The sequence below is a fragment of the Ideonella margarita genome, from assembly GCF_038066635.1.
In the GTDB taxonomy this organism is placed as follows: Bacteria; Pseudomonadota; Gammaproteobacteria; order Burkholderiales; family Burkholderiaceae_C; genus Ideonella; species Ideonella margarita.
Window position 1 is genome coordinate 1 of the sequence record NZ_JBBUTI010000012.1, and the last position, 109762, is coordinate 109762.

The following is a 109762-nucleotide window of genomic DNA, read 5'->3' on the forward strand; positions in this document are numbered from 1 at the left end:
ATGCTCCTGCACCAAGCGCACAGCGCGCTCGCGGACCTCAGGTGAGAACTTGTTCGACTTGTTCATGGCTCCATCTTCTCAAGAGTTGGAGCCTCCTGAAAACCCGGGGCGCTTCATCAAGACGCGGACGACCAACCCGCGACAGTTCGCAACGACGACCTCCTATCAGGCCTACGACCAGCCGACAACGAACTTGCCTGTCTCCTTGGTCGGGCCAGCTTTCAGCAATTTCATCGCGCGGGATAACTTTGGAAAGCCGCAAGCTGTCACCCGCAGCGGCACCTACTCCGGTGGAAATGTTCAGGCGTCCATCAGTTATGTTTATGACGGCTACAAGCGTCTCTGCAAGACCGTCCACCCGAGCGGCTACGCAGATGTGCAGTTCTACGACGTTGCAGGCAATGTTTCCTGGCGTGCAGTTGGCCAGGCGTTGGGCAACCTGAGCGACTGTCAACAGAACAGCGTTCCGGCCGCGGCCAAGAGCACCTATACCTATGACAGCAGAAATCGCCTGCGCAATACGGTCTATGGCGATGGAGTGACTCCTGGTATTCAACGCACGCTGACAGCCGATGGACTTCTGGAAACGATCAGCAAAGGCAATACCAATTGGCAGTACAGCTACAACGCGCGTCGCCACGTCATCGATGAGACGTTGACGATTGGTGGTCACAGCTACAACCTTCACCACGACTATGACAACCTCGGCTATGAAAGCAGCTTGACCTACCCAGGCGGTCAGCCTGCCAGTGTGGCTCGCAACGTTTTTGGTGAACAACTGCAGACGGCGGGTTTGGCGACCAACGCCACACGCTACCCAGATGGCTCATTGGCCGGATTTGTCTACGGCAACAACATCGCTCGGTCCATTGGACGCAACGTTCGCATGTTGCCGACGGAGGTACAGGACGTTGCGAATGGTGCGGTGTTCTACAAAGACACCAGCGGATACGACGCCAACGGCAACGTGCAAAGCATCAGCGACCTGGTCAGCGGGCGCCAGCGCACCATGGTTTATGACGGGGCTGATCGCCTCACCGAAGTCAGTGCGCCGCAGCAATGGGGTAACGCCACGTACTCCTACGACCCGCTTGATAACCTGCGTACGCTCACACGTAGCGGGCAAGCCGTCGTGCTGGGGTACGGCAGCGATAACCGCATCAACGCGATGAGCGTCAACGGCGCGAACTGGCTCGTGTCCTACAACCCACAGGGGGCCATGACAAAGCGCGGAAGCCTCTCGCTGAATTGGGATCTGGATGATCGCCTAACGTCGGTAAGCGGCTCCGCGGCACAGAGCTACGAGTACGACGGCCATGGCCGGCGGGTGCTCGTACGCCAGGCAGACGGCAGCGTCACACTCAGTGCCTACAGCCAAGCCGGCCAGTTGTTCACCACGCAAAAGATCACCCCTTCCGGCGCGGTCAGCAGCACCACCAATACCTGGTACCTCGACGGCAAGACGGTGGCCGAGACCACCGGCAACGACGTCAGCTACCTCCACACCGACGCCTTGGGCAGCCCAGTGCTGCGCACCAACGGCAGCCGAGTGGCGACTGCCAGCACCCAGTACGACCCCTGGGGCGACACCTGGGCTGGTGATGAGCCGAGCAGCGTGGGCTACACCGGCCATGTCAATGACCCAGCCACTGGGCTGGTGTACATGCAGCAGCGGTATTACGATCCGATTGCGGGTAGATTCCTAAGTGTGGATCCGGTGGCCACCAATCCGAGTTCTGGTAGGAGCTTTGGGCGGTATCACTATGCAAACAACAATCCGTATGTCTATGTTGACCCTGACGGGCTGGATGCCCGTGACGATCAAGTCGCCCGAGATCGCGCACGTTCTAATGAGCGGGTCTGTGCAGGCGGTGCATATTGTCAGAGTTCTTCCTCTCTTCCAGATTACCGTACAGTTGAAGGGCAAGTGGCGGGGATAAATCGAGCTATCGCCAACAATGGACAGCTTGATGGATCCGGCAACACAAATGAATTGGCTGTCTTTGTGCTGGGATTCGCGATCGGCCCTGCTGGCAACGGTTCGCAACTTATAACAGTTGGCCGTTGGATGAGCGCAGTGGAACATGAATTGATGTTGAAGACTGGGCGGGTCGTTGAGAGCTTTTCCGGTTCGACCCATGTGGCTTTGCCGGCCGATGTCGGCGCATTTGTAAAGCAGACAGCATCGGGCAATCGATATGTAACGTTCTCAGTCCCCATATCATCGCTTCGAATGACTAATGAAGGGTGGGCAAGAATTATTGGCCCAAGCTCAATAGAGGCGAGACTTGCGGCCAGAAAAGGGCTAGCGATTCCAGAGATGCCTACTGCGTCTGATATCACGTGGATCGCTTCCAAAATTAAATAGGATCGGCTTACTATGCTGAGTGATTTTCTGATTTGGGCGAGAGTAAGGGTGGTTGAAATTCAGAGGGCTGGATTTGATGCTGCCCTTACGATTGGCGTGGCCACTTCCAATTCGTCTGCGAGAATCGATGTCGAAGACGAGCGGTGTTTGGGTAGAATTACCGTATGGGATGCTGGCAGTTTTAATATGGAGATAATTGATGGGGAGAGTGGAAGTGCGATTTTTAGTCGCCACGCCGATTTTTCAACCCCATGCAATTTCGATCAATTGTTTGTTGATTTTTTCTCTGAGTTCGGAATTGCCCTTTAGAGAAAGTCTGCAAAACCCCCTCCCAACCCTGTTGGCGCGGCTTGATGGGATTGGGGGTGATCGCGGGCAGAACGCAGATGAACTTCGGCCCTAGTCCGCTGTCCGAGAAGACATGTAGTGCGGGCGTCCTTGACGAGATGACCGAGGGCCTGCGGTGGGGCGAGTTGGCGACTTTGTTGATCCAACCGCATGCGCGCTGCGCACCGCAGGCATTTAGCGCGCGGCCACCGTTTGCTATCGCGACGATGCTGCGGTGCCACAGCTTGCCACCCTAGCGGAACTCGAATGATCGGGCGATGGAAGAGGCGCTCGATGAGAGAGCGATGTACCGACGCTATGCCAAGCTTTAATGCACACCGCGCGAGCCTGGCGAGTCCACCACCAGACGCTTTAGGCGCTTGCCGGGGCTATGCCCACATTCCTCAGCTGACGAGGGGCATCTGGAGACGTCGCCGAACAACATTGGAGTACTCAGCTCCGTTAGACCGGAAATGACGTCTCGTTTAACACGCAGCTCGCGGGCGAGAGCGCTCGGAATTCACTGTCGAGCGTCATCAGAAATTTGCGGCAAGCAGATTGGAATACGCAGCGAGATGGAATCAGCAAATTGGTGGTGCACTCCAAGTGCAATTGCGGCTGTGCCAGCGTTGGCTTCCTGCCCGAGTCTGAAAAGGCCCCGGCAGAAACTACCCGCCTGGCCGACGGGCTCGGACTCACCGCCAACAACCAAGTGGTTGGTGCGCTGCTGCTCGGCACTGATCAGACTCTGGTGGAGCTTGAGGTCTATTGGCACGAAGCTGAGCCAGCGCTGCTCCCCTTGGCCGAAACGATCGTCCCGTGGGAGCAGGGGGCTGAACTTCGTGAGTTGGCCGAGCGAGTGATCAACATCGATGCGCAACGCTGAAGCCCGACATGCATCGCCTGACTGGGCGGCCAAGGGGAGGCCGACAAGGGGCAAGGCTGCGCCATTGTCTTGACGCTTCTTGGTGCCGCTTCCCTTTGGCTTCAGGCTTCGCAGCAACGCCGTCTGAGGTCGGCGCACAACGATCAGCAACCGCCTCATCCCTTCAACTTCCCAACCTGTCTGACCTCATCAGGGTTCCAGGAGCTACATGTCTGTTGTTCAAGCCATCACACCGAAGGTTCTGCAGGACCGCCTTGCATCGATAGCCCGCGAACTCTCTGCCAACGTCGACGCTCTCGCTCTTCTGGCGCTTGGTTCTGTCGGCACAGAGACTGATCGCCTGGACAACTGGTCGGATCTTGATTTCTTCGTGTTGGTCAAAGACGGCGCCAAGCAACGCTTCATCGGGAATCTTGACTGGCTCGCGGCAGCCCAACCACTGGCTTGGCACTTTCAGAACACCGTCGATGGCCATAAGGCTTTGATGACAGACGGCGTGTTCTGCGAATTTGCGGTTTTCGAGGTTCACGAAATCAGACGAATTCCTTACGCGCCTGGAAGATTCGTCTGGCGCCGAAGTGAGGTCGATGAAGGCCTTGCCAGTCCCACGCTTCCCGTGCCTGCCAGGCCAGACCCTGCGTGGCTGGTCGGCGAGGCGCTGTCGAATCTGATCATCGGGCTGCAGCGGTATGCAAGAGGAGAGAAGCTCGCAGCGATGCGAATGATTCAGGTCTACTCGTTGGATCGTGTTCTCGAGTTCCTGGAGATCCACCAGCCCGCATTCGATGAGCCGCTTGGCGCACGCGATTTCTTCAACGTTGATAGGCGAGTTGAGCGACGCAGCCCTCAGGCAATGCGTGCTTTGCCGCAGTGGGCTGGTGGCTACGAGCACACTGTCAGTGCTGCGTTGGCGCTACTGGCGGCACTCGATGAACACAATGTCGTGCCTGCAGGTGTCAGTGAGCGCATACGGCAGCTGGCCGCGATGGCCCGTCGCGATGCTGAAGGCGAGGCCTGACTCTTCGTTCAATTGAGCCTCCGCTGGCTCGCAACGCAGCTCAAACCCCAAGAGGCAAGGAAATCAAGCAATGCCACAAACAGTCATTCCCCAGCTGCGCATCACCAGCGCAGCGCTGAGCCTGAGCTTCTACGTCGATCGTCTCGGCTTCAAGGTCGACTGGGAGCATCGGTTCGAACCTGGCTTCCCTCTCTTCGTCCAGCTCACTCGGCAAGGTCAAACGATCTTTCTCACCGAGCACACTGGCGATTGCCAGGTTGGTGGTGCCGTGTACTTCGTCGTTCCAGACGCTGCGCATTGTTTGGCTGAATTCGAGCAACAAGGGGTTGTTCCCACGAACCCATTGGCCAGCACGCCGTGGGGAACGCGTGAGTTCTTGCTGACAGATCCGGATGGGAACCGTTTGCGCTTTGCCTCCGAACTTCAGTGAAACTCTTGGTTGGCGATTGGTAGTTGGCAATTGGCAATTGGCAATTGGCAGATGCGCCCTGTTTTTCCAAGCTGTCATTCAACAGGGCTGCGCCGGGCAGAGCCATCGAAACGCAAACCCCTCACCAATCTTCAGGTCCGGCCTCAGGGGCTTTGATCCTCCCTGATGGCGCGCAGCCCTCTGCAGCCGCCAGATCGATCGACATCCAAGGCCTCGCATGTCTGAACCGCAAAAACTCACCGGCTCCATCTGGTTCGCAACTGGGGTGGCGCTGTTGGTCTCTCTGGGGGCGCAGACGCTCATCGAAGCGTTGCTGCCCATTGCCGCCCTTGATTGGCTTTACGAGAAGCCGCCGATCGAGCATGTGGTGCTTGTTGCCGGCGAAACCTCGTTCTGGCTGGTGGACACCCTGATTCGTGCGCTGGCCTTCGCGCTGGGCGCCGTCGTCGGCTGCCTTCTCGCCGGCACTCACTCCTGGAGATTGCTTGCAAGCCTGATGGCCATGTCCGTCATCGCCACGGTGTTCGTTGAGTTTCCGAGGCCAGCTGCGCCTTGGCAGCTGGGTGTCTGGGCCTTGGCCGCACCCGTGGGCGTGTTGCTTGTGGCTGTGATTTTCCGGATGCGACGTGCTGCGTGCTGACCACTCGCTGGTGTTGACCGGAGCTGACAGGAGGCGCCCAGATCAGCTGTTCACTCGCCCGAATCTGATCGGGCCGCTTCCCCTGTAACCTTGCTCCCATGAAGACCCTTTACGAAGCCGCGAACGCCGTTGAAGCGCACATGCTTCTCGATCTCTTGAAGCAAGAGGGGATCGACGTGCTCATTCACGGTGAGGCTCTCCAAGGCGCGATCGGCGAGATGCCCGCGGCCGGCCTCGTTCGCCTCGTCGTGGACGAAGAGCGCTACACGGCGGCCAGGGCGGTCATCGACCGCTGGGAAAAGACACAACCAGACCTGGCGCCAACGCCAGTGCCGGGAGCCAAGTCTCGCTCACGCGGGTTCTGGGGCTTCGTGCTGGGGGTGATGGTTGGCATGGGTGCAACGTATGCGGCCTACAAGACACCCGCGACGACCGACGGCGTTGACTACAACCGCGACGGCCAGCTGGATGAAACCTGGACTTATTCGGCGAACGGCACGCCGCTGAAGCTCGAGATCGATCGCAACCTGGACCGCAAGGTGGACTACATCGCGCACTACGGCGCCCGAGGTCTCATCGAATCGGCCGAATCGGATGACGACTTCGATGGCATGTTCGAGAGCCGGCAACGCTTCCGTGACGGCAACATCGAGATGAGCGAAACCGACAGCGATGGCGATCGCTTCCCCGACGTGCGGTGGCTCCATGCGGACGGTGTGCTGGAAACCGTCGAGTACATCAACCCGGCATCTGGCCTCGCCCTGCGCGTGGAACACTACAAGCTCGGCAAGCTGCAGTTCGCGGATGTGGACACTGATGCAGATGGCAAACTGGACATGAGGACCAGGTACTCCAGCCTGGCCGATGTGGTCTCCAGAGAGCCGCTGCCGAAGTAGCCCGGCGTAGCGCGTGCAGTGTCGCCCTCAACCCAACTTCATGCCGCATGTTTGATCACGTCAAATTCGGAGTCAGCGACTACGCTGCAAGCAAAGCCTTCTTCCTGAAGGCGCTTGAGCCGCTCGGCGTTGTTGCGGGCGCGGAAGGCGATCCTGCCTACGGCATCGAGCTTTGCGGTGCCAACAACGCGTCGTTGTGCCTGTTCCAGACCGTGGACAAGCCCACCCCGCTGCACATCGCGTTCGTCGCCGCTACGCGGGAGCAGGTGAACGCGTTCTACCGCGCCGCGTTGGAGGCGGGCGGCACAAGCCATGGCGAGCCGGGTCTGCGTCCTCGGTACCACGCGAACTACTACGCGGCGTTCGTCATCGGCCCGGACGGGCACAACCTTGAAGCGGTTTGTCATGCGCCTGTGGTCTGAGGCTGAGCGTGGCGGTATCAGCCGTCAAGCCGCTTGAGACGCCAACAGGCATCGTCCCCAAGCACTGCATTTCACACATGCCGAAGAACATCGAAATCAAGGCTGCCTTGCCGAACCGAGCATCGATTGAGGAGAGGGTGGCTGCGTTGGCCAATGAAGGCCCGATCGAAATTGTGCAGGACGACACCTTTTTTGCTTGCACCAGTGGTCGCCTCAAGCTTCGACAGCTCAGCGAATCCGATGGCAAGCTCATTCACTACGCCCGCGAAAATTCGATCGGACCGAAGGTGTCTGAGTTCATGGTCTCAAGCACCGCCGAGCCCGGCGTTCTCAAAGAGGTGCTTGCGCGCTCACTTGGCGCCGCTGGCCGAGTCCGCAAAGTTCGCACCCTGTACGTCGTGGGTCGTACGCGGGTACATCTGGATCAGGTGGCGGACCTTGGCGACTATCTGGAACTCGAAGTTGTTCTGCGTGACGATGAAGACGAGCAGCAGGGCCAGCTTGAAGCGCAGGACTTGATGTCGAAGCTCGGCGTCTCCGAACACCAGCTGACGGGCTCGTCCTATCTCGAACTATTGGCGGCAAAAGCGGGTTCTGCTTAAGCGCCTGTTCAAGCCGATTTCAACCTCCACGTCAGGCCTCGCAATTGCAGCTCCCCGTTCCCGCACCCGTTCTCGAACAAGCGCTTCCCATCGCGCTGATCGGTCTGTTCAGCGTTGCGTTCCTGATCCTGGAGCGCGTCCGGCCTGGCCGGGAACTCCCGCACGTGCAAGGGTGGCACCTCCGCGCGGTCTGCATGAACATCATGCAGGTCACGCTCATCGGCGTGGGTGGTCTTGTCTGGAATCGCTTCTTCAGGGAGCACGCGATCTGGCCGATTGGCCACTGGTCAAGCGCAGTCCTGGAGGGCTTCTTCTACTGGTTCGCAGGTACTTTCGTCTTCTACTGGTGGCATCGGCTGAGGCATGCCAACGGGTTCTGGCTGATCTTCCATCAGGTTCATCACAGCCCCAGCCGCATAGAAGTGCTCACGTCGTTCTACAAGCACCCGATCGAGATTGCGGCTGATTCCATCATCGCGGGCTTCTTCATTTACTGCGTCTTCGGTGGCTCGGCGCTGGCCGGGGCATGGACATCATTTTTTGGTGCTGTCGGCGAATACTTCTACCACTCCAACATCCGCACGCCGCAGTGGGTGGGGTGGTTCATCCAGAGGCCCGAACACCACTCCGTGCATCACGAACTGGGTGTACACAACTACAACTTTGCAGACCTCACGATCTGGGACCGGCTGTTCGGCACGTTCAAGGAGGCGCCTGAGTTTGCGAAGCGATGTGGATTTCCCGGCAGATCAGAGGATCGTCTTGCTGACATGCTGGCGTTCAAGGACGTCTACGACGAACCGGAACTGCCCGTAAAAATTCAAGATTGAGGCCGTCACGCAGATCACCTCTTCTGCCGTGAGTCGCCTTCAACCATGACCACCGATGCTTGAACACCTCCGTGATTCGCTGCTCGCCTTGCAGCAGAAAGATCTCTCCGTCCGGGATGAACTGGAGGCTGACGGTTCGCTTTTTGATGGCTACCACCCGCGCATGGCAGCGGTGCACCGCGAGAACGCGCGCGAGCTTCGCAAGGTGATGGACGAGTTCGGTTGGCCGCATGAAGGCCTGGTTGGGAAAGAGGGCGCCGAGGCCGCTTGGCTCGTCCTGCAGCACTCGATTGGAGAGCCGGATTGCATGCGGCGCGGCCGTGACCTGCTGGCGGTCGAAGTGGCTGCCGGGCGTGTGCCCGAGTGGCAGTTCGCTTACCTCGATGACAGGATCCGTGTGTTCGAAGGTCGGCCGCAGCGGTTCGGCACCCAGATGGAGATCACGCCCGACGGGCCGGTGGTCTGTGAGGTGGAAGAGCCAGCGCAGCTTGAACAACGCAGGCAGCAAGCCGGTTTGAGCCCGCTGACGCAGCGTTTGAAGGACATGCGAAGTGCACCCCGCCCCTCACCGGCGGAGTACCAAGCACGCAAGTCTGCAGAAGCAGCCTGGCGCATCGAGGTTGGGTGGATTCCCGTGAGCGACTGCTGATCTGTTTGGTATCCAATTCGTCCGTTTGCGATGGGTCATTTTTCATGCAACTGCTCAACCCGATCGACTACCAGCCGACAGCCGTTCAAGTGGTCGAAGACCTCGCTCATGAGTTTGTGCACCTTCTCCCTGGCTGCCGCATCGAGCACGTAGGTTCATCAGCCATTCCGGGCGTTGTGTCCAAGGGCGACATCGATGTTTGTGTCCTCGTTCCGGCCCAGCAACACCAGCCTACCGTGGCTGCGCTTGAGCGGGTCGGCTATGTGGCAAAGCGCGATACCTTGCGCACGCCGGAGCTCTGCATGATGCTGAGCCCGCGCGGGGATGTCGACCTTGCACTTCAAGTTGTCGCCGAAGGCTCCAGGTTCGAATTCTTCATGCGTTTCCGGGATGCCTTGCGTGCCAGTCCAGCGCTGGTCAAGGCCTACAACGAGGTGAAACAGAGCGCTGCATGCCTGAGCGCCGAAGAGTATCGAGCGGCAAAATCAGCCTTCATCGCGTCTGTGCTGCATACCGCCTGACCAGTTGTCTGGCTTCGCCCGGCGCGCATTCAACAAGGAGAGTGACGATGCGCGTGATGGTGTTGGTCAAGGCGACCGTGGACAGTGAGCAGGGCATCTTGCCCTCCACTGAACGCATGGACGAGATGGGGCGGTTCAACCAGGCATTGAAGGATGCGGGCATCCTGCGCTTTGGTGACGGGCTCAAACCATCATCACATGGCCAGCGCATCGCCTTTGATGGCCCTGCTCGCACCGTCATCCATGGCCCGTTTGCCGCCACCAGTGAGCTGGTCGCCGGCTTCTGGCTGTGGGAGGTCAAGGACATGGACGAGGCCGTGGCCTGGGCCAAGCGCTGCCCGAACCCCATGCCCGGGCCCAGTGAGCTGGAAATCCGGCCGCTGTACGAGGCGTCTGACTTTTCATGACGCCGATTCGCAGGCCGTTATCGCCCGGTCGGTTTCACCGTGAGGTGGCATGAAGAGCGGAAAGCAGCGTCGAACGGAGATCCAGGTGCAGCGCGCGGAGCAGCGAGATGACGCTGCGGACGCGGCAGCCAAGCTTCGCCTGGACGAGCGTGCCAGGAATGCCAAGCTGGCCAACGGTGAAAAGGCTCGCGAGCTGGCATTGGTGAGCAAACGGTTGCATGTGAACCCGGCGAATCTGGGGCCGAATGTGAGTTGGGGCTGGCCCGAGTTTGTTCACCGCGGGTATTACGTGGACCAGCCGTTTTCCTGCAGGGCGTGTGGCAAGGAGCAGGTCTGGAGCGCGACGCAACAAAGGTGGTGGTTCGAGTCAGCGAAGGGCGATGTGTGGACGGTCGCCGTCCATTGCCGTACGTGCCGTATCAAAGAGCGTGAGCGCAAGAACCTCGCCCGCCGGACGCATCTTGAGGGTGTGGCCAGGAAGCGAAGCGATGGGGCCTGACGTGTCGTCCAGTTCAACAGGCTTGGGTGGTGCGAGCGTCCAGATGCGCGGCCATGTTGAAATGGGACTCCTGAGCTTCGCGCTGCTGTCGCTGGCGCCCGATGCCTTGGCGCACCCGCTATGCAGGTCTCCGGAACAAGTCGTTTTTGCCTGCCAGAACAAGCAAGGCAAACACATCGCCGTCTGCGACGGTGATTCGGGCGTGAGGTATCGATTTGGCGTGCCCGGCAAGGTTGAACTCGACGTGCGCCACCCCGGCGCTTCACATCCCCGTGCGTTTCGTCACTACCACTACGCTCGCGCTGGGGTCGCCCGAACGAGCCTCACCATCGAGACCGAGGGCGCCTTGTATGAGGTCTTTTCCGAGTACGAGCGCCCGAAGCCCCCGTTGGCGGGGGTGCGGGTGACGCTCAAGCACAGCGACCTTCAGATGACTCAGTTCTGCGCCGGCAAGGTGGATGCGCACTTGCAATTGCTGGACGGTAAGGTGGCCTGTTCAGACCGAGCGCTGAATGCCTGCATGGAGCCCGCCAACAGGTAAGGGCTGAACCTGCGCCACCACCATCACCGTTGAATTGCCTCGGCTGCCAACCCACGGCACCACTTCAACCAGGCCCACGCGGCCTCGGCGGCCCACGCATCGCCATCAAGTCAGATCGCTGCATCCAGTTTCGATGGTGCTGCGTAGATCCAGGGAGGAGGCACTGTTCCCCGCCGTCCTCAACCACCCGGCACCTGTGCCGGGCTTCGGTCCAGCCGGACCACAGACCCTGGAGACTTTGATCATGAACAGACACATTGCCCGCTCAGCCCTGGCCCTGGCCGCCGCTGCCGCCGTCGTGACCCCCGCGCTGTCATCAAGCCACCGCGAGGCGCCTTTCATCACCAGCGCCCCCAAGGTCGATGCGACTGACTTCTACATGTTCCGCAGCTATGAGACGGGCCGCGAGGACTACGTGACCCTGCTGGCCAACTACGTGCCGCTGCAAGACGCCTACGGTGGTCCGAACTACTTCTCGATGGACCAGGACGCGCTCTACGAGATCCACGTCGACAACAACGGTGACGCGGTCGAAGACCTGACGTTCCAGTTCCGCTTCACCAACAAGCTGGCCGATGTGCAGTTGCCGGTCGGTGACAAGATGGTTTCGATTCCGCTGATCCAGGCGGGCCAGGTCACGGCGCCCAAGTCGCCCAACCTGAACCTGTCCGAGAGCTTCAACGTGACCATGGTGCGTGGTGATCGCCGCGCCGGAACGGCCGCCAAGCTGACCGCCATGGGTGGCACCGCCACCGAGTTCGCCAAGCCCGTCGACAACATCGGCGTGAAGACCATTCCTGACTACGCCGGCTACGCCAAGCAGCACATCCAGAACGTCACCATTCCGGGCTGCAACATGCCGGGCAAGGTGTTCGTGGGCCAGCGTCAGGATCCGTTTGCCGTCAACCTCGGCACCATCTTCGACCTGGTCAATGCACCGGTGGGCGTGATCACCGATCCGTCGCTGATTGGCGCACTGCCCAACACCATCGCCGACAAGAACGTCACCACCCTGGCACTGGAAGTGCACAAGAGCTGCCTGACCGCCGGCAGCGAAACCGTCATCGGTGGCTGGACCACCGCCAGCATGCGCCAGGCGCGTCTGCTGGATCCGTCGCCGAAGTCCGGCCACACGACCACGCCGAAGAACGGTGGCGCGTGGACGCAGGTTTCGCGCCTCGGCATGCCGCTGGTGAACGAGGTCGTCATCGGCTTGAAGGACAAGGACAAGTTCAATGGCTCCAAGCCGAAGAGCGATGCCCAGTTCGCCACCTACGTGACCAACCCGTCGCTGCCCAAGCTGCTGGAAATTGCACTGGCGCTGCCCAACACCGCGCCGACCAACTACCCCCGCATGGACCTGGTCACGACCTTCCTCACCGGCATCAAGGGTCTGAACCAGCCGGCTGGTGTGGTGGGCTCTGAAATGCTGCGTCTGAACACCGCGATTGCGCCGGTCTCGTTCGAGCAGCAGAACCGCCTGGGCGTGGTGGGCAACATCCTGGCCGGTGGTCAGGACAATGCCGGCTTCCCCAACGGCCGTCGCCCCAAGGATGACGTGGTCGACATCTCGCTCGTGGCGGTGATGGGTGGCCTGTGCGTGGCCAACGGCGACACGGACGCCCTGGGCTTCGGCGCCGCCTGCAAGCCGTCGGCTGTGCCACTGGGTGCCACGGCCTTCAAGCTGCATGACGCGGTGGACCAGGCGGTTGTGCCCCTGCTGCCGGGCTTCCCGTACCTCAACACCCCGCTGCCGGGCACCAAGTGAGGAATGACGCCATGAACCGCAACCTGACTCGTCTGCTGCTGGTGGCCAGCACCGCCATCCTGGCCGCCTGCGGTGGCAGCAATGACCACCCGGCGCCAGCAGCTGTCGACAACACCGTCGTGCCCGACACCGCCCTGGCCAGCACCGATGCCTACGCCAGCTTTGTCGGCAGTCTCCCGGTGGAGGACACGATCGAGCCGCGCTCGCTCGACAAGGTGAGCATGGCCCCGACCAGCGAAACCGCTGAGCCGACGCCGCTGCAGTAAGCGGCCCTGGGGGGGGCTGTCGGCGATGTGCCCATGTCGCCGCCGGCCCCTCTTTCCATTCGATTTCCCACACACCTGTGGAGCCCAGATGGCACACGGATCGCGTACCCGTAGACACGTTGTGAGCAGCGGCGTGGCCGCCGTGCTGCTGGGTTGTTCCGTGGCCACTTACGCCGCACTGGCCAAGCCCTACACACCCGCCGATGACGGCCAGGTGGTGGAGCGCTTGCCCGCACCGGTGATCGCCGGTGAAAGCCGCCAGGCCGAGCGCCGGCAACGCGCCGCGCTGCGGGCCGCACCCAGTGACCCAGCGCTGGCCCTGCAGGCCGCCTACCAGGCACTGGAGCGCATGCGCCTGTCGGGCGATGCCCGCGAGCTGGGCCAGGCCCGGCAGGTGCTGGCGCCTTGGTGGCGTGCGGCCCAGCTGCCGCCGGCCGTGCGGCTGGCGCGCGCCATCGTGCTGCAGGCCGGCCATGATTTCGAGGCGTCGCTTGCTGACCTCGACGCACTGAGCACCCCACAAGCCGCCGTGCCCCTGGCCCTGAGCGCCCAGGCCACACTCAGCCGGGCCTCGGTGCTGCAGGTGCAGGGGCGTTGGGCCGAGGCGCGCCGTGTTTGCGACACCTTGAATGGCCCGGCCTTCGCGTCGCTGGCCAGTCGCATCGCCCCCCAGGTGGCCATTTGCCTGACCGAGCTCGACAGCCTGCAGGGCCAGGCCCCGGCTGCGCAGCGTCGCTTTGAACAGATGGCCCGGGAGGCTGGCCCTTCGGCCACCTGGCTGAGCCTGGTGCGGGCCGAGCTGGCGCATCGCCAGCATGACCCTCGCGCCGGCGAGCTCTACAGGCAAGCGCTGGCTGGCCGCAGTGATGTCTACACGCTGGCGGCTTATGCCGACTGGTTGCTGGAGCAAAAGCGGCCCGAGCAGGTGGTTCAGCTGCTGGCCGATACACGGCAAGCGGATGCGCTGCGTCTGCGCCGCAGCATGGCCCTGCAGCGCATGAAGGACCCGCGGGCAGCGGCCGAGATCGCCGCGCTTGCAGACACCATGGACACCAACCTCGCACGAGGCGATCTGAGCCATGCGCGCGAAATGGCCCTGTTCACCCTGCACCTGCGGCCAGACCCGGCTGCGGCCCTGAGCTGGGCCCAACGCAACTGGGCCGTGCAACGCGAGCCCATCGACGCCTGGCTGCTGCTGCAAGCCGCCGAGGCGGCCGGGCAGACCGCGGCAGCGCAGCCGGTGGTGGACTTTGCCCAAGCCCAGGGCTGGCAGGACCCGCGCATCGAGGCTGCACGCCAGGCTCGACCGCCGACGAAGCTGTCTGCCTCGGCGCAACCTGTTCGCGGAGGGGCACAGCCATGAGCGCCGCCCAACACCTGGCGGTACGGCTGGCCTTGCTGGCTGGCCTGATGACCGCAGCCGCGTTGCCGGTGCAGGCCCACCAGGCCAGCACGGCCTACCTCGACATGAATTGGCAGGGCACGGAAGTCAACCAGCGCGTGGACGTGGCTCTGCGAGACCTCGACCGTGACCTGGTGCTGGACCGCAACGACGACGGCCAGCTCAGCTGGGGCGAGGTGCGCCAGGCCTGGCCGGAGATCGAAGCCCTGCTGACCCGCCATGTGCACTGGCAAGCCACAGGTGCCCGGTGTGAGCCCGTGGCAGCACCGCAGCCCCAGCTGGCAGCGCACGGTGATGGCCAGTATGTGGTGGTGCAGACCCGCTGGCGCTGTGACGCGCCGGTGCAGGCCATCCAGCTGCATTACGACCTCTTTAAGCAGACCGACCCCGACCACCGCGCCCTGTTGCAGGTCAACGGCACTGATGCGAGCAATCAGGCGCGGGCCATCACGCCAAGCGCGGAGGCGATCGAACTGGTCTCGGCGGCTGCAGGTTCAGGTGCCGCTGCATCGACCGGCGGCCTCTCATGGCCGGCGCTGGTCGACATGGTGGAGCAGGGCGTGCACCACATCCTCATCGGCACCGATCACATCCTGTTCCTGCTCGCCTTGCTGTTGCCGGCGGTGCTGAGCTGGCGCGCTGCAACGAGCCGTGTTGACGCCGGCAGCCCGCCAGATCGCCTGCGAACGGTGGCGGTGCGGGTGTTCAAGATCGTCAGCGCCTTCACGGTGGCTCATTCGGTGACCCTGGCGCTGGCCACGTTCAACATCGTCAGTCCACCCACCCGCCTGGTGGAGAGCGTCATTGCGCTGAGCATCATCGTTGCGGCCGTGTCCAACCTCTTCCGGCGCGGGCACGTGCCCGGCGTGGCCATGGCCTTCTGCTTCGGGTTGATGCACGGCTTCGGCTTTGCCAATGCGCTGGGCGAGCTGGCACTGCAGCAGGGCCAGCTCGCGGCCAACCTGCTGGCCTTCAATGTCGGTGTCGAGTCGGGTCAGCTGCTGATCGTGCTGGGGGTGATGCCGCTGCTGTGGCTGGTCCGGCGCCATGCCACCGCCAGCCGTTGGGTGCTGCAGGGCGGCTCGGTGGTCATCGCGGTGATGGGCGGCGTGTGGCTGGCCGAGCGCACCCTGGAAATCCAGATCCTGCCGGTGTGATACGAGCCATGCGCATGGAGCGCTGATCGATGACACCGGCGCACCGCGCTGGACGTCATCGGCGAGGTTGTTGAATCCAGATCGGGCCGCACTGCGTATCAACCGCTGAGAGTGATCCCACGTTCTCTTCGGTCGTCACCGCCCGAACCACCCCCGACCACGGCGTTGAACATGAACAAGTCGTCATTGATCGGTCCATGGCTTTCAATGGACCCGCTCGCCCCGCAGGACCACAAGCAAAAAGCCATCTGGAAGGAAGTTGGCGTTTACGAGCATGAGTTCGTGAAGCGATTTCAGGTGCTGTCGGCCCATCACATGGCCTTTCACCAGGGGTTGACGCTGGGCTGCCGAGCGGTGCCCGACATCTTCATTCGTGATCCCGAGAGCCCCTCAGGCAGCCAGCTCGGCGATCTGGCCAGTGGCGCGACCGAGGTGTATCAGCGCTTGAACCCGCTGCTGGCCATGAGCCATCAATTGTCGGCGGACATGCTGGAATGCATTTTGGCGGCCCGGATGCTTGCGATCCGCGCCAGGAATCTGAAGCGAATTTCCTGATGCCGGCTCTGGTGGGGCCAGGTATTCAATCTCATGGTTTCTTGAAGAAATTTCCGTGCACGATACGCTCGACATCACCGATCTGAAAAAAGACATTGAGCTCATGAACAATGTCGAACGGGTGTACGCGGATTGGCTGTGCGGCCGGTGGGCGCCGCAAACCGGGCGGTTCTTCATCGCGGGGGCGTCGGCGATGTTCTGCTCCTGGGTAATGGCCCTCGCACATCATCTGGTCAATGAATCCTTCAGTTGGTCATTGACGTTTTCCATATCGATCCTGTTTGCCATCTTCAATGGCTTGCTGGCCATCGAATTGAACAGCGGGCCGGTCACCCATCTCGACAAGATTGAGTATTTGCTGCGAAATTATCAGCCGGCCACCAAGAAACAAAGATCGGCCCATTGGCGCAGTGGGGAGAATGGTCGCTTTGATATTCATATTCTTGGCGCCTGGATCATTGCTGAAAAGCGGCGGATGAATGAGATGTTGGCCCTGCGCCTGGCTGAAAATGTCCCGACCAGGAGCGGCCGGTTCTGAGTTTCTTCAGCTGGCCTCCGGCCGCGCGGCCCGGGCGACCCGGGTGGCACCCGCATCTGCGCCGCGGCGTTTCACGCCAGACCTCAAGGGCGTGGTGCTCTCACGTACATTGAGCGTCAGACGCCAACTGCCGGGCCCGCGCTCACATGCACATCGCCATCCTCACCTTCCAGGGCTTCAACGAGCTCGATTCCCTCATCGCCCTGGGCGTGCTGAACCGGGTCAAGAAGCCAGGCTGGCGCGTCACGCTGTGTTGCCCGGAAGCGGAGGTGACCTCGATGAACGGGGTCACCATCAAGGCGCAGTCAGCGCTTGAAGACGCGGCGACAGCCGATGCCGTGATCGTTGGCAGCGGCATCAAGACGCGGGAGGTGGTTGAGACGCCGGCGCTGCTGTCGCGCGTCCGCCTGAACCCCGCCAGGCAACTCATCGCGGCGCAGTGCTCCGGCACCTTGATCCTGGCCAAGCTCGGCCTGGTCGAGGGTGTGCCGGCCTGCACCGACCTGACCACCAAGCCCTGGGTGCAGGAAGCCGGGGTGGAGGTGTTGAATCAGCCGTTTTTTGCCAAGGGCAACGTGGCCACGGCTGGTGGCTGCCTGGCCTCGCCCTACCTCGCGGCCTGGATCATCGCGCGCACCGAAGGGGTGACGGCCGCCTCTGATGCGCTGCACTACATGGCACCGGTGGGCGAGAAGGAAGCCTACGTCGCGAACGCCATGAAGCACATCGCGCCCTACCTGCCGGCTTGATGCCCGGCCACCCGCATTTCCAAGGTCACAGCCATGAGTGAACGGCCCCTGCAAACCTACCGCGGTCGCTGCCATTGCGGCGCTGTCCGGTTCGAGATCGAAACCAGTTTTCCGGAGCTCACCATGTGTGACTGCTCCATCTGCCGCATGAAGAATGCGCTGATGGTCAAGGTGCACGAAAGCAGCTTCAAGCTGCTGGCGGGCGCCGATGCGCTCACCGAGTACCAATTCCACTCCCACACCGCCAGACACTTCTTCTGCAAGGTCTGCGGCATCTACCCTTTCCACCGCAAGCGCGTCACGCCAGACAACTTCGGCATCAACGTGCACTGCCTCGAAGGCTTCAGCCCGGATGGCATTCCCGTGCGCCAGGCGGTGGGCGCCGCCATGACGTGAGCCCTTGCGGGTCATGCCCGGCATCACTGGTCAACGTTCAAGTCAAACATGTCGCCAACAACAGGCTGAACCATGCACTTCGTATCGATCACCCGGCTGAGACTTCGCTCGTGGCGCTTCCTGCCCGCCTTCATGGTTCAAGCGGTGCGAACCAACATGCAGGCGCAGCGGGCGGAAGGGAATTTGTCGGTGGCCGTGCTGCCTGATGCGAAGCACACCTACTGGACCCGCACGGTGTGGGTGGATGAAGCCGCGATGCGCAGGTACATCGTGGCTGGCGCCCACGGCAAGGCCATGCGCAGCCTGATGCACTGGTGCGACGAGGCTTCGGTGGTGCACTGGGAGCAGGCCGATGCACAGCCGCCTTCGTGGCAGGAAGCCTACGACCGCATGGTGTCGGCCGGCCGCAAGTCCAAGGTCCACCATCCCTCCGAGGCGCATCTCAGGTTCGAGATTGCCCGGCCCGCCAAGCTCGACACACGCTGACGTCGAGCGCACGTTTTTTGCCGGTTCGCCGGCCCTATCTGCATCCCTGAATCACCATGCGCTTTGAAGGCATCCTCACGTCATGGAACGATGATCGCGGCTTTGGCCGCATCGAATCCAGCCAGGGCGGTGAGCCCATCTTTGTGCATGTGTCTGCGTGGCCTCGGGGCGGCCCGCGGCCGGTGCTGCATCAGGCCGTGAGTTTTGAGGTTGAGGTGGGACCCAAAGGCAAACGGGCACGCAAGGTCCAGCTGACCCAGGCGCGACGCATGCCAGGGCCACGGCGGCAGGCGCGCGCGGGTGCCAGGGGCAGTGCTGCGCCGTGGGGCACGGCTACCTTGGCGGTGATTCCGGCCTTCCTTCTGCTGTATCTCGCGCTGGCCTTCTTCTGGAAACTGCCGCGCGAGGTAGCGGGCGTTTATCTGGGCTTGAGTGTGGTGGCGTTCCTGGCCTATGCGTTTGACAAGTCGGCCGCCGCCAGGGGCCGCTGGCGCATCTCGGAGCACAAGCTGCATATGCTGGCGCTGGCAGGGGGCTGGCCGGGGGCCTTGCTGGCCCAGCAGTTCCTGCGGCACAAGTCTGCGAAACAATCGTTCCGGCAGGTCTTCTGGGGCACGGTGTTCCTGAATATCGTGGGCCTGGTGCTGCTGGCGCGCCACATGGCGCATTTGCCGACCATGCTTTGAGCCACACCTTCCCAAGGAAACACCATGTCCGACGACCGCATGATGGCCACCTCCCGAATCCTGCCGTTTCCGCCCGAGGCGGTTTACCGCGCGTTTGAAACGCCCGAGCTGCTGGCCGCCTGGTGGGGACCGGACGGCTTCACCAACGCCTTCAAGGTGTTCGAGTTCAAGGTGGGTGGGCGCTGGATCTTCGACATGCGCGCCCCCAATGGCCAGACCTTCGCGAACAACAATGTGTTCGTCGATCTACAGCCGGGCAAGGCCGTGGTGATCCGGCATGCCGGCTTGCCGTACTTCACGCTCACCGTACGGCTGGCTCCGGTGGCCGTGGAGGGCGCCGCGACGGTGGCCACGCTGCTGACCTGGGAGCAGTTGCTGGACGACAGCGCCACGGCCCAGGCCGTGCGCCACATCGTGCTGCCTGCCAACGAGCAGAACCTGGACCGGCTGACCCGCGTGCTGCAGGCCGCCGCCGGCCCTGACGCCGCCTGAGTGAAAGCCGTACCGCCATGACCCACCGAACCGCTTCCTGCAGCTGTGGCCAGCTTCAGGCCCATGTGAGCACCGAGCCGATCCGCGTGGCCGTGTGCCACTGCCTGGCCTGCCAGCGCCGAACCGGCAGCGTGTTTGGCGCCCAGGCCAGGTTCAGCGCGCACGCCGTGACCATGACGGGCACCAGCCATCAATACCTGCGTGTGGGCGACGAAGGCACGCGCATGGTGTTTCACTTCTGCCCCGACTGCGGCGCCACGGTGCACTTCGCGGCGGAAGGCTCGCCTGAGTCGGTGGTCATTCCGGTGGGTGCGTTCGCTGATCCGGCGTTCCCTGGCCCGACGTTCTCGGTCTACGAGGAACGCATGCACGGCTGGGTGCACATGCCCGTCGACATCGATCACATGGATTGAAGGGCGTGGTGCTGACCCCGGATGGCATCGTTGGATGAGGGGGTGAGGGCACAGGGTGCTTGGCGGCGCAGGGTGGCACTGTCATCATCCGAGAGTGCGGGCTTGGCGCCAGACCCGTGCACTTCCGCCAGCCCGCGGGCTGGATGCGGCGCCCGATTTCTGAAGCTGAAGGAAATGCCCATGCACCGTCTTCTCGTGGCCGCAGGTTTGCTGGCTGTCTTTGCCGGGGCCCAAGCGGCCGAGGTCAGCACCAAGTTGTATGTCGCTGAAGCCTCGGGCACCGGTGCCGCCATTGGCACCGTGCGCATCGCCGAAACGCCTTACGGTCTGGCGTTCTATCCGACCCTGTCGGGCTTGACGCCTGGTCTGCATGGCTTCCACGTCCATGAAAACCCGTCCTGTGCACCTGCGCAGCGCGATGGCGCACCAGTCGCCGCACTGGCCGCCGGTGGTCACCTCGACCCCGCCGGCACCAAGCGCCACGGTGAGCCCTGGGGCGACGGCCATCTGGGCGATTTGCCCGCGCTGTTCGTGGCGGCCGACGGCACCGCCAGCAACCCGGTGCTGTCGCCCCGGCTGAAGCTGTCGGATGTCCGTCAGCGGTCGATCATGGTGCACGTCGGCGGCGACAACCACGCCGATCACCCGGCCATGCTGGGCGGTGGCGGCGGCCGGATGGCTTGCGGCGTGATCGACTGATCTGCGGCCGCAGGCGCTCAAGCCATCAGGGCTTGAGCGTCAGCTCGTCGTGAAGGGCATGCACGCCCTCCGCGTTGCGGGCCACCATCAGTGCCTCGTCGATCTGCGCCTGGGTGTTCAGCACCCCGTTCATGCGCACATCGCCGTTGGTGGTTTCCACGGTGATGTTGAAGCCCTGAAGCCGTTCGTTGCGCTGCAGCGCCGTCTTCACGTGCTCGGTCACATCGATGTCCGACACATTGGCAGCCGGCACGGAAGCCATCGGCCCGGCTGCGGCCACGATGGCCTCGGCCGGCTTGCTGCAGCCGGCCAACAGCAACGCTGCGTAGAGGGTGGTGGCCAAGGTCGTGGCAAAACGAAGCGATGCGGTGCGTGTGGGCATGTTGGGCTTTCAGAGGTTGTGGGCATGGCGCGCCCTGGTGGCGCTTGGCCGCACCATCGTCTGATTGGCCGGGCGCGTCGGTGCGACGCCGAACACCGCCTCCGTGTTTGCGCTGCTTCCCTCAGGGCCCGTGCGCGCCAGAATAGGGCCCGACCAGCCGGAGCACCTACCCATGCAGATCACCGTGAGCACCTTTGTCGCCGCCCCTGTTGCAGAGGCCTGGCGCGCCTACACCACGCCTGAGGACATCAAGGCCTGGAACACGGCTTCGCCGGATTGGCACACCACGGCCGCCACGGTTGACCTGCGCGTGGGCGGCCAGTTCTCATCGCGCATGGAGGCGAAGGACGGCTCCTTCGGCTTTGATTTCGCGGGCGAGTACACGCACATCGTGCCCCTGCAAAGCCTGGCTTACCGCTTCGGTGACCGGACGGGCGAGGTGACGTTCACGCCGGCCCCGGGTGGTGTCAATGTGGCTGTCACTTTCGAGAGCGAGCCGACCCACTCCGAAGAGCAGCAACGCACCGGCTGGCAGGCCATCCTCGACAACTTCGCGCGGCACGTGGTGGCCCTGCACGCCGGCTGAGCAGATCGTTTCGCCAGCCCACAACCGCCCCTTCAATCCAGGAGAACGCCATGAAACGAGTCACCGGCATCGGCGGCATCTTCTTCACTGCCAGAGACCCCGTGGCCCTGCGCGCCTGGTACCAGCGCCACCTGGGCATCGACGTGCAGGCCTGGGGCGGCGCGGCGTTCGAGTGGGTGGACAGCGCCGGTGAGCCCACCCGCGGTGGCACCGTCTGGTCCATTGGTGATGTGCGAGCAGCGCCTTTTGCCCCCAGCGCCGCCTCGTTCATGGTGAATTACCGGGTCGATGACCTGACCGCGCTGTTGCAAGCCCTGCGCGACGAGGGCTGCCAGGTGCTGGAAGCGACCGAGGCCGGCGAGCACGGCCAGTTCGGCTGGGTGATGGACCCGGAAGGCAACAAGGTGGAGCTTTGGCAACCACCTGCGGGCGCATGAGCCCCACCAGCGCAGCCGCTGACGTGGTGGTGATGCCGCTGCGCCTGCAAGCCAGCGCCATCGCAGCGTTTGCCGAGGCCTTCCGGGCCGAGTGGCCCGCCTGGTACGGCCCCGGTGGCCCGGGTGATGCCGACGCTGATCTGCACGCCTTTGCGAATGCCGACGGCGCCTTGCCGGTGGGCGTGATGGCACAAGGCCCGACCGGTCAGCCCGTGGGTGTGGCCGCCTTGAAGGCCATGTCGATACCCAGCCACGCGCACCTCACGCCATGGGCCTCTGCCGGCTGGGTTTCACCGGCTTGCCGCGGGCAAGGGGTGGGTGCTTTGTTGCTGGGCGCGTTGATGGAGGAAGCACGGCGACTGGGGCATGCGCAGGTGTATTGCGCCACGGCCACATCGGCCTCCTTGCTGGCGCGCCAGGGCTGGCAATGCATCGACGCCACCGTGCATGACGGGCATGAGCTTCAGGTCTTCAGCAAGGCGACGGACTGCTGAGTGAGCCGTCGCTGGGTTATCTTCAGCCGCCCACCCACGCCACGCCAATCCCAACTTGATGAAGCACCTCAACTACCTTGGCTCTGCCGTCTTGCTGGCACTGACGGTGTTTCTCGCCGTGATCCTGCTGCTGCCTGCACTGGGTGTGGCCATCAACTGGACACCCAAGACCACCCCGCACCGTTTGCTGGCCAATCCGTTCATCGGCTGGTGCCTGGTGGTGGCACTGGTGGGTGGCCTGGCGCTGATTCGCGCCGGCACGCTGTTTCAGCAATGCGTCTCGGCCCTCGTGCTGGTCGGGCTGATCTTTGGGCTGGCTTTGGCCACCGGCCTGTTCTGGGACGCCTGGCTGTCGCCCATGCTCGTGCTTGCGGCCTTGCCGGTGCAACGTGCCGCAACCGACGTGTTGAAGTCTCTGGTGCGCTGAGCGACCAACGCGTCATGCCGCACTTCATCAGCCTGCCCAACGAGATGTACCTGCTCTACGCGCTCATCCTCGCGTGCGAGATCGGCTTCTGGGTCGTCTTGCTGCTGGCTCTGGTGTGCCGGTATCTGCTCCGCCGTGAGCGGGCCAGCCGGGCCTTGTTGCTGGCACTGCCACTCGTCGACGTGCTGCTGCTGGTGTTCACCGCCGTTGACCTGCACCATGGCGCCACACCCACCTTTGCGCATGGGTTGGCTGCGGCTTACGTGGGCTTCACCATGGCGTTCGGGGCCTTGGCCGTTGGTTGGGCCGATGCCCACTTCGCACATCGCTTCGCGGGTGGCCCACCACCGCCAAAGCCGCCGTCACGCGGCTGGCCGGCCATTCGCTATGAGCTCCATCTCTGGGTGCGCTGCGTGGTTGCCTGCCTCATCACCATGTGTCTGGTTGAAGTGCTGCTGCAGGTGGTGGCCACGCCTGAGGCCAGCGAGCCGCTGCAAGCCTGGCACAAGCACGCCTTCGGCTGCATCGTCATCTGGTTCTTCTTCGGCCCGGTCTGGGCCTTGGCCACCGCGTGGCGCAAGGCCGGCTGATGCCTGGCCCGGCTCCGCAGGTTTTACAGTGACGCCATGAGTGCATTTTTCTACCGCCCGGCAACGCCCGCCGACATTGCCGAGTGCGTGCGCATTCGCGGCTTGACCCGCGAAAACGCCGTCTCCGAAGAGCGCTTGCGCAGCCTGGGCATCACCGTCGCGTCGTGGTCGGCTGATGTTGAATCCGGGCGTCTGCCCGGTTTCATCTGCGAAGCAGCAGGGCAGATGGCCGGCTACTGCTTCGGTGACAAGCGCACCGGTGAAGTGGTGGTGCTGGCGATGCTGCCAGCGTTTGAGGGCAGCGGGGCAGGGCGCAACTTGCTGAACCTGGTGGTGGGGCAATTGCGCGGGTTTGGCCACCAGCGCCTGTTCCTGGGCTGCTCGGCCGACCCTGGCTGCCGCTCACACGGGTTCTACCGCCACCTGGGCTGGCGCAGCACGGGCAGCGTGGATCACTTCGGCGACGAGCTGCTGGAACTGCTGCCTGGTTGACAGCATGCCCTCCACTGCCAACAACCCAGACGTGCCCGACGCCATCACCTGCCGGCGCGCCCTTCCCGAGGACTACCCAGCGCTGGGCCGCATGCTGGAGCTGTACCAGTACGAGCTATCCGACATCTGGGACCAAGACCTCAGCCCACAGGGCGAGTACGGCTACGACCTGACCGAGCACGCGCGCGGTGAGCGCTTCTTCGCGCACGTTGCCCTGGTGGCCGGCCGCTACGCTGGTTTCGCACTGGTGGGCCCGGCCGTGGTCACACAAGCCGAGGGCCAGTGGATGGAGCAGTTCTTCGTGATGAAGAAGTACCGCCGTACCGGAGTGGGCACCGCGCTGGCACAACACACGCTGCGTGGCCACCCCGGGCCGTGGGAAGTGGGCCAGATCCCGGACAACCTGGCGGCCAGTGCGTTCTGGCGGCCGGTCATCGGCGGTCTTACCTCAGGGCAGTTCGAGGAAGTGCAGGTGACGGAGGGGTGGTGGCAAGGGCGGGTGCAGCGGTTCAGCGTCGCCTAGCTGCATGGCTGCATTCGGCTCAGCCGGCCCGGGCACGTTCCCGGGTGTCTGAGGGTCGCTCGCCGAAGTGGCGCCGGTAATCGGCCGTGAACTGGCTCAGGCTCCAGAAGCCGTGCTGCGCGGCGGCGTCTTGCACCTGCGTCACCCGGCCTTCGCGTAGCAGGCGTTGCACGGCATTCAGCCGCATGCAGCGCAGGTAGACGGCGGGGCTCTCGCCCACCACGTCCTCGAAGGCGTATTGCAGCGTGCGGCGGCTCACATGGAAGCGTTCGCACAGCTCGGGCACGGTCGGCACAGCATCGGGCTGCGATTGCAGATCGGCCATCACGGCGCGCACCAGGTCGCGTCGGCGGGCCGCACTTGGGCGGTCGGTGGCTTCATCAGCTCGGCCCTGGGCCTCCCCCAACGCCGCCAGCACCATGTCGAACACCGCTTGCTGCACATGCTGGCGCGCCTGCGGGTGTTGGCTGCCTGCAGCTGCCTCCATCGGGCTGCTCAGCACCTGGCCCAGGCCCTCGCGCAGCCGGGCGAGCGTGGCTGCTGAGCAGTGCAGCCAGCCGGCCTGGCGCAGGTCGCCGGTGTGCAGGGCTTGGCCGACGCGGCTGGCGTGCGTACGCAGGGCGTCGAGCCGGGTCACCACGCCGAAGATCCGGTGCCCGGCGGGCGTGCCCAGCTCGAACTCGTCGGGGTGGGCACACACCATCATGCCGTCATCGGCGGCTGCCTGGCCATCGATGCGGCTGCCGTCACGGGCCAGCGTGATGCCGACCCAGAGCGTACCCTCCGGGATGCGGCAACGCTGGCGCAGGGCCTGGCTGGTGCGCTCTTCAAACACCTGCAGGTCGTCCAGCCAGAGCTCCTGCAACTCGCCCTGAAAACGCCCGCGGCTGAGCTGGTCGTATTGCTGTTGCCAGCCGCTGAGGTTGTTGGCGTGCTGCCAGAGGTCGTCCACGCGGGCCACGCGCAAGCCGCCCGCCGCCGATTCGGCAGGCGCTGCGGCGAAACCGGTGCATGCATGCACCAAGGCGGGTTGTGCGGCCATGTGGATGGAGCGTGAGGTTTGCCAAATCGCGATAACGCCGCAGCTTGCATCACATCTACGCTCAGGGCATGCGGTTCAACCCGCTGTTTGCAAGCATCGCGCCAGGGGCAGGCCCACGCGACACAACAAGGAGGAATCCGGGCATGAGCAACTCTTCATCACACGGGCTGGCCAAGAGCCTGAGCACCTTCCAGCTCTGGGGCATTGCCGTCGGGCTGGTGATCTCTGGCGAGTATTTCGGCTGGAGCTACGGCTGGGCCTCGGCCGGCACGCTGGGCTTTCTGATCACCGCCGGTTTCGTGGCGCTGATGTACGGCACCTTCATCTTCAGCTTCACCGAACTCACCACCTCCATCCCGCATGCAGGGGGCCCGTTCGAATACAGCCGCCGCGCCTTCGGCCCCACCGGCGGCTACATCGCCGGCTTCGCCACGCTGGTGGAATTCGTGTTTGCGCCGCCCGCCATTGCGCTGGCCATCGGCGCTTACCTGAACGTGCAGTTCCCGGCACTTGATCCGAAGGTGGCCGCCGTGGGCGCCTACCTCGTGTTCATGACGCTCAATATCGTCGGTGTGCAGATCGCGGCCACGTTCGAGCTGGTGGTCACGCTCGTGGCCATCATCGAGTTGCTGGTGTTCATGGGCGTGGTGGCGCCGGGCTTCTCGGTGGCCAATCTGGTGAAGGGCGGCTGGTCGGGCCAGGACACGTTCAGTGCGGCCTCCATTCCTGGCATGTTCGCCGCCATCCCGTTTGCCATCTGGTTCTTCCTGGCGATTGAGGGCGTGGCCATGGCCGCCGAGGAAGCCAAGGACCCGAAGCGCTCCATCCCCATCGCCTACATCGCCGGCATCCTGACGCTGCTGGCGCTGGCGCTGGGCGTGATGGTGTTTGCCGGTGGTGCTGGTGACTGGACCAAGCTCGCCAACATCAACGACCCGCTGCCGCAAGCCATGAAGCTGATCGTCGGCGAGAACAGCGGCTGGCTGCACATGCTGGTGTGGCTCGGCCTGTTTGGCCTGGTGGCGTCCTTCCACGGCATCATCCTGGGCTACTCGCGCCAGATCTTTGCGCTGTCGCGGGCCGGCTTCCTGCCTGCGGTGCTGGGCACCGTGCACCCCACGCGCCGCACGCCGCACCTGGCCATTCTGGCCGGTGGCGCGGTGGGCATTGCCGCCATCTTCAGCGATGAGCTGTTCACCTTCAACGGGCAAACGCTCACCGCCAATATCGTGACCATGTCGGTGTTCGGTGCCATCGTCATGTACATCATGAGCATGGCCAGCCTGTTCAAGCTGCGCCGCACCGAGCCCGGCCTCGAGCGCAGCTTCCGCGCGCCGCTGTTCCCGTGGTCACCCGGCTTTGCGCTGGTGGGCGCGGTGGTCTGCCTCATCACGATGGTCTACTACAACCCGCTGATCGCCGGGGTGTTCACGGGCCTGATGGCCGTGGGCTACCTCTACTTCCTGAGCACGGCCAAGCGCCGCAGCGGCTTGCTGACCGCCGCTTGACGCCGGGCCACCCGCAACAAGGCTGAGCACGCATGAGTTCTTTCGTCCACACCGTGGCGGGGCAGGTGTACCGTTTCGATGACCTGCGCACGCTGATGGCCCAGGCCAGCCCCGAGCGCAGTGGCGATCTGCTCGCCGGCGTGGCGGCAGACTCAGCGGCTGAGCGAGTGGCGGCGCAGATGGCCCTGGCCGATCTGCCGCTGCGCACCTTCCTCAGCCAGAGCGTGGTGCCGTACGAGGACGACGAGGTCACGCGTCTCATCATCGACACCCACGACGCCGCCGCCTTCGCACCGGTGGCCCACCTCACCGTGGGTGGCCTGCGTGAATGGCTGCTGGGCGACGACGCCGATGAGGCGGCGCTGGCCGCACTGGCCCCCGGGCTGACGCCCGAGATGGTGGCGGCGGTCGGCAAGATCTCGCGCAACCAGGACCTGATCGCCGTGGCCCGCAAGTGCCGCGTGGTCACCCGCTTTCGCAACACCATCGGGCTGGCCGGGCGGCTCTCGACCCGGCTGCAGCCCAACCATCCCACCGACGACAGTGCCGGCATCGCCGCCAGCCTGCTCGACGGCCTGCTTTACGGCAGCGGCGACGCGGTGATCGGCATCAACCCCGCCACCGACAACGTGCCGCAGGTCATCCAGTTGCTGCAGATGATGGATGCGGTGATCCAGCGTTACGGCATCCCGACGCAGAGCTGCGTGCTCACCCACGTCACCAACACCATCCAGGCGATCGAGCGTGGTGCGCCGGTGGACCTGGTGTTCCAGTCCATCGCCGGCACCGAGGCAGCCAACCGTGGCTTCGGCATCGATCTGGCGGTGCTGGCCGAGGGGCAGGCCGCAGCGCTGTCATTGCAACGCGGCGCGGTGTTCGACGACACCGGCAAACGGGGCGAGCACGTGATGTATTTCGAGACCGGGCAGGGCAGTGCGCTGTCGGCCGGTGGCCACCACGGCTGTGACCAGCAAACCCTGGAGGCGCGGGCCTATGCGGTGGCGCGGCGCTTCAAGCCGCTGCTGGTGAACACCGTGGTCGGTTTCATCGGCCCCGAGTATCTGTACGACGGCAAACAGATCATCCGCGCCGGCCTGGAAGATCACTTCTGCGGCAAGCTGCTGGGCCTGCCCATGGGCTGCGACATCTGCTACACCAACCACGCGCAGGCCGACCAGAACGACATGGACGTGCTGCTCACCGTGCTGGGCGTGGCGGGCTGCAGCTTCATCATGGGCATTCCGGGCTCGGACGATGTGATGCTGAACTACCAGACCACGTCGTTCCACGACGCGCTCTACGCCCGCCGCGTGCTGGGCCTGCAACCGGCGCCCGAGTTTTTGCGCTGGCTGGAGCAGGTGGGCGTGTTCGAGCCCGGCGCCTTGGCCCGCCTGGCCGCACACATGCCACCGCAATTCGCGCGCCTGCTGCCATGAGCGATCAACACCGCCCCACCGTCACGCCCAACCCCTGGTCGGTGCTGCGCGCGCACACGCCGGCACGCATCGGCCTGGGCCGCGCGGGTGTCAGCCTGCCCACGGCGCAGATGCTGGAATTTCAGCTGGCCCATGCCCAGGCGCGTGATGCCGTGCACATGCCACTCGACACGGTTGTTTTGACGGAGGCGCTGCAGGCGCAGGGCCACAGCACGCTGGCCCTGCACAGCGCTGCGGCTGACCGCGCCACCTACCTGCAGCGCCCCGATCTGGGCCGCCGGCTCGACAAGCCCTCGCGCGAGTTGTTGCTGGGCCAGGCTTCATGCGTTGCGACCGAGGCCGGGCAGGGTGATGCCACCGCACCGGGCTGGCGCCACGACATTGCTTTCGTGGTGGTCGACGGCCTGTCTGCGCTGGCCGTGCAACGCCACGCCGCACCGGTGCTGCAGGCCGTGATGGCGCGGCTGGCCCAGTCGCCAGCGCCCTGGCGGGTGGCGCCGGTGTCCATCGTGCGGCAGGGCCGTGTGGCGGTGGGCGACGATGTGGGCGGCCTGCTGGGCGCCAGCATCGTGGTGGTGCTCATCGGCGAGCGGCCGGGCTTGAGTTCGCCCGACAGCCTCGGCATCTATCTCACCTGGGCGCCGCAGCCCGGCCGCAGTGATGCGGAGCGCAATTGCATCTCCAACGTGCGGCCCGAGGGGCTGGGCTTCGAGGCTGCCGCGCACCGTCTGGGTTTCCTGCTTGACGAGGCCAGGGCCCGGCGCTTGACCGGCGTGGCCCTGAAGGACGAAAGCACGCCGTGGGGTGATGAGGCCAGGCTGACGGGCACTGCGCCGACCTTTGCGCTGACCGGGCCGGATCGCTAGCGCGGGTTGCTGTTGAACTGGGAGAGGCACAACCGAGGTGGCAAAAGGCTGTGGCAAAAGGTTGTGGCCAAAGGATCTGGCCAACTGATTTGGCCAAAGGATGTGCCCAACAGACATGGGCAGAATCAAGGCCCTCTGACGCCCCCTGGCCCGCGCCTTCGTTCATGCCCGCCTGCTCCCCTGTTTCCCGTTCGCGCCTTGGCGCTTGGCTGTTTGCCGCCGCAGCTTCATTCGCAGTTTCATCCGCTGCTGCCGCCACACCCGCGCCTGCAGCCCCGGTGCCTTTCACGCTTGAAGGCACCGAGGTGGTGGCCACACCGGCGCCGCGCCTCAAGCGCGACTACGAGATCTACGTCAGCCTGCCCGCCGACTACGCCACCTCCACCCAGCGGTACCCGGTGGTGTACGTGACGGACGCGCCCTACGCCTTCCCCTTGATGCGCGCGATTGCCGGCCGGGTGGATCGCCACGGCGTCGGGCTGGAGGCCTTCATCATGGTGGGGCTGAGTTATGCCAAGGGCGAGAGCGGTGTGGTCAGCCGCAACCGCGACTACACGCCGACCGAGCGCTTGTCAGAACGTCGTCCTGGCGACGGCGTGTACGGCCAGAGCGCTGCCTACCTCGACTTTCTGGCGCAAGACGTGCTGCCGCTGGTAGACCGCCGCTACCGCACCGACCCCGCCCGCCGCGTCTTCGTGGGCCATTCCTACGGCGGCCTGCTGGGTGTGCAGGCGATGCTGGACAGACCCGGTCTGTTCAGCCATTTCATTCTGGGCAGCCCGTCGCTGTGGTTCGATGACGAACACCCCGTCAAGGCCTTGCGCCAGCGCAAGTCGGGCCAGCCGCCGATGACCGCCAAGGTGCGGTTCTACGTGGGCGCCCTGGAGCAGCCTAGCCGCGCGCATCCCGACAACGAAGACATGGTGGGACAGACGAACCGTTACGTGGCCGCGCTGCGCAGGCAGCAGCCATCCGGGCTGGACGTGAAGGCCACGGTGCTGGACGGCGAAGACCACGCCACGGTCTTCCCGCGGCTCATCACCCAGGGGCTGGTGTGGGCCTTGCCCCGCCGCAAGTGAAGGCGCCGACCTTGGGGTTGTCAGCCTGTTGGCGAGCATCGCAATAATGCGGTGCGAATGACTGGAGGCAAGCATGGTTCCCGAGATGTCCAGGCCGCTTGATCCGGCCGCCGTTTATGTGTTGCTGGGGGCAAACGGTGCGGCTGTGCCGGTGCCCGGAGGCGAGGCTTTCTGGGGCCAGTCCGATGCCGCGCTCGACGCTGCCGGCCGGAGCTGGATGGTGTCGGAATACGCCTTCAGCGCCGATTGGCCCAACTGGGAAATGCACCCCCAGGCCGACGAGTTCGTCTACCTGCTCGAAGGGGACGTGACCCTGCACCTGGAGCTGCCCGAAGGCTTGCACCTGCAGCGGGTGACCGGCCGCGGCGCCGTGCTCATTCCGAAGGGCGTGTGGCACACCGCCAAGGCCAGCACACCGTGCCGCATGCTGCACATCACCCTGGGCAACGGCACGCAGTCGCGGCCGGCGTGACCTCGAATCAACAACCTCCAGCACCTGGCCATTTTTTGAAGGCAAACCCATGAACGCACGCTTGCACCACGGGCTCGCCCGGACCCTGTTTGCTGCTTGTTTGGCCGCTTCGTCGGCCTCTGGCCGGGCTGCCGATGTGGTGCCCAGAGCTGGCACCGAGCAGACTCTGACGCTGGCCTTCCAGGCGCAGGCCACCGTGCCGTCGTCCACGCTCAACATCCAGTTCGTTGGCTACCGCGACAGCCGCTGCCCGGCCGATGTGCAATGCGCCTGGGCTGGCGAAGCGCAGGCGTTTTTCTGGGTCACCGGCGGCTCGCTGCAGCCGCAGGTGGTGGTGTTGCCCTGGAGCGGCTCTACGCCCGCGCGCAGCGGTGTTCAGGTAGGTGCTTATGGCTTTCAGCTCATGACGCTGGAGCCGCGCCCCCTGCAGGCCGGCCGTGTCTCGCCGTCTGATTACAAGGCGACGCTGACCGTGCGCCTGGGCCAGGCGGGCGGTGCGCGCAACCCGCAGTGAGCCTGGATGCACGCGCTTGAATTCATCGCCGCCGATGTCGACGTTCACCGGGAACCTCTGGTCGAGCTGAACGTGGCCTACCTCACCTGGGTGTTTGAGGAGCTGGCGGCGCTCTTGGGCGTGAGCGTGCACACGCTCATCGGCCAGTCGGTGGAGGCGCATGTGCGTGCGGGCATCAACGAGCTGTGTGGCTGCAAGCCGCCCGCTGGCCGCTTCTACCTGCTGCGTGTGCGGAGTGCATCTGCAGGCGCATCCGATGAATCACCCGACTGGCTCTGGGCCGGCATGGGCGGCCTGCGCGACCTGGGCAAGCTGAGCCAAGGCGTCGCCGAAATCAAGCGCGTCTACATCCGCCCGGCGTTTCGCGGCCAGGCGCTGGCCAGCCAGCTGATGCAGCGCTTGCTGGCTGATGCCTCAATGCTTGGCTACCAACGGGTGTGCCTGGATTCCGCGCAGTTCATGCAAGGCGCCCATCGCCTGTATGAGCGGCATGGCTTTGTCGATGCTGCGGCCTACCCGGGCACCGAGGTGCCGGCCGAGCTGCATCCGCACTGGCGCTTCATGGCTCGCTCGCTGGGCGCTGGTGCCCCATCGCTTGATCCGGCGGCCAGCGCATGAACGTCTTGTTCCTGTGCAGCATGAACCGCTGGCGCAGCCCGACGGCCGAGGAGGTGTTTGCTGCCCATCCGGGCATCGTGTGTGCATCGGCGGGCTTGAACCGTGGCGCGGAGAACCCGTGCACGCCCGAACTGGTCGAGTGGGCCGATCTGATCTTCGTGATGGAGCGCCAGCACAAGGCCAAGCTGTCCGATACGTTTCGCCAGCACCTTCGTGATCAGCGCGTGATCTGCCTCAACATCCCTGACAACTACCGGTTCATGGACCAGGCGCTCGTCAAGCTGCTGCACGCCAAGGTCGACCAGCATTTGCCGGCGGCATGAAGGCGTGAATGGCAGCGCCATGGCTTGTCACCGCAACTGAAAACCACTCCGACCCATGCTTCACCACCTGTCCTTCGCCGTGGCCGACCTGCAGCGCAGCGCCGCCTTTTTTGACGCGTTGCTGGGCGCCTTGGGCTTTCGCCGTGTATTTGAAGACAGCACCGCGATTGGCTACGGCGTGGAAGACGGCAAGGACAAGTTCTGCATCAAGTGGCGGCCTGAGGCCGTGGCGCCCGGCCCGGGTTTTCATCTGGCCTTTGCTGCGCCTGATCGTGGCGCGGTGGACGCCGCACATGCGGCTGCGCTGGCGGCCGGTGGCCAGTGCAACGGCCCACCCGGGCCACGGCCGCATTACGGCGCGCACTACTATGCCGCTTTCCTCATCGACCCGGACGGACACCATGTGGAGGTGGTCATCAATGCGCCGATCTGAATGGCTGCGCGTGTCGGGCAACGCACGCATTCTTGCGGCCTGGATGGCCTGCGCCTGCATCGCTGCCGTCCCGGCGCAGGCCGCAGAGCGCGGCGATGCGCTGGAGCCTGCGCTCTGGGGCAGTACGGCAAGCGATCTTCATCAACGGTTTCCCGACCTGAGGGTGCAGCCCTGCCGCGAATGGGCCCGACAGGCCGATGATGAGCGGGACATGGCCTGCGAGGCATACACCCTCTCCCCCTACCAGTTGGCTGGCCGCGCCTTCGTGCTCACTTTCCGCTTGAGCAAGTCGACGGGCCGGCTCGTTGAGACGGAGCTGTTCGATGTGACATCGTGGTCAGGCGAGCCGGAAGACGTGGTGGCTCAATGCCGGACGCTGGAGCAGGCACTTGCGCAAAGGTTGGGCATGAAGCAATGGCGTGATGTGAGTGCGTCGGGTCCGGAGCCGCGGCTCAAGCCGTATGACTCTGAATGGTGGTCGGAGACAGGCCGGACGCGATTTGAGCTGGCGTGCCGACCCATGCATGGCTTGGGTCTGGTGGTCTCGCTGTTGGTCCGTCGAGGGTGAATGTGCCGTCGAGGCCTTTGCAATGTATGCAGGAGTGACATGACATTTCGAATCAGACGTCTGACTGTGGTGATCAGCCTGGCTGGTTTCGCGCTGCAACCCGTCATGTCCGGGGCTGCGTCGCATGACGAATCTCAGGCCCCCTCCGTGGAACGCCTCACCCTGCAAGACACTACCCGCCAACGCGCGGTGCCTCTGGCGGTGTACCGCCCCGCGGCGGGCTCAGCCTGCCTGCCGCGCGGAGACTGTCCGGTGGCCTTCATCAGCCCGGGTTACGGCGGCTCAGCCGATGGCTACGGCTTTCTGGCCCGGGCCTTGAACCGGGCGGGTTACCTGGTGGTGGGCGTGCAGATGGAGTTGCCCGGCGACACGCCGATTCCGACCACGGGCGACGTGCAGGTGGTGCGCGCCCCGTTCTGGCGCCAGGGCGCTGACACGCTGGGCTTCCTGCTCAAGACGCTGCCGCAGACCTGGCCGGCCTACCAGTGGCAGCAGGTGGTGCTGATCGGCCACTCCAACGGCGGCGACATTTCCGCCTGGTTTGCGCGCGAGCATCCGGCACAGGTCTCGGCGCTCATCACGCTGGACCACCGCCGCTTCCCCCTGCCGCGCACGGCCACACCGCGCACCTTGACCCTGCGCAGCGCCGACCAGGTGGCCGATGCCGGCGTGCTGCCGAGTGCGACTGAACTGCCAGCCTCACACACCTGCGTGGTGCCGCTGCCAGGCGCCCTGCACAACGACATGCATGACGGCGGCCCGCAGGCGCTGCGGCACAACATCGAAGCGGTGGTGCTGGGTTTCCTGCAGCAGAACGTCTGCCCGAAGGCGCATCCATGACGAGCCCCGCCCAGCCCCTCTACAGCGCCACTTTCATCTTCGCCAAGGGCGAGTGGGACGATGAGTTCCATCGCCTCGATCAAGCCATCGCCGCGGCAGCCAAGGCCACGCCGGGCTATCTGGGCGAAGAGTCATGGGAAAACACCGCCACCGGGCTGGTGTCGAACGTCTACTACTGGGCCTCGCTGGAAGCCCTGCAGTCATTGATGCGCCACCCTGTGCATCTGGAAGCCAAGGCCCGGCAGGCGAGCTGGTTGAACGGCTACCAGGTGGTGGTGGCCCAGGTGCTGCGCACCTACGGCGACGGGCAGCTGGCCGGGTTGATCGCGAGTGCTGATCTGCCAGTGAAGCCAGGTTGATGTCAAACAGACGCTGCCGCTGAAGAAGTACGCCCGGGCGCGGTATGTGAAGGTAAAGTGCGCAGCATTGTTGTATCGAAGCCAATGTCCTGGCGCCTGAGCTGTGAGGTTTGACCGCATTCGACGCATGTTCGCCCTCTGTTTGCTGCTGTTGGCGGCATCTTGGGGCTATGCGGCGGTGCCTGCTGTGGTGGCTCCCAAGCCCGGCAGCATCACGGTGGTCATCGACAACAACTACCCGCCGTACATCTTCAAGGACCCCGCCACCGGCGAAACACGCGGTCTGCTGAATGACCGCTGGGCGCTCTGGTCGCGCCATACCGGCGTCGAGGTGAAGCTCAAGCCGATGGACTGGGCCGAGGCGCAGCGGCAGTTGCTGGCCGGTGAAGCCGACGTCATCGACACGCTCTTCGAGAACGACGCCCGGCGCAAGCTCTACGAGTTCTCGCAGCCCACCGACACCATCGACGTGCCGGTGTTCTTTCACCGCAGCCTGGCGGGTGGCATCGGCATTGATGCGCTGCAGGGTTTCACCGTCGGTGTGAAGGACGGTGATGCGTGCGTTGACACGCTGAAGGCCCGCGGCGTCACGTCGATGAAGCGCTACCCGGGGTACTCGGCGGTGATCGAGGGCGCAGCACGCAACGAGGTGCAGGTGTTCTGCGTCGACAAGCCGCCGGCGATCTACCTGCTCAGCCAGCTGGGCCTGGCAGACCAATACCGGCACTCGGTGCCCTTGTCGAGCGGCCAGTTCCACCGGGCGGTGCGCAAGGGCCAGGGCGCCTTGCTCGCCTGGGTTGAAGCGGGCTTTGCCGGCTTGCCTGCCGCCGAGATGAAAGCGCTGGACGACCGCTGGCTGGGCAGTGCCATCACTGACGATGCCCGCGTGCCCTGGCGTGACTGGCTGCGCTGGGCGGCTTATGGCACCGGCATCGTGGTGCTGGGTGGCCTGATGCTGGTGTACTGGAACCTGGCGCTGCGCCGCCGGGTGCTGGCCCGAACGACGGAGCTGGAGGCTGCGCGCCAGCAGGCCGAGCGGGCGGTCGCCCAGCTCAAGGCCACGCTGGAAGCCATTCCCGATCTGATGTTCGAGATGGACATTGAAGGCCGGTATCTGGATGTGCGCACCGGCCGGGCTGACTTGCTGCTGGTGCCCGCTGCCCGGCTGCTGGGGCGCACCCTGCATGAGCTGATGCCACCCGAGACCGCGCAGGTGGCTCAGCAGGCGCTGCAGGAAGCCGCCGAGACTGGCCGCTCCACCGGGACGCAGATCAGGCTGGAGCTGGCGGGCGGCGCACGCTGGTTCGAGTTGTCGGTGGCCCGCAAGCCGGCCGAGGCGGGGCAGCTGGACCGGTTCGTGGTGCTCTCGCGCGACATCACCGAGCGCAAGGACGCCGAGCTGGCGGTCCGCCAGAGCGAGCAGACGTTCCGCAATTTCTTCAGCTCGGGCTTGATGGGCATGGCCTTCAACCAGCCCAACGGCAGCTGGGGCGAGGTGAACCAGGCGCTGTGCCGCATGCTGGGCTATCCGCCTGAAGAGCTCAGCGGCATGCGCTGGGCCGACATGACGCACCCGGATGATCTGCCTGCCAACATCGCGATGTTCGAGCAGATGGCCCGAGGTGAAATCGAGTCGTACACGCTCGACAAACGCTTCATCCGCAAGGATGGCCAGATCATCGACGTGGCCGTGGCCGTCTGCTGCGAGCGCGACAGCCAGGGCGCCATCCTGCGCAGCTTCGCCATCGTCGACGACATCAGCGACCGTCTGCGCGCCCGACGCGCCTTGTCTGATTCACGCGAGGAGCTGGAGCGGCGCGTGCAGGAGCGCTCGCAGGAGTTGATGCTCGCCCGTGACCACGCGCAGCAGGCCAGCCGCGCGAAGAGCGAGTTCCTCTCGCGCATGAGCCATGAGCTGCGCACGCCGATGAACGCCATCCTCGGCTTCTCGCAGCTGATGGAGCTGGACGCCGGCCTGGACCAGCGCAGCCAGGGCTACGTGAAGGAAATCCTGCGGGCCGGCCGCCACTTGCTGGAGCTGATCAACGAAGTGCTGGACCTGGCGCAGGTGGAAGCCGGCAGCATCCGCCTCAGCCTGGAGCCACTGGCCGTGGACGTGCTGGTGGGTGATGTGCTGACGCTGCTGAGCCCGCTGCTGCAAAGCCAGGCGGTGAACGTGCAGGTGCTGGATCTGCGGACCTTCCAGGTGCAGGCCGACCGCACGCGCCTGAAGCAGGTGCTGCTGAACCTGCTGACCAACGCCGTGAAGTACAACCGTCCGGGCGGCCAGGTGCTGATCCGCGCCGAGCGGCGGGCCGATGGCAACCTGCGCATCATCGTGCGCGACACCGGCACCGGCATCGCGCCCGAGCGCATGTCACAGCTGTTCGAGCCGTTCAACCGCCTGGGTGCCGAGCAGCGCGCGATCGAAGGCACCGGCATCGGTTTGAGCATCAGCCGCCAGCTGGTGGAGTTGATGCACGGCGCCATCGGCGCCAGCAGCAAGCCGGGCGAAGGCAGCGTGTTCTGGCTCGATCTGCCGATTCCGGATGCGCCGCAGGCCGTGGTTGACACCCTGGTGTTGCCCGGCCCCGTGGACGCTGACCAGGCGGGCACGTCGGCCCACCCGTGCCGGGGCGACCTGCTGTACGTGGAAGACAACCCGTCCAACGTCGACCTGGTGGCCAGCATCGTGGCTCGTCACCCGGCCATCACCTTGCGCGTGGCCACCAGCGGTGAGGAAGGCCTGGCGATGGCGCAGGAGCAACGGCCTGATCTGGTGCTGCTGGACATCCACCTGCCCGGCATGAGCGGCTACCAGGTGCTGGAGCACCTGCGCGCCGACCTGTTCACCCGCGACATCGCCGTGGTGGCCCTGACCGCCAGCGCCTTGACCGAAGACGCCGAGCAGGCGCGGGTGGCAGGCTTTGACGACTTCATCGCCAAGCCCATCAACCTGCTGTCGTTCGAGGCGATGCTGCAGCACCGCCTGCCGCCGGCAGAGCAAGCCGGCTGAAGTTGGCGATGCCAGCGGTGTAGGTCGCTCAGACCGGCCACTGGCGCAGCAACTGGTTCACCCAGTCACCGCCCCATTCCACTGCCAGCACACCCAGCGTCAACATCAGCGCGGCGGTGGCCACGGCAGTCAGCTGGCCCAGCATGACGGACACGCCGTCGCGAAACACCAGCCCGACGCCGATCAGGCCGATGGAAATCGAAGGCAGGAAGTTGCCGAGCGGAATCGGCAGCACCACGACCACGGCCATCACCGCGACCGTGGCGGCAATGCCGCGCCGTGCTGCGCCATGCTCACCGTTGCCCAGTGCCCAGGTCAGCCGTTCCTTCGACACGTGGTGCGCCATGCCGTACAGCCGCGCCAGCGTGCTGAGCACCCGGTGCGCGTTGTCGCGCGACATGTCGACGTCGCTCACCCGTTGAGGCAGCCGGGCCTCTGCCTGCCCGCACCACATCGGCCAGGTCATGGTCAGGATGCCCAAGCCGAACACGGTGCCGGCACCCGGCAGCGGCAGCATGCAGGCCAGTGCCAGCAACAACAGCAGGCTGCCGTGCGCCTGTGCGCCGTGGGCCTGTACCAGTCGGGCCACCGAGACCCGGTCCGTATCCAGCGCGGCCGCGGCTTCCCGCAGCCGCTGGGCCAGCGGAATCGTCATGGGCGGCGATCAGAGAATGGCCGACACCACGGTTCCGGCGCCGAACAAGCCGCTGATCGTGCCGAGCAAACGCACGTCGCGCTTCTCGCAGCCCTGGCGCCACGCCTGGAATGCGGTGATGGCAAGGGTGGCGGCCATCAGGCCGAGCAGCAGAGAGGTGATGTCCATGAGCGTATCCAGTGATGAAGCTGCAGTTTGCAGTGCACAACGGTCTGGATAAAGCAGCGTATCAGTGATGAAGGTTCCGGTCTTTCCGAAGTATTCGGCGCCCGTAAGGCCAGCGTCCTGGCCACTCAGCGTTGAGGGAATCTGTGGTTGGCGCGGTGGCGCAGCACCGTAGGCAAACCAGCCGGCCGCAGCGCCGCATGCTTGGTTTTGCGGCCCTGAACGCGCTGGCGCCAGAGCCGGTAGGAGCTGGCTTTGAGCGACTGCCGCATCAGCGCGATGACGGCCGATTCGTTCAGGCCGAACTGGGCCTCGATGGCCTCGAACGGCGTGCGGTCTTCCCAGGCCATTTCGATGATGCGTGACGCGCTGGCGTCGTCGAGTTCTTTGCCCGGCGGGGCAGCGGTGTGGGGCACGGTGGGCATGGGCCGGTTTATACCGTTGGGGACATGCCCGCGTGCGGACAGGGCCTCCTGCCGCGGTCACGTTTCGCTCAAGACATGGCGGGCGTATCCGCTCACAGTGGGTCATGGCCAATCGGGCCTTCTCAGTCTGGACAGCACGGGAGCCGCACAAGCCCATGGATACCCCTCAAGGCAGCGCCGAGCAAAGGCGCCACCATGCTCATCTCGATGCCTTGCGCACGGCCACCTCGCACGTCCTCGACGCGGTCGAGCTCATCCATCACTGGTGTGTCGAGACCGCCTTCCACATCGACCGCTCCACGCCTGCCTCCGAATGGTTGAGGTTCACCGCCGCGCTGGTGAGCGAGCTGCGCGAGCTGGGTGCAGCCATCGAGGCGGAGTTGCTCAATGCCCGCTTGCGAGTGCTGGACGGCGACGAAACCCGGGTGCTGTTCCTGTGCACCGATCAGGGCCGGTTGATCCTCACGCTCGCCGGACTGATCGAGTCCTCGCCCGGCCAGCCCGTGCGTGAGCTGGAGCGCCGGGTGCAGGCGCTGGCCCGCATCGAGCATGTGGCGCAGACGGCCCACTCGGCCATCACGCGGATCGACCTCTTGTCCAAGCGCTGGGGCCTGCGACAGGCCGCCGCGCAGTGATGGTCGCTGCTGCGCCACGGCGCGCTGGTAACAAGCTTCAGGGGATGTAACCGGTACCGCTTCGTAACCGGTCCGGCGGACCTGCGCGGTTGAGACTGGCGTCGAACTTCAATGCCGACACGCCAGGAGCGAACTCACGTGACACACCGACCCCTTCTTCTCGCGGCCACCACCGCTGCCTTGCTGACCGCCCTTGTGGCCTGTGGCGGTGGCGGCGGTGCCGCCGCAGATGCCCCAGCCACCGACACCACCACGGGCAGCGGGTCGTCTGGCAGCACTGGTGGCAGCACAGGTGGCAGCACCGGCGGATCAACGGGGAGCACCACCTCGCCGACCGTGCCGGCCGGTGGCCACAGCGGTGGCTGGGCCGGGGTGGTGACGGGGGGCGGCAGCGTGGCGGCGGTCACGGTGTCCACCGCCGCTCAGATGCAGGCGGCCATTGACGCCTACAGTGGCTCGGGCGGGCTGGTGCTCCGCTATGACGGCCGCTTCGACTTCGCCACCATCACCGACCCCTGCACCCAGTGGAAGCTGCCTGCCGGCACCGTGGTCGAGATCAAGGGCAAGCGGGATGTGACGATCGAGGGGGTCGACGGCTCGTCGGCCAACTTCGGCCTGGCCGTCAAGGCCGATGCGTCGAACATCATCATCCGCAACATGACGATCGGCTTGCTGCCCGGATCGATCGACGCCATCGGCGTCGAAGGGCTCAGCGGCAAGTTCCCCGGCTACCTCTGGATCGACCACAACACCCTGTTCAGCAGCCTGAAGGAATGCGCGGGTGCGGGCGATCTGGAGTTCGACGGTCTGTTCGACAACAAGGCAGGGGCACACCACATCACCTTCTCCTACAACCACCTCCATGATCACCACAAGGTCGGCCTGATCGGCTCCAGCGACAGCGACATCAGCGACCGCAACATCACCTACCACCACAACGTCTACCAGAACGTGGGCTCGCGGCTGCCGCTGCAGCGCGGCGGTTTCACCCACCTCTACAACAACCTGTATTCCGGCGTGTCGACCTCCGGCGCCAACATCCGCATGGGTGGCTACGCGCTGATCGAGGCGAACTGGTTTGAGAACGCCGTGAACCCGGTGACCGCGCGCGACAGCCCGAGCAACGGCTACTGGGACCTGCGCGCCAACAACATCCGCACGCCGGCCGACTTCGCAACCTACGGCATCACCTGGACGAGCGGTTCACCGTCGACGGCGCGCAATGCCGACGACTGGGTGACCACCGCCGCCTTCCCGGTGTCATTGCCCTACACCTACACCGCCCAGGCGGCCGAGTGCGTCAAGCGCAAGCTGGCCGCGGTGGCCGGCGCGGGCAAGGCGCTGGCCACGCTGGTGTGCGATTGAGGCTGGCGCAGCTCAGAGGTCAATCACCAGCCGCCCACCCTTGGCGCGCGAGCAGCAGGGCAGGAACTGGTCGTTCGCGGCCTGCTCCTCAGGCGTGAGGTACTGGTCGCGGTGGTCCGGCTCACCCGCCAGCACCACGGTCAGGCAGGTGCCGCACACGCCTTGCTCGCACGAGGTGGCGAGGAACACGCCGGCGTCGGTCAGGGCGCGGGCGGCGGTCTGGTCGGCCGCCACGGTGATGATGCGGCCGCTGCGTGACAGCTCCAGCTCGAAGGGCTGATCGCCAGCTTCGGGCGCGGCTGCGGCGAAGGATTCCTGGTGGCGGCGATCAGCGCCCCAGCCTGCGGCCTCTGCGGCGCCCAGCACCGCCTGCATGAAGCCTTGCGGCCCGCAGGTGTAGATGTGGCTGCCGGCCGGGGCTTCGGCCACTTCGCGGGCCAGGTCGAGGCGGGTTTCTGGCTCGTCGTCGAAGTGCAGCGCCACGCTGGCGGCCCAGGGCAGCTGGGCCAGGCGTTCAAGGTAGGGCGCGCGGCTGCGTGAACGTACAGCCAGGTGCAGCTTGAACGAGGCGCCCTGCGCGTGCAGTGCGTGCGCCATCGACAGCAGCGGGGTGATGCCGATGCCGCCGGCCATCAGCAAATGGTGCGCGGCCTGCGGCGCCAGGCTGAACTGGTGACGCGGCGCGCTGATCTGCAAGGTCTGCCCGGCGCGCAGGCCCAGGTGCACCGCGCGTGAGCCGCCGCGCGATTGCGGCGCGTCCAGCACGCCCAGCTCGTAGCGGTCAGCTTCCGTCGGGCTGTTGCACAGCGAATACGGCCGCACCAGGCCACCGGGCAGGTGCACGTCGATGTGATCGCCGGCCTGGAAGGGCGGCAGGTGTTCACCGGGCAGGGGCAACAGTTCGAGGCCGCAGATGTCGGTGGCTTCCTGCCACTTGCGGGCGAGCTGGACGGTGAGCAGCGGGGCTTGGGAAGCGGTGTTGGCGGGTGCGGTCATGCGAAGTTGTCCTGGCCGTTGTGCGCGGCGTGGTGTTCAGTGTCGGTGGAGGCGTTCATCAGCCCGATCAAGGCGTGTTCGCGCATCCAGGTGGCGGCGCGGGTGCCGTCGCCGCGGCGCAGCGCGTCGAGCACGAATTCATGTTGCAGCTGGGCCAGTTGCAGCCGTGCGAATTCCTTGGCCAGTGCGCCGGTGTCCAGCGCAATCGCGTCGGCCGATGCGAAGGGCAGCTGGTTGTTGCGCACCAGGGCGTCGGTGATCACGCTGCTGCCGGTCACGGCCTGCGTGGCGGCCAGCAGCGCTTCGTGGAACTGGCGGTTCAGCGCGCCCCATAGCTCAATGTCGGCGGCTTGAAGGTGGCCCGCTGCCAGCAGGGCGCGGCCCCGGGCCACGGCATCTTCCAGGGCCAGCCGGGCATCGGTGGGCAAACCGGCCTCGGCAATGCGTTGCACGGCCAGGCTTTCCAGGGCGCCCCGCACCTCCACGGCGCTGCGCACATCCGCGGCGCTGAAACCACGCACCACCAGGCCGCGCTTGCCGGTCTTGTGCAGCAGGCCTTCCTGCTCCAGCGCCTTGAATGCCAGCCGCACCGGCGTGCGCGACACGCCCAGCGCATCGGCCACGCCGGCTTCACTCAGGCGGCTGCCGGCAGGCCAGCGGCCTTCGCGCAGTTGCTGGCGCAGGGTGGCCAGCAAGGAGGCTGCCTGCGGGCCTGTGCCAATGCCTTCGGCGCTTTGAATTGAACTCATGGGATCCAATGGTAGCCATCTATTGACAAAATCCATGCATGAAAACCATGATGGGATCCCAAATTAAGGAGTTTGAGATGTTTCCGCTGAATGCTTGGTACGTGGCCGCCATGCCTGACGAGGTCGCGCAGGCGCCGTTGGGCCGTCGCATCTGTGACCTGCCGATCGCCTTCTGGCGTGATGCGCAAGGCCAGGTGCAGGCGGTGGAAGACTTCTGTCCGCACCGCGGTGCCCCGCTGTCGCTGGGCTTCGTGCGTGACGGCCAACTGGTGTGCGGCTACCACGGCCTGGCCATGGGCGGTGATGGCAAGACGGTGAGCATGCCCGGCCAGCGCACCCGCGGCTTCCCTTGCGCCCGGGCCTACCCGGTGGCTGAGCGCTACGGCTTCATCTGGGTGTGGCCGGGCGAGGCCGCCAAGGCCGACGTGAACGCCATTCCGGTGCCGCTGTGGCATGCGCAAGAGGGCTGGGCCTACGGCGGCGGCCTGTATCACATGCCCTGCGACTACCGCCTGCTGGTCGACAACCTGATGGACCTGACGCACGAGACCTATGTGCACGCCAGCAGCATCGGCCAGAAGGAAATTGACGAGGCCCCGGTGGCCACGCAGCTGCTGCCCTCGGGCCAGGTGATCACCGAGCGCCGCATGGGCGGCATCCATGCGCCGCCGTTCTGGCAAGCCGCGATGACGGCCAATGGCCTCGACCCGCAGGCCAAGGTCGACCGCTGGCAGGTGTGCCGCTTCGTGCCGCCGAGCAATGTGTTGATCGACGTGGGTGTGGCCCTCGAAGGCCAGGGCGGTTTCGATGCGCCCGAGCATGCCAAGGTGGCCTCGGTGGTGGTCGACTACATCACCCCGGAAAGCGCCACCAGCTGCTGGTACTTCTGGGGCATGGCCCGCCATTTCAAGCCGGAGGACACGGCGCTCACCGATGCCATCCGCGAAGGCCAGGGCAAGATCTTTGCCGAGGACATGGAGATCCTGCGTCGCCAGCAGGAGAACCTGCTGCGCTGGCCTGACCGCGCCTTGCTGAAGCTCAACATCGACGCAGGTGGCGTGCAGGCCCGCAAGATCATCGACCAGATGCTGGCGGCCGAGGCGCCGCAGGGCTGATCGACAGGCGGGCCTGAGCGGCCCGATGAGTCACTGGCTCAGGCATTGAGCCAGCGATCAATCGCCGCCGCAGCCACCGCCGCAGCCGCCATCGCCACCGCCGTCTCCGCCTCCGTCGCTGCCCCAGCCACCGCCATCGCTGCTGTCGGAAGTGAGGGCGTGCAGGTCACCGGTTTCGCCGCCCCCGCAACCATCACTCCCGACGCCGGTGTCATTGTCACGGCGTTGGCCTTGCGGGCCGTCCAGGCGCCACCAGGTGTGTCCGGGGATTGCGAGTTTGTGGTCGATCGCGAACAGCAGCGGCAGCCGGCTTGGTGTGCGGGGCTGGATGTTGTCGTCATGGCAGGCGGCGCGCCAGGTACGGCGCATGGCGCTCAGGCGGCCCTGCGCGGTGGCCATCGCACCGGTGCTGGCTGGCAGGTGGTGGAAGAAGCTGCCGAAGGCCTGCGCGCAGAACGCCTCATAGGCCCGGGTGTCGAGGATGAAGTGGTGCCACAGCTCATCCACCGCGAGAGAGGGCATGGCCACCGGCAGCGGCCGGGTGCGCGCATGGATGAGGAACCACTGCCGCAGCGCACGCGCCACGAGATGCTGGTCGCGCAGCGTGAGGTGGGGCCATCGCTCGGTCAAGCCATTCAGCAGCCGCGCCGGGAAGACATGACCGCGAATGAAGCGCTCGCGCTCCAGCAATTTCAGACGCCGCTGGGTGCGCCACCACATGCCTGCACCGCCCGCTGCGGCCAGGCCCAGGATCAGGTTGGTGGCGATCAGCATCGGTCGGCTCCTTCAGGGGGCAGCCACCAGGCTGGTGGTGTCGGTTTGTGAACGCAGCGACGAGCCCGTGCGGCGGATGTGCGTCACGGCCGTCGGCCAGCCGCTGCGCAGGTCGACCTTGAATTCGGCGCGGTCATCAACCGTGAGGTTGGCCAGTGTTTCACCGATGTTGGCCGTGGGCTTGCCCATGCGCGTGGCCATGTCGGTCAAGGTGCGCGACATGATGCGCTGGAACGCCGCGCTGTCTACCTTCTGCTGCCAGCCGATGGTGGCGCTGGGGCCTTCCTGCTGCATCACCTGGTACTCGCCGCGGCCTGGAATGGCCTCACCGCCCAGCGCATTTGGCAGGGCCGCGTCGTAGCTGAAGGGCTGGTTCATACCCACCGGCTTGCCCAGCAGGCTGAACATCAGCTGGGCCTCGCGGGTGCTGGTGGCCACCATCTGTGCTTCGGTCGCGAACATCGGCCGAACCTGCTGCATCACCCCGGCCACGGCGGCGTCTGTCATGCCGTTGCTGCGCAGCATCGTGCCCATGTCGGTCAACACCTTGTCCATCAGCGCCTGGATGTCGCGCCAGTTGCGCAGGCCCACCACACCGCGGTCGTGCGACACCACCAGCTCCAGCGTCAGGCCCTTCATCAGGTTCGACATCTGCCGCACCATCGGGTTGGCCGCTGCCTCGGCATCATCCAGCCGGGTTTCGCCGTAGCGCCAGGCCAGCACGCTCTGCTCGCCATTCACGGCCAGCACCTGCACGTCGATGGGCGTGTCGCTGCTCTGCGCCTGCTCAACCAGGTCGTTGCGTGCGCGGGCGCGGGTCTTGGTCAGCACATAGCGGCGGGTGTCGCCCACGGCCCAGCGCACCTGCACCAGCGGGGCGGCGGGTGTTGCGGCAGAGGGGGCAGCGGGCGCTGTGGCGGCCGCGGCCTTCGCCGACTGCCCGGGCTTGGCCGCGGCGGCGCTCTCGGTCGCGGTGGCTGGCAAGGCCAGGCAGCACAGGGCAGCCGCCATGGCCGTGATGGCCGCGAACCTGGGCGCCAGGGCGCTGCAGCGCCGTGCGCGCCAGTGTGAAAAACGGGTCAGCATGGCCGCCAGTCTACGTGCACCGTGATGACAAGCTGGCGGGGCCTGTGGCATAGTCCGGCCCGCAACGGGTGCCTGAGAAATCTCTGATCAAGCACCCGCTGACAACGCATCGGGAGAGCCCGACACCCCTTGAGACACAGGTGGTGAAGGCGCCGAAGGAGCAACCACCCCGGAAACTCTCAGGCCCCAGGACCGGTGCGTTGCGAAGTCACTCTGAAGAGCCGCCGGTGTCGTCACCCGGTGCACCGAAGGAGCAAATGCCCGCCGCCCAAGGCCGGGTGTGAATCTCTCAGGTCATGGAACAGAGGGGGTGCCTGCTGCCGCATGGGTGCGCTGCAGGCGTCCCTGATCGACGTTCCATGGAGCACTTCGCATGTCTCGCACCATTGCCGTCGTTGGCGGCGGCATCACCGGCGTCACCACCGCCTATGCCCTGGCCCGCCGCGGCCACACCGTCACCCTGTTCGAAAAGCATCGCTACGCCGCGATGGAAACCTCGTTCGCCAATGGCGGGCAGTTGTCGGCCTCGAACGCCGAGGTCTGGAACCACCTGTCCACGGTGGTCAAGGGCCTGAAGTGGATGCTGCGCAGCGACGCACCGCTGCTGGTGAACCCGAAGCCCAGCTGGCACAAGCTCAGCTGGTTCGCCGAGTTCATCGCCAACATCCCGCACTACGAGCGCAACACCGTGGCCACCGCCAAGCTGGCGATTGCCGCGCGCGACCACCTGTATGCGTGGGCCGCCGAAGAGGGCGTTGATTTCGACCTGCGCCGCCAGGGCATCCTGCACATCTACCGCGACAAGCCCGGCTTCGACCACGCCGCCAAGGTGAGCGAGCTGCTGGCCCAGGGCGGCTTGCCCCGCCGTGCCGTCACACCGGCCGAGATGCGGGCCATCGAGCCCACGCTGGCCGGCGCTTACTACGGCGGCTTCTACACCGAGAGCGACGCCACCGGCGACATCCACAAGTTCACCACCGGCCTGGCCGCTGCCGCGCAACGCCGGGGCGTGAACTGCCTGTACGGCCAGGACGTGCGCCGCGTGGAAGCCGATGCCAGCCAGGCCCGCATCAGCGTGGCCACCGACGCCGGAGAGCAGACCTTGGCCTTTGACGCCGTGGTGGTGTGTGCCGGCACCGCCAGCCGCGCGATTGCCGCGGGCCTGGGTGACCGGGTCAACATCTACCCGGTGAAGGGCTACTCCATCACCGTGAACCTGAATGACGCACAGAGCCAGGCGGCCGCGCCACAGGTGAGCCTGCTGGACGACGCCACGAAGCTCGTCACCAGCCGCCTGGGCGTCGACCGCTTCCGCGTGGCCGGCACGGCCGAGTTCAACGGCATGAACCGTGACATCCGCGCTGACCGCATCAAGCCGCTGGTGGATTGGGTGAACCAGTGCTTCCCGGGCGTGAGCACCCGCAGCGTGGTGCCATGGGCCGGCTTGCGGCCGATGCTGCCCGACATGCTGCCGCGTGTGGGCCGCGGTCGTTTGCCGACGGTGTTTTACAACACCGGCCACGGCCACCTGGGCTGGACGCTGAGTGCCGTGACCGCCGACATGGTGGCTGGGGTGCTGACCGATGCGCTGGGCGCACCGGCCACGGTGGCTGCGGGTGGTTTGCAGCCGGCTGTCTGAGCCAGCGCCTGCGTCGACGTGGAACAGGCCAGCGTCCTTTCAGGCGCTGAAGCTCAAATCACCAAACCAGGCCCTGCTCTGGATGCGCAGATCGTCACTGTCGGTGAGCACACCGACGTGGCGGATGCGCCCGGGTGGCGGCTCACCGAACACGCGCTGGTAATCGAGCGCGACGTTTCGGCGGTGCTGTCGCCACTCACCGAGGTGCGCCGCGCCGCTGTCCACCACCAGGTAGCGGATGCGCGAGCTGCGCGGGTACTGGAAGATGGCCTCGAGCGGGCCCTGGCCGTCCCACACGTACATCAGCGTGGCGTGCGGCAGCACATGGCCCGTGAATAGCTCCACCTGCTCGTGGAAGATGGTTTCGCGCAGCGTGAGCTTGGGCGGCGGGCCGTCGAAGGTGATCACCACGCGGGCCGGCGCATCGTCCAGATCGTCGTCGGCCACGGTGGCGCGAGGGTCGATCTCATCCACCCGCCATGAAAAGTTCAGCCACGGCGTTTGCCTCGGGTCGATGTTCACATCGCAGCGCAAGCCCGACACCGAGCGCGCCGCGTCGGCCTGCACCACCATGCGGCCGTCCTTGCGGGTGAGCTCGTAGTGGGTGGGCGGCAGGTCACGCCGCATGATGTGCGGGTGCCAGCCGGCGGGCAGGCTGCCCACATCGCCGCCGCCGGTGAAGGGCAGCGGGCCGCGGCTGCCGGTGGGCAGCGCTGCGGTGGCGCTGTCGGGTGGGCCGGCTTCGCCCTGGCGTGCCAAAGGCGCGCACCCGGCCACCAGCCAGCCCGCGGCCGCCGCACACCACAAGCGGCGTTGCGGCTGGGCGAGAGGCGCTGACGTGCTGGTGCAGGCCTCAGTGCGGGCGTCAGTGTGGTCGGACAAGGTCGCTGGCAGGTGTGGGTGCGGCATGGGGCAGGGCAGTCACAAGTGCCTACAACCGGGCACAAGCGCAGCATGCTCGCCTTGGGCCGTGTCAGGGGGATGACGACGTAAGATCCAGGCCATTCCCGAGATCTTTTGATCTGTTTTTTCAAATCCATCCCTACATCCATTTCGCCTGCGGGCCGGAGTTCACCATGCGTTCTGCTTCCTTCCGTTGGGCCTGCGCCGCTGTGCTGGCCGTGGCCGCCACCCAACCTGCGCTGGCTGACACCATCACCTCCTCGGCGTCCAGCGCGGCGTCGCAGTCGGTGGGCAGCTCGTCCACCTCGATCGAGAAGTCCAGCAAGTCCTCGTCGGGCCAGGAACGCACGGCGGCCGGCGATTACCGCGTCATCGACATCACCGTGGCCGAGCAGCGCCCGGGCCTGGTCCGTGTGCAACTGCAAGCCGTGGCCGACGCCAGCGCCGAAGGTGGGCTGTTCGTCTGGATGCCGCAAACCGTGGCCGAAGCCGCCCAGGTGACCGTGGGCGGCGTGGTGGCCGCACAGGCCCGCGACTACGGCGTGGCCTTTGCCGACGCTACCAGCGGCCGCGCCTTCTTCCTGGTGCTGGACGACGCGGTGTACCGCGAACTGGGCAGCCAGGTCGTCGTGCTCTGATGCGTTTGACGGGCTCGGTGAGCCCGGCGGGCCTGTGTGCGTTGCTGGTGTTGCTGGCCGGGCTTGCCACCAGCAGTCCGGCTTTCGCCTTCAGCAGCGGCAGTGCATCGCTGCGCCTGTGCGACAGCCCGTCGCGTCTGGGCGCGCCTGAGCAAGACCGTCTGCTGCGGTTTGCCGGCCGCATCAAGGCGGAGTTGGCCGCCAGTGGCCAGGCCCTCGCGCTGATCGCCCGCTCGGGCACCGACCTGCGTCGGGTGGGCCTGCGGTATTCGCATGCCGGCCTGGCCCTGCGTGACAGCGCCGCCAGCCCCTGGGCGGTGCGCCAGCTGTATTACGCCTGCGAAGAAGGGGCGCCGCGCCTGTTTGACCAGGGCTTGCCCGGCTTCGTGATGGGCGCCGACAACCCGGCACTCGGCCACGTGTCGGTGCTGCTGCTGCCGCCCGGTGCGGCGGCCGATCTGGCGCAGAGCGCGCTCGACAAGCCCACCGCCCTGTCGGTGCTGCACCCGGCCTACAGCGCCAATGCGTATGCCTTCAGCACCACGTTCCAGAACTGCAACCAGTGGGTGGCCGAGCTGATGGCCGTGAGCTGGGGGCGATTGAGCGTGCCGGCATCGTCAGAAGCGGCACCCGCAGCGGTGGCCACTACCCCCGCCACTACCCCCGCCACTACCCCCGCCACTACCCCCGCCACCACGCGCGCCGCCGCACAAGCCTGGCTGCAGGCTGCGGGCTATGTGCCCACGCCGGTGCAGGTGCGCTGGCGGCCGGTGGTGTGGCTGGCGCCGCTGGTGCCCTATGTGCACAACAGCGACCACCCTGAGGCCGATCTGGCCGCGGCGGTTTACCGCGTCAGCATGCCCGATGCGCTGGAAGCGTTTGCCCGGGCGCAGCACCCCGGCGCCCAGCGCCTGGAGTTCTGCCACGACGCGCGGCAGATCGTGCTGCGGCGTGACGGTGCGCCATTGCCCGACGATTGCTCGGCGGGCGAAGGCGACACCGTCTGGCCGCTGGACTGAGGCCGCTGGTTTCAGTCCGATCAGCAGCGCTCGAAGATGGCCGCAATGCCCTGGCCACCGCCAATGCACATGGTAGCCAGCGCGTAGCGGCCGCCCGTGCGGTGCAGCTCGTAGATCGCCTTGGTGGCGATGATCGCGCCCGTGGCCCCCACCGGGTGACCCAGCGAAATGCCCGAGCCGTTCGGGTTCACCTTCTCCGGATCAAACCCCAGCAGCTTGGCCACCGCGCAGGCCTGGGCCGCAAAGGCTTCGTTGGCTTCGATCACGTCGATGTCGCCCACCTGCAGGCCGGCGCGTTGCAGCGCGATGCGCGTGGCCGGCACGGGCCCCAGGCCCATCAGCTTGGGGTCGAGGCCGGCGTGGCCGTGGCTCACCAGCCGGGCCAGCGGCTTCAGGCCCTGGGCTTTCACCGCATCACCGGTAGCCAGCACCAGCGCGGCGGCGCCGTCGTTCAGGCCCGAGGCGTTGCCGGCGGTCACGCTGCCGTCCGGCTTGAAAGCCGGGCGCATCTTGGCCAGTGATTCCACGGTGGTGTCGCCACGCACATGCTCGTCGGTGGCGAAGCTGATGGTGCCCTTGCGGCTGGCGATCTCCACCGGCACGATCTGCGAGGTGAACCGGCCTTCGGCCACGGCACGGGCGGCGCGCTGCTGGCTCACCACGGCCAGCTCGTCCTGCATCTGGCGGGTGATGCCTTCCTGGGCCGCCACGTTTTCGGCGGTGATGCCCATGTGGATCTTGTGGAAGGGGTCGTGCAGGATGCCGAGCATGTAGTCGGTCATCACGGCGTCACCCATGCGCTGGCCCCAGCGGGCAGCTGGCATCAGGTAAGGGCCGCGGCTCATCGACTCGGCGCCAGCGCCAATCGCCACGTCGGCATCGCCCATCTGCAGCGATTGCGCCGCCAGCAGCATCGCCTGCAGGCCCGAGCCGCACAGGCGGTTCACGTTGAAGGCCGGAGTTTCCTGCGGAATGCCGGCTTCGATGGCGGCCACGCGCGAAAGGTAGGCGTCGCGGGTGTCGGTGGGAATCACGTTGCCCATCACCACCTGGCCAACCCGGGTCGGGTCAACGCCGGCGCGGGCCATGGCGGTCTTGACGGTGAGCGTGGCCAGCTGGGTCAGCGGCACGTCCTTGAGCGATCCGCCGAAGGTGCCGATGGCCGTGCGCGCGGCACCCACCACATAGATGTCCTTGAAGCTCATGGTTTGTCTCCTCAGTTGGCAGTGCAGATGTCAGTGCAGATGGCGGCACCGATCTCGGTGTCGAGCCGCAATTCTGGCCCCGCCGGTTGACGCCAGGCTTGCCCGGCGGCTAGAGGCACACGTCCAATCGTGGATGGCGGCGGTCGGGGCGGCTGATCAAACCATGTTCGCCGGGTCGGTCCAGGCGTCAAAGTCGCGGGCATTGACGCTGCCCAGCGCGAGTGCAGCCTCGCGCAGGCTGCTGCCGGTGGCCTCGGCCCGCTGGGCGATGGCCGCAGCGGCCTCATAGCCGATGTGCGGCGCCAGGGCCGTCACCAGCATCAGCGAGCCGTCGAGCAGCGCGCGCATCCGCGCCGCATCGGGCTGCATGCCGGCCACGCAATGGCGCTCGAAGCTGGTCATGCCGTCGGCCAGCAGGCGCAGGCTTTGCAGCAGGTTGTGGGCCAGCAATGGCTTGGCGGTGTTGAGCTCCAGCATGCCGGCGGCGCCACCGAAGCTCATGGCCACGTCATTGGCCATCACCTGCATGCACAGCATCAGCATCGCTTCGCACTGCGTGGGGTTGACCTTGCCGGGCATGATCGAGCTGCCCGGCTCATTCGGCGGCAGGTGCCATTCACCCAGCCCGCCGCGCGGGCCCGAGGCCAGCCAGCGCAAGTCATTGGCGATGCGGGTCAAGGCCACGGCCAGGCCCTTGAGGGCGCCGTGCAGGCTGACCAGCGCGTCGTGCGCGGCCAGCGCCGCGAAGCGGTTGTCAGCGCAGTGCCAGGCCAGGCCGGTGTCGGCCGCCAGCCACAACGCCATCCGGGTGCCAAACGCCGGGTGGGTGTTCAGGCCCGTGCCCACCGCCGTGCCACCAATCGCCAGGCCCAGCAGGCCGGTCCAGTGCTGGTGCAGATGGGCCTGCGCCGCGTCCAGCTGGGCCACCCAGCCCGACACCTCCTGGCCCACGGTGATGGGCGTCGCGTCCTGCAGGTGCGTGCGGCCCAGCTTCACGAGTTGCGCGTGCCGGGTGGCGTGCCCGTGCAGGGTGTCGCGCAGGCGTTGCAGCGCCGGCAGCAGTTGCTGGCTGAGCTGCGTGCCGGCGGCCAGGTGCATGGCGGTCGGGAACACGTCGTTCGACGACTGCCCGAGGTTCACATGGTCATTCGGATGCACGCAGCGCAAGTTGCCCCTTCCAGCGCCCATCAACTCGGAAGCCCGGTTGGCCAGCACCTCGTTCACGTTCATGTTGCAGGGCGTGCCTGAGCCGGTTTGCCAGATCCCCAGCGGAAACGCGCCCGGATGATGGCCGGCCAGCATTTCTGCTGCGGCATCCACGATGGCCGAGGCCATGGCCGGCGGCAACAAGCCCAGTTCGGCATTCACCTCGGCCGCAGCCCGCTTGATGTGCACCAGCGCCATCCACAAGCCCCAGGGCGGCTGCTCGGTGGAGATCGCGAAGTGCAGCAGCGCCCGCTGGGTCTGTGCGCCCCACAGGGCGGTGTGCGCCACGGGGATGTCGCCCATGCTGTCGTGTTCCAGTCGGAAACCGTCGGGCATGGTCACTCCAGAGGGCCTGCTGGCAGGCGGTCATTCAGCGTAGCGGGGCGGCGGCCGGCTGGCTGCTGCCCAGCGCACAGACCGGCGCACAGCCCCCGGCCATGCTCAGGCGCTGTTCAACTGGAGAGCCGCCATGCCACTGAGCCCCACCGACACCCTGCGCCCGTTCACCCTGGCCTCCGGGCAGCAAGGGTGGCTGCATGCGCTGAGCGCGCTGGGGCCGCTCGGGCTGGGTGAGGTGTCGCGGCTGCCAGTGTCGCTGCGCATGGTGCTTGAATCGATGCTGCGCCATGTGGACGGTGTGCGCGTCACGGAAGCGCAGGTGCGCGCGCTGGCCAATTGGCAGCCGCAAGCGCCGCGCACCGAGGAGCTGCCGATGGTGGTCTCGCGCATCCTGCTGCAAGACTTCACCGGCGTGCCGCTGCTGTGCGACCTGGCCGCGATGCGCGACCGGGCCCAGCGTCTGGGCGCCGCGGCAGTGCGTGTCACGCCCTGTGTGCCGGTGGATCTGGTGGTCGACCACTCGGTGCAGGTGGACCACTGGCGCGGCCCCGATGCGCTGGCACTGAATGGCCGGCTGGAATTCGAGCGCAACAACGAGCGTTACCGCTTCATCCGCTGGGGCACGCAGGCGTTTGACCGCGTGCGCGCCGTGCCGCCGGGTGTGGGCATCGTCCACCAGGTGAACCTGGAGTTTCTGGCGCCGGGCGTGCATGAGCGCGACGGCACCTACTTCCCCGACAGCCTGGTGGGCACCGACAGCCACACCACCATGATCAACGGCCTGGGCGTGCTGGCCTGGGGCGTGGGCGGCATCGAGGCCCAGGCGGCCATGCTGGGCGAGCCCGTGACGCTGCTGACGCCCGATGTGGTGGGCGTGCACCTGACCGGCCAGCTGCCCGCCGGCACCACCGCCACCGACCTGGTGCTGCTGCTCACCCAGCGGCTGCGGCAAGCCCGCGTGGTCGGGCAGTTCGTCGAGTTCTTCGGCGAGGGCGCCGCCAGCCTCAGCCTGCCCGACCGCGCCACCGTGTCCAACATGGCACCCGAATATGGCGCCACCATCGGCTTCTTTCCGCCCGATGACGTGACGGCCGGCTACCTGCTGGACACCGGGCGCAGCGCGGCTGCCGTTGATGCCTTCCGCAGCTATTTCCAGGCCCAGGGCCTGTTCGGCATGCCGCGTGCGGGTGACATCGATTACTCCCGCGTCGTGCCCCTGGACTTGACCACCGTGGTGCCCTGCGTGGCCGGGCCGAGCCACCCGCAAGATCTGATCCCTTTGCCCGAGTTGCCCGCCCGCTTCGAGGCCTTGCTCAACAGCCCCACCACGCTGGGCGGCTACGGCGTGCAGCCCACCCAGGGGCCGCTGGCGCATGGCGATGTGCTGATCGCGGCGATCACCTCTTGCACCAACACCTCCAACCCGCAGGTGATGCTGGCGGCGGGCCTGCTGGCGCAGCGCGCGGTGGCCCGGGGCATGCGGGTGGCCGCCCGCATCAAGACCTCACTGGCGCCGGGTTCGCGGGTGGTCACCGATTACCTGCAGCGCGCGGGTTTGCTCGCGCCGTTGGCCGAGCTGGGGTTTCAGGTGGTGGCTTATGGCTGCACCACCTGCATCGGCAACAGCGGGCCGCTGCCCGATGCGGTGATGGCCGCGCTGGGGGCGGAGCCGGTGGTGGGTGTGGCCGTGCTCAGTGGCAACCGCAATTTCGAGGCGCGCATCCACCCGGCCGTGCAAGCCAACTTCCTGATGAGCCCGCCGCTGGTGGTGGCCTTTGCGCTGGCCGGCCGCATCGGCATCGACCTGACCACCGAAGCGCTGGGCCTGGACCGCCACGGCCAGCCCGTGTGGCTGCATGAGCTGTGGCCCAGCGCCGCTGACGTGGCCGAGGCGCAGGCTTTGGCGGGCGGTGCTGCGGCCTACCAGCGCCTGTATGCCCACACTGACCAGCTCAGCCCCGCCTGGACCATGCTCGACGTGCCCGCCGGCCTGACCTGGGATTGGGCGCCGTCCACCTACCTGGCCCGGCCGCCTTTCCTGGACGACGTGACCATGGCCTTGCCCGCCTGGCAGCCCATCCAGGGCGCCCGCGCCTTGCTGATGCTGGGTGACGCCATCACCACCGACCACATCAGCCCGGCCGGTGCCATCAACGAGTTTTCCAATGCGGGGCAGTGGTTGCAGGCTCAGGGTGTGAGCCCGTCCCACTTCAACAGTTATGGCGCTCGGCGTGGCCAGCATGAGGTGATGGTGCGCGGCACCTTCGCCCACGGCCGCCTGCGCAACCTGATGATGCCGGCGCGCCAGGGCGGTGGCCCCACCGAGGGCAGCGTCACGCCGATGCAGCCGGGCGGGCAGGTGAGCTCGGTGTTTGATGCGGCGATGATCTACCAGCAGGCTGGCACGCCGGTGCTGGTGTTTGCCGGTGAAGACTACGGCAGCGGCTCCAGCCGGGACTGGGCCGCCAAGGGCACCCGACTGCTGGGGGTGCGGGCAGTGATTGCCCGCAGCTTCGAGCGCATCCACCGCGCCAACCTGGTCGGCATGGGCGTGCTGCCGCTGCAGTTCATGGACACCGACAGCATCGCCGGCCTGCACCTGCAGGGTGACGAGCGGTTCGACGTGGACACCCACCTCACCGCCGATGGCCGCTGGCAACCCGGGCAGACAGTGACGCTGCACATCCACCGCGCCGAAGGCGGCCATGTGCAATGCCCCCTGCGGCTGTGCGTGGACACGGCGCTGGAGGCCGAATACCTGCGCCACGGCGGGCTGCAGCCCTACCTGCTGCGCAAGCTGCTGGCCGACGAGCCGGCTGACCTGATGGCGGCGTCGCCCAAGCCGCTGTCTGCCATGCCAGACGCGGCCCGGCCGTTGTGGTCAGGGGGCCGTCTGGCTGATGCGGCCGTGGGTCTGGTTGACGAGCATCAGCGCCGCTGAACCGTAGAAGCGGTGGAACTCCGCCACCATCTCGCCCTTGGCAATGACCGGGTCGGTGGCGGTGAGCAGCCGAGCCGCCTCAATGCTGGGCACCGCGAAGATGTACAGGCCGCGACGTCCTTCCTGGCCGTCGAGCGGGCCGGCGGTCACCAGCGTGCCCTCGGCGGCCATGCGCCTGATGTTGTCGAAGTGGCCCTTGAACATCGCGTCGCGCTCTGGCCCGGCCGGCACTGGCGTGGGGCCGGTCTTCAGGATGGCCAGCACATACGGGCGCATGCCGCGCTCATCGGCGCCGAGTTGACGGGCCAGGGCCGCGTCATAAACCGGCGCGGTGGCACCTGAGGCTTCGTTGGTGGCCGGCGCCATGGCTTGAGCCTGGGCCGGCAGGGCGTGCAGCGCGGCAACCAGGGTGGCCAGCACGGGCAGGGTGCGGGTGGGCATCAAGAACATGCGGGTCGACATGGGCCAGGGCCTCCGGGGTGAGCGTGGGTGAGTCGGCGTGACGCCACAGTGTCTCCCAAACCCTCAGGGTTGCCATCAGCGCCCTGGTGTCCGCTTCTCGGCGCAAAATGGGTCATCACCACAGCCTTGATGCTGACATGACGATTGATGCTGCCGCTGCAAACAACGCCGCCAACAAGGCCGCCAACCCCAGCCCGGCCGAGCTGCTGGCCACCTTCCAGCGTGAGGGCGTGCGCGACGTGGCGTGCCTCTTTCCTGATGTGACGGGTTATCCGCGCGGCAAGCTGATGCCCGCGGCCAGCTTCGCCAAAGGCCAGGAATTGCGCATGGCCCAGGCCATTCCGATGCAGTGCGTGACGGGCGAGTATTCGTACGACCCGATCTTCCCGGACGAAGACCCAGACGTGCGCCTGGTGCCCGACATGGCCACCGTGCGCCGCATGCCCTGGGCCAGCAGCCCGCGTTACCTTGCCATCCACGACTGCATCGAGCTGAGTGGTGAGCACTGCGCCTTCGCGCCGCGCTCGGTGCTCAAGGCCGTGCTGGCCCGGTATGCCGAGCGTGGCCTGACGCCCGTGGTGGCGCCCGAGATCGAGTTCTACCTGACGGCGCCCTGCACCGACCCCGCGCAGCCGCTGGTGGCGCCGGTGGGCCGCGGTGGCAGGGCCGAGGTGGGCCAGTCGGCCTTCAGCCTGAACATGCTCGATGAGCTCGGCCCATTCTGGGATGCCTTTCACGCGGCCATCGACACGCTGGGCATCCGCGGCGATACCTGGATTCATGAGGTGGGCTGCAGCCAGTACGAGATCAACCTGATGCACGGCGATGCGCTGGCGCTGGCCGACCAGGCCTTCCTGTTCAAGTACGCCGCCAAGGAAGTGGCGCTGCAGCACGGGTTGAACGCCGTGTTCATGGCCAAGCCGATCGCGGGTGAGGCGGGCAGCTCGATGCACCTGCACCAGAGCGTGGTGAATGCGGCGGGCGAGAACATCTTCAGCAATGCCAACGGCACGGCGTCACCGGCCTTTCTGCACTACATCGGCGGCTTGCAAACCTACGGCCCCGACCTGATGCTGCTGTATGCGCCGCACGTCAACTCCTACCGGCGTTATGTGTCGGGCAGCCAGGCGCCGATCAACCTGGAGTGGGGCCACGACAACCGCACGGCAGGCCTGCGCGTGCCGACCAGCGCCCCGGTGGCGCGGCGGGTGGAAAACCGCATCGCCGGGTCGGACGCCAACCCCTACCTCGTGCTGGCCGCCAGCCTGGCCGCGGGCCTCGCGGGCATGGACGAAGCCATCATCCCGGCCGACCCCATCACCGGCGACGGTTATGCCCAGGCGCACACCTTGCCGCGCACGTTTGCCGAGGCCCACGCCCAACTGGCGCGCAGCCCCTCGGCACCGCGCCTGCTGGGAAAAGGCTTTGTGCAGGCCTACCTGGCCGTGAAGGGCCTGGAGCACGACAGCTTCCTGCGCGAGATCAGCGCCTGGGAGCGTCGCTTCCTCGGCCCGCTGGTCTGATCGGCCGCTGCAATTGAAGGAGTGGCGATGGGCGCGATGAGCACAGCCGGCAATGCCGCCGACATCTGGTGGGTCGGCCTGGCCTGGACGGCGGCGGCCACGGTGGTGGCCGCCTTGCTGGTGCGCCTGCTGTGGCTGGTGCAGGACAAGGCCGTGGCGCGCCTGCGGGCCTGGCTGGTGCTGCTGCGCCGCAAGCAAGGCCATGCGGCCATCGTCAGCACCTATGTCGACCATGCCAATTCCGGCGTGCAGTGGGTGGTGACGGCGCTCTCCTGGGGCCTGATCGTGCTGGTGATCGACCTGTGGGCCAGCTTCGTGCTGCAGCAGTTCAGCTGGACACGCTCCTGGGGCCTGCGGTCTTTTGATTGGCTGATGGACGTGCTGGGCCAGTTCTTCAGCGCCACGCTGGGGGCGGTGCCGGGCCTGCTCACGGCTTTGCTGATCTTCGGGCTGGCGCGGCTGGTGTCGCAGGCGCAATGCCTGTTGCTGGAGCGTGTGGAGCGCGGTGAAGTGCGCCTGGGCTGGCTCGACAAGGACACCGCCGGCCCCACACGCCGGCTGGCGCAGGTGGTGGTGTGGCTGTTTGCGCTGGCCATGGCGTACCCGTACCTGCCGGGCTCGAACAGCGAGGCCTTCAAGGGCTTGTCGGTGCTGGCAGGCTTGATGCTGTCGCTCGGGGCGTCCAGCGTGGTCGGGCAGGCCATGTCGGGCCTGAGCCTGATGTACTCCCGCGCGCTGCGGGTGGGTGAGTACGTGAAGATCGGCGACACCGAAGGCACGGTCACGCAGGTCGGCCTGTTCGCCACCCGGGTGCAGACCGGGATGGGTGAAGAGGTGATCCTGCCGAACTCGGTGGTGTTCGGCCAGCCCGTGCGCAATTTCTCGCGCCTGGTGGAGGACGGCCAGTTCGTGCTGCACACGGCCGTCACCATCGGCTACTCCACGCCCTGGCGGCAGGTGCACGCCATGCTGCTGGAAGCGGCATCGCGCACGCCCGGTGTGGCCGCCGTTCCGGCGCCGTATGTCATCCAGTCCGCGCTGAGTGATTTCTACGTGGAGTACCGCCTGTGCGCCCAGGGCAACAACAACGCCCCGCGCCGCCGCGCCGAGGCGCTGAGTGCGCTGCATGCCAATGTGCAGGACGTGTTCAATGAAAACGGTGTGCAGATCATGTCGCCGCATTACCTGGCTGACCCGCCCGCCCCGCAGGTGGTGCCGGCCGGGCCGTGGGCACCGCAGCGGGGAGAGGCCTTGCAGCCGCCTGCGCAGCGTGGCCAGCGTGGCGCTTCAGTCGGCCTGTGACTTCGGCAGCAGCCGGTCGTATTCGCGCTTGACCACGTCATAGCACTCGCACGACCGGGCTTCCAGGCCCGGGCGATCGAGCACCGTGATGTGGCCGCGTGCGTACTTGATCAGCCCCGCGCGCTGCAGCTTGAGCGCGCCTTCGGTCACGCCTTCCCGGCGCACGCCCAGCATGTTGGCAATCAGCTCCTGGGTCATCACCAGCTCCACGCCCGGCAGGCGGTCCAGGCTCAGCAGCAGCCAGCGGCACAACTGCTGGTCGAGTGAGTGGTGGCGGTTGCACACCGCCGTCTGCGACATCTGCGTGATCAGCGCCTGCGTGTAGCGCAGCAACAGGTGCAGCACCGGCACCGAGCGGTTGAACTCGTCCTTGATGGCAGCGGCACGCATCTTGAAGCCCTTGCCGGCGCTCTGCACCACGGCCCGGCTGGGGGGTGATTCGCCGCCCATGAACAGCGCGATGCCGACCACACCCTCGCGGCCGACCACGGCGATCTCGGCGGAGGAACCGTCTTCCATCACATACAACAGCGAGACGATGGCGCTGGTGGGAAACACCACATGCGACATCGTGCTGCCGGACTAGTACAGCACATGCCCGAGCGGCAGGTCGATGGGCTCCAGCATGTCGCGCCATCGGGTCCAGACTGCTTCGGGCAAGACGGCCAGCAACTGGTTGTCGCGGGCATTGGCATTGGCAGACATCGTGGCTTGCAAGGTGCTCATTTCAGGAAAGGCGTTCCGTGGTGATGGCGGCCTGCATGAGCGCCCCTGACCCTGCGTGTTGCAGGGCCTTCGATGCAATGTAGTGGCTTTGAATTGCTGGTGTATGTGCGATGACGCACAGATCCCCTACATGCCGTGTTCGCCAGCGCACAGACGGCAACAGGGGGGGCGCTCACATTGCGTCTCCGCGCTGTGTTGTTCAGCTTGTTTAAAGCGAACGACGGCGCTGCCGGTGATCTTTTTTGCGTTGTCCCTTGCCTGAAGTGTGTCTGCACATGCCTGCTCCCCCCGCTACTCTCTCCACCGTGCCCGCCGAAGAGGCACTGCCGTGCCCCGCGCCGTTTTTCCACAGCGACAGCGATTCGGTCCGCTTCTGGGTTCAGGTCCACGGCTTGCCCGTCGGGGCCACCATCAGCCGGGCCACGCTGCATTACCGCTTCTGCCCCCAGCAGGCGGGTGACCAGCCCCTGGCCACCTACCTGGCGCATGCCGCCGAGGTGGACAGCGCCGTGCGCCGAAGGGTGCTGGGGGGCTCGATCGAGCCCGTGATGCTGCGGGAGCATGACCTGCTTCCCGTGCCAGTGCCTTCAGGCAGTCAGACGCCCGGGGCTTGAGCGTTGGCGGGCAGATACGTTGGCGGGCAGATAACCCGCATACCGCATGAACGCCAGCAGTGCAGCGGCCAGGTCGTCCGGCAGCCGCGCCTGGCGCTGACGCAAGGCGCTGCCGAATTCCAGCTGGATGGCGTCGATGCCCTCGGGCTGGTGGCTGCCGTAGGTCGCCACCGTGTGGCCGCCACTGAACCGGGGGTCCTCGGCGCTGAGCGTGTCTTGCATCAAAGGCGCCACCGTGTAGCCACGCGCCGCCAGCTCACCCGTCAGGCTGTGCGGGCCTTGCAAGGCCACCGGGCCCAGGCGCTTGATGAGCGCACGGGCCGTCTGGCCGTTTCGGGTGCCGCGAAAGATGGTGTCGGGCACCTGGCCCTGGCCGTGCACGTCCACCATCAAGGCGCCGTTCGGGAAGCGCTTGCGCAGATCGGCCACTTGCGCCGCCACCTCCGCGTGGTAGCTGCGCCAGGCGGGCACGGCGTCATCCGACTCGGTGCCTTCGGCCTCGCTGCGGTTCACATCCACGTATCTGCGGTGCGCCAGGGCCACCACCAAGGCTGGCCGCTGGCCACCCGTCAGGCGGGCCAGCGCCAGGGCGGTCTGCTCGGCCAGCGGCCGTGTGCCCAGGTCGCGCAGCACCGTGCCGCGGGTGCGTGCCGGGGGCAGGCCGATGAAGGCCTCGCCGTCGTGCGGCACGGTCAGCAGCAGCGGCAACTCGCCCGGGGTGGACAGTGTCTGCACCAGCGGCGCGCGGCCCGGCTCGGCGGCGTGCATCGTGGCGGGCAGCAGCGTGGTCGTCAGCGAGATCAGCAGGTGGCGGCGTTGCATGGGCGACATCCCGAGGTTCAACGTGAAGGGGTTCTGCGCTGCGGCAGTCGGGTGGCGCGGTCTCGGGCCCTGGTCTCTGATTTCTTCTTGCTGGACGGCCAGTCGCAGCCGCTCGCCATGTCAGCACAGTCGCAGACCGACGAGGGTCTGCAGCCACCATGCCCGTGGCCGCCGCCATCCAGGTCGCAACCATCGCAGGGCAAGTCGCAATCGCCGCGTTGGGCCGCGGGCATGCGCCGCGCGGCAGGGGTGGTGTTGTGCAGCTTCTCTGGTTGAAAGCGGCGGTGTGCCACGCCGCAGCGGTGCATGCGCAAACGCAGTACGCCGGTCCCCTTCCAAGGCCCGTGCCGGCGGATGGCGCGCCAGCCAAGTTCAGCGCAGCTGGGCTGGCCCAGGTGCACGCGGTAGGCGCATGAGAAACCTTTGTAGGGTGACAGCCAGCGCTGGTACAGCCGGATCAACCAAAGTGCAAAACAACGCATGCGTCAGCCAACCCGGAGGCCGGCCAGTGTGAACCAGCCGCGTTTATAACCGGCCGCGCCGGGACGCTCGGCGCAGCCTGTGCCCGGCCGCACAGACCGCAGGCGTGACAGGCCGGAAGCTGCGTCTTGTGGGCATTGACAGGAGACCTTGATCTGTTCAGTGGGGAGAATTCGCCACTCCCGCATTGCCGACCGGCCCGTCTCGAAACTGGCCCAAATACGAGCCATATTGCTAGATGGTTGAGCGCCGACAGGGCGCTTGGAGTTCGCGTTGATCCCTCTACAGAGGGGACGGAGTGCTTGTGTTGCACAAACAGCAGTCAGGTTGGAAAGACACGAGTTTGACGGGACGCCGACATGGCGAGCAGTGATGGTGACCCACAGCCGGGATCTGCCCGCGCCTGATGGCGCGGAAATAGCTGCATTGCGGCAACAACTTTTCACCCACGAACGCGCCACCCGCCACCAGCTGGCGCAGGTGCTGCACGACCACATCGGCCAGATCCTGACGGTGGCCCGGCTCCGGCTGGACAGCATCGGTGATTCGCTCCAGGCCAAGGGCGACAAGGTGCAGGGCCCGGCCTTGCACGAGGTGTCGGCCCAGCTGTGCCAGGCCCTCACCATGATCCGCGGCATGCTGACCGACCTGCGCCCGGCGCTGCTGGACGAGCGTGGCCTGGCCGCCGCCCTGGCCAGTGAACTGGGTCAGCATGGCCTGTGCAACATGCCCGTGCGCATGACCTGGGACGTGGACATCGAAGCCGCCACCTGCCGCTGGCCGCCGCAGGTGGAGTACGCCGCCTTCATGCTGGCCCGCGAGGCGCTGGTGAATGCCCTGCGCCACGCCGACGCCACCGAGGTACAGGTGCGCCTGAGCGGCAACGCGTAGCAGATGAACCTGACCGTGCACGACAACGGCAGCGGCCTGCCCGCTTCTGATGAGGCCGATGTCAGCTTCGGCCTGGGCGTGCTCGGCATGCGTGAACGCAGCCTGTCGGTCGGGGCGCATTTCGCCATTCACAGCCAGCCCGGAAGCGGCACCACGGTGTTGATGCGCTGGCAGTCGGAGCAAGCATGACCACCGTCTATCTGGTTGATGACCACCTCGTGCTGCGCCAGGGCCTGCAAGCCCTGCTGGAGGCCGCCGGGCACACGGTGGTCGGCGGCAGTGAAGACCCGACCCGCGCGATCGCGGAGCTGATCCGCCTGCAACCGAAGGTCTTGATCCTCGATCTGACGCTGGACAAGCGCTCAGGCTTCGAGCTGCTGGAATACTTGAAGCGCCGGGCCTTGCCGGTGCGCACCGTGGTGCTGACGATGTCGGCCCATCCGCGGCATGTGGGTGAGGCCGTGCGCCTGGGCGTGTCGAGCTATCTGCTGAAGGGCGTGTCGATGGCCGAGGTGCTGAGCGCCGTGGCGCATGCCGAGCGCGGCGAGATGTACTTCACCGCCGAAACCGCCGACCTAGCGGTGAAGGCGCTGGCGCTAGGCGCTGACGAGCCGGCGCTGGCGTCCTTGTCGGCCCGCGAGCGGCAGGTCATCACGCTGGTGGTGCAGGGGCATTCCAGCGCGGCCATCGGGGCGCTGCTGCACCTGTCGCCCAAGACGGTCGATTCCTACCGCAGCCGCCTGATGGCCAAGCTGGGCGTGCCCGATGTGACGGCGCTGGTGCGCCTGTCCATCCGCCTCGGGCTGATCGACGTGAGCGGCGCCTGAGGGCGACAGTCTCCTGCTGGGGCTCCAGGCCCGGCGCGGTTCGCGCTGGTCTGCTGCATTTCGCGCCCGTGAGATGCTGCTTGTCGCAGGCGGGTGGCCGCCCGGGTGTGGTGTGGGCACAGTGCAAGCCATGCACCCGGGGCACTGCGCACCGGGCACCACACCACAAGGAGTTTCGTCATGTCGAATGTGCTGCAACACGTGCCGTTTTGGGTCTGGGGTTTGCTGGTCGGCCTCAGCTGGCTGGGCCTCAAGCAGACATTTCCGCGCCAGGTGTCGCTGGGCCGTGTCACGCTGATGCCGGTGGCGATGCTGGTGCTGTCGTTCACCGGGGTGACGGGCAGTTTTGGCCGCGGCCCTGCAGCAGGCGTGGCCCTGCTGGCCTGGGCGCTGGGCTTGGTGGCAGCCTTGCTGCTGGTGCGCATCGAGCCCCGCGGCGTGCGTTTTGATGCCGCCACCCGTCGCTTCCAGGTGCCCGGCAGCTGGTGGCCGCTGGCGCTGATCTGGATGATCTTCGTGCTGAAGTTCGCCACGGGCATGGCCCTGGCCATCCAGCCGGCCCTGGCCGCCGATGCGCTGGTGGCGGGTGGGCTGTCGGGCGTGTTCGGCGCGTTCAGTGGCGTATTCCTGGCCCGTGCCTGGCCGCTGTGGCGCATGGCCCGCAACCGCATGCAGCAGGCGTTTGACGCAGCAGCCTGAGGGCGGTTTACAGTCGCCGGATGGCTCATTCCTCTGCATCCGGCAACGCGCCCGCCCCCAAGCACTTCTACGAGCCCCGGCTGGGCCACGGCCTGCCGCATGACCCGTTCAATGCCATCGTCGGCCCCCGGCCAATCGGCTGGATCTCCACCCTCAGCAAGGACGGCGTGGCGAACCTGGCCCCGTACAGCTTCTTCAATGCCTTCAACTATGTGCCCCCGCTGATCGGCTTTTCGTCGATCGGCTGGAAGGACACGGTGCGCAACATCGCCGATACCGGCGAATTCGTGTGGAACCTCGCCACCCGGCCGCTGGCTGAAGCGATGAACGCGAGTTGCGCTGCGGTGCCTTCAGACGTCAGCGAGTTTGACCTCGTGGGCCTGGCGCAAGAGCCGTCCAGGCTGGTGAAGCCGCCGCGCGTGGCGCTCAGCCCGGTGGCCTTCGAGTGCCGGCTGACCCAGATGATCCGGCTGAAGACCGCCGAGGGCGCCGAGGTGGACAGCTGGCTCACCCTCGGCGAGGTGGTGGCGGTGCACATCGACCAGCGCCTGCTGAAAAACGGCATCTACGACACGGCCGCGGCCCAGCCGATCCTGCGCGGCGGCGGCCCGGCCGACTATTTCGGCATCGACGCCGCGCAGCGCTTCGAGCTGTTTCGCCCGCGCTGAACTGAGCAGGCGGCCTGATGCGCAGCAACCTGCCCGATGTGACACCGGAGGCGGCACCCGGGCCACGCCATGGTGTGTGGACGATGGCGATGTCGCTGGCGCTGGCCTCGGCCGTGTCGCTGGGTCTGTCGCGCTTCGCCTATGCGCTGCTGCTGCCGGCCATGCGGCTGGATCTGGGCTGGAGCTACGCCACGGCCGGTGCGATGAACACGGTGAATGCCGCCGGCTACCTGTTGGGCGCGCTGTTGATGCCGCGCCTGCTGAGCCGCTGGGATGCCCGCCGCGTGGTGCTGGGAGCCGGCGCGCTGGCGGCGGTGCTGCTGGCGGGGCATGGGGTGGACGTGAGCGCTGGTGCCACGTCGGGTGCCGCATCCAACGGTGGTGCGCTGTGGCTGTACGTCCTGCGCGTCCTGCTGGGCGTGGCCAGTGCGGCCAGCTTCGTGGGTGGCGGTGTGCTGGCGTCCCAACTGGCGCTGCAGGTGAGCAAGCCGGGGCTGGTGCTGGGTTTGTATTACGGCGGCACGGGCCTGGGCATCGTGGCGTCTGCCTTGAGCCTGCCGCCGCTGTTGGCGCACGCCGCATCTGCCTGGCGTGAGGCCTGGTGGCTGCTGGCGGTGCTGGCGCTGCTGGCCACCGCGGGCCTGAGCGCCGGCACGGCCGGCTGGCGCGTGCCGCCGCCGCCGGCGGGTGAGCGGGTGCCTGCGCCCTGGCGGCGCCTGGGGTGGGGCCTGGCGGGCTACCTGATGTTCGGCTTGGGCTACATTGGCTACATGACCTTCAACGTCACGCTGCTGCGTGAGCAGGGCCTGGGCAGCGGTGTCATCACCGGCTTTTACCTGCTGGTGGGCCTGGGCGTCGTGGCCTCGTCGTGGTTGTGGGCCGGGCTGCTGCAGCGCCATGCCGATGGCCGGCCGATGGCGGTGCTGAACGGTTTGCTGGCGGTGGCCACGGCGCTGGCCGTGCTGGTGCCGGGGCAGACGGTGTTGGCCTTGTTGTCAGGGGCGCTGTTTGGCAGCGTGTTCTTGTCGGTGGTGGCGTCCACCACGGCGCTGGTGCGGCACAACCTGCCGCGCGCCGCCTGGGCCTCGGGCATCACCGCGTTCACGGTGATCTTCGCGGCCGGGCAAATCATCGGGCCGGTGCTGGTGGGCCTGCTGGCCGATCGCCTCGGCGGGCTGGCCAGCGGCCTGTGGTTGAGCACCGGGCTGCTGGCCCTGGGCTCGCTGCTGGCCAGCCGCCAGCGCCAGCTGGGCTGAGGCCCAGCGGCGCGGCGGGGTCAGTGCAGCAGCTGGTCGACGCCGCTGGTCAGCGTGTCGTAGTCGGCCATGTGGGCCACCAGCCACTCGATGTCGAGGTCCAGGTGCATGTGGTGCATCAGCTCGGGTTGCAGGTCCATCAGCGTGGTCAACGGGGCCAGGCCACGCTCACCCGCATCGCTCATCACGCTGGCCAGGCGCAGCACCGCGCCGAGCTGCGAAAACGGCTTTGCTTCCATCGGGTTGGCCGCGGCGGCCAGGCCCTTCACCAGCTCGTCAGGGAAGTGCCAGCGCCGCGCCAGCTCTGCGGTCACCTCCAGGTGAGTGCACTGCATCAGGGCCATTTCATGGTCGAGCAGGCTGTCGGGGGCGCTGGCGCGTTCTTCGGCCAGGGCCACTGTTTCGGGCTCTGACATCAGCATCAGCAATTCGCCGGTGCGCATCACCAGTCCGGCCAGGTAGGCGGTGTCGGGGTCGATGTCGCAGGCCTGGGCCAGCATGCGTGCATGGCCGGCGGTGGCCAGGCACTGGCGCCAGAAGCGCAGTCGGTCGAAGTTGCCGGTGTTGGGGAAGGCGCCCGAGACGCAGGCTGCCAGCGCCAAGTCACGCAGGGCGCTCATGCCTATGGTGGCGGCAGCGTCCTTGATGGTGGAAATGGCATGCCGCGGGCTGTAGCGGGCCGAGTTGGCCATGCGCAGCAGCTTCACGGACAGGCCCTGATCCTGGGAAATCAGGGCCGCGAGTTCGGTCATGCCCATGCGGTCGTCGTTGAACGATCGCAGCAGCCGGCTGGCCACCTCAGGCATGGAGGGCAGGGCAGTGGGGTTCGAAAAGAACTTGTCGGTGGTCGGCATCTGGCACTCCTTCGGGCACACGAAATGATCTGGCACACCTGTGTCGGCGTGACCATTTGTTTCGGCTTTGACGCCGTCGTCTTGAGCACCAAGAGGGTATGTCCCGGGCTTGAGCGGGCAGGCTGCCAAGCAATTGGCATTGCGGCTGGATTTATGCGGGCTGTCCGTTCATCGCCCGCCGAGGCATGATGGAAACCTCACCTTCAACCTTGTGATCCCATCCTGGGAGTCGGCCATGAAAGACACCGCCCTGCTGGTCATCGACATCCAACGCGGCGCCTTCGACGCCCAGCGTTGCCCGCCCATCGACCGCGCCGCTGAGCTTGTCGAGCGCGCGAATGCCTTGATAGATGCTGCCCGCACGTCTGGCACGCCCATCGTGTTCGTGCAGCACGCGTCCGAGCCCGGTGACGTGTTTGAAGCGGGCTCGGTGCACGCCGAGCTGCACGAGTCCTTCGGCCCTCGGCCCGACGAGCGGGTGGTGCAGAAGTGGGAATCCAGCGCGTTTGATGGCACCGACCTGCAGGCCCACCTGCAGGGCCTGGGCGTGAAGCAGGTGGTGGTCTGCGGGCTGCAGAGCGAGTTCTGCGTCAGCAACACCAGCAGGTCTGCGCTGGCGCTGGGCTATTTGGTGCAGCTGGCCGCGGATGGGCACAGCACCTGGCCATCTGGCGGACGCACCTCGCAGGCCATTTCCGATGAAGTGAATGTGGCGTTGCAGGCAGCTGGTGCGGTGCTGCAGCCCACGGCGGCGCTGGCAGCGGCCATCGAAGGGCGGCCATGAGCCTGGTGATCCGTGAGTTGAACGACGGCGACGTGGCGGCCTACCGCAGCCTGATGCTGGAGGCCTACGCCACCGTCCCCGATGCCTTCACATCGACCCCCGAAGAGCGGGCGGCCGAGCCCGACAGCTGGTGGATCAAGCGCATGCGCCACCCGGCCGGTCTGGGCTTGGCCTTCGGCGCTTTTGACGGCGACGCTCTGGTGGGCACGGTGGCGCTGGAGTTCGCCAACAAGCCCAAGACCCGCCACAAGGGCCTGGTGATCGGCATGGTGGTGCAAGAGGCTGTGCGTGGCCAGGGCGCCGGGCGCGCCCTGATGGACGCGGCACTCATCGCAGCCCGGGCGCGCCCAGGGCTGCGCTCGCTGATCCTGACCGCCACCGAAGGCAATGAGCCGGCCATCCGCCTGTACCGTAGCTGCGGCTTCGTGGCCTTCGGCACCGAGCCCCTGGCGATCCTGACGCCGACCGGTTTCCGCAGCAAAGTGCACATGGTGCTGGACTTGCATCCGAATGCCCCTGTCCCCGGGATGTGAACGATGGCGGACAGGCCTTCGGGGCTTACCCGCAGTTGTCACTGCCGCGACAGGAAATAAGCGAACGACCGTGCTAAAAACGGCTTGATGCCCCCGAGGAGACACCCGTCATGGACCTGAATTTCACCCCCGAGGAACTGGATTTCCGCCAGGAGATCCGGGCCTGGGTCGCCGCCAATCTGCCGGCTGACCTGAGCCACAAGGTGCACAACGCTCTGCGCCTGTCGCGTGAAGACATGCAGCGCTGGGCCAAGATCCTGGGGGCCAAGGGTTGGCTCGGTTATGGCTGGCCCAAGCAGTTTGGCGGCCCGGGCTGGAACGCGGTGCAGAAGCACCTGTTCGAAGAGGAATGCGCGCTGGCCGGTGCGCCGCGCATCGTGCCCTTCGGCCCGGTGATGGTGGCGCCGGTCATCATGGCCTTCGGCACGCCGGAGCAGCAGCAGCGCTTCCTGCCCGGCATCGCCTCGGGCGAAGTCTGGTGGAGCCAGGGCTACTCGGAGCCGGGTTCCGGCTCTGACCTGGCCTCGGTCAAGACCCGCGCCATCCGCGGCATCGATGCAGCCGGTGACCACTACATGGTGAACGGCCAGAAGACCTGGACGACGCTCGGCCAGTTCGGTGACTGGATCTTCTGCCTGGTGCGCACCAGCACCGAAGGCAAGCCCCAGACCGGCATCAGCTTCCTGCTGGTCGACATGAAGAGCCCGGGCGTCACGGTGCGGCCGATCATCATGCTCGACGGCGAGCACGAGGTGAACGAAGTCTTCTTCGACAACGTGCGCGTGCCCGCCGAGAACCTCATCGGCGAAGAGAACAAGGGCTGGACCTACGCCAAGCACCTGCTGGCCCATGAGCGCACCAACATCGCCGACGTGAACCGCGCCAAGCGCGAGCTGGAGCGCCTCAAGCGCCTGGCCAAGGCCGAAGGCGTGTGGGACGACATCCGGTTCCGTGACCAGGTGGCGCTGCTGGAAGTTGACATCGTGGCCCTGGAAATGATGGTGTTGCGGGTGCTGAGCGCCGAGAAGAGCGGCAAGCAGAGCCTGGACGTGGCGGGCTTGCTGAAGATCCGCGGCAGCGAGATCCAGCAGCGTTATGCCGAACTGATGATGATGGCCGCCGGCCCGTTTGCCCGGCCGTTCATCCAGGAAGCGATGGAGGCCGGCTGGCAGGGCGACCACGTGGGCGCGGCCCACTGCGCGCCGCTATCGAGCACCTTCTTCAACTTGCGCAAGACGACGATTTACGGCGGCAGCAATGAAGTGCAGCGCAACATCGTCAGCCAAACCGTTCTGGGGGCCTGATCATGGATTTCGAATTCTCTGAAGACCAGGTTTCGCTGCGCGACGCGGTGGCACGCTGGGTCGACAAGGCCTATGGCTTCGAGCAACGCCGTGCCATCGTGAAGGCCGGCGGCTATTCGGCCGAATCCTGGACCGCCATGGCCGAGCTGGGCTTGCTGGGTCTGGCGATTCCGGAAGAACAGGGCGGCATGGGTTTTGGTGCCGTGGAAGCCATGGTGGTGATGGAAGAGCTGGGGCGCGGCATGGTGCTCGAGCCTTACGCGGCCGTGGCCCTGGTGGCCGCGCCGATGCTGGTGCACAGCGCCGCCCCGTCGAAAGACCTGTGGCTGCAGAACATCGCCGATGGCTCGGCGCTGGTGGTGCTGGCGCATCAGGAACGTGGTGCGCGCCACCGCCTGCAGCATGTGCAGACGACCGCCGAGCAAGACCACAGCGGCAACTGGCGCCTGAATGGCCGCAAGAGCCTGGTGCCGGCTGGCCAGCATGCGGGCGCGTTCATCGTGCCGGCCCGTGTGAGCGGCGCCGTGGATGACCCCAGCGGCATCGCCCTGTTCCTGGTGGCGCCGGGTGTGGGCGTGAGCCTGCAGGGCTACCCCACGCAAGACGGTGCCTGCGCCGCCGAGGTGACGCTGGACGGCGCCACCGGCATCCAGATGTACGCGGCCGGTGAGGCTTACGCCGTGCTGGAAGCCGCCATCGACCGTGGCCTGGCCGCGCAGGCCGCCGAGGGCGTGGGCCTGATGGACAAGCTGACCGCCATCACGGTCGACTACATGAACACCCGCAAGCAGTTCAACGTGACGCTGGCCAGCTTCCAGGCGCTGCGCCACCGCATTGCCGACGTGAAGATGCAGCTGGAGCTGGCACGCTCGATGAGCTACTACGCCAGCCTGAAGCTGGGCGAGCCGGCGCCGCAGCGCCGCCGCGCCATCAGCCAGGCCAAGGTGCAGATCGGCAACTCGGCGCGCTTCGTGGGCCAGCAGTGCGTGCAGCTGCACGGCGGCATTGCCGTGACCGACGAGTACGTGGCCAGCCACTACTTCAAGCGCCTGACCATGCTGGAAATGGAATACGGCGACACGCTGCACCACCTGGGTGAAGTGTCGGCCCGCATGCAGGACACCGCCGGGGTGTTTGCCTGAGGCCGCATGGGGCCCGCGCTACAGTGTGGCCCCATGAAACTCAGTCAGATTCTTTATTCCCAGGGCTTCGGCACGCGCCGGGTGTGCGCCGGCATGGTGTATTCCGACCTGGTGCAGCACAACGGCCGCGTGCTGGAAGACCCCGATGAAGACCTGCCCACCGCCGGCCTGGTGCTGACGGTGGAAGGCAAGCCCTGGCCCTTCCACGAGAAGGCGCTGGTGCTGCTGAACAAGCCGGCGGGCTATGAATGCTCGCAAAAGCCCAAGCACCACCCGAGCGTGATGACGCTGCTGCCCGCGCCGCTGCGCAACCGGGGTGTGCAGCCCATCGGCCGGCTGGACGAAGACACCACCGGCTTGTTGCTGCTGACAGAAGACGGCAGCCTGATCCACAAGCTCACCTCACCGAAGCACCATGTGCCGAAGGTGTACGAGGTGGGCTGCAAGCACCCGATCGACGATGACCAGGTGGCGCGCCTGCTGGCCGGCGTGGTGCTGGAAGACGACCCGGTGCCCGTGCGCGCCGCCGCGTGCGAACGCGTGACCGAGCACCACCTGCGCCTGACGCTGACCGAAGGCAAGTACCACCAGGTCAAGCGCATGCTGGCAGCGGTGAGCAACCGGGTTGAAACGCTGCACCGCAGCGAATTTGGCCACCTCACCATTCCGGCAGACCTGGCGCCCGGCCAGTGGTGCTGGGTGAACGGCTGGCAGCCACCGGCCTGAAGTACCGACGCCAGCCCGAAAAAGCGCACGGTACGCCTGATTGGCCCGCCGTGGCTGCGAGGGCAAACACGGAGTGATGGCTCGGCGGCCTTCATGTTTATGCTGCAGTGCAAATCGCAACCAGCATGAGCGACGTCGACTCCCCAGCAGTGCCTGATCCGGACTCCGGCCCCGGACTTTTCAACGACCTCGCCCGCCAACGACGCCAGTCGATCGAGCGCAATGTCGAGCTGGAGCGTGTGCGCCAGCTGTTCGAGCGCACCGCCGAGCCGATGCTGGCCACCATCGTGGGTGCCGGTCTGATCACCTGGGCGCTGTGGCATCAGCTGGGCAATCCAGCCATCTGGTGGTGGTTTGCGCTCAAGCAGGCCACGGCCGTGGGGCGGCTGCTGGAGTGCGTGGCCTTCAGTCGGGCTGACTCGCCCCAGCTGGATACCCGGGCCTGGTGGCTGCGGCATGGCGTGGGTGGCTTGATCGATGGCCTGGGATGGGGCGTGCTCGGCTGGTACTTCGTGCCCAGCGGCGACCCCTGGCTCGACGGCGTGATCGCCGGGGGGCTGGTGGCGGTGGCCTCGGTGGGTGTATTCACGCTCACGTCGTACAACGGCCACGCCATGCGCTTCATGCTGGGGGTTCTGCTGCCCCTGGTGGTCAACCAGCTGCTGCAAGGCGGGGCCGTGAACTGGCTGGTGGCCGGCGGGCTGGTCGTCTACCTGATCCTGCTGTGGCGGGAGGGCCGGCGCAGTGAGCTTCACATGCAGGAGCTGCTGCGCCTGCGCTTCGAAAACGCCGCCATCGCCGAAGACCGCCAGCGTGCGCTGTTGCTGGCAGAGCATTCCAGCGCAACAAAATCACGCTTCCTGGCCATGGTCAGCCACGAGCTGCGCACCCCGCTCAACGGCATCCTCGGCATGACGCAGCTGATGCGCGACGGCACGGTCAGCGCGCAGCAGGCCCGGCAGCTGACGGTCGTGCAGCAGTCGGCGGGGCACCTGCAAACCTTGATCGAGGACCTGCTGGACATTTCACGGGCCGACGCGGGTCGCCTGAAGATCGAGCCCGCGCCGGCGCGGGTGGCTGATCTGGTGCGCGAGGTGACCGATCTGTTGTCGCCGGTGGCCACCGACAAGGGCCTGCGCTTCATGGTCAGCCTGCTGCACGGCCTGCCCGATGCCGCCATGCTGGACGCGCAGCGGGTCAAGCAGGTTCTGCACAACCTGCTGGGCAATGCCCTCAAGTTCACCGCGGCCGGGCAGGTGGAGCTCAAGGCCTCGCTGGATGGAGGCTTCTTGAGGTTCGAGGTGCGTGACAGCGGTGTCGGCATTCCCTTGGTGCTGCAGCAGCGCATCTTCGACCCCTTCGAGCAGGGCGACGGCCCGTCCGAGCAGCGCCGTGGAGGCACCGGCCTGGGCCTGACGATCTCCCGCCAGCTGGCAGTGGCCATGGGCGGCAACGTGACTTGCGCCAGCGTGCCCGGCCATGGCGCCACCTTCACCTTCACCGTGGCCTACCGGCCTGCACAGGCCCCGGTGCGCCAGGCGGCGCCGTCGTCCCCGGCCCCGCCGTTGCAGGGGCGCGTGCTGATCGTCGAGGACAACCCGGTGAACCTGATGGTGGCCAGCGCCATGGTCGAGCGCCTGGGCCTGGCCTGGGAGTCGGCTGATGACGGGCAGGTGGCGCTGGGCCGGCTGGCGCAGACGTCTTATGACCTCGTGTTGATGGACTGCCAGATGCCTGTGCTGGACGGCCTGGCCGCGACCCGGGCCTGGCGCGAGCGTGAAGCCGCCGCCGGGCAGCGGCGTGTGCCCATCGTGGCCCTGACGGCCAACGCCGTGCCCGGTGACCGCGAGGCCTGCACGGCCGCCGGCATGGACGATTACCTCAGCAAGCCGTTCACCATCGACACCCTGCAGACCGTGCTGGCGCGCTACCTGGCCGGCGGAAAAGGGCCGTGATGCTGCGCGGTGATGTGGCACAGGCCTGTCGCCCCCTGAGGCTGCGCCGATAATCCCGCCCATGCGCGTTTTCAGAGCCCAACGTCCTTCGCAAGCCGGTGACACCGGTTGTGCCCTCACCATCGGCAACTTCGACGGCGTCCACCGCGGACACCAGGCCATGCTCGCGCTGCTGGCCAGCGAAGCACGCCACCGGGGCCTGCGCACCTGCGTGATGACCTTCGAGCCGCACCCGCGCGACTGGTTTGCCAGCCAGGCGGGCAAGCCGGAGCTGGCGCCGCTGCGCATCGCCACGCTGCGCGACAAGCTGCAGGAGCTGGAGCGCTGCGGTGTGGACGACGTGGTGCTGATGCGCTTTGATGACAAGTTCGCCGGTCTCAGCCCGGAGGACTTCATCCGCCGCGTGCTGGTGCAGCAGCTGCGCGCCCGTTACGTGCTGGTGGGCGACGACTTCCGCTTCGGTGCGAAGCGCGCCGGTGACTACGCGCTGCTCGACGCCGCCGGCAGCGCCCAGGGCTTTGATGTGGCCCGGATGATGAGCTACGAGGTGCACGGTCTGCGGGTGTCCAGCTCTGCCGTGCGGGAGGCCCTGGCGGCCGGCCAGATGGCCCGCGCGGCCAGCCTGCTTGGGCGGCCGTACAGCATCTCCGGCCATGTGGTGCATGGCCGCAAGCTGGGGCGTGACCTGGGTTTTCGCACGCTGAACCTGCGTTTCCCGTCGCACCGGCCGGCGGCCATGGGCATCTTCGTGGTGCAGGTGCACGGCCTGGCTGAGCAGCCGCTGGCCGGTGTGGCCAGCCTGGGCGTGCGGCCCACGGTGGAAGACGCCGGCCGCGTGCTGCTGGAAGTGCACTGCCTGGACTGGCCGGCAGGCCTGGCCGTGGAAGGCGGCTACGCGCGCATCCTGCGGGTCGACCTGCTGCACAAGCTGCACGACGAGCGGCGCTATGACGGCCTTGAAGCGTTGCGTGTCGGCATCGCCCAGGACGTGATCGACGCCCGGGCCTGGTGGGCCGCACACGGCGCCTGAAGGCCGGCCTGGGCGCCACCGGTAGAATCAGGCGCATGTCCGCCCGTTTTGTCAGCCCTCCGCTCGCACCTGTGCGCGTGTCGCCCACGCTGCATGGCCATGCCTGCACGCGCCGCCAGACCACCCGGGACCGAATTCGGCGCATCGCCTGACGACGCCGCCCGCACCGGCATGACGCCGGTTCCGCGGGCCCTTCGCTCCTGTGATGCGCCCGTCGCGCAGGAGCCTTCCGGCAGCCCCCAGCGGCCGCCGCGCACCACCCGGTGCCTCAACTTTTGCGCCCCATGACCACCGAATCGAACACCAACGACACCCGCAGCACCCTGAACCTGCCCGACACCCCGTTCCCGATGCGCGGCGACCTGCCCAAGCGCGAGCCGGGCTGGGTGAAGGAATGGAACGAAGGCGGCCTCTACAAGCGCCTGCGTGATGCCCGCCACGGCGCCCCGCTGTTCGTGCTGCATGACGGCCCACCCTATGCCAACGGCAAGCTGCACATCGGCCACGCGCTGAACAAGGTGCTGAAGGACATGATCGTCAAGTCGAAGCAGCTCTCCGGCTTCGACGCGCAGTACATCCCCGGCTGGGATTGCCACGGCCTGCCGATCGAGAACGCCATCGAAAAGCTGCATGGCCGCAAGCTCAGCCGTGACGCCATGCAGGCCAAGAGCCGCGCCTTCGCCACCGAGCAGATCGGCCAGCAGCGCGAAGACTTCAAGCGCCTGGGCGTGCTGGGCGACTGGGAGCGCCCTTACCGCACGATGGACCCAGCCAACGAAGCCGGCCAGCTGCGCGCGTTCAAGCGCGTGGTCGAGCGTGGCTTTGTCTATCGCGGCCTGAAGCCGGTGTACTGGTGCTTCGACTGCGGCTCCAGCCTCGCCGAGTTCGAGATCGAATACGCCGACAAGCAGAGCGACACGCTCGACGTGGCCTTCGAGACCGACGACGGCGCCCGCCTGGCGCAGGCCTTCGGCCTGGCCGCGCTGCCGGCCGGCAAGAGCGCCTTCGCCGTGATCTGGACGACCACCGCCTGGACCATCCCCGCCAACCAGGCCCTGAACGCCCACCCCGAGCTGAGCTACGCGCTGGTGGAAACGCCGATGGGCTGCCTGGTGCTGGCCGAGACCCTGGTGGAAGCCTGCCTGCAACGCTTTGGCCTGGAAGGCCAGGTGCTGGCCACCGTGGCCGGCAAGGCGCTGGGCGGCCTGAACTTCCGCCATCCGCTGTTCGACGCGGACGCGGGCTATCGCCGCCTCTCGCCGGTGTTCCTGGCCGAGTACGTGAGCGACAGCGACGGCACCGGCATCGTGCACTCGTCGCCCGCCTACGGCGTGGATGACTTCAACTCCTGCATCGCCAACGGCATCAGCTACGACCAGATCCTGAACCCGGTTCAGGGCAACGGCACCTACGCGGCAGACTGGCCGCTGTTTGGTGGCCAGCACATCTGGAAGGCCATCCCCGAGGTGCTGGCCGCGCTGAAGGGCGCCGGCCGCCTGATGGCCACCAAGACCATCACCCACAGCTACCCGCACTGCTGGCGCCACAAGACGCCGGTGATCTACCGCGCGGCAGCCCAGTGGTTCGTCCGCATGGACGAAGGCGAGGGCGTGTTCACCACCGACAAGGCCGGCAAGACGCTGCGCCAGCTGGCCCTTGAGGCCATCGACCACACGGCGTTCTACCCCGAGAACGGCAAGGCCCGCCTGCGCGACATGATCGCCAACCGGCCTGACTGGTGCATCTCGCGTCAGCGTTCGTGGGGCGTGCCGGTGCCGTTCTTCCTGCACAAGGACAGCGGCGAACTGCACCCGCGCACCCTGGCCATCATGGACCAGGCGGCCGACATCGTGGAAGCCGGCGGCATCGAGGCCTGGAGCCGCGTGACCGTGGAAGACATCCTCGGCGCTGAAGACGCACCGCACTACACGAAGAGCACCGACATCCTCGAGGTGTGGTTCGACTCGGGCTCGACCTTCCAGCACGTGCTGCGTGGCAGCCACCTGAACGCCTACGACCGCCCGCCGTTCCACAGCGAAGGGCCGGAGGCCGACCTGTACCTGGAAGGCCACGACCAGCACCGCGGCTGGTTCCACTCTTCCCTGCTGCTGGGCTGCGCCCTCTATGACCGCGCCCCCTACAAGGGCCTGCTGACCCACGGCTTTGCCACCGACGGCCAGGGCCGCAAGATGAGCAAGTCGCTGGGCAACACGGTCGAGCCGCAGAGCGTGACGAGCAAGCTCGGCGCGGAAATCGTGCGTCTGTGGGTGGCCAGCACCGACTACTCGGGTGACCTGAACATCGACGACAAGATCCTGGCCCGCGTGGTGGACGGCTATCGCCGCATCCGCAACACGCTGCGCTTCCTGATGGCCAACACGTCTGACTTCGATGCGGCCACCGATCTGGTGCCGGTCGAGCAGATGCTGGAGATCGACCGCTACGCCCTGGCCCGCGCCAGCCAGCTGCAGGCCGACATCCTGGCGCACTTCGACGCCTACGAGTTCCACCCGGTGGTCAGCAAGCTGCAGGTGTATTGCTCGGAAGACCTGGGCGCGTTCTACCTGGACGTGCTGAAGGACCGCCTCTACACCACCGCACCGAAGAGCCTGGCGCGCCGCTCGGCCCAGACCGCGCTCTGGCACATCACCAACGCCATGCTGCGCTGGATGGCGCCGTTCCTCAGCTTCACCGCTGAAGAGGCGTGGGCGATCTTCGCGCCGGGCAAGACGACGGGCTCGATCTTCACCGAAACCTTCTGGCCGCTGAGCACGCCGGACGAAGCGCTGCTGGCCAAGTGGGGCCGCATCCGCGAGATCCGCGATGTGGTGAACAAGGACATCGAAGCCGTGCGCACGGCTGGCCAGGTGGGTGCTTCGCTGCAGGCCACGCTGGTCATCACCGTGGGCGGTGACGACGCCGCGCTGCTGCGCTCGCTCGGCACCGACCTGAAGTACGTCACCATCACCTCGGCGGTGGAGGTGGTGGAAGGAGAGGCCTTGTCGGTCACCGTGACGCCGAGCACCGCCACCAAGTGCGAGCGTTGCTGGCACTACGCGGATGACGTGGGCAGCCACGCCGGGCATGCCGGCCTGTGCGGCCGCTGCGTGAGCAACCTGCACGGCGCGGGCGAAACCCGCACCGTGGCCTGATCGGCAGACCGGCATGGCACGCAAACTCATGTCTTCCCGGTCGGGTGCCGGTCTGGGCCTGTGGCTCGGCCTGGCCGCGCTGGTGCTGCTGTTCGATCAGTTCACCAAGGTGCTGATCGTCGGCAACTTCCAGCTCGGCGACAGCCACACCGTCACCTCGTTCTTCAACGTGGTCCGGGTGCACAACACGGGCGCGGCGTTCTCGTTCCTGGCGGGGGCCGGCGGCTGGCAGCGCTGGTTCTTCGTGGGCCTGGGCGCGGTGGCGTCCATCGCCATCGTGTGGATGCTGCGCAGCCACGCCGGCCAGCGCCTGTTCTGCTTCGCCATCAGCATGATCCTTGGCGGCGCGGTGGGCAATGTGGTGGACCGCCTCTGGCACGGCTACGTCGTCGACTTCCTGCAGTTCCACTGGGGCTTCCTGGCACCGATGTTCCCGGGGGGCTACTTCCCGAGCTTCAACATTGCCGACGCCGCCATCACGGTGGGCGCGGTGGGCCTGATCCTCGACGAATTGCTGCGCGTTCGCCGCAGCTGAACACCCGGAAACAGCCATGACCACGGCGCGTCCAGATCCCCGTCTGATGCGCCACTTTGCGCTGACAGGCGCCTTGGCCATTGCTTGCTTCAGCGCCGCGATGGCGTGGTGGCTCACGGTGTTTCTGGAAACCCGTCTGGTTGAGCGCGACGCCGCGCTCAGCCACGATTTCGTCCAGAGCATCGTCGATACCCAGCGGGTGGCCGAGCTGATCCGTCAGGGCAACGCGTCTGATGCGTCGGTCATCGAGTTCGTGTCCCATGTGGCCGCGATGCCCGATGTGCTGCGCGCCAACCTCTACAGCACTGACCGCAAAGTGCTGTGGTCGAGTCGCCCTGAGCTGATCGGCCAGGTGTTTTCAGCCAACGAAGAGCTGGATGAGGCGCTGGCCGGCGAGGTGGTGACGCACCGATCATCGGGCGAAGGCGATGAGCCGCTCAAGGCGGAACACCTGCTGCTGCCCAGTGGACCTGACCGATTTGTCGAGAACTACCTGCCCATCCGTTCCGGCCCCGTGCTGGTGGGTGTGGTGGAGCTGTACCGCGAGCCCGTGGCCCTGAACGACGCCATCTTCAACGGCCGCCTGCGGGTGTGGCTGGGGGCGGCGGCCGGGGCAGTGTTCCTGTTCCTGTCGCTGATGTGGTTCGTGCTGCGCACCGAGCGTGCGCTGCGTGAGCAGCAATCGCGGCTGGTGGAGGCCGAGGCGCTGGCGATGGTGGGCGAGCTGTCTGCCGCGGTGGCGCACAGCATCCGCAACCCGCTGGGCGTGATCCGCAGCAGTGGTGAGCTGCAGCGCGAGATGGGCGCCGATGCGCCGCCGCAGCTGTGCGACGACGTGATCCGTTCAGCCGATCGCATCGAGCACCTGGTGCGCACGCTGCTGACCTATGCGCGTGAACCGGGCGGCCGCGATGAGCAGTCGTCGCTCGACCAGTTGCTGCAGGAAGCGGCCGCCCGCTTCGAGCCCGACCTGCTGGCCCAGGGCAAGCCTTTTGAGGTGCAGCTGGCACCTCAGCTCGGCCATGTGGCGGTGGACCCGGTGCTGATGGCGCAGGTGCTGGCCTCTGTGCTGGCCAACGCCGCTGAGGCCACCCAACGCGGGCAAGCCGTGCGCCTGCAGGCCAGCGCTGAGGGGCCGTGGGCCAAGGTGGTGGTGGCGGACGAGGGCTGCGGCATTCCGCCCGAACAACTGGCCGATGTGACCCGCCCCTTCATGACCACGAAGCCGCGCGGCCTGGGCCTGGGCCTGGCGCTCGTGCGCCGGGTGGTTGAGCGGCTGGGCGGCCGCATCGAGCTGGACAGCCCGGCAGGTGGGGGAACCCGCGTGACCTTGCACCTGCCCCGCACCTAACATCGCCCCTCATGAGCCGAGCCATCCTGATCATCGATGACGAGGAAGCGCTGGCGCGCAACCTGTCGATCTACCTGGAACGCCAGGGCTATGACACCCGCGTGGCCGGCTCGGCCGAAGCGGGCCTGGGCCAGCTGGCCGAGTTCAAGCCCGATGTGGTGCTGCTGGATCACAATCTGCCTGGCATCACCGGGCTGGAGGCCATCGGCCGCATTCGTGCAGCAGACGCTTCGGTGCGCGTGGTGTTGATGACCGGCTTCGGCGGCATTGACCTGGCGGTGACGGCCATGAAGGCCGGTGCTGCCGACTACCTGACCAAGCCCGTGGGGCTGGCCGAGCTCAAGCTGCTGCTGGAGCGCCTGCTGAGCCAGCAGCAGCTGGAAAGCACCGTCAGCTACTACGCCCGCCGCGACGCCAGCGGCCTCGACCGCATCCTTGGTGATGCCGCGCCGCTGGCCGATTTGCGCTCACGCATCAGCCGCCTGCTGGAAGCCGAGAGCCACCTCGACGATACCGACGCACCCGCCGTGTTGATCCACGGCGAAACCGGCACCGGCAAAGAGCTGGTGGCGCGCGCGCTGCATTACGACGGCCCGCGCCGCGACATGCCCTTCGTCGAGCTGAACTGCGGCGCGCTGCCATCGCAGCTGATCGAGGCGGAGCTGTTTGGTTATGAGCGCGGCGCCTTCACCGATGCCCGCCAACGCAAGGCTGGCCTGGTGGAAACGGCCGAAGGCGGCACCTTGTTCCTCGACGAGATCGGCGAGGCCGACCCGTCCACCCAGGTCAAGCTGCTGAAGCTGCTGGAAGACAAGCGCTTCCGCCGGCTGGGTGGCCTGCGTGACCAGGCAGTGAACGTGCGCATCGTCAGCGCCACGCACCGCTCGCTCGTGCAGATGGTGCAAGCCGGACAGTTCCGCGCTGACCTGTATTACCGCCTGCGCATCATCGAGCTGACCGTGCCGCCGCTGCGTGAGCGCGGTGACGACATCCTGATGCTGGCCCAGCACTTCCTCGCCTTCCATGCGCAGCGCTACCGCAAGGGCCCGCTGCGTCTGAGCATGGACGCACAGGCGGCCTTGTTGCGCCATACCTGGCCCGGCAACGTGCGTGAGCTGCGCAACGCGATGGAGCAGGCCGCGCTGATGGCCCATGAGCATGTGGTGGGGGTGCGCGAGCTGGCCTTCATCCAGGCGATGGCGCCGGCTGCGCCAGAGGGCCCTGCGGCCAGCGCTGCAACGGTTTCGTCAGAAGGTGCCACCGAGCCTGGCGACGACCTCAACCTGCAGCGCGCCGAACGCCGCTTGATCGACACCGCCATGTCCCGCACGGCGGGCAACGTCACCCGTGCCGCGCGTTTGCTGGGGGTATCGAGAGACACGCTACGCTACCGGCTGGAGCGACTGGGCCTGGCGGCTGGCAACGACGATCAGGCTTGACGCGCCCTTGGGCGACACAGGGTTTGCCCCGGCAGGGAGACCCTGTCTGGACGAGGGCTGCTCCGGGGCATACCCTTGCGGCATTGCAAGGAGGCACGCATGTCGGCCACAAGCTCCACCATGTCGCCCGAAGACCAATCGCCTGACGAAAAAACGCCTGACAACAAGGCGCCTGATCGCTCCATTGAGCTGAACACGCTGGGCTTTGCCGACCCGCTGCGCTGGATCGTGCTGGGCTTCCGTGATTTCCTCAAGGCACCCGGCATCGGCCTGTTCTACGGCGCCTGCTTCATGGCCATGGGCTGGGCGCTGATGAAGGTGTTCCAGTCGGCGCCGGCTTACACGCTGGCGCTGTCGGCCGGCTTCCTGCTGACCGGGCCGTTCATGTGCCTGGGCCTGTACCACGTCAGCCGAACGCTGGAGGCCGGCCAACAGCCCGACTTCGGGCAATCGCTGCTGGCCTGGGATGCGCGCATCGGGCCGCTGGGCATCTTCGGTTTTGTGCTGCTGGTGCTCGAGATGCTGTGGGGCCGCGCCAGCCTGATCGTCTTTGCCGTCAGCTTTGATGGCATGCCTGATTTCAAGGGCTCATTGCTGGCGCTGCTGGACCCAGAGAACATCAACTTCATCGTCGCCTACGTGGCCGTGGGCGCCTTGTTCGCCGGCCTGATCTACGCCACCTGCGTCATCTCCATCCCGATGCTGCTGGACCGCAACACCGACGCCATCACCGCCGGCCTGACCAGCTTCCGCCTCGTGCTGACCCAGCCCGGCGTGATGATCTGGTGGGGCTTGTTGCTGACCGGCCTGGTGGTGCTGGCCATGCTGCCCTGGTTTGCCGGCTTGCTGGTGGTGGGGCCGGTGCTGGGCCATGCGAGCTGGCATGCCTACCGCGCGGCCGTGCAGCGCGACGCTGCGGCCGAGGTGCCGCAGGGCTGAGCTCAGCGCCCGGTGGTGCCCTGGGGCTCCGGCCGGTCACGCTCAACCATTTGCAGAAACTGCCCGAGCGTGCCGCCCGAGAGCGGCTTGCACATGACACGCAGCGTGTTGATTTGCCCGCCCAGCTCAACCCCGTGCCGAAGCCGCGTTTGCAGGTAGCCCTGTTTCTCCCAGAAGCGCTCGGCTCGGGCATTGCCCAGCACCACGCCCAGGCGCATGAAGTTGGCACCGTGCTTGGCTGCCCATCGCTCCAAGCCGTCGTAGATCGCCTGCGCATCACCCTGGCCGTGGCGCGCGGTTTCAACGATGAAGGTGCTGATGTGCCAGATGCCCGGCGCAAAGAGGTCTGACACGACGTTCGCCATGGCCGCCAGCGCACCCTCGGCATTGAAGTAGCCCACGAGCGTGACCGCCGAGAACGCCCATCCGTCTGGCAAGGTGTCGTTCAATTCGTCGAACGCATCGGTTGGGCGCGCGGCCTGGCCCGTCGTGGTCAGGAAGTACGCCGGGTTGGCGTAGAAGAAGCGTTGAAGCACGGCTTCGGAGCTGGCATCGAGCTTGGCGACGCGGAGTTCGGGCAGGGGCGGCTCAGGAAGGGAAGGGGGCTTGGCCATGCGGGTGGATGATTCAGGTGTGCTCGTACAACTGGTCAAACATCGATTGCCTCGGTGGTGCAGCGCAGGAGCACAAGGCAAGGAATGTTCGGCGTGTCGGCACCAACCTATCGAAGCACTTCGACTCGTTGCACCTTGTTGTACTGCGCATCCTCGTATTGGCGGGTGACCTTCACTTGGTAGACGCCGCCGACCAGCTGCCCCTCCAGGCTTTGCGCCCAGCTGCTCTTGCACTCGCCCAAGTGGCTGTACCTGGCTGAGTTGACGGAGCACTGCTCAAGCGCCGTGTGCGGCAAGATCGTTCTGTTGGCCCTGCGAACCTGGATCACGGGGAAGTCGAGCGCGCCCAGCTCACCCTGGGGATTCGCATTGAGAAAGCCGCTGGAGAAGGATATCGATGTGGGTCCGCATCGCATCACCTTGGTCCGGCTGCCCGACCTGAGCGGGTCGCCCCACTGATTCTTGCGGGGCCCCACCTTCAGCAGCGATGCCCAATCCACCCTTTGCTTGGAGTAGCGGCTGGCGTCACCTGGTGGCGCGTCACCAGCGGCGCTGATGAAAAACTCGCCGGTGTGCACATTGCAATAGGTTGCCAGCACAGCCTCCACAGGGTCGGCGCTGGCGCATGGGTGAGCCACTGCTCCAGCCAGTACCAAGCCCGATCCCAGCGCACGAAGGGGGGCGTGCTGCTTCAACAGTCGCTTCACCCATCAATCCAAGCCGGATCCCACGCATGCACGCACTGCCGCTGCTGCCCCAGGCCGGTGATGCCCAGCTTCATCACGTCGCCGGGTTTGAGAAACACCGGCGCTGGCTTGATGCCCATGCCCACGCCGGGCGGTGTGCCGGTGGCGATCAGGTCGCCCGGGTACAGCGTGGTGAAGCGGCTGATGTAGCTGACCAGCTGCGCCACGCCAAACACCATCGTCTGGGTGCTGCCGGTCTGCATGAGCTGGCCGTTCAGGTCCAGCCACAGGCCCAGGCTTTGCGGCTGCGGCACTTCGTCGGCCGTCACCAGCCAGGGGCCCACGGGGCCGAAGGTGTCGCAGCCCTTGCCCTTGTCCCAGGTGCCGCCGCGCTCAAGCTGGTAGCTGCGCTCGGACACGTCGTTTACCACGCAGTAGCCGGCCACATGGTCCAGCGCGTCTGCTTCGCTCACGTAGCGGGCGGTGCTGCCCATCACCACGCCCAGCTCCACTTCCCAGTCGCCCTTCTGCGCGCCTTGTGGCAGCACCACGGGGTCGTTGGCGCCCACCATGCAGCTCAGGTGTTTGGTGAACAGGATGGGCTCGGTCGGCAGGGGCATGCCGGCTTCTGCGGCATGGTCGGCGTAGTTCAGGCCCACGCAGATGAACTTGCCGCAGCCCGACCACGGCACGCCCAGGCGCCCGGGCTGCTGGATGACCGGCAGTTGCGACACATCCAGCGCCCGCAGCGCGGCCAGGCCCGCCGGGCTCAGCGTGTGCGGCCCGATGTCGGGCAGCAGCGCGCCCAGGTCACGCAGTTGGCCGTCGGCATCCAGCAGGGCGGGGCGTTCATGGCCCTTGGGGCCGTGGCGGAGCAGCTTCATGGTGGGGGCGGCGCTTGTCTGGGCGCGGTAATGAGGTTGTGGATGCCAGCATATCGCGGGGCCGCACAATCGGGCGCATTCATCTCGGCTCTGCCTGGCCGTGCCGCCAGCCCGTCTGCCTCATCACCCGGTTGCCTGCTCTGTCATGTCCAATCCCACGCCCGCCCTGCCCACCGAACTGCTGGCCCACCTCGATGCCTTGATCCCGGAGTCCGGCCGTCGCCTGCTGGGCTTGATCGGCCCGCCGGGCGCAGGCAAGTCCACGCTCGCAGCGGCCTTGCTGGCGGCGCGCCCCGGGCTGTGCCAGGTGGTGCCGATGGATGGTTTTCACCTGGCCAACTCGGTGCTCGATCATCTGGGCCGCCGTTCACGCAAGGGCGCGCCAGACACCTTTGATGCGGCGGGCTTCGTGGCCCTGCTGCAGCGGCTGCGCCAGCCCGTGCCGGGCGAGGTGGTGTACGTGCCTGACTACCGCCGCGAGCTCGAAGAGCCGGTGGCCGGTGCCATTGCGGTGCCGCCCGAGGTGCCCCTGCTCATCGTGGAGGGCAACTACCTGCTGCTGGACGACGGCCCGTGGGCCCGCGTGGCCGACTACCTGAATGAAAGCTGGTACGTGGTGGTGAACGACGACCTGCGGCGTGAACGCCTGGTCGCTCGCCATGAGCGTTTCGGCCGCACCCGGGCCGAGGCGCTGGCCTGGGTGGAGCAGACCGACGAGCCCAACGCCCGGCGCATCGCCCAGGGCCGACACCGCGCCACCCGGCAGGTAGCCTGGGCCGATTGAGCCTGTAGCCAGCAGAAGAAAATGGGCGCCATGCGATAGTGGTGCCCGGGTCGACCCACGCGGGCCAACACCTGTTCACCTTGGATGGCGCGCCCTGACGCCCATCTGGCTGCCCGCCAGCCCTCTGCCTTCAACTTTCTGACCATGTCCGACGACCGTTATCGCCCCACTTCGCGCCGCCAGCGCCTGACCATCGTTGCCGTGACTGTGGCCACCGTGGTGGGGCTCTGGCTGCTGCTGATCTATCGGCCGGGTGGCCATCCGCGGGTCATTCCCCGCTTCGGCACCGAGGCCTGCAAGCCCGGGCAGACCACCGACTGCGTTGGCGGCCAGGCCAATGTGCTGTTGCTGCCGGCCACGCCTGCCTCGTCGCCCAAATAGGACAGATGGCCGTTCATTCGGCCCTTTTCATCGAATCGAGAAATCCCCGCGCCAGCGAACATGGTTTTGGGTGTCTTGATCTTGCGCAGGACTGCGCTGGTCTCAAGCCTCCGGAATCAATACAAGTTTCAGTTGGAGTGTCGGGAATGGCTTCGGACAACGCGGTACTGGTGCGTGCAGCGCAGCAGGGATCTGGATTCGGCGAATTCTTCAGGTATCACGGCTGGCTCGCGCCGGGCGTGAGGCTGTTTCGCAAACTCAGCTTCCCGGTGAAGGCAGCCTGGGTCAGCCTGGCCTTCCTGATTCCCTTGGCCACGATGTTGTGGTTTCTCTGGTCTGGCGCCAACAACCAGATTGAAGCTTCTGCGGCAGAACAGCGAGGCGCCAGCTATTCCGGTCCGTTGATCAACCTGATCCGGGAAGCACAGGCACGCCGACACGCCGCCACCCTGGGCGAGCCCAATCTGGACGCGGCTCAATCCAGCTACAAGAAGGCGTTCGAACTTGTCTCGGCCTTGCATGCGAGCCTGGGCAAGGAACTGGACGATGGCGAGACCTTTGGCGCCATGCAAAAGGCTCACGATGCACTGGCCCAGAATCCGCTGGCTGGTAGCTCGACCCAGACCTTCATGGCCCATAGCGAACTCATCGAAAGGATGCTGGACCTGCTGCGGGAAGTGGCCGATGGCTCCGGCATGACGCTGGACCCCGACCTCGACAGCTACCACATGATGTCGATGGGCGTGTTGCGCGGGCCGCTCCAGGTAGAGAACACGGCCAAGCTGCATACGCTGGGCACACTCATCCTGAAGGACAAGTCTGAAACGCCTGAGCGGCGCGACATGCTTGTCGAATTCGAGGCGGTGCAGGCCGTGCTCGACAAGGACATGGAGAACTCTTACCAGGAGCTGGAAAAGCGCCTGCCGGCCAGCGTGGCGACGCTGGACATGAAGGGTACCGACGCGGCGTCCGAGGCCTTTGCGGCGGCCATCAAGTTGCAGTTGATGGGCGAAGAGCCCAGCGGCGATGCACAGGCCTATGCACGTCTCGGTGATGCCGCGGTTCGCATGCAGGCGGCCTACGACGCCGAAAGTGCACGGCAGTTCGAGCGGCTGCTCAGCGCCCGCGTGCAACGCCTGCAGAACACGTTCGCCGCGCAACTGGGCATGTCCGTGTTCTTCGTGGCCGCTGCCTGCTACCTGATGCTGGCGTTCTACCGCGTGATGATGGGCGGCCTGAGCGAGGTGTCCGAGCATCTTCAACAGATCACCGATGGCAACCTGACCACGGCGCCGCGCCCCTGGGGCAACGACGAAGCCGCCCAACTGATGGTGACGCTGGGCACCATGCAGACGAGCCTGCGCAAGATGGTGCAGAGCATGCTGGGCAGTGCGGCCAATGTGCACACGGCCAGCGGCGAGATTGCCTCGGCGTCGATGGACCTGTCGCAGCGCACCGAGGAATCGGCCGCCAGCCTGCAGCAGACCACCGCCAGCATGGAACAGATCGCCGAACTGGTGCGCCAATCCACGGCCACCGTGGCTGCGGCCACGGCCAGCGTGAATGACAACGCCCGTGCCGCCGAGCAGGGCGGGCAGGTGATCGCCGAAGTCGTCAAGACGATGGAGGGCATCCGCACCTCATCCAGCCGCATCGGTGAAATCATCAGCGTGATTGACGGCATCGCCTTCCAGACCAACATCCTCGCCCTGAATGCGGCGGTCGAAGCCGCCCGTGCCGGCGAGCATGGCCGCGGCTTTGCCGTGGTGGCGTCCGAGGTGCGTGCCTTGGCAGGTCGTTCGGCCACTGCGGCCCGCGAGATCAAGTCCCTGATCAACGCCAGCATCGAACAGGTGGAAAGCGGCAGCGCCGTGGTGGGCAACGCCGGCGACATCATGCAGGCCGTGGTGGCCAATGCCACCCGCGTGGTCGAGCTGATGAACCAGATTTCCACCAGTGCCCAGCAGCAGAACACCGGCGTGGGCGATGTGAGCGTAGCCGTGCGCGACCTCGACAAGGCCACTCAGCAGAACGCTGCCTTGGTGGAACAGACGGCCGCGGCCTCAGGCGCCCTGGCCGATCAGGCCGAGCGCATGAGCCGCGAGGTGAGCTTCTTCAAGCTGGCCTGAATCCCCACTGACTGGGCGCTTCAGGCGGCGCCTTCCACCACCATCTGCAGGCGCTGCTGGCCCTGGAATTCGTCCACGCTCAGGCGGTAGGCCAGGCGCGTGCGGCTGGGTAGCTGGTCAACGTGGTTGAACCAGATCGCATCACGCAGCTGGCCACCGTGGCGCACCCGCAGCTTCAGGTGCTTTTCACCCACCAGGCGCTGCTGCACCACTTCCACGTCGTCGCAGAACACCGGTGCCGGGAAGCCCTGGCCCCACACCACGCCGTCCAGCCGCGCCACGGTGTCGGCGTTGAAATACTCCAGCGGCAGCGGGCCGTCGGTGGCCACCGTGCGCGTCAGCGCGGCGGCGTCCAGCCATTCGCGGGCCACCTGCTGCAGGGCGGCGTCGAAGGTGTCGATGTCTTCTTCGGCCAGCGTGGCGCCGGCGGCCATGGCGTGGCCACCAAACTTCTTCAGCAGCCCCGGATGGCGCTTGGTCACCAGGTCGAGCGCATCTCGCAGATGAAACCCTGCGATCGATCGGCCTGAGCCCTTCAGCCAGCCATCCGCACCGATGGCGAAGACGAAGGTGGGGCGGTGCAGCCGGTCCTTCATGCGGCCGGCCACGATGCCCACCACGCCTTCGTGGAAGTCGGGGTCGAACAGCACCACGGCGGGCGGCGCCTCGCCTTCGGGCATCAGGTTGTCCAGCAGCACTTCAGCCTGCTCGCGCATGCCGGCTTCCACGTCACGACGTTCGCGGTTGATGGCGTCGAGTTGCTGCGCCAGCTCGGCGGCGCGGCTGTGGTCAGACGTGGTCAGGCAGCTGATGCCCAGCGTCATGTCCGACAGGCGGCCGGCGGCGTTGATGCGCGGGCCGAGCGCAAAGCCGAAATCGAAGGCGCTGGCCTGCGCCGGCTTGCGTGCCGCCGCATTGAACAGCGCGGCCACGCCGGGCTGCATGCGGCCCTGGCGAATGCGGCGCAGGCCCTGGGCCACCAGGCGGCGGTTGTTGTCGTCGAGCTTGACCACGTCGGCCACCGTGCCGAGCGCCACCAGGTCGAGCAGGGCGTCGAGCCGGGGCTGGCTGGCCGCGTCATACAAGCCGCGCTGGCGCTGCTCGGCACGCAAGGCCAGCAGCACATAGAACATCACGCCCACGCCGGCCATCGATTTGCTCGGGAAGTCGCAGCCCGGCTGGTTCGGATTGACGATCACATCGGCGTCGGGCAGCACCACCTCACCGGCCACCACGGCGGGCAAATGGTGGTCGGTCACCAGCATGCGCAGACCCAGCTGGCGGGCGTGGGCCACGCCGTCGAGGCTGGCGATGCCGTTGTCCACGGTCAGCAGCACCTGCGGCTGGCACTGGGCCACGGCCAGGTCGACGATGGTGGGCGTCAGGCCGTAGCCATGCACGGCGCGGTCGGGCACCACGTAGTGCACCTGGCCGGGCTGCGCGCCCAGCATCGCCAGGCCCAGCAGGGCCACGGCGCAGGCGGTGGCGCCGTCGCAGTCGTAGTCGGCCACCACGCAGATGCGCTCACCGGCGGCCACCGCGTCGGCCAGCAGCACGGCAGCGGCCAGGCAACCCTTCATCTGCGAAGGCGGCAGCAGGTGCTGCAGGCCGTCGTCCAGTTCGTCCACGCTGCGCACGCCGCGGGCGGCAAACAGCCGGGCCAGCAGCGGGTGCACGCCGCCTTGTTCCAGGGTGAAAACGGTGCGCGGCGGCACGTCGCGGAGGAGCAGCTGGGGAGCGATGGTCACGGCAGGATCAGAGGAATGCAGGCGGGTGGCAACGAAGGGCGTCGGGCGGGCAGGGCGTTCGGCGTGGCTGGCCCGGTCACAGTGCCGTCAGCCAGGCGGCGGCCGGGGTGCGACCTGCGCCCAGCAGCTTGCGCCACCACGGCAGGGCTTGGCCAGCCAGCGTGCGCGCATGGCGCTCACCACACAGCGTGAGCTGCACCGAGCCGGGTGCAGCGCCGGCTTGCAGCGCGGCCAGCAAGTCAGCCAGCGGGCCGGCGTCCAGCGCGGCCCAGGCTTCGGCCCAGGCGGCCCAGTCTTCGGCCAGGGCCGGCGCGCGCAGGCGGTCGTCCAGGGTGAAGCCGGTGGTGTTTTTCGCAGCGGCTGCGGTGCCGGCGCTCAGGGCAGCCCCGGTGCCACTCAGCCAGAACGAGTTCACCGGCAACTGGCCGGCGGCTTCCCGGGCTTCATTCACCGGATGGGTGTGCAGCAGCATCTGGGCCTCGGCCTGCAGGCGGCGCAGCAGGCGCAACTGCGGTCGCAGCTCGGGCCGCATGGCCGGGTGGTCGTTCAGCCAGAGGTCCACGTTGCGGCCCACCACGCGGTCGAGCGAGGCGCTGGGCAGCTGCGCCAGGCTGGGGTGCGAGGCGTACCACCGCGTGGCGCTGCCCCAGTGCAGTTGCCAGCCAGCGGCGCTGTCGGGGTCTTCAAACAGGGGTTGCAGGGCGGTGAACAAGGCCCGGGAGGTGTCGTCGTCCAGGCCCAGGCCGGCGGGGTCGGTCAACGAGATCTGCTCGGTGCCCACATGCCAGTGCGTCGGGCTGAGCAGGGCCCAGCCTTCGCCGGCCTGCGGCTTCAAGCCATCGGCGGCGGCCAGCGCGGCGGCCACCGGCAGCAGGCCGTCTTCCGCGGGCCAGCTTTGCAGGGCGGCCAGCACGCGCTCATGCGGCGGGCTGAGCAGGTAGTCGTCGCCCTCATCGCTGTGGCTCACCGCCATGTGCCCGAGCAGTTGTTCCAGCACGGGCAACTGCAAGGTGCCCAGCGCGTGGGCGGCAGCCGGGGAGGTGGCGTTGGCAAATGGGATCACGAGGTGCATGGGGCGATTATCGGGCGCGCCCGGCGCCCTTGGCCCTGCGTGGCCGTGTGCGGCCCCCGAGTTGGTAGCATCCCGCCCATGAGTTTTCGATTCAGCATGCCCTACGAGTGGCAGATTGGCTGGCGCTACACCCGGGCCGGACGAGCCGGGCGCCGCAATGGCTTCATTTCCTTCATCTCGCTGGTGTCGGTGATTGGCATCGCGCTGGGCGTGGCGGCGCTCATCATCGTGCTGTCGGTGATGAACGGCTTCCAGAAGGAAGTGCGCGACCGCATGCTCTCTGCCGTGGCCCACATCGAGCTGGCCGACAGCAGCGGCGCACCGCTGGCCGATTGGCAGGCCTTGGCCACCATCGCCGGCCAGGACCCTGCCGTGCAGCACGCCGCACCCTATGTGTCGGTGCAGAGCCTGCTGGCGCGTGGCGAAGACATGCGCGGCGTGATGATCCGCGGCGTGTTGCCTTCGGCCGAGGCCGGTCTCACCGACCTGGCCGCCAAACTGCAGGCCGACGGTACGCTGGACCAGCTCCAGCCCGGCCAGTGGCGCATCGTGCTGGGCTCCGAGCTGGCCCGAGCGCTGGGCGTGCGGGTGGGCGATGCCGTCACGGTGGTCACGCCCGGCGGGCAGGTCACGCCAGCGGGTATCAGCCCGCGCCTCAAGCAGTTCACCGTGGCCGGTACCTTCAACGTTGGTCACTACGAGTACGACAGCGCGCTGGCCCTGGTGCACATCGACGACGCCGCGCGGCTCTACCGCACCGGCGGGCCGATGGGCGTGCAGCTGCGCCTGGTTGACGTGAACCAGGCCCGCGCCGTGGGCTACCGCCTGGCTGAAAAGCTCGGCCCGACCATGGCCGTGCGCGACTGGACCCGCACCAACGCGGCCTGGTACGACGCCGTGCAGATCGAGAAGCGCATGCTGGCCATCATCCTCACGCTGATCGTGGCGGTGGCAGCGTTCAACCTGGTGTCGACGCTGGTGATGACCGTGACCGACAAGCGCGCCGACATCGCGATCCTGCGCACCCTCGGCGCCAGCCCGCAGGCCATCATGCGGATCTTCGTGGTGCAGGGCGCCACGGCGGGTGTCATCGGCACGCTGTGCGGCGTGGGCCTGGGGCTGCTGGTGGCGTTCAACGTCGACGTCATCGTGCCCTTCATCGAACGCCTGCTGGGCGTGAGTTTCCTGCCGGGCAGCATCTACCTCATCAGCCGCATGCCGAGTGATCCGCAGGCCGGTGACATCGTCCCCATCGCGCTGATCGCGCTGGTGCTGGCCTTCCTGGCCACCCTGTACCCCAGCTGGCGCGCCAGCCGCGTGAACCCCGCCGAGGCCCTGCGTTATGAGTGAGTCGACGTTGCACAACAGCGCCCCGGTGGTGCTGGAGGCCCGCGGCCTGCACAAGCGCTTCCAGGAAGGCCCGCTCGATGTGGCCGTGCTGCAGGGCGTGGACCTGCAGGTGCGCGCCGGCGAGACGCTGGCCATCGTCGGTGCGTCGGGCTCCGGCAAGTCGACCCTGCTGCATCTGCTGGGCGGGCTGGACACGCCCAGCCAGGGCAACGTGGCCTTGATGGACGTGGACTTCAGCAGCATGGGTGCGGCGCAGCAGGGCGTGTGGCGCAACCAGCACCTGGGCTTCGTCTACCAGTTCCACCACCTGTTGCCGGAGTTCACGGCGCTGGACAACGTGGCGATGCCGCTGCGCATCCGTCGCCAAACGGTGGCCCAGGCGCAGGCGGCTGCGCAGGCCGCACTGGCCGAGGTGGGCCTGGGTGCGCGCGTGATGCACCGGCCGTCGGAGCTGTCAGGCGGTGAGCGCCAGCGCGTGGCCCTGGCGCGGGCGCTGGTCAGCCAGCCGGCCTGCGTGCTGGCCGACGAGCCCACTGGCAACCTCGACCGCGAAACCGCAGATCGGGTCTTCGAGCTGATGCTCGGCCGGGCGCGTGACCGGGGCATCGCCTTCGTGCTGGTCACCCACGACACCAGCCTGGCCGCGCGTTGCAGCCGCACCGTCACCCTCGATCGCGGCCGGCTGCTGCGCTGAGCCCGCATGTGGATCGACAGCCACTGCCACCTCGACGCGCCGGAGTTTGACGCCGACCGTGACGCGGTGGTGCAGCAGTCGCGCGCCGTGGGCGTGCACATGCAGGTGCTGCCCGCCGTGGCCGCGGCGCACTTCGACGCAGTGCATGACGCGGCCCACCGCTGGGGCCTGGCCTATGCGCTGGGGCTGCACCCGCTTTACGTGCACCAGGCCGCCGACGACGACCTGGACCGGCTGCGTGATGCGCTGACCCGCTGGCGCGACGACCCGCGCCTGGTGGCCGTCGGTGAAATCGGTCTCGACCATTTCGTGCCCGGCCTGGACCGTGCGCTGCAGGAACGCTTCTACCTGGCCCAGCTGAAGCTGGCGCGCGACTTTGGCCTGCCGGTGATCCTGCATGTGCGGCGCTCGGCCGATGGCCTGCTGAAGGGCCTGCGCCGCATCGAGGTGCCCGGCGGCATTGCCCATGCCTTCAATGGCAGCGATGTGCAGGCCGATGCCTTCGTGGCGCGGGGCTTCAAGCTTGGCTTCGGCGGCACGCTCACCTACGAGCGCTCGCTCAACATCCGGCAGCTGGCGCAGCGTCTGCCCGACCATGTGCCGGTGCTTGAAACCGACGCGCCCGACATTCCGCCGCACTGGCTGTACCGCACCGCCGAGCAGCGCGAACAGGGCGATGTGAGCGGCCGCAACGCACCGTTCGAGCTGCCGCGCATCGCCCAGAGCCTGGCCGAGCTGCGCGGCTGGAGCCTGGCGCAGACGGCGGCCATCACCAGTGCCAATTGCCGGGCCGCGCTGCCGCGGCTGGGCGCCTTGCTGGACGCGGACACCCCCGCATGACGCTGCCCAGCCCGCGTCTTGTGGGCCTGCCGCCCGTGGCCAGCCCGCACACCCGCCTGCTGGTGCTGGGCAGCTTTCCCGGTGTGGCGTCGCTGAAGGCGCAGCAGTATTACGGCCACCCGCGCAACCACTTCTGGCCCATCGCCGGCGCCTTGCTGGGTTTTGATGCCAAGGCACTCAGCTACGAGCAGCTCGTGGCGGCGGCCCAGGCTGCCGGGCTTGGGTTGTGGGACACCTACGCCGCCTGCGAGCGGGAAGGCAGCCTCGACAGCGCCATTCGTGCACCGCAGTTCAATGATTTGTCCGCGCTTGTAAACCAGCTGCCCGGCTTGTGCGGCATCGCCCACAATGGCGGGGAATCGGCCCGCGGCCGGCGCCATACGGCATCCTTCGGCGTACCGCTGTTTGTCCTGCCCTCCACCAGCCCGGCCAATGCCAGCTGGTCGTTCGAGCGCAAACTGGCGGCCTGGCGCGAGGCCTTCACGGCTTGCGGCCTGATCTGAACATTGAATTCCTGCCCCGAACCTGAGCCCCCTGCATGAGCACCAGCAAGAAGAAAAACGAAGCCCGCGAGATGGTGGGGGCCACCATGTCCGAGTACGACGGCGTGCGCTACCTGCACCTCGATTCCATCTGGGTGCAAGGCGCCATGCGCATCAAGAAGCCCAACGAGCTGGAGCTGGAATACATCCAGCGCATGATGGCCTGGATGCTCTGGCGCCCGCAGGCCGAGGTGACCGACGGCCATGCCGTGCAGCTCGGGCTGGGTGCAGCGGCCATCACCCGCTTCACCCACAAGGTGCTGCGCATGCAGACCACGGCGGTCGAGCTGAACCCGACCGTCATCAACGCCTGCCGGCTGTGGTTCCGTCTGCCTGATGATGACGCCCGCCTCAGCGTGGTGAACGAAGACGCCGCCGCCTGGGTGGCCGACCGGGCCCATCGCCACAGCGCCCAGGTGTTGAGCGTCGATCTGTACGACCACGACGCCGCCGCCCCGGTGCTGGACGACGAAGACTTCTACGCCGCCTGCCGCGATGTGCTGGATGAGGGCGGCCTGATGACGGTGAACCTGTTCGGCCGCGCGTCCAGCTTCGGCCGCAGCGCAGCGCGCATCGCCCGGGTGTTTGGTCTGGACCAGGTGTGGAGCCTGCGCCCGACCAAGGAAGGCAACACCGTCATCGTGGCGGCTCGCCATGTGCAGGTGCCCGGCCGCGAAGAGCTGACCGAGCGTGCCGCCCACATCGAAGACAAGTTCGGCCTGCCGGCGCGCAAGTGGCTGCGCATGGTGCGCCCCCTGGACCCGGCCCTGCTGGTTGACTGAAAGACGCCCCCATGAGCAGCACCCGCCCCGCCTCCCCGCCGGCAACGCCTGCCGGCCCAGCGCCCACCGCAAGGCCGGTGGCAGCCCTGCGCGGCAAGCTGGACCTGCGCCACCTGCTCAAGTGGCTGCGTGATGACGGCGCGCTGGCGGCCAGCGAGGCCGACATGCTGGCCCGGCGCTTTGGCGCCTCGGCCTCGGCGCTGCACCCGCTGATGCGTCTGGGTGGCGCGGGCCTGGTGGACGCACGCAATGGCCAAGCCTTGACGGTGGAGGCCCTGACCGCCTGGCTGGCCCAGCGCTGCCAGCTGCCGTTGCTGAAGATCGACCCGCTGCGGGTGGATGCCAGCCGCGTGCAGGAGGTGATGTCGCAGGCCTACGCGGAAAGCCGCCGCGCGCTGCCGGTGGCTGTCACGGCCACCGAGGTGACCATGGCCACCTGCGAGCCCTTTGATGTGGACTGGGTGCCCGACATCGAGGCCCATGCCCGCCGCAAGATCCGGCTGGTGATGTGCGCGCCCGACGAGATCGCCCGCTACACCACCGAGTTCTACACGCTGGCGCAAAGCGTGCGCGTGGCCCGCAAGTCGAACGAGGCGGCCAGCACCAACACGTTCGAGCAGCTGGTGGATCTGAAGTCGAAGGACAACCTCGACGCCAATGACCAGGGCGTGGTGCAGATCGTCGATTGGCTCTGGCAGTACGCCTTCGAGCAGCGCGCCAGCGACATCCACCTCGAACCCCGCCGCGACACCGCCGCCATCCGCTTCCGCATCGACGGCGTGCTGCATCTGGTGCACCAGGTGCCCGCGCCGGTGATGGCGGCCATGACGGCCCGCATCAAGCTGCTGGCCCGCATGGACGTGATCGAGCGCCGTCGCCCGCAGGACGGCCGCATCAAGACCCGCCGGCCGGACGGCTCACCCGGCGGTGGCAGCGAGGTGGAAATGCGCCTGTCCACGCTGCCCACCGCCTTTGGTGAAAAGGTGGTGATGCGGATCTTCGATCCGGGCACCGCTGACAAGCCGTTTGATGCGCTTGGCTTCGCGCCGCTCGAAGCCCGCCGCTGGAATGAGCTGATCAGCCACAGCCACGGCATCATCCTGGTGACCGGCCCGACGGGCTCGGGCAAGACCACCACGCTGTACTCGACGCTGAAGAAGCTGGCCACCGAAGAGGTGAACGTCTGCACTGTGGAAGACCCGATCGAGATGATCGAGCCGGCCTTCAATCAGTCGCAGGTTCAGACGGCCCTCGACTACGGTTTTGCCGAAGGCCTGCGCGCCCTGATGCGCCAGGACCCGGACATCATCATGGTCGGCGAAATCCGCGACCTGGAAACCGCCGAGATGGCCATCCAGGCCGCGCTCACCGGCCACCTGGTGTTCAGCACGCTGCACACGAACGACGCGCCCTCGGCCATCACCCGCCTGGTGGACCTGGGCGTGCCGCCCTACCTCATCAGCGCCACGGTGATCGGCGTGCTGGCCCAGCGCCTGGCCCGCACGCTGTGCCCCAGTTGCAAGCAACCTGATACCGAGCTCGACCCCGCCACGCTGGCGGAAATGGCAGCACCCTGGCAGCCCACGCAGGTGCCGCGCCCCTACAAGGCTGTGGGCTGCCCGGCCTGCCGCCAGACCGGCTACCGCGGCCGCGCGGCCTTGTATGAGTTGATGCTGGTGAATGAAGCGGCCCGCGCTGCCATTCACCCGCAGGTCGACAGCCCGCGGCTGCGCCGTGCCGCCGCACAGGACGGCCTGCTGCCGCTGCGCATGGCCGGCCTGGCCAAGGTGGGTGAGGGCGTCACCACGCTGGAAGAAGTGCTGCGCAGCACCCCGGTCTGGGACCCGACTGCGTGAGCGCGCCGGCTGTCTGAACAGCCTGGTTGGAGGGAGGGTCGGGGTTAACCCGGCCTTACGTGGAAACCACAGAGCACCCGCAGGGGCGCTCCATAGAATCCGCCACAACCCTCAATCCAAGGAGACAGCCTTGCAAAAAATCAAAAGTCAGAAGGACTTCTGGTCCGGACTGATGTTCGTCACCGTGGGCGTCGCGTTCGCGTGGGGCTCCACCGAATACAGCTTTGGCTCGTCTGCCCGTCCGGGCCCGGGCTATTTCCCGTTTGGTCTGGGCGTGCTGCTGGCCATCCTGGGCTCGTTCGTGCTGTTCAAGTCGCTGACCATCGAAACCGAAGACGGCGAGCCGGTGGGTGCCTTTGCATGGCGTCCGCTGCTGGTCATCCTGGGCTCGGTGGTGCTGTTCGGCTTCCTGCTGCCGCGCGCCGGCCTGCTGGTCACGCTGCCGGTGCTGGTGGTCTTGTCCAGCCTGGCCAGCGATGAATTCGGCTGGAAGGGCTCGCTGGTCAATGCGGTGATCCTGACGGCCCTGTCGTACGCGACGTTCGTGCTGGGCCTGAAGCTCACCATCCCGGTCCTGCCGGCCATGTTCGGCGGCTGAGGAGAAAAGACACCATGGATCTGATCCACAACCTTTCCATCGGGTTCCAGACGGCGTTCACGCTGCAGAACCTGTTCTACGCATTTGGCGGCGCCGTGCTCGGCACGCTGATCGGCGTGCTGCCAGGCCTCGGCCCGGTCGCCACCATCGCCATGTTGCTGCCGTCGATCTATTCGCTCGACGCCACCCCGGCCCTGATCATGCTGGCCGGTATTTATTACGGCGCCCAGTACGGCGGTTCCACCACGGCCATCCTGATCAACGTGCCGGGTGAATCCAGCTCGGTGGTCACGGCCATCGATGGCTACGCCATGGCGCGCAAGGGCCGTGCCGGTGCTGCACTGGCAGCAGCCGGTCTGGGCTCGTTCTTCGCGGGTTGCGTGGGCACGGTCATCATCGCCGCCTTCGCACCGCCGCTGACCGAACTCGCGTTCAAGTTCGGCCCGGCTGAATACTTCAGCCTGATGGTGCTGGGCCTGATCGGTGCCGTGGTGCTGGCATCGGGCTCGCTGGTCAAGGCGATCTCGATGATTCTGCTGGGCCTGCTGCTCGGCCAGATCAACACCGACGTCATCTCGGGCACGCCGCGCTTCAGCTTCGACATCGCCGAGCTGACCGACGGCATCGGCTTCGTCACCATCGCCATGGGTGTGTTCGGTTTCGGCGAAATCATCGCCAACCTGGGCCAGCCTGCCGAGAGCCGCGAGGTCTTCACCAAGAACGTGAAGGGCCTGTGGCCGACCAAGCAGGACTTCAAGGACGCCTTCCCCGCCGTGCTGCGTGGCACCGCGCTGGGTTCCATCTTGGGTGTGCTGCCTGGTGGCGGCGCCCTGCTGGCTTCGTTTGCCGCCTACACGGTGGAAAAGAAGACCAAGGGTCGTCCGGGCGAAGTGCCGTTTGGTCAAGGCAACATCCGCGGCGTGGCTGGCCCTGAAAGCGCCAACAACGCTGGTGCACAGACCAGCTTCATCCCGATGCTGACCCTGGGCATTCCGCCGAACGCCGTGATGGCGCTGATGGTGGGCGCGATGACCATCAAGGGCATCCAGCCCGGCCCGCAGGTGATGACCAGCAACCCGGAACTCTTCTGGGGCCTGATCGCCTCGATGTGGATCGGCAACCTGATGCTCGTCATCCTGAACCTGCCGCTGATCGGCATCTGGATCAAGCTGCTGACCGTGCCGTACAAGCACCTGTTCCCGGCCATCCTGGTGTTCTGCTCGATCGGTCTGTACACGCTGAACAACAACACGTTCGACGTCTACGCCGCCGCGCTGTTCGGTCTGGTGGGCTACATCTTCTACAAGCTGAACTGCGAGCCGGCACCGCTGCTGCTGGGCTTCATCCTCGGCCCGATGATGGAAGAGAACCTGCGCCGTGCGCTGCTGCTGTCGCGTGGTGACTGGACGACCTTCATGTCGCGTCCGCTGTCGGCCGGCCTGCTGATCGCCTCGTTCCTGATGATCGTGGTGGTGATGCTGCCGTCGATCAAGAACAAGCGCGAAGAAGCCTTCCAGGAAGAGTAAAGGCGCCCCAGCGCTCGCAAACCATGCCCCGCCCCTGTGCGGGGCTTTTTTGTTTTGAAGTGGCCCTGTTGTACCGATGAGTGATTCCGCACTGGCACCGTTCGAGGTGAAGGTCTTCCGCATGTTGTGGCTGGCCTGGCTGGCCGCCAACGTCACGATGTGGATGAACGACGTGGCGGCTGCCTGGCTGATGACCACGCTGACCACCAGCACCACGATGGTGGCACTGGTGCAGGCGGCGTCCACGCTGCCGGTCTTCCTGCTGGGCCTGCCCAGCGGTGCGCTGGCCGACATCCTCGACCGCCGCCGCTACTTCGCCAGCACGCAGCTGTGGGTGGCGCTCAATGCGCTGGTGCTGGCGGCGGTGTCGCTGGCCGATGCCATGACGGCGCCGCTGCTCTTGCTGCTCACCTTCACCAACGGCATCGGCCTGGCGCTGCGCTGGCCGGTGTTCGCAGCCATCGTGCCGGACATCGTGCCGCGCGAACACCTGTCGGGCGCGCTGGCCCTCAACGGCGTGGCGATGAACCTGTCGCGCATCGTCGGCCCTGTGGTGGCCGGGGCGGTGCTGGCCAGCGTGGGTGAGGTGTGGGTTTTCGTGCTGAACGCGGCGCTGTCGCTGATAGCCTTCGTCACCATCCTGCGCTGGCGTTCGCAGCAGAAGAAGCAGAGTGCCTTGCCCGGCGAGCGCTTCGTTGGTGCGATGCGGGTGGGCTTGCAGCATGTGTGGCAATCACCACCGCTGCGGCTGATTCTGGTGCGGGTGTTCCTGTTCTTCCTGCAGACCGCCGGCCTGCTGGCGCTGCTGCCCTTGATCGCCCGCGATCTGGGCGGCGGTGCCCACCTCTTCACCGGCTTGCTGGCCGCGCAGGGCCTGGGCGCCATCATCGCCGTGATGCTGTTTCCGAAATGGCGCGCCCGCTACAGCAATTGGCAGTTCGTGCAGGCCGGCCCGCTGGCCCATGCCACGGCCACTGTGGTGGTGGCCTTCGCGCCGCATCCGGCGGTGGCCTGGGTGGCGATGGTGGTGGCCGGCATGGCCTGGATCTCGACCGCGAACACCCTGACCGTGGCTGCCCAGATGAGCTTGCCCGGCTGGGTGCGCGCACGCGGCATGTCGATCTACCAGATGGGTTTGATGGGCGGCACGGCGGCCGGTGCTGCGCTGTGGGGCCAGGTGGCGGGCCACGGCAGCATCCGCATGGCCATGTTGAGCTCGGTGGTGTTTGGCTTGGTGGTTCTGCTGGTGCTGCGGCGCTGGCCGATGACCCAGCTCGCGCCCGACACCACGCCAGCGCTGCCCGCAGGCGGCGCGCCCGAGCCGGCCATTCCGGTGGGGCCTGATGAGGGCCCGGTGATGGTGACAGTGGAGTACCTGATCGACCCGGCCCGCGCAGCGGCGTTTGGGGAGGTGATGCAGCTCACCCGGCAGGCCCGCCTGCGGCAGGGTGCGCTTTCATGGGGCTTGTTCCGTGATGCGGCGGTGCCCGGCCGCTACATCGAGTACTTCCTCGACGAAACCTGGATCGAGCACAAGCGCCGGCTGGAGCGCTTCACCGCCGCCGACATCGGCCTGCGTGATCAGCGTCTGGCCTTCCACACCGGGCCCACGCAGCCGGTGGTCACGCGCTACGTGGCCGACCACCCGATCGACTGACCCGCGGGGTTGCGGGCTTTGGGGGGTGTTTCGCGGGCTGCTTGTTCGGCTGAACCGCTTGCTGCAGCGCCGCCTGAAGTGCGGTCACCACCGTTTGCGCGGCCAGTGACAGCGTCTGGCCCTGCCGCGTCACCAGGCCGATTGGCCGGGGCATGTCGGGCGTGGTGAGGCGGCGCAGCACCACCTGGGCATTGCGCGCCACCAGTGCGGCCAGCTCCGGCAGCGCCGCCACGCCCAGGCCGGCAGCCACCATCGCGTTCAATGTGGCCAGGTGCTCCACTTCCCAGCGCGGCTCGAAGCGCTGCCCCACCTTGAGGAAAGCCGCTTCTGCGTATTGACGCACGCTGGTATTGGCGGGCATCGACACGTGCGGCAACTCGCCGATGTCGGCCCAGCGCAGCGGCGGCAGCGCTTGCGTGGCCTTGGCGCCGCCCAGCGCCAAGGGGTGCGCGGCGGGCAGCAGCAGCACGAAGTGGTCTTGGGCCAGCGTGGTGTAACGCAGATCGGCGTAGGCCGGGTTGGCGGCGGTGAGCGCGAAATCAACCTGGCCCGCGCGGACCAGGTCAAACGCGGCGTCTGAGAGGCTGTCGATCAGGTCGAGCCGCAGGCCGGGGTGCTGGGCCGTCAGCCGCGCGAACACCGCCGGCACCACCGAGGCCGCCAGCGAGGGCAGGGCGGCCATGCGCACCCGGCCGTCGCGCAACTCCACCACGTCGCGCACCGCAGCTGCGGCCACTTCGGCCTGGCGGCAGATCAGCTCGGCCTGCGCCAGAAAGGCCACCCCGGCGGCGGTGAGCGACACGGCGCGCGTGCTGCGGTCGAACAGGCGGGCGCCGAGGCTGCTTTCCAGCCGGGTGATCAGGGCCGTCACGGCGGGCTGCGACAGATGCACCCGCTCGGCCGTGCGCCGGAAGTTCAGCGTCTCGGCCAGCACCCGCATCACCTGCAATTCACGCAGCGTCCAATTGATCGTCATGGGTGATCAATTTATATCAAATCGTGAATGGACGAATCAATCAGCGCTGCCTAGACTGCCTTCCAAACAAGTAGCCGGCCATGCCTGATGTGCCGGCGGAGACAACGCAAGAGCAAGGCGCGTGGATGAGCAACTGGACAAGCAACCCGCTGGGCATGCCGGCGGTGGTGGTGGGCGGCGGCACCATGGGCGCCGATGTGGCCGTGGTGCTGGCGCGTGGCGGCTGCCACGTCACGGTGGTGGAGCCCCACACCGAGCGGCATGAACGCCTGGTGGCGCACGGTCTGGCCGAGCTGGCTGCAGCCGGCGTCATCACCGCGCCGAGCTTGGCCTGTGTGGCCAGCCTCGACGACGTGGACTGGGCCGATGTGGGCCTGGTGGTCGAGTGCATCACCGAGCGGCTGGCCGACAAGCAGGCGTTGTTCGCCCGTCTCGACAAGCTGGCCCCGCCGGGCGCCGTGCTCACCAGCAACAGCTCGGGCATTCCCATCAGCCGCATCTGCCAGGGCTTGCCGGGCCGTGCCCGCATGCTGGGCCTGCACTTCTTCATGCCGGCCCACCTGGTGCCGCTGGTGGAAGTGGTGATGGGCGAGGCCAGTGACCCCGCTGCCGCCCGCGCGGTGTTTGACCTGATGCGCGCCTGCGGCAGCGTGCCGGTGATGGTGCGCAAGGACCTGCCGGGCTTCCTGGCCAACCGCCTGCAGCACGCGCTTGCTCGCGAGGCCTTTGCGCTGATCGACCAGGGCGTGGCCAGCGCTGACGACGTGGACGCCGCCGTGCGCTTCGGCTTCGGTTTCCGCTTCCTGGCGGCCGGCCCGGTGCTGCAGCGTGACCATGCCGGGCTGGACGTGCACTGCGCTGCCGCGTCCACCATCTACCCGTCGTTGAACAACAGCGCAGAGCCGGCACAGGTGCTGCAAGCGGCGGTGGCCGCCGGGCGTGTCGGCATGAAGGCCGGTGCCGGCTTTCACGATTGGCCTGACGCCACCCGGGCGACCGAGCGTGCGCGCTACGACAGCCTGCTGCGCGCGGGCCTGGCCTTGCTGTCGCCCGAATTGCCGCGCGCTGCCGGGGTGGGCCCATCGCCCGCGCCCGCTCCAGTTTTTTCCTCTGACACCGCAACCCCAGGCCCAGCGCCTGCCCCCCAGCCATGACCTCAACAGAAACAGCCGTGCCGATGCTCATCACGGCGGCCCCCAACGGGGCCTACAAGCAGGCCGCTGACCACGCCGCCGTGCCGCTGACGGCCGCTGCACTGGCCAGCACCGCCAAGGCCTGCATGGATGCGGGCGCGGCCATGCTGCACCTGCATGTGCGTGACGCCCAGGGCCGCCACAGCCTGGACGTGGCCACCTACCGCGAAGCGCTCGCGGCCGTGCGTGCGGCCGTGGGCAGCGAGATGGTGCTGCAGGTGACCAGCGAGGCCGCCAAGGTCTACCAGGCCCCGGCGCAGATGGCCATGGTGCGAGAGCTGCGCCCCGAGGCCGTGTCTGTGGGCCTGCGCGAGCTGGACCAGCCCGACATCGGCGACGCCGGCCTGGCCAGCTTCTTCGGCTGGCTGGCGGCCGAACGTGTCATGACCCAGGTGATCTTGTACGACGCGGCTGACCTGCTGCGCTGGCAAGCCCTGCGCCGCGCCGGCGTGGTGCCTGACGCACCGTGGAGCCTGCTGTTCGTGCTGGGCCGCTACAGCGTGGGCCAGCGCTCGTCGCCGTCTGATTTGCTGCCCTTCGTGGGCGCGCACACGGGCGCTGAGCCCTGGTCGATGTGTGCCTTCGGCCCGACCGAACACGCCTGTGCCGTGGCCGCTGCTGCGCTGGGTGGCCATGTGCGGGTGGGCTTCGAGAACAACCTGTTCCTGAAGGACGGCAGCCTGGCGCCACACAACGCCGCGCTGGTGGCACAAGCGGCCGATGCCGCTGCCTGCCTGGGCCGCCCGCTGGCCACCGCAGACCAGCTCCGCGCCGCGCATGCGCTGGGGTACTCGAACTGACAAGCACGGGCTGCGATCAGCCCAAGTCAAGACAACACGAAGGAGACACCATGAATCGATTCAACCGCCGCGCCCTGATGCTGGCCACCGTGGGCGCCGGCCTCGCCCTGAGCGCACACACCGCCCTGGCCCAGTCGGCCTGGCCGAATGGCCCAATCCGCTTTGTCGTGCCTTACCCGCCGGGTGGCCCGACCGACCTGATGGCCCGCCTGCTGCAGCCTGAACTGCAAACCCGCCTCGGCGTCCCGGTGGTCATCGACAACAAGGGCGGCGCGGGCGGCAACCTGGGCAGCGCCGAAGTGGCGCGGCAGGCACCGGCCGACGGCCAGACCATGCTGCTGGCCGCCAGCGGCCCGATGGCCGTGAACGCCAGCCTGTTCAAGCGCATGCCCTTCAACGCGCTGACGGAGTTGGAGCCGGTGGTGCAGCTGTCGTCCTTCCCGCTGGTGCTGGAAGTGCATCCGTCCACCGGCATCAAGACGCTGAAAGACTTCATCACGCAGGTGAAGGCCCAGTCCGAGAAGTACCCGTATGCCTCGGCCGGCAACGGCACGCCGCAGCACCTGGCCGGCGAGATCTTCGGCAAGGCGGTGGGCGTGCGGATGTCACATGTGCCGTACCGCGGCGCCGGCCCGGCCCTGAATGACGTGGTGGGCGGGCAGGTGCCGGTGATGTTCGACATCCTCGGCAGCTCGCTCCAGCACATCCAGGCCGGCACGCTCACGCCGCTGGCCGTCACGTCGGCCACCCGGTCGCCTGCCTTGCCCAAGGTGCCCACCTTTGCCGAAGCCGGTCTGGCTGGCTTCGAGCTGACGGCTTGGCACGGCATTGCGGTGCGCAGCGGCACGCCGGCGCCCGTGGTGCAGAAGCTCAACGCCACCTTCCTCGCCATTTTCAAGGACCCCGCGTTCCGCAAGAAGTGGGAAGCCCTGGGCACGCCGGTGGTGGCTGGCACGCCCGAGCAGTTCGGCGCCTTGATCCGCACCGAGTCGGTTCGGCTGGGTCGCGTGGTGCGCGAGTCTGGCGCCACGGTCGACTGAGGCCGGCATCAACGACCGGCCGCTGGCATCATCCCCGCATGACTCAACCCTTCTCCGCGGCTGCGCCGTACGCTTCGCACCGCTTGCCGGTGTATGCCCGCAATGTGGTGTCCACCTCGCACCCGCTGGCATCGCAGGTGGGCCTGCGCATGCTGCAGGCCGGTGGCAATGCGGTGGATGCGGCAATTGCCACGGCGGCTGCGATGACGGTGCTGGAGCCGGTCAGCAATGGCCTGGGCTCGGATGCCTTCTGCTTGGTGTGGGACGGCCAGCAGCTGCACGGCCTGAACGCCTCGGGCCGCGCGCCAGGAGCGTGGACACCGGACTACTTCCGCCGCCGACATGGCGACGATGCACGCACCCCGCCGCAGCGCGGCTGGGACGCCGTCACGGTGCCCGGTGCGGTGTCTGGCTGGGTGGCGCTGCATGCGCGCTTCGGCCGCCTGCCGTTTGAAGACCTGATGGCGCCGGCGGCCGAGATCGCCGAGCGCGGCTACGCCGTGCCAGTGGTGGTGCAGCAGAAGTGGCAGGCGGCCTCCACCGTGGCCGCCTTGACGGCCCAGCCCGGTTTTGCAGAGACTTTCCTGCCGCACGGCCGTGCCCCGCAGGTCGGTGAGCGTTTCGTGATGGCAGGTGCCGCCCGCGCCCTGCGTGCCATCGGTCGCAGTGGCGGGGAGGCCTTCTACACCGGCGAGATCGCCGACGCGCTGGTGGCGGCCGCCGCAGCCCAGGGCGGCGCGCTCAACATGGCCGACATGGCGGCCTGCGCGCCCGAGTGGGTCACGCCCATCGGCATGGATTACGCCGGCCACACGCTGCACGAAATTCCGCCGAACGGGCAGGGCATTGCTGCGTTGATGGCGCTGGGCATCTTGCGCCACCACGACACCGCCCGCCTGGGCGTGGACAGCGCCGAGCGCCACCACCTGCAGATCGAGGCGATGAAACTGGCCTTTGCCGATGTGTACCGCTTCGTGGCTGAGCCCGCCAGCATGGCGATCACGGCCGAGCAGTTGCTGTCGCCCGACTACCTGGCGCAGCGCGCGAAGCTGATCGACCCGCGCCGCGCGCAGGATTTCGGCGCCGGCAACCCAGTCAAAGGCGGCACCATCTACCTCACGGCGGCTGACGAGCAGGGAATGATGGTCAGCTTCATCCAGAGCAACTACATGGGCTTCGGCTCGGGCGTGGTGCTGCCGGAATGGGGCCTGAGCCTGCAGAACCGCGGGCATGGCTTCAGCCTGGACGCCGCCAGCGCCAATGTGGTGGCGCCGGGCAAGCGGCCGTTCCACACCATCATCCCGGCCTTCCTGAGCAAGGGCGGCGCACCGGTGATGAGCTTCGGCGTGATGGGCGCCAACATGCAACCGCAGGGCCATGTGCAAACCCTCACCCGCATGCTGGACCACGGACAGAACCCGCAGACCGCCTGTGATGCGCCGCGCTGGCGCTACAACCAGGGCTTGTCGCTGAACGTGGAAGCCACGATGCCTGCAGCCACCGTGCAGACGCTCGCGGGCCTGGGCCACCAGATCGAGGTGATCCAGGACAGCTACCAGGATTTCGGCGCCGGCCAGTTCATCTGGCGCCTGGGCGATCCGGCGGTGGAGGGCTACATCGCTGCGAGTGACCCACGCCGTGACGGGGCCGCTGCCGGCTGGTGAGGCGGCCTCCATCGCCGCCTCGTAAACTCCAGCGATGGATTTGAATTTCTGCTGCCCGCGATGAGTGGCCACACCCACAAGTCGGCGCTGGGCGCGATGCCGCTCGCCCAGGTCTGGCCCGGTTTGCTGCTGGCGGCTGCCGGCTCGATCGCGTTTTCAGGCAAGGCCATTCTGGCCAAGCTGATGTACCGGCATGGCGTGGACGCCGTCACGGTGGTGGCCTGGCGCATGCTGCTGGCGCTGCCCTTGTTCGCGGCCCTGGCCTGGTGGGCCAGCCGGGGCAAGCCGGCGCTCACGCGCAAGGATTGGGCGGTGGTGCTGGGCCTGGGGTTCAGCGGTTACTACCTGGCCAGCATGCTCGACTTCTACGGCCTGATGTACATCTCGGCCAGCCTGGAGCGGCTGATTCTGTACCTCGGCCCGACCATCGTCATGGCCTTGTCGGTGTTCGTGCTCAAGCGGCATGTGAGCGCACGCCAGTGGCTGGCTGCGGCCGTGAGCTACAGCGGCGTGATGATCGTCTTTGGCCATGAGTTGTCGGTGCAGGGTGACCATGTCTTGCTGGGCGCGGGCCTGGTGTTCGGCAGCGCGGTGAGCTATTCGGTGTACCTGCTGGCCAGCGGCGAGGTGGTGCAGCGCATGGGCTCGCTGCGCCTCACCGGGCTGGCCAGCACGGCGGCCTGCGTGCTGTGCCTGCTGCACTTCGCCGTCGTCAAGCCGCTGGGCGCCATCCACGTGCCCGAGCCGGTGATGTGGCTCAGCCTGCTCAATGCCACGGCCTGCACCGTGGCCCCGGTGCTGATGGTGATGATGGCCATCGAGCGCATCGGCTCGGCCTTGTCGGCGCAGATCGGCATGATCGGCCCGCTCTCCACCATCAGCATGGGCGTGCTCTTGCTCAACGAGCCCTTCACCCCGCTGTTGCTGGTGGGCACGGGCCTGGTGCTCACGGGTGTCTGGCTGCTGACGCGCTGGCGCTGAATTCAACTCCTCAGGAGCAGAACATGGACATGGGAATTGGTGGCCGCTGGGCCTTGGTGTGCGCGGCCAGCAAGGGCCTGGGCAAGGGCTGCGCTGCAGCCTTGGTGGCCGAAGGCGTGAACGTGGTCATCACGGCCCGGGGCGAGGCTGCATTGGCCACCACTGCGGCCGAGCTGCGCGCACTGAACCCCGCGGTGGAAGTGCGCACCGTGGCCGGCGACATCACCACGCCGGAAGGCCGTGCCGCTGCGCTCGCGGCCTGCCCGCAGGTCGACATCCTGATCAACAACGCCGGTGGCCCGCCGCCGGGTGATTTCCGGGACTGGGACCGCGACATCTGGCTGGCTGCCATCGATGCCAACATGCTCACGCCCATCGAGCTGATCAAGGCGACGGTGGATGGCATGGCGGCGCGGGGCTTCGGCCGCATCGTCAACATCACCTCCGGGGCGGTGAAGGCACCGATCGACATCCTGGGTTTGAGCAACGGGGCGCGCTCGGGCCTGACGGGTTTCGTGGCGGGCCTGTCGCGGCAGCCGCAACTGGCTGGCGCCAACGTCACCATCAACAACCTGCTGCCCGGTGCGTTTGATACCGAGCGCCTGCAGAAGACGCTGGCGGGCGCGGCGGCCAAGACCGGCAAGCCGCTGGACGCGGTGACCGATGCGCGGCGCCAAGGTGTGCCGGCACGTCGCTTCGGGCAGGCGGACGAGTTTGGTGCGACCTGCGCCTTCCTGTGCAGCCGCCATGCCGGCTACATCACCGGGCAGAACATCCTGATCGACGGGGGCGCTTTTCCGGGCGCGTTTTGACCCGGCGCGTTCTGACCGGGCTGGCTTCAGCCCTGGTGAATCTGGTTGCGGCCCGCGGTGGCCGCCTTGCCCAGCGCTTCATCGGCACGGCCGATGGCCGCATCCAGCGTTTCGGTCGGCGTCAGCCGCACCAGCCCGCCTGAGCAGGTGAGCGTCAGGCCCGGTGCCAGATCGGCCAGGGGCAGTGTGGCCAGGGCGCCGCGCAGGCGGTTCAAGGCCACCTCGGCTTCGGCCGGCAATGAAGCCGGGAAGACGAGCAGGAATTCATCGCCGCCGATGCGGCCGAGGAAATCGCTGTTGCGCAGGGCGGCCTGTGCGGCCTTGGCAAAACGCTTGAGCACTTCATCGCCGACGCGCTCGCCGTGCTGCGCGTTGATCTTGCCCATGTGGTCGATGTCGAGCAGCGCCAGGCACAGCGGTGAGCCGCTGCGGCGGGTCTGTGCGGCATGCTGCTCCAGCAACTCCATCAGCTGGCGCTTGTTCCACACGTCGGTGAGTTCATCCCGGGTGGCGAGGCTGTCGATGCGCTCGCGGGCTGATTCGAGCCGCGCCGCGTAGTCGGCGACCTGGCCGTGCAGCAGGTCGATGTGCCGCACCAGGCCCAGGGCCAGTGCCACGCTCAGGGCCAGCCACACCATCACCAGCAACCACAGCCACGGGTTGGCCAGGCTGGCGATGATGGCGGTTGGAATTGCCAGGCCCAGCCAGGCCAGTGACCAGGTGCGCCACGCCACCGGTCGCGCGTCTGCCCCCGAGTTCAGCAGCGGGGTCTTCGACACGGCAGGAGTGGCAGGGGACGTCATGGGAACCTTATCGGCATACAGCCCGCTGACTGTAATCCGGAAGGGCCTGCGGTCAACGTCGGGATGACACGAGGATGCCGGCGACGATGAGCCCAAAAGCAGCCATGTGGAACCACTGCGGTGCGTCGCCCAGCATGGCCGCTGACAACATGGCCGCAAACACCGGCGTGAGGTTGCCGAAGAAGCCCGCCACGGCCGGCCCGACGGTAGCCACGCCGAGGCCCCAGCAGCGGTAGGCGATCAGCGAAGGGCCGACGGCCACGTAAAGCAGGATGGCTGGCACCCAGGGTGTCCAGTGCCATTCAGGCTGCGCGATGACGGCCTCCAAGCCCGCGCTGGCGCCGCACCAGACCAGGCCGAAGCTGGTCTGCACGAGCAGGAAGCCGGCCCAGTCCCAGGCCGGGCGCTGCGCACCCTGCATGTTGGCGGGCGGCTTGGCCAGCAGCCAGCTGTAGGCGGCCCAGCTGAGGATGGCGAGCAGCATCAGCAGATCGCCGGGCACGAAGTGCAGGTCCAGCAGGCGGGCGGGCTGGCCGCGCGCAATGACCAGCGCCACGCCCAGCAGCGACAGCACCGCGCCGGCCACGTCCTGCGCACGCGGCCGTACGCCATACACCAGCGCCCCGATGCCCAGCATCCACACCGGCGAGCTGGCGGCAATCAGCGTCACGTTCAGCGGCGTGGAGGTGTGCAGCGCCAGGTATTGCAAGGCGTTGTAGCTGCCCATGCCGAGCAGGCCCAGCAGGCTGAGGTAGCGCCAGCGGGCCTTCAGCGCGCCCCAGTCCGACAGCGCCGCCTTGCCCAGCGGGTACAGCAGCACGAAGGCCAGCGCCCAGCGCGCCATGTTCAAGGCCACCGGCGGCACGGCGCCCACGGCCAGCCGGCCGACGATGGCATTGCCGGCCCACAACAGCGGGGGCAGGGTGAGCAAAAAGGCAATGCGCGGCGTCAGGGACTGGTTCATGGTGCTGGCTTGAACGGGCGGCGGCAGCGGGTATCCCGCGATGCACAAGGCCACCCCATCGCTGGCACGATACATGACCTGATCCAACCCCATCCGGAGTACCTGCATGACCCTCACCAGCCGCACCGTCCAGATCGCCGCCTTTGGTGGCCCGGAGCAACTTCACCTGGTGGAGCTGCCGGTGGGAGAGCCCGGCCCCGGCGAGGTGCGGATCCGCCATCACGCGGTGGGCCTGAACTTCATCGACGTGTACCAGCGCACGGGCCTGTACCCGAACGCGCTGCCCTTGTCGCTGGGCATGGAAGGCGCCGGCGTGATCGAAGCCGTGGGTGAGGGCGTGGCTCACCTGGCCGTGGGCGACCGCGCCGCTTATGCCAGCAACCCGCCCGGCAGCTACTGTGAGCGCCGCGTGATGCCGGCCAAGTGCGTGGTGAAGCTGCCCGACGCCATCAGCTTCGACGAAGGCGCCGCGATGATGCTCAAGGGCCTGACGGTGCAGTACCTGCTGCGCCGCACCCAGCCGCAGGGCGGCTTGAAGGCCGGTGATTTCGTGCTGTTCCATGCCGCAGCCGGTGGCGTGGGCCTGATCGCCTGCCAGTGGGCGCGTGCCATGGGCCTGCAACTCATCGGCACGGCCGGCAGCGATGAAAAGTGCGCGCTGGCCAGCGAGATGGGCGCCAGCCACACCATCAACTACCGCACCGAAGATTTCGTGGCGCGGGTGAAGGAGATCACCGGCGGCGTGGGCGTGAAGGCGGTCTATGACTCGGTCGGCGCCGACACCTTCATGAAGTCGCTCGACTGCCTGCAGCCCTTCGGCTTGATCGCCACCTACGGCAACGCCTCGGGCAAGGTGCCGCCGCTGGACA

118 protein-coding genes, 2 pseudogenes and 1 riboswitch (1 of these 121 cut by a window edge) are annotated in these 109762 nt (G+C 67.0%); of the genes and pseudogenes, 95 read left to right on the forward strand and 25 right to left on the reverse strand.

The window, feature by feature from the left end; genetic code table 11:
- Positions 1–49 precede the first annotated feature (49 nt).
- From AACH00_RS16050 to sodC, 28 genes and pseudogenes are all read left to right on the forward strand, one after another.
- A complete protein-coding gene (locus AACH00_RS16050; protein WP_341400183.1) occupies positions 50–2368 on the forward strand; it encodes an RHS repeat domain-containing protein in 2319 nt (772 codons plus the stop codon).
- A 12-nt stretch (positions 2369–2380) separates the two neighbouring features.
- Positions 2381–2677: an immunity protein TriTu family protein gene (locus tag AACH00_RS19895; RefSeq protein ID WP_423221952.1), complete on the forward strand. Its 297-nt coding sequence runs from the start codon at positions 2381–2383 to the stop codon at positions 2675–2677.
- Positions 2678–3287: 610 nt separating this feature from the next.
- Positions 3288–3581: a hypothetical protein gene (locus AACH00_RS16055; RefSeq protein ID WP_341400184.1), complete on the forward strand. Its 294-nt coding sequence runs from the start codon at positions 3288–3290 to the stop codon at positions 3579–3581.
- Between the two features lie 208 nt (positions 3582–3789).
- The gene (locus tag AACH00_RS16060) at positions 3790–4599 is read left to right on the forward strand and encodes a hypothetical protein (RefSeq protein ID WP_341400185.1); all 810 of its coding nucleotides are present in this window, start codon (positions 3790–3792) and stop codon (positions 4597–4599) included.
- Positions 4600–4669: 70 nt separating this feature from the next.
- Positions 4670–5029 (forward strand): bleomycin resistance protein, encoded by a 360-nt coding sequence (locus tag AACH00_RS16065; RefSeq protein WP_341400186.1) that lies wholly within the window; start codon positions 4670–4672, stop codon positions 5027–5029.
- A 217-nt stretch (positions 5030–5246) separates the two neighbouring features.
- Positions 5247–5669, forward strand: a complete 423-nt coding sequence (locus AACH00_RS16070; RefSeq protein ID WP_341400187.1) for a hypothetical protein — start codon at positions 5247–5249, stop codon at positions 5667–5669.
- A 98-nt stretch (positions 5670–5767) separates the two neighbouring features.
- Complete coding sequence (locus AACH00_RS16075) at positions 5768–6565, forward strand: putative signal transducing protein (protein ID WP_341400188.1); 798 nt, start codon at positions 5768–5770, stop codon at positions 6563–6565.
- Positions 6566–6612: 47 nt separating this feature from the next.
- Entirely contained in the window at positions 6613–6987 is a 375-nt protein-coding gene (locus AACH00_RS16080; protein ID WP_341400189.1) for a VOC family protein, read from the forward strand.
- A gap of 77 nt (positions 6988–7064) precedes the next feature.
- Positions 7065–7589: a class IV adenylate cyclase gene (locus AACH00_RS16085; RefSeq protein WP_341400190.1), complete on the forward strand. Its 525-nt coding sequence runs from the start codon at positions 7065–7067 to the stop codon at positions 7587–7589.
- Between the two features lie 44 nt (positions 7590–7633).
- A complete protein-coding gene (locus AACH00_RS16090) occupies positions 7634–8419 on the forward strand; it encodes a sterol desaturase family protein (RefSeq protein ID WP_341400191.1) in 786 nt (261 codons plus the stop codon).
- A 55-nt stretch (positions 8420–8474) separates the two neighbouring features.
- Positions 8475–9068 carry a DUF6624 domain-containing protein gene (locus tag AACH00_RS16095; protein WP_341400192.1) on the forward strand — a complete coding sequence of 198 codons (594 nt, stop codon included), beginning with the start codon at positions 8475–8477 and terminating at the stop codon, positions 9066–9068.
- Positions 9069–9112: 44 nt separating this feature from the next.
- A complete protein-coding gene (locus AACH00_RS16100; protein ID WP_341400193.1) occupies positions 9113–9589 on the forward strand; it encodes a GrpB family protein in 477 nt (158 codons plus the stop codon).
- 47 nt (positions 9590–9636) lie between these two features.
- Positions 9637–9990: pseudogene (locus AACH00_RS16105) on the forward strand (YciI family protein); the annotation flags it as partial.
- 55 nt (positions 9991–10045) lie between these two features.
- On the forward strand, positions 10046–10495 hold the full coding sequence (locus tag AACH00_RS16110) for a zinc-ribbon domain containing protein (protein WP_341400194.1): 450 nt from the start codon (positions 10046–10048) through the stop codon (positions 10493–10495).
- Between the two features lies 1 nt (position 10496).
- On the forward strand, positions 10497–11036 hold the full coding sequence (locus AACH00_RS16115) for a hypothetical protein (protein WP_341400195.1): 540 nt from the start codon (positions 10497–10499) through the stop codon (positions 11034–11036).
- A gap of 244 nt (positions 11037–11280) precedes the next feature.
- Positions 11281–12804: a DUF4331 domain-containing protein gene (locus AACH00_RS16120; RefSeq protein WP_341400196.1), complete on the forward strand. Its 1524-nt coding sequence runs from the start codon at positions 11281–11283 to the stop codon at positions 12802–12804.
- Positions 12805–12815: 11 nt separating this feature from the next.
- The gene (locus AACH00_RS16125; RefSeq protein WP_341400197.1) at positions 12816–13070 is read left to right on the forward strand and encodes a hypothetical protein; all 255 of its coding nucleotides are present in this window, start codon (positions 12816–12818) and stop codon (positions 13068–13070) included.
- Between the two features lie 88 nt (positions 13071–13158).
- Complete coding sequence (locus AACH00_RS16130) at positions 13159–14433, forward strand: tetratricopeptide repeat protein (protein ID WP_341400198.1); 1275 nt, start codon at positions 13159–13161, stop codon at positions 14431–14433.
- Complete coding sequence (locus tag AACH00_RS16135; RefSeq protein ID WP_341400199.1) at positions 14430–15629, forward strand: HupE/UreJ family protein; 1200 nt, start codon at positions 14430–14432, stop codon at positions 15627–15629. Before AACH00_RS16130 ends, AACH00_RS16135 begins: the two co-directional genes overlap by 4 nt.
- 171 nt (positions 15630–15800) lie before the next feature.
- Entirely contained in the window at positions 15801–16184 is a 384-nt protein-coding gene (locus tag AACH00_RS16140; RefSeq protein WP_341400200.1) for a hypothetical protein, read from the forward strand.
- Between the two features lie 55 nt (positions 16185–16239).
- Positions 16240–16722, forward strand: coding sequence for a hypothetical protein (locus tag AACH00_RS16145; RefSeq protein ID WP_341400201.1), 483 nt, complete (start codon positions 16240–16242; stop codon positions 16720–16722).
- A gap of 146 nt (positions 16723–16868) precedes the next feature.
- Positions 16869–17471, forward strand: coding sequence for a DJ-1/PfpI family protein (locus AACH00_RS16150; protein ID WP_341400202.1), 603 nt, complete (start codon positions 16869–16871; stop codon positions 17469–17471).
- Positions 17472–17504: 33 nt separating this feature from the next.
- On the forward strand, positions 17505–17867 hold the full coding sequence (locus AACH00_RS16155) for a GFA family protein (RefSeq protein ID WP_341400203.1): 363 nt from the start codon (positions 17505–17507) through the stop codon (positions 17865–17867).
- A 72-nt stretch (positions 17868–17939) separates the two neighbouring features.
- Positions 17940–18353: a DUF3291 domain-containing protein gene (locus tag AACH00_RS16160; RefSeq protein WP_341400204.1), complete on the forward strand. Its 414-nt coding sequence runs from the start codon at positions 17940–17942 to the stop codon at positions 18351–18353.
- A 56-nt stretch (positions 18354–18409) separates the two neighbouring features.
- Positions 18410–19039 carry a DUF1294 domain-containing protein gene (locus AACH00_RS16165; protein WP_341400205.1) on the forward strand — a complete coding sequence of 210 codons (630 nt, stop codon included), beginning with the start codon at positions 18410–18412 and terminating at the stop codon, positions 19037–19039.
- A gap of 24 nt (positions 19040–19063) precedes the next feature.
- Complete coding sequence (locus AACH00_RS16170; protein ID WP_341400206.1) at positions 19064–19531, forward strand: SRPBCC domain-containing protein; 468 nt, start codon at positions 19064–19066, stop codon at positions 19529–19531.
- Positions 19532–19548: 17 nt separating this feature from the next.
- A complete protein-coding gene (locus tag AACH00_RS16175; RefSeq protein WP_341400207.1) occupies positions 19549–19944 on the forward strand; it encodes a GFA family protein in 396 nt (131 codons plus the stop codon).
- Between the two features lie 180 nt (positions 19945–20124).
- Entirely contained in the window at positions 20125–20643 is a 519-nt protein-coding gene (sodC, locus tag AACH00_RS16180; protein ID WP_341400208.1) for a superoxide dismutase [Cu-Zn] SodC, read from the forward strand.
- 25 nt (positions 20644–20668) lie between these two features.
- Here sodC and AACH00_RS16185 read toward each other — a convergent pair whose 3' ends face one another.
- On the reverse strand, positions 20669–21025 hold the full coding sequence (locus tag AACH00_RS16185) for a BON domain-containing protein (protein ID WP_341400209.1): 357 nt from the start codon (positions 21023–21025) through the stop codon (positions 20669–20671).
- A 172-nt stretch (positions 21026–21197) separates the two neighbouring features.
- Here AACH00_RS16185 and AACH00_RS16190 point away from each other — a divergent pair, with 172 nt between their 5' ends.
- Genes AACH00_RS16190 through AACH00_RS16220 form a run of 7 tightly spaced genes read left to right on the forward strand, consistent with a single transcriptional unit; the run spans position 21198 to position 24574 of the window.
- Complete coding sequence (locus AACH00_RS16190) at positions 21198–21611, forward strand: SRPBCC domain-containing protein (protein ID WP_341400210.1); 414 nt, start codon at positions 21198–21200, stop codon at positions 21609–21611.
- A gap of 50 nt (positions 21612–21661) precedes the next feature.
- Positions 21662–22048, forward strand: coding sequence for a VOC family protein (locus AACH00_RS16195; protein WP_341400211.1), 387 nt, complete (start codon positions 21662–21664; stop codon positions 22046–22048).
- Entirely contained in the window at positions 22045–22542 is a 498-nt protein-coding gene (locus AACH00_RS16200) for a GNAT family N-acetyltransferase (protein ID WP_341400212.1), read from the forward strand. Before AACH00_RS16195 ends, AACH00_RS16200 begins: the two co-directional genes overlap by 4 nt.
- Before the next feature lie 58 nt (positions 22543–22600).
- Complete coding sequence (locus AACH00_RS16205; RefSeq protein WP_341400213.1) at positions 22601–22969, forward strand: hypothetical protein; 369 nt, start codon at positions 22601–22603, stop codon at positions 22967–22969.
- Between the two features lie 14 nt (positions 22970–22983).
- A complete protein-coding gene (locus AACH00_RS16210; protein ID WP_341400214.1) occupies positions 22984–23559 on the forward strand; it encodes a hypothetical protein in 576 nt (191 codons plus the stop codon).
- A 36-nt stretch (positions 23560–23595) separates the two neighbouring features.
- Positions 23596–24051 carry a GNAT family N-acetyltransferase gene (locus AACH00_RS16215; protein WP_341400215.1) on the forward strand — a complete coding sequence of 152 codons (456 nt, stop codon included), beginning with the start codon at positions 23596–23598 and terminating at the stop codon, positions 24049–24051.
- A 4-nt stretch (positions 24052–24055) separates the two neighbouring features.
- On the forward strand, positions 24056–24574 hold the full coding sequence (locus AACH00_RS16220) for a GNAT family N-acetyltransferase (RefSeq protein ID WP_341400216.1): 519 nt from the start codon (positions 24056–24058) through the stop codon (positions 24572–24574).
- 19 nt (positions 24575–24593) lie between these two features.
- Here the strand turns inward: AACH00_RS16220 and AACH00_RS16225 are convergent, their stop codons facing one another.
- Positions 24594–25616, reverse strand: a complete 1023-nt coding sequence (locus AACH00_RS16225) for a helix-turn-helix domain-containing protein (protein ID WP_341400218.1) — start codon at positions 25614–25616, stop codon at positions 24594–24596.
- Between the two features lie 143 nt (positions 25617–25759).
- On the opposite strand from AACH00_RS16225, the gene eat reads away from it, so the two are divergent.
- The 13 genes from eat to AACH00_RS16290 all read left to right on the forward strand — a co-directional run bounded on the left by eat (position 25760) and on the right by AACH00_RS16290 (position 37648).
- Positions 25760–27124 carry an ethanolamine permease gene (gene eat, locus AACH00_RS16230; protein ID WP_341400219.1) on the forward strand — a complete coding sequence of 455 codons (1365 nt, stop codon included), beginning with the start codon at positions 25760–25762 and terminating at the stop codon, positions 27122–27124.
- A gap of 32 nt (positions 27125–27156) precedes the next feature.
- Positions 27157–28560, forward strand: coding sequence for an ethanolamine ammonia-lyase subunit EutB (locus AACH00_RS16235; protein ID WP_341400220.1), 1404 nt, complete (start codon positions 27157–27159; stop codon positions 28558–28560).
- Positions 28557–29426, forward strand: a complete 870-nt coding sequence (eutC, locus tag AACH00_RS16240; RefSeq protein WP_341400221.1) for an ethanolamine ammonia-lyase subunit EutC — start codon at positions 28557–28559, stop codon at positions 29424–29426. The genes AACH00_RS16235 and eutC overlap by 4 nt, the downstream gene beginning before the upstream one ends.
- 278 nt (positions 29427–29704) lie before the next feature.
- The gene (locus AACH00_RS16245; RefSeq protein WP_341400222.1) at positions 29705–30505 is read left to right on the forward strand and encodes an alpha/beta hydrolase; all 801 of its coding nucleotides are present in this window, start codon (positions 29705–29707) and stop codon (positions 30503–30505) included.
- 73 nt (positions 30506–30578) lie between these two features.
- Positions 30579–30977 (forward strand): cupin domain-containing protein, encoded by a 399-nt coding sequence (locus tag AACH00_RS16250; RefSeq protein ID WP_341400223.1) that lies wholly within the window; start codon positions 30579–30581, stop codon positions 30975–30977.
- 49 nt (positions 30978–31026) lie between these two features.
- Positions 31027–31491 carry a hypothetical protein gene (locus AACH00_RS16255; RefSeq protein WP_341400224.1) on the forward strand — a complete coding sequence of 155 codons (465 nt, stop codon included), beginning with the start codon at positions 31027–31029 and terminating at the stop codon, positions 31489–31491.
- A gap of 6 nt (positions 31492–31497) precedes the next feature.
- Positions 31498–32109: a GNAT family N-acetyltransferase gene (locus tag AACH00_RS16260; protein ID WP_341400225.1), complete on the forward strand. Its 612-nt coding sequence runs from the start codon at positions 31498–31500 to the stop codon at positions 32107–32109.
- Entirely contained in the window at positions 32106–32432 is a 327-nt protein-coding gene (locus AACH00_RS16265; protein ID WP_341400226.1) for a low molecular weight protein tyrosine phosphatase family protein, read from the forward strand. Before AACH00_RS16260 ends, AACH00_RS16265 begins: the two co-directional genes overlap by 4 nt.
- Positions 32433–32487: 55 nt before the next feature.
- A complete protein-coding gene (locus tag AACH00_RS16270; RefSeq protein ID WP_341400227.1) occupies positions 32488–32865 on the forward strand; it encodes a VOC family protein in 378 nt (125 codons plus the stop codon).
- On the forward strand, positions 32852–33433 hold the full coding sequence (locus AACH00_RS16275; RefSeq protein WP_341400228.1) for a hypothetical protein: 582 nt from the start codon (positions 32852–32854) through the stop codon (positions 33431–33433). The genes AACH00_RS16270 and AACH00_RS16275 overlap by 14 nt, the downstream gene beginning before the upstream one ends.
- A gap of 39 nt (positions 33434–33472) precedes the next feature.
- Positions 33473–34273 (forward strand): alpha/beta fold hydrolase, encoded by an 801-nt coding sequence (locus AACH00_RS16280; RefSeq protein ID WP_341400229.1) that lies wholly within the window; start codon positions 33473–33475, stop codon positions 34271–34273.
- Entirely contained in the window at positions 34270–34632 is a 363-nt protein-coding gene (locus AACH00_RS16285) for an antibiotic biosynthesis monooxygenase family protein (protein WP_341400230.1), read from the forward strand. The genes AACH00_RS16280 and AACH00_RS16285 overlap by 4 nt, the downstream gene beginning before the upstream one ends.
- Before the next feature lie 127 nt (positions 34633–34759).
- Positions 34760–37648 (forward strand): PAS domain S-box protein, encoded by a 2889-nt coding sequence (locus AACH00_RS16290; RefSeq protein ID WP_341400232.1) that lies wholly within the window; start codon positions 34760–34762, stop codon positions 37646–37648.
- Between the two features lie 28 nt (positions 37649–37676).
- Here the strand turns inward: AACH00_RS16290 and AACH00_RS16295 are convergent, their stop codons facing one another.
- The 3 genes from AACH00_RS16295 to AACH00_RS16305 form a co-directional block, all read right to left on the reverse strand.
- A complete protein-coding gene (locus AACH00_RS16295) occupies positions 37677–38303 on the reverse strand; it encodes an exopolysaccharide biosynthesis protein (protein WP_341400233.1) in 627 nt (208 codons plus the stop codon).
- Positions 38304–38312: 9 nt separating this feature from the next.
- The gene (locus AACH00_RS16300; protein WP_341400234.1) at positions 38313–38471 is read right to left on the reverse strand and encodes a hypothetical protein; all 159 of its coding nucleotides are present in this window, start codon (positions 38469–38471) and stop codon (positions 38313–38315) included.
- Between the two features lie 125 nt (positions 38472–38596).
- Entirely contained in the window at positions 38597–38893 is a 297-nt protein-coding gene (locus AACH00_RS16305; protein ID WP_341400236.1) for a TIGR03643 family protein, read from the reverse strand.
- A 155-nt stretch (positions 38894–39048) separates the two neighbouring features.
- On the opposite strand from AACH00_RS16305, the gene AACH00_RS16310 reads away from it, so the two are divergent.
- Both AACH00_RS16310 and AACH00_RS16315 read left to right on the forward strand, forming a co-directional pair.
- Positions 39049–39528, forward strand: a complete 480-nt coding sequence (locus tag AACH00_RS16310; protein WP_341400237.1) for a hypothetical protein — start codon at positions 39049–39051, stop codon at positions 39526–39528.
- Positions 39529–39666: 138 nt separating this feature from the next.
- A complete protein-coding gene (locus AACH00_RS16315; protein WP_341400238.1) occupies positions 39667–40893 on the forward strand; it encodes a pectate lyase family protein in 1227 nt (408 codons plus the stop codon).
- Between the two features lie 12 nt (positions 40894–40905).
- Here the strand turns inward: AACH00_RS16315 and AACH00_RS16320 are convergent, their stop codons facing one another.
- Both AACH00_RS16320 and AACH00_RS16325 read right to left on the reverse strand, forming a co-directional pair.
- Entirely contained in the window at positions 40906–41889 is a 984-nt protein-coding gene (locus AACH00_RS16320) for a PDR/VanB family oxidoreductase (RefSeq protein WP_341400239.1), read from the reverse strand.
- The gene (locus AACH00_RS16325; RefSeq protein ID WP_341400240.1) at positions 41886–42638 is read right to left on the reverse strand and encodes a GntR family transcriptional regulator; all 753 of its coding nucleotides are present in this window, start codon (positions 42636–42638) and stop codon (positions 41886–41888) included. The genes AACH00_RS16320 and AACH00_RS16325 overlap by 4 nt, the downstream gene beginning before the upstream one ends.
- Positions 42639–42715: 77 nt before the next feature.
- Here AACH00_RS16325 and AACH00_RS16330 point away from each other — a divergent pair, with 77 nt between their 5' ends.
- Positions 42716–43753, forward strand: a complete 1038-nt coding sequence (locus tag AACH00_RS16330; protein ID WP_341400241.1) for a Rieske 2Fe-2S domain-containing protein — start codon at positions 42716–42718, stop codon at positions 43751–43753.
- Between the two features lie 57 nt (positions 43754–43810).
- Here AACH00_RS16330 and AACH00_RS16335 read toward each other — a convergent pair whose 3' ends face one another.
- Both AACH00_RS16335 and AACH00_RS16340 read right to left on the reverse strand, forming a co-directional pair.
- Positions 43811–44527, reverse strand: a complete 717-nt coding sequence (locus AACH00_RS16335) for a glycine-rich domain-containing protein (RefSeq protein ID WP_341400242.1) — start codon at positions 44525–44527, stop codon at positions 43811–43813.
- Positions 44528–44539: 12 nt separating this feature from the next.
- On the reverse strand, positions 44540–45613 hold the full coding sequence (locus tag AACH00_RS16340; RefSeq protein ID WP_341400243.1) for a hypothetical protein: 1074 nt from the start codon (positions 45611–45613) through the stop codon (positions 44540–44542).
- Between the two features lie 100 nt (positions 45614–45713).
- A riboswitch (glycine riboswitch) is annotated at positions 45714–45818 on the forward strand.
- Positions 45819–45986: 168 nt separating this feature from the next.
- Here AACH00_RS16340 and AACH00_RS16345 point away from each other — a divergent pair.
- On the forward strand, positions 45987–47252 hold the full coding sequence (locus AACH00_RS16345) for a D-amino acid dehydrogenase (protein ID WP_341400244.1): 1266 nt from the start codon (positions 45987–45989) through the stop codon (positions 47250–47252).
- A gap of 39 nt (positions 47253–47291) precedes the next feature.
- On the opposite strand, the gene AACH00_RS16350 is transcribed toward AACH00_RS16345, so the two are convergent.
- Positions 47292–48134: a DUF3047 domain-containing protein gene (locus tag AACH00_RS16350; protein WP_341400245.1), complete on the reverse strand. Its 843-nt coding sequence runs from the start codon at positions 48132–48134 to the stop codon at positions 47292–47294.
- Positions 48135–48328: 194 nt separating this feature from the next.
- Between AACH00_RS16350 and AACH00_RS16355 the strand changes: the two genes are divergently transcribed.
- Both AACH00_RS16355 and AACH00_RS16360 read left to right on the forward strand, forming a co-directional pair.
- A complete protein-coding gene (locus AACH00_RS16355; RefSeq protein ID WP_341400246.1) occupies positions 48329–48793 on the forward strand; it encodes a hypothetical protein in 465 nt (154 codons plus the stop codon).
- Entirely contained in the window at positions 48793–49812 is a 1020-nt protein-coding gene (locus AACH00_RS16360; protein WP_341400247.1) for a DUF2145 domain-containing protein, read from the forward strand. The genes AACH00_RS16355 and AACH00_RS16360 overlap by 1 nt, the downstream gene beginning before the upstream one ends.
- Positions 49813–49832: 20 nt before the next feature.
- Here the strand turns inward: AACH00_RS16360 and AACH00_RS16365 are convergent, their stop codons facing one another.
- Both AACH00_RS16365 and AACH00_RS16370 read right to left on the reverse strand, forming a co-directional pair.
- Positions 49833–51017 (reverse strand): acetyl-CoA C-acyltransferase family protein, encoded by a 1185-nt coding sequence (locus AACH00_RS16365; protein WP_341400248.1) that lies wholly within the window; start codon positions 51015–51017, stop codon positions 49833–49835.
- A gap of 156 nt (positions 51018–51173) precedes the next feature.
- Entirely contained in the window at positions 51174–52559 is a 1386-nt protein-coding gene (locus AACH00_RS16370; protein ID WP_341400249.1) for a class II fumarate hydratase, read from the reverse strand.
- A 133-nt stretch (positions 52560–52692) separates the two neighbouring features.
- On the opposite strand from AACH00_RS16370, the gene acnA reads away from it, so the two are divergent.
- A complete protein-coding gene (gene acnA / locus AACH00_RS16375; RefSeq protein WP_341400250.1) occupies positions 52693–55503 on the forward strand; it encodes an aconitate hydratase AcnA in 2811 nt (936 codons plus the stop codon).
- On the opposite strand, the gene AACH00_RS16380 is transcribed toward acnA, so the two are convergent.
- Positions 55444–55965, reverse strand: coding sequence for a YciI family protein (locus tag AACH00_RS16380; protein ID WP_341400251.1), 522 nt, complete (start codon positions 55963–55965; stop codon positions 55444–55446). The genes acnA and AACH00_RS16380 overlap by 60 nt on opposite strands.
- Before the next feature lie 137 nt (positions 55966–56102).
- Here AACH00_RS16380 and AACH00_RS16385 point away from each other — a divergent pair, with 137 nt between their 5' ends.
- Positions 56103–57488, forward strand: a complete 1386-nt coding sequence (locus AACH00_RS16385; RefSeq protein WP_341400253.1) for a glutamine synthetase family protein — start codon at positions 56103–56105, stop codon at positions 57486–57488.
- Positions 57489–57524: 36 nt separating this feature from the next.
- On the forward strand, positions 57525–58790 hold the full coding sequence (locus AACH00_RS16390; protein ID WP_341400254.1) for a mechanosensitive ion channel family protein: 1266 nt from the start codon (positions 57525–57527) through the stop codon (positions 58788–58790).
- On the opposite strand, the pseudogene AACH00_RS16395 reads toward AACH00_RS16390, so the two are convergent.
- Positions 58776–59495: pseudogene (locus AACH00_RS16395) on the reverse strand (Crp/Fnr family transcriptional regulator). The gene AACH00_RS16390 and the pseudogene AACH00_RS16395 sit on opposite strands and share 15 nt — an antisense overlap.
- Positions 59496–59791: 296 nt before the next feature.
- Here AACH00_RS16395 and AACH00_RS16400 point away from each other — a divergent pair.
- Positions 59792–60130 carry a DUF1488 family protein gene (locus AACH00_RS16400; RefSeq protein WP_341400255.1) on the forward strand — a complete coding sequence of 113 codons (339 nt, stop codon included), beginning with the start codon at positions 59792–59794 and terminating at the stop codon, positions 60128–60130.
- Here AACH00_RS16400 and AACH00_RS16405 read toward each other — a convergent pair.
- Entirely contained in the window at positions 60104–60952 is an 849-nt protein-coding gene (locus AACH00_RS16405) for an N-formylglutamate amidohydrolase (RefSeq protein ID WP_341400256.1), read from the reverse strand. The two genes, AACH00_RS16400 and AACH00_RS16405, sit on opposite strands and share 27 nt — an antisense overlap.
- 17 nt (positions 60953–60969) lie before the next feature.
- A complete protein-coding gene (gene yidD / locus AACH00_RS19900) occupies positions 60970–61434 on the reverse strand; it encodes a membrane protein insertion efficiency factor YidD (protein ID WP_423221953.1) in 465 nt (154 codons plus the stop codon).
- Between the two features lie 370 nt (positions 61435–61804).
- Here yidD and AACH00_RS16410 point away from each other — a divergent pair, with 370 nt between their 5' ends.
- The 6 genes from AACH00_RS16410 to AACH00_RS16435 all read left to right on the forward strand — a co-directional run bounded on the left by AACH00_RS16410 (position 61805) and on the right by AACH00_RS16435 (position 65773).
- Positions 61805–62323 (forward strand): sensor histidine kinase, encoded by a 519-nt coding sequence (locus tag AACH00_RS16410; RefSeq protein ID WP_341400257.1) that lies wholly within the window; start codon positions 61805–61807, stop codon positions 62321–62323.
- Positions 62324–62326: 3 nt separating this feature from the next.
- On the forward strand, positions 62327–62512 hold the full coding sequence (locus AACH00_RS16415; RefSeq protein ID WP_341400258.1) for a sensor histidine kinase: 186 nt from the start codon (positions 62327–62329) through the stop codon (positions 62510–62512).
- The gene (locus AACH00_RS16420; protein ID WP_341400259.1) at positions 62509–63150 is read left to right on the forward strand and encodes a response regulator transcription factor; all 642 of its coding nucleotides are present in this window, start codon (positions 62509–62511) and stop codon (positions 63148–63150) included. The genes AACH00_RS16415 and AACH00_RS16420 overlap by 4 nt, the downstream gene beginning before the upstream one ends.
- Before the next feature lie 180 nt (positions 63151–63330).
- Positions 63331–63849: a DUF6622 family protein gene (locus AACH00_RS16425; RefSeq protein WP_341400260.1), complete on the forward strand. Its 519-nt coding sequence runs from the start codon at positions 63331–63333 to the stop codon at positions 63847–63849.
- A gap of 20 nt (positions 63850–63869) precedes the next feature.
- Entirely contained in the window at positions 63870–64517 is a 648-nt protein-coding gene (locus AACH00_RS16430; protein WP_341400261.1) for a flavin reductase family protein, read from the forward strand.
- A 17-nt stretch (positions 64518–64534) separates the two neighbouring features.
- Complete coding sequence (locus AACH00_RS16435; protein WP_341400262.1) at positions 64535–65773, forward strand: YbfB/YjiJ family MFS transporter; 1239 nt, start codon at positions 64535–64537, stop codon at positions 65771–65773.
- A gap of 20 nt (positions 65774–65793) precedes the next feature.
- Here AACH00_RS16435 and AACH00_RS16440 read toward each other — a convergent pair whose 3' ends face one another.
- Positions 65794–66627, reverse strand: coding sequence for an HDOD domain-containing protein (locus AACH00_RS16440; RefSeq protein ID WP_341400263.1), 834 nt, complete (start codon positions 66625–66627; stop codon positions 65794–65796).
- 235 nt (positions 66628–66862) lie between these two features.
- Between AACH00_RS16440 and AACH00_RS16445 the strand changes: the two genes are divergently transcribed.
- The 12 genes from AACH00_RS16445 (at position 66863) to AACH00_RS16500 (ending at position 81517) form a co-directional block, all read left to right on the forward strand.
- Positions 66863–67411, forward strand: coding sequence for a cysteine hydrolase family protein (locus AACH00_RS16445; RefSeq protein ID WP_341400264.1), 549 nt, complete (start codon positions 66863–66865; stop codon positions 67409–67411).
- Entirely contained in the window at positions 67408–67944 is a 537-nt protein-coding gene (locus AACH00_RS16450; protein WP_341400265.1) for a GNAT family N-acetyltransferase, read from the forward strand. Before AACH00_RS16445 ends, AACH00_RS16450 begins: the two co-directional genes overlap by 4 nt.
- A 110-nt stretch (positions 67945–68054) precedes the next feature.
- On the forward strand, positions 68055–69248 hold the full coding sequence (locus AACH00_RS16455; protein ID WP_341400266.1) for an acyl-CoA dehydrogenase family protein: 1194 nt from the start codon (positions 68055–68057) through the stop codon (positions 69246–69248).
- 2 nt (positions 69249–69250) lie between these two features.
- Positions 69251–70390 carry an acyl-CoA dehydrogenase family protein gene (locus AACH00_RS16460; protein ID WP_341400267.1) on the forward strand — a complete coding sequence of 380 codons (1140 nt, stop codon included), beginning with the start codon at positions 69251–69253 and terminating at the stop codon, positions 70388–70390.
- Between the two features lie 33 nt (positions 70391–70423).
- Complete coding sequence (locus AACH00_RS16465) at positions 70424–71116, forward strand: pseudouridine synthase (RefSeq protein ID WP_341400268.1); 693 nt, start codon at positions 70424–70426, stop codon at positions 71114–71116.
- Between the two features lie 125 nt (positions 71117–71241).
- Complete coding sequence (locus tag AACH00_RS16470; RefSeq protein ID WP_341400269.1) at positions 71242–73071, forward strand: ATP-binding protein; 1830 nt, start codon at positions 71242–71244, stop codon at positions 73069–73071.
- 61 nt (positions 73072–73132) lie between these two features.
- The gene (locus AACH00_RS16475) at positions 73133–74101 is read left to right on the forward strand and encodes a bifunctional riboflavin kinase/FAD synthetase (RefSeq protein ID WP_341400271.1); all 969 of its coding nucleotides are present in this window, start codon (positions 73133–73135) and stop codon (positions 74099–74101) included.
- 284 nt (positions 74102–74385) lie between these two features.
- Entirely contained in the window at positions 74386–77253 is a 2868-nt protein-coding gene (gene ileS / locus AACH00_RS16480) for an isoleucine--tRNA ligase (RefSeq protein ID WP_341400272.1), read from the forward strand.
- 13 nt (positions 77254–77266) lie between these two features.
- Positions 77267–77788 (forward strand): signal peptidase II, encoded by a 522-nt coding sequence (gene lspA, locus AACH00_RS16485; protein ID WP_341400273.1) that lies wholly within the window; start codon positions 77267–77269, stop codon positions 77786–77788.
- Positions 77789–77804: 16 nt separating this feature from the next.
- Positions 77805–79139: a sensor histidine kinase gene (locus AACH00_RS16490; RefSeq protein WP_341400274.1), complete on the forward strand. Its 1335-nt coding sequence runs from the start codon at positions 77805–77807 to the stop codon at positions 79137–79139.
- Positions 79140–79150: 11 nt separating this feature from the next.
- Positions 79151–80578, forward strand: a complete 1428-nt coding sequence (locus AACH00_RS16495) for a sigma-54-dependent transcriptional regulator (protein ID WP_341400275.1) — start codon at positions 79151–79153, stop codon at positions 80576–80578.
- Positions 80579–80677: 99 nt separating this feature from the next.
- Complete coding sequence (locus AACH00_RS16500) at positions 80678–81517, forward strand: DUF2189 domain-containing protein (protein ID WP_341400276.1); 840 nt, start codon at positions 80678–80680, stop codon at positions 81515–81517.
- 2 nt (positions 81518–81519) lie between these two features.
- Here AACH00_RS16500 and AACH00_RS16505 read toward each other — a convergent pair whose 3' ends face one another.
- The 3 genes from AACH00_RS16505 to AACH00_RS16515 all read right to left on the reverse strand — a co-directional run bounded on the left by AACH00_RS16505 (position 81520) and on the right by AACH00_RS16515 (position 83701).
- Positions 81520–82131, reverse strand: a complete 612-nt coding sequence (locus AACH00_RS16505; RefSeq protein ID WP_341400277.1) for a GNAT family N-acetyltransferase — start codon at positions 82129–82131, stop codon at positions 81520–81522.
- 107 nt (positions 82132–82238) lie between these two features.
- Complete coding sequence (locus AACH00_RS16510) at positions 82239–82838, reverse strand: hypothetical protein (RefSeq protein WP_341400278.1); 600 nt, start codon at positions 82836–82838, stop codon at positions 82239–82241.
- A complete protein-coding gene (locus tag AACH00_RS16515) occupies positions 82835–83701 on the reverse strand; it encodes a fumarylacetoacetate hydrolase family protein (RefSeq protein ID WP_341400279.1) in 867 nt (288 codons plus the stop codon). Before AACH00_RS16515 ends, AACH00_RS16510 begins: the two co-directional genes overlap by 4 nt.
- Before the next feature lie 145 nt (positions 83702–83846).
- On the opposite strand from AACH00_RS16515, the gene AACH00_RS16520 reads away from it, so the two are divergent.
- The 3 genes from AACH00_RS16520 (at position 83847) to AACH00_RS16530 (ending at position 86995) form a co-directional block, all read left to right on the forward strand.
- A complete protein-coding gene (locus AACH00_RS16520; protein WP_341400280.1) occupies positions 83847–84485 on the forward strand; it encodes a nucleoside/nucleotide kinase family protein in 639 nt (212 codons plus the stop codon).
- Positions 84486–84569: 84 nt separating this feature from the next.
- Positions 84570–84866: a hypothetical protein gene (locus AACH00_RS16525; RefSeq protein ID WP_341400281.1), complete on the forward strand. Its 297-nt coding sequence runs from the start codon at positions 84570–84572 to the stop codon at positions 84864–84866.
- A gap of 239 nt (positions 84867–85105) precedes the next feature.
- Positions 85106–86995 (forward strand): methyl-accepting chemotaxis protein, encoded by a 1890-nt coding sequence (locus AACH00_RS16530; RefSeq protein WP_341400282.1) that lies wholly within the window; start codon positions 85106–85108, stop codon positions 86993–86995.
- Between the two features lie 20 nt (positions 86996–87015).
- On the opposite strand, the gene recJ is transcribed toward AACH00_RS16530, so the two are convergent.
- Together recJ and AACH00_RS16540 are read right to left on the reverse strand one after the other, a co-directional pair.
- Positions 87016–88737 (reverse strand): single-stranded-DNA-specific exonuclease RecJ, encoded by a 1722-nt coding sequence (gene recJ / locus AACH00_RS16535; protein WP_341400334.1) that lies wholly within the window; start codon positions 88735–88737, stop codon positions 87016–87018.
- A gap of 82 nt (positions 88738–88819) precedes the next feature.
- The gene (locus AACH00_RS16540) at positions 88820–89815 is read right to left on the reverse strand and encodes a hypothetical protein (RefSeq protein ID WP_341400283.1); all 996 of its coding nucleotides are present in this window, start codon (positions 89813–89815) and stop codon (positions 88820–88822) included.
- Between the two features lie 78 nt (positions 89816–89893).
- On the opposite strand from AACH00_RS16540, the gene AACH00_RS16545 reads away from it, so the two are divergent.
- The 9 genes from AACH00_RS16545 to AACH00_RS16585 all read left to right on the forward strand — a co-directional run bounded on the left by AACH00_RS16545 (position 89894) and on the right by AACH00_RS16585 (position 99660).
- The gene (locus AACH00_RS16545; RefSeq protein ID WP_341400284.1) at positions 89894–91165 is read left to right on the forward strand and encodes a lipoprotein-releasing ABC transporter permease subunit; all 1272 of its coding nucleotides are present in this window, start codon (positions 89894–89896) and stop codon (positions 91163–91165) included.
- A complete protein-coding gene (locus AACH00_RS16550; protein WP_341400285.1) occupies positions 91158–91859 on the forward strand; it encodes an ABC transporter ATP-binding protein in 702 nt (233 codons plus the stop codon). The genes AACH00_RS16545 and AACH00_RS16550 overlap by 8 nt, the downstream gene beginning before the upstream one ends.
- A 6-nt stretch (positions 91860–91865) precedes the next feature.
- Entirely contained in the window at positions 91866–92699 is an 834-nt protein-coding gene (locus AACH00_RS16555; RefSeq protein ID WP_341400286.1) for a TatD family hydrolase, read from the forward strand.
- Positions 92696–93202 (forward strand): DNA-deoxyinosine glycosylase, encoded by a 507-nt coding sequence (locus AACH00_RS16560; protein WP_341400287.1) that lies wholly within the window; start codon positions 92696–92698, stop codon positions 93200–93202. Before AACH00_RS16555 ends, AACH00_RS16560 begins: the two co-directional genes overlap by 4 nt.
- Before the next feature lie 35 nt (positions 93203–93237).
- Positions 93238–94023: a spermine/spermidine synthase domain-containing protein gene (locus tag AACH00_RS16565; RefSeq protein WP_341400288.1), complete on the forward strand. Its 786-nt coding sequence runs from the start codon at positions 93238–93240 to the stop codon at positions 94021–94023.
- Between the two features lie 11 nt (positions 94024–94034).
- Positions 94035–95879: a GspE/PulE family protein gene (locus tag AACH00_RS16570; protein ID WP_341400289.1), complete on the forward strand. Its 1845-nt coding sequence runs from the start codon at positions 94035–94037 to the stop codon at positions 95877–95879.
- 172 nt (positions 95880–96051) lie between these two features.
- Positions 96052–96477 carry a tripartite tricarboxylate transporter TctB family protein gene (locus AACH00_RS16575; protein ID WP_341400335.1) on the forward strand — a complete coding sequence of 142 codons (426 nt, stop codon included), beginning with the start codon at positions 96052–96054 and terminating at the stop codon, positions 96475–96477.
- 14 nt (positions 96478–96491) lie between these two features.
- On the forward strand, positions 96492–98003 hold the full coding sequence (locus AACH00_RS16580; RefSeq protein WP_341400290.1) for a tripartite tricarboxylate transporter permease: 1512 nt from the start codon (positions 96492–96494) through the stop codon (positions 98001–98003).
- 76 nt (positions 98004–98079) lie between these two features.
- The gene (locus AACH00_RS16585; protein WP_341400291.1) at positions 98080–99660 is read left to right on the forward strand and encodes an MFS transporter; all 1581 of its coding nucleotides are present in this window, start codon (positions 98080–98082) and stop codon (positions 99658–99660) included.
- Here the strand turns inward: AACH00_RS16585 and AACH00_RS16590 are convergent.
- Positions 99626–100636: a LysR family transcriptional regulator gene (locus AACH00_RS16590; protein WP_341400292.1), complete on the reverse strand. Its 1011-nt coding sequence runs from the start codon at positions 100634–100636 to the stop codon at positions 99626–99628. The two genes, AACH00_RS16585 and AACH00_RS16590, sit on opposite strands and share 35 nt — an antisense overlap.
- Positions 100637–100761: 125 nt before the next feature.
- Between AACH00_RS16590 and AACH00_RS16595 the strand changes: the two genes are divergently transcribed.
- Genes AACH00_RS16595 through AACH00_RS16620 form a run of 6 tightly spaced genes read left to right on the forward strand, consistent with a single transcriptional unit; the run spans position 100762 to position 107126 of the window.
- Positions 100762–101790: a 3-hydroxyacyl-CoA dehydrogenase family protein gene (locus AACH00_RS16595; RefSeq protein ID WP_341400293.1), complete on the forward strand. Its 1029-nt coding sequence runs from the start codon at positions 100762–100764 to the stop codon at positions 101788–101790.
- Entirely contained in the window at positions 101787–102629 is an 843-nt protein-coding gene (locus AACH00_RS16600) for a beta-keto acid cleavage family enzyme (protein ID WP_341400294.1), read from the forward strand. The genes AACH00_RS16595 and AACH00_RS16600 overlap by 4 nt, the downstream gene beginning before the upstream one ends.
- Positions 102630–102679: 50 nt before the next feature.
- Positions 102680–103669, forward strand: a complete 990-nt coding sequence (locus AACH00_RS16605) for a Bug family tripartite tricarboxylate transporter substrate binding protein (protein WP_341400295.1) — start codon at positions 102680–102682, stop codon at positions 103667–103669.
- A gap of 38 nt (positions 103670–103707) precedes the next feature.
- Positions 103708–105333 (forward strand): gamma-glutamyltransferase family protein, encoded by a 1626-nt coding sequence (locus tag AACH00_RS16610; protein WP_341400296.1) that lies wholly within the window; start codon positions 103708–103710, stop codon positions 105331–105333.
- A 60-nt stretch (positions 105334–105393) separates the two neighbouring features.
- Positions 105394–106314 (forward strand): DMT family transporter, encoded by a 921-nt coding sequence (locus AACH00_RS16615; protein ID WP_341400297.1) that lies wholly within the window; start codon positions 105394–105396, stop codon positions 106312–106314.
- Between the two features lie 23 nt (positions 106315–106337).
- Positions 106338–107126 (forward strand): SDR family oxidoreductase, encoded by a 789-nt coding sequence (locus AACH00_RS16620; RefSeq protein WP_341400298.1) that lies wholly within the window; start codon positions 106338–106340, stop codon positions 107124–107126.
- 26 nt (positions 107127–107152) lie between these two features.
- On the opposite strand, the gene AACH00_RS16625 is transcribed toward AACH00_RS16620, so the two are convergent.
- Together AACH00_RS16625 and AACH00_RS16630 are read right to left on the reverse strand one after the other, a co-directional pair.
- Positions 107153–107929, reverse strand: coding sequence for a GGDEF domain-containing protein (locus AACH00_RS16625; protein ID WP_341400299.1), 777 nt, complete (start codon positions 107927–107929; stop codon positions 107153–107155).
- A gap of 52 nt (positions 107930–107981) precedes the next feature.
- Entirely contained in the window at positions 107982–108893 is a 912-nt protein-coding gene (locus AACH00_RS16630; RefSeq protein WP_341400300.1) for a DMT family transporter, read from the reverse strand.
- A gap of 106 nt (positions 108894–108999) precedes the next feature.
- Between AACH00_RS16630 and AACH00_RS16635 the strand changes: the two genes are divergently transcribed.
- Positions 109000–109762, forward strand: the 5' portion of a protein-coding gene (locus AACH00_RS16635; RefSeq protein WP_341400301.1) for a quinone oxidoreductase family protein. It continues 230 nt past the right edge of the window; only the first 763 of its 993 coding nucleotides appear in the window; the start codon lies at positions 109000–109002; its stop codon lies off the right edge, out of view.

Bases quoted from the DNA above. Each gene is read 5' to 3' on its own strand.
- AACH00_RS19895 (WP_423221952.1), top strand. From the start codon at position 2,381: ATGCTGAGTGATTTTCTGATTTGGGCGAGAGTAAGGGTGGTTGAAATT.
- AACH00_RS16060 (WP_341400185.1), top strand. From the start codon at position 3,790: ATGTCTGTTGTTCAAGCCATCACACCGAAGGTTCTGCAGGACCGCCTT.
- AACH00_RS16065 (WP_341400186.1), top strand. From the start codon at position 4,670: ATGCCACAAACAGTCATTCCCCAGCTGCGCATCACCAGCGCAGCGCTG.
- AACH00_RS16070 (WP_341400187.1), top strand. From the start codon at position 5,247: ATGTCTGAACCGCAAAAACTCACCGGCTCCATCTGGTTCGCAACTGGG.
- AACH00_RS16075 (WP_341400188.1), top strand. From the start codon at position 5,768: ATGAAGACCCTTTACGAAGCCGCGAACGCCGTTGAAGCGCACATGCTT.
- AACH00_RS16080 (WP_341400189.1), top strand. From the start codon at position 6,613: ATGTTTGATCACGTCAAATTCGGAGTCAGCGACTACGCTGCAAGCAAA.
- AACH00_RS16085 (WP_341400190.1), top strand. From the start codon at position 7,065: ATGCCGAAGAACATCGAAATCAAGGCTGCCTTGCCGAACCGAGCATCG.
- AACH00_RS16095 (WP_341400192.1), top strand. From the start codon at position 8,475: ATGCTTGAACACCTCCGTGATTCGCTGCTCGCCTTGCAGCAGAAAGAT.
- AACH00_RS16100 (WP_341400193.1), top strand. From the start codon at position 9,113: ATGCAACTGCTCAACCCGATCGACTACCAGCCGACAGCCGTTCAAGTG.
- AACH00_RS16110 (WP_341400194.1), top strand. From the start codon at position 10,046: ATGAAGAGCGGAAAGCAGCGTCGAACGGAGATCCAGGTGCAGCGCGCG.
- AACH00_RS16120 (WP_341400196.1), top strand. From the start codon at position 11,281: ATGAACAGACACATTGCCCGCTCAGCCCTGGCCCTGGCCGCCGCTGCC.
- AACH00_RS16125 (WP_341400197.1), top strand. From the start codon at position 12,816: ATGAACCGCAACCTGACTCGTCTGCTGCTGGTGGCCAGCACCGCCATC.
- AACH00_RS16130 (WP_341400198.1), top strand. From the start codon at position 13,159: ATGGCACACGGATCGCGTACCCGTAGACACGTTGTGAGCAGCGGCGTG.
- AACH00_RS16135 (WP_341400199.1), top strand. From the start codon at position 14,430: ATGAGCGCCGCCCAACACCTGGCGGTACGGCTGGCCTTGCTGGCTGGC.
- AACH00_RS16140 (WP_341400200.1), top strand. From the start codon at position 15,801: ATGAACAAGTCGTCATTGATCGGTCCATGGCTTTCAATGGACCCGCTC.
- AACH00_RS16150 (WP_341400202.1), top strand. From the start codon at position 16,869: ATGCACATCGCCATCCTCACCTTCCAGGGCTTCAACGAGCTCGATTCC.
- AACH00_RS16155 (WP_341400203.1), top strand. From the start codon at position 17,505: ATGAGTGAACGGCCCCTGCAAACCTACCGCGGTCGCTGCCATTGCGGC.
- AACH00_RS16160 (WP_341400204.1), top strand. From the start codon at position 17,940: ATGCACTTCGTATCGATCACCCGGCTGAGACTTCGCTCGTGGCGCTTC.
- AACH00_RS16165 (WP_341400205.1), top strand. From the start codon at position 18,410: ATGCGCTTTGAAGGCATCCTCACGTCATGGAACGATGATCGCGGCTTT.
- AACH00_RS16170 (WP_341400206.1), top strand. From the start codon at position 19,064: ATGTCCGACGACCGCATGATGGCCACCTCCCGAATCCTGCCGTTTCCG.
- AACH00_RS16175 (WP_341400207.1), top strand. From the start codon at position 19,549: ATGACCCACCGAACCGCTTCCTGCAGCTGTGGCCAGCTTCAGGCCCAT.
- sodC (WP_341400208.1), top strand. From the start codon at position 20,125: ATGCACCGTCTTCTCGTGGCCGCAGGTTTGCTGGCTGTCTTTGCCGGG.
- AACH00_RS16185 (WP_341400209.1), bottom strand. From the start codon at position 21,025: ATGCCCACACGCACCGCATCGCTTCGTTTTGCCACGACCTTGGCCACC.
- AACH00_RS16190 (WP_341400210.1), top strand. From the start codon at position 21,198: ATGCAGATCACCGTGAGCACCTTTGTCGCCGCCCCTGTTGCAGAGGCC.
- AACH00_RS16195 (WP_341400211.1), top strand. From the start codon at position 21,662: ATGAAACGAGTCACCGGCATCGGCGGCATCTTCTTCACTGCCAGAGAC.
- AACH00_RS16200 (WP_341400212.1), top strand. From the start codon at position 22,045: ATGAGCCCCACCAGCGCAGCCGCTGACGTGGTGGTGATGCCGCTGCGC.
- AACH00_RS16205 (WP_341400213.1), top strand. From the start codon at position 22,601: ATGAAGCACCTCAACTACCTTGGCTCTGCCGTCTTGCTGGCACTGACG.
- AACH00_RS16210 (WP_341400214.1), top strand. From the start codon at position 22,984: ATGCCGCACTTCATCAGCCTGCCCAACGAGATGTACCTGCTCTACGCG.
- AACH00_RS16215 (WP_341400215.1), top strand. From the start codon at position 23,596: ATGAGTGCATTTTTCTACCGCCCGGCAACGCCCGCCGACATTGCCGAG.
- AACH00_RS16220 (WP_341400216.1), top strand. From the start codon at position 24,056: ATGCCCTCCACTGCCAACAACCCAGACGTGCCCGACGCCATCACCTGC.
- AACH00_RS16225 (WP_341400218.1), bottom strand. From the start codon at position 25,616: ATGGCCGCACAACCCGCCTTGGTGCATGCATGCACCGGTTTCGCCGCA.
- eat (WP_341400219.1), top strand. From the start codon at position 25,760: ATGAGCAACTCTTCATCACACGGGCTGGCCAAGAGCCTGAGCACCTTC.
- AACH00_RS16235 (WP_341400220.1), top strand. From the start codon at position 27,157: ATGAGTTCTTTCGTCCACACCGTGGCGGGGCAGGTGTACCGTTTCGAT.
- eutC (WP_341400221.1), top strand. From the start codon at position 28,557: ATGAGCGATCAACACCGCCCCACCGTCACGCCCAACCCCTGGTCGGTG.
- AACH00_RS16250 (WP_341400223.1), top strand. From the start codon at position 30,579: ATGGTTCCCGAGATGTCCAGGCCGCTTGATCCGGCCGCCGTTTATGTG.
- AACH00_RS16255 (WP_341400224.1), top strand. From the start codon at position 31,027: ATGAACGCACGCTTGCACCACGGGCTCGCCCGGACCCTGTTTGCTGCT.
- AACH00_RS16260 (WP_341400225.1), top strand. From the start codon at position 31,498: ATGCACGCGCTTGAATTCATCGCCGCCGATGTCGACGTTCACCGGGAA.
- AACH00_RS16265 (WP_341400226.1), top strand. From the start codon at position 32,106: ATGAACGTCTTGTTCCTGTGCAGCATGAACCGCTGGCGCAGCCCGACG.
- AACH00_RS16270 (WP_341400227.1), top strand. From the start codon at position 32,488: ATGCTTCACCACCTGTCCTTCGCCGTGGCCGACCTGCAGCGCAGCGCC.
- AACH00_RS16275 (WP_341400228.1), top strand. From the start codon at position 32,852: ATGCGCCGATCTGAATGGCTGCGCGTGTCGGGCAACGCACGCATTCTT.
- AACH00_RS16280 (WP_341400229.1), top strand. From the start codon at position 33,473: ATGACATTTCGAATCAGACGTCTGACTGTGGTGATCAGCCTGGCTGGT.
- AACH00_RS16285 (WP_341400230.1), top strand. From the start codon at position 34,270: ATGACGAGCCCCGCCCAGCCCCTCTACAGCGCCACTTTCATCTTCGCC.
- AACH00_RS16290 (WP_341400232.1), top strand. From the start codon at position 34,760: ATGTTCGCCCTCTGTTTGCTGCTGTTGGCGGCATCTTGGGGCTATGCG.
- AACH00_RS16295 (WP_341400233.1), bottom strand. From the start codon at position 38,303: ATGACGATTCCGCTGGCCCAGCGGCTGCGGGAAGCCGCGGCCGCGCTG.
- AACH00_RS16300 (WP_341400234.1), bottom strand. From the start codon at position 38,471: ATGGACATCACCTCTCTGCTGCTCGGCCTGATGGCCGCCACCCTTGCC.
- AACH00_RS16305 (WP_341400236.1), bottom strand. From the start codon at position 38,893: ATGCCCACCGTGCCCCACACCGCTGCCCCGCCGGGCAAAGAACTCGAC.
- AACH00_RS16310 (WP_341400237.1), top strand. From the start codon at position 39,049: ATGGATACCCCTCAAGGCAGCGCCGAGCAAAGGCGCCACCATGCTCAT.
- AACH00_RS16320 (WP_341400239.1), bottom strand. From the start codon at position 41,889: ATGACCGCACCCGCCAACACCGCTTCCCAAGCCCCGCTGCTCACCGTC.
- AACH00_RS16325 (WP_341400240.1), bottom strand. From the start codon at position 42,638: ATGAGTTCAATTCAAAGCGCCGAAGGCATTGGCACAGGCCCGCAGGCA.
- AACH00_RS16330 (WP_341400241.1), top strand. From the start codon at position 42,716: ATGTTTCCGCTGAATGCTTGGTACGTGGCCGCCATGCCTGACGAGGTC.
- AACH00_RS16335 (WP_341400242.1), bottom strand. From the start codon at position 44,527: ATGCTGATCGCCACCAACCTGATCCTGGGCCTGGCCGCAGCGGGCGGT.
- AACH00_RS16340 (WP_341400243.1), bottom strand. From the start codon at position 45,613: ATGCTGACCCGTTTTTCACACTGGCGCGCACGGCGCTGCAGCGCCCTG.
- AACH00_RS16345 (WP_341400244.1), top strand. From the start codon at position 45,987: ATGTCTCGCACCATTGCCGTCGTTGGCGGCGGCATCACCGGCGTCACC.
- AACH00_RS16355 (WP_341400246.1), top strand. From the start codon at position 48,329: ATGCGTTCTGCTTCCTTCCGTTGGGCCTGCGCCGCTGTGCTGGCCGTG.
- AACH00_RS16360 (WP_341400247.1), top strand. From the start codon at position 48,793: ATGCGTTTGACGGGCTCGGTGAGCCCGGCGGGCCTGTGTGCGTTGCTG.
- AACH00_RS16365 (WP_341400248.1), bottom strand. From the start codon at position 51,017: ATGAGCTTCAAGGACATCTATGTGGTGGGTGCCGCGCGCACGGCCATC.
- AACH00_RS16370 (WP_341400249.1), bottom strand. From the start codon at position 52,559: ATGCCCGACGGTTTCCGACTGGAACACGACAGCATGGGCGACATCCCC.
- acnA (WP_341400250.1), top strand. From the start codon at position 52,693: ATGCCACTGAGCCCCACCGACACCCTGCGCCCGTTCACCCTGGCCTCC.
- AACH00_RS16380 (WP_341400251.1), bottom strand. From the start codon at position 55,965: ATGTCGACCCGCATGTTCTTGATGCCCACCCGCACCCTGCCCGTGCTG.
- AACH00_RS16385 (WP_341400253.1), top strand. From the start codon at position 56,103: ATGACGATTGATGCTGCCGCTGCAAACAACGCCGCCAACAAGGCCGCC.
- AACH00_RS16390 (WP_341400254.1), top strand. From the start codon at position 57,525: ATGAGCACAGCCGGCAATGCCGCCGACATCTGGTGGGTCGGCCTGGCC.
- AACH00_RS16400 (WP_341400255.1), top strand. From the start codon at position 59,792: ATGCCTGCTCCCCCCGCTACTCTCTCCACCGTGCCCGCCGAAGAGGCA.
- AACH00_RS16405 (WP_341400256.1), bottom strand. From the start codon at position 60,952: ATGCAACGCCGCCACCTGCTGATCTCGCTGACGACCACGCTGCTGCCC.
- yidD (WP_423221953.1), bottom strand. From the start codon at position 61,434: ATGCGTTGTTTTGCACTTTGGTTGATCCGGCTGTACCAGCGCTGGCTG.
- AACH00_RS16410 (WP_341400257.1), top strand. From the start codon at position 61,805: ATGGTGACCCACAGCCGGGATCTGCCCGCGCCTGATGGCGCGGAAATA.
- AACH00_RS16415 (WP_341400258.1), top strand. From the start codon at position 62,327: ATGAACCTGACCGTGCACGACAACGGCAGCGGCCTGCCCGCTTCTGAT.
- AACH00_RS16420 (WP_341400259.1), top strand. From the start codon at position 62,509: ATGACCACCGTCTATCTGGTTGATGACCACCTCGTGCTGCGCCAGGGC.
- AACH00_RS16425 (WP_341400260.1), top strand. From the start codon at position 63,331: ATGTCGAATGTGCTGCAACACGTGCCGTTTTGGGTCTGGGGTTTGCTG.
- AACH00_RS16430 (WP_341400261.1), top strand. From the start codon at position 63,870: ATGGCTCATTCCTCTGCATCCGGCAACGCGCCCGCCCCCAAGCACTTC.
- AACH00_RS16435 (WP_341400262.1), top strand. From the start codon at position 64,535: ATGCGCAGCAACCTGCCCGATGTGACACCGGAGGCGGCACCCGGGCCA.
- AACH00_RS16440 (WP_341400263.1), bottom strand. From the start codon at position 66,627: ATGCCGACCACCGACAAGTTCTTTTCGAACCCCACTGCCCTGCCCTCC.
- AACH00_RS16445 (WP_341400264.1), top strand. From the start codon at position 66,863: ATGAAAGACACCGCCCTGCTGGTCATCGACATCCAACGCGGCGCCTTC.
- AACH00_RS16450 (WP_341400265.1), top strand. From the start codon at position 67,408: ATGAGCCTGGTGATCCGTGAGTTGAACGACGGCGACGTGGCGGCCTAC.
- AACH00_RS16455 (WP_341400266.1), top strand. From the start codon at position 68,055: ATGGACCTGAATTTCACCCCCGAGGAACTGGATTTCCGCCAGGAGATC.
- AACH00_RS16460 (WP_341400267.1), top strand. From the start codon at position 69,251: ATGGATTTCGAATTCTCTGAAGACCAGGTTTCGCTGCGCGACGCGGTG.
- AACH00_RS16465 (WP_341400268.1), top strand. From the start codon at position 70,424: ATGAAACTCAGTCAGATTCTTTATTCCCAGGGCTTCGGCACGCGCCGG.
- AACH00_RS16470 (WP_341400269.1), top strand. From the start codon at position 71,242: ATGAGCGACGTCGACTCCCCAGCAGTGCCTGATCCGGACTCCGGCCCC.
- AACH00_RS16475 (WP_341400271.1), top strand. From the start codon at position 73,133: ATGCGCGTTTTCAGAGCCCAACGTCCTTCGCAAGCCGGTGACACCGGT.
- ileS (WP_341400272.1), top strand. From the start codon at position 74,386: ATGACCACCGAATCGAACACCAACGACACCCGCAGCACCCTGAACCTG.
- lspA (WP_341400273.1), top strand. From the start codon at position 77,267: ATGGCACGCAAACTCATGTCTTCCCGGTCGGGTGCCGGTCTGGGCCTG.
- AACH00_RS16490 (WP_341400274.1), top strand. From the start codon at position 77,805: ATGACCACGGCGCGTCCAGATCCCCGTCTGATGCGCCACTTTGCGCTG.
- AACH00_RS16495 (WP_341400275.1), top strand. From the start codon at position 79,151: ATGAGCCGAGCCATCCTGATCATCGATGACGAGGAAGCGCTGGCGCGC.
- AACH00_RS16500 (WP_341400276.1), top strand. From the start codon at position 80,678: ATGTCGGCCACAAGCTCCACCATGTCGCCCGAAGACCAATCGCCTGAC.
- AACH00_RS16505 (WP_341400277.1), bottom strand. From the start codon at position 82,131: ATGGCCAAGCCCCCTTCCCTTCCTGAGCCGCCCCTGCCCGAACTCCGC.
- AACH00_RS16515 (WP_341400279.1), bottom strand. From the start codon at position 83,701: ATGAAGCTGCTCCGCCACGGCCCCAAGGGCCATGAACGCCCCGCCCTG.
- AACH00_RS16520 (WP_341400280.1), top strand. From the start codon at position 83,847: ATGTCCAATCCCACGCCCGCCCTGCCCACCGAACTGCTGGCCCACCTC.
- AACH00_RS16525 (WP_341400281.1), top strand. From the start codon at position 84,570: ATGGCGCGCCCTGACGCCCATCTGGCTGCCCGCCAGCCCTCTGCCTTC.
- AACH00_RS16540 (WP_341400283.1), bottom strand. From the start codon at position 89,815: ATGCACCTCGTGATCCCATTTGCCAACGCCACCTCCCCGGCTGCCGCC.
- AACH00_RS16545 (WP_341400284.1), top strand. From the start codon at position 89,894: ATGAGTTTTCGATTCAGCATGCCCTACGAGTGGCAGATTGGCTGGCGC.
- AACH00_RS16550 (WP_341400285.1), top strand. From the start codon at position 91,158: ATGAGTGAGTCGACGTTGCACAACAGCGCCCCGGTGGTGCTGGAGGCC.
- AACH00_RS16555 (WP_341400286.1), top strand. From the start codon at position 91,866: ATGTGGATCGACAGCCACTGCCACCTCGACGCGCCGGAGTTTGACGCC.
- AACH00_RS16560 (WP_341400287.1), top strand. From the start codon at position 92,696: ATGACGCTGCCCAGCCCGCGTCTTGTGGGCCTGCCGCCCGTGGCCAGC.
- AACH00_RS16565 (WP_341400288.1), top strand. From the start codon at position 93,238: ATGAGCACCAGCAAGAAGAAAAACGAAGCCCGCGAGATGGTGGGGGCC.
- AACH00_RS16570 (WP_341400289.1), top strand. From the start codon at position 94,035: ATGAGCAGCACCCGCCCCGCCTCCCCGCCGGCAACGCCTGCCGGCCCA.
- AACH00_RS16575 (WP_341400335.1), top strand. From the start codon at position 96,052: ATGTTCGTCACCGTGGGCGTCGCGTTCGCGTGGGGCTCCACCGAATAC.
- AACH00_RS16580 (WP_341400290.1), top strand. From the start codon at position 96,492: ATGGATCTGATCCACAACCTTTCCATCGGGTTCCAGACGGCGTTCACG.
- AACH00_RS16585 (WP_341400291.1), top strand. From the start codon at position 98,080: ATGAGTGATTCCGCACTGGCACCGTTCGAGGTGAAGGTCTTCCGCATG.
- AACH00_RS16590 (WP_341400292.1), bottom strand. From the start codon at position 100,636: ATGACGATCAATTGGACGCTGCGTGAATTGCAGGTGATGCGGGTGCTG.
- AACH00_RS16595 (WP_341400293.1), top strand. From the start codon at position 100,762: ATGAGCAACTGGACAAGCAACCCGCTGGGCATGCCGGCGGTGGTGGTG.
- AACH00_RS16600 (WP_341400294.1), top strand. From the start codon at position 101,787: ATGACCTCAACAGAAACAGCCGTGCCGATGCTCATCACGGCGGCCCCC.
- AACH00_RS16605 (WP_341400295.1), top strand. From the start codon at position 102,680: ATGAATCGATTCAACCGCCGCGCCCTGATGCTGGCCACCGTGGGCGCC.
- AACH00_RS16610 (WP_341400296.1), top strand. From the start codon at position 103,708: ATGACTCAACCCTTCTCCGCGGCTGCGCCGTACGCTTCGCACCGCTTG.
- AACH00_RS16615 (WP_341400297.1), top strand. From the start codon at position 105,394: ATGAGTGGCCACACCCACAAGTCGGCGCTGGGCGCGATGCCGCTCGCC.
- AACH00_RS16620 (WP_341400298.1), top strand. From the start codon at position 106,338: ATGGACATGGGAATTGGTGGCCGCTGGGCCTTGGTGTGCGCGGCCAGC.
- AACH00_RS16625 (WP_341400299.1), bottom strand. From the start codon at position 107,929: ATGACGTCCCCTGCCACTCCTGCCGTGTCGAAGACCCCGCTGCTGAAC.
- AACH00_RS16630 (WP_341400300.1), bottom strand. From the start codon at position 108,893: ATGAACCAGTCCCTGACGCCGCGCATTGCCTTTTTGCTCACCCTGCCC.